At 59.2% G+C, this 111003-nt stretch carries 117 protein-coding genes, 3 tRNA genes and 3 pseudogenes; 93 read left to right on the top strand and 30 right to left on the bottom strand.

Annotated features, from left to right (window positions below):
• Positions 1–23: 23 nt before the first annotated feature.
• The 45 genes from F2S13_RS18145 to bfr all read left to right on the top strand — a co-directional run bounded on the left by F2S13_RS18145 (position 24) and on the right by bfr (position 32881).
• Positions 24–97 (top strand) — tRNA-Gly (locus F2S13_RS18145).
• Between the two features lie 26 nt (positions 98–123).
• A tRNA-Thr gene (locus F2S13_RS18140) sits at positions 124–199 on the top strand.
• A gap of 95 nt (positions 200–294) precedes the next feature.
• Positions 295–370: transfer RNA gene (locus tag F2S13_RS18135), tRNA-Trp, on the top strand.
• Between the two features lie 45 nt (positions 371–415).
• Complete coding sequence (gene secE, locus F2S13_RS18130; RefSeq protein ID WP_166363261.1) at positions 416–784, top strand: preprotein translocase subunit SecE; 369 nt, start codon at positions 416–418, stop codon at positions 782–784.
• Positions 785–793: 9 nt separating this feature from the next.
• Entirely contained in the window at positions 794–1327 is a 534-nt protein-coding gene (nusG, locus tag F2S13_RS18125; RefSeq protein WP_010443972.1) for a transcription termination/antitermination protein NusG, read from the top strand.
• 117 nt (positions 1328–1444) lie between these two features.
• The gene (rplK, locus tag F2S13_RS18120; protein WP_043192510.1) at positions 1445–1876 is read left to right on the top strand and encodes a 50S ribosomal protein L11; all 432 of its coding nucleotides are present in this window, start codon (positions 1445–1447) and stop codon (positions 1874–1876) included.
• The gene (gene rplA / locus F2S13_RS18115) at positions 1876–2571 is read left to right on the top strand and encodes a 50S ribosomal protein L1 (protein ID WP_166363259.1); all 696 of its coding nucleotides are present in this window, start codon (positions 1876–1878) and stop codon (positions 2569–2571) included. The genes rplK and rplA overlap by 1 nt, the downstream gene beginning before the upstream one ends.
• A gap of 199 nt (positions 2572–2770) precedes the next feature.
• Positions 2771–3271 carry a 50S ribosomal protein L10 gene (gene rplJ / locus F2S13_RS18110; RefSeq protein ID WP_166363257.1) on the top strand — a complete coding sequence of 167 codons (501 nt, stop codon included), beginning with the start codon at positions 2771–2773 and terminating at the stop codon, positions 3269–3271.
• A 78-nt stretch (positions 3272–3349) separates the two neighbouring features.
• On the top strand, positions 3350–3715 hold the full coding sequence (gene rplL / locus F2S13_RS18105; RefSeq protein ID WP_166363255.1) for a 50S ribosomal protein L7/L12: 366 nt from the start codon (positions 3350–3352) through the stop codon (positions 3713–3715).
• A gap of 220 nt (positions 3716–3935) precedes the next feature.
• The gene (gene rpoB / locus F2S13_RS18100; protein WP_166363253.1) at positions 3936–8009 is read left to right on the top strand and encodes a DNA-directed RNA polymerase subunit beta; all 4074 of its coding nucleotides are present in this window, start codon (positions 3936–3938) and stop codon (positions 8007–8009) included.
• A gap of 64 nt (positions 8010–8073) precedes the next feature.
• On the top strand, positions 8074–12273 hold the full coding sequence (gene rpoC / locus F2S13_RS18095) for a DNA-directed RNA polymerase subunit beta' (RefSeq protein WP_166363251.1): 4200 nt from the start codon (positions 8074–8076) through the stop codon (positions 12271–12273).
• A 202-nt stretch (positions 12274–12475) separates the two neighbouring features.
• The gene (rpsL, locus tag F2S13_RS18090; RefSeq protein ID WP_003186084.1) at positions 12476–12847 is read left to right on the top strand and encodes a 30S ribosomal protein S12; all 372 of its coding nucleotides are present in this window, start codon (positions 12476–12478) and stop codon (positions 12845–12847) included.
• Positions 12848–12963: 116 nt separating this feature from the next.
• Positions 12964–13434 (top strand): 30S ribosomal protein S7, encoded by a 471-nt coding sequence (gene rpsG, locus F2S13_RS18085; protein WP_073269011.1) that lies wholly within the window; start codon positions 12964–12966, stop codon positions 13432–13434.
• Between the two features lie 30 nt (positions 13435–13464).
• Entirely contained in the window at positions 13465–15567 is a 2103-nt protein-coding gene (fusA, locus tag F2S13_RS18080; RefSeq protein ID WP_166363249.1) for an elongation factor G, read from the top strand.
• 31 nt (positions 15568–15598) lie between these two features.
• Positions 15599–16792, top strand: coding sequence for an elongation factor Tu (gene tuf, locus F2S13_RS18075; RefSeq protein ID WP_166363247.1), 1194 nt, complete (start codon positions 15599–15601; stop codon positions 16790–16792).
• A 141-nt stretch (positions 16793–16933) separates the two neighbouring features.
• Positions 16934–17245 (top strand): 30S ribosomal protein S10, encoded by a 312-nt coding sequence (gene rpsJ / locus F2S13_RS18070; RefSeq protein WP_003186070.1) that lies wholly within the window; start codon positions 16934–16936, stop codon positions 17243–17245.
• Positions 17246–17326: 81 nt separating this feature from the next.
• Positions 17327–17962, top strand: a complete 636-nt coding sequence (rplC, locus tag F2S13_RS18065; RefSeq protein ID WP_166363245.1) for a 50S ribosomal protein L3 — start codon at positions 17327–17329, stop codon at positions 17960–17962.
• Between the two features lie 12 nt (positions 17963–17974).
• Positions 17975–18577 (top strand): 50S ribosomal protein L4, encoded by a 603-nt coding sequence (gene rplD / locus F2S13_RS18060; RefSeq protein WP_166363243.1) that lies wholly within the window; start codon positions 17975–17977, stop codon positions 18575–18577.
• Entirely contained in the window at positions 18574–18873 is a 300-nt protein-coding gene (rplW, locus tag F2S13_RS18055; RefSeq protein WP_002555488.1) for a 50S ribosomal protein L23, read from the top strand. The genes rplD and rplW overlap by 4 nt, the downstream gene beginning before the upstream one ends.
• A 14-nt stretch (positions 18874–18887) precedes the next feature.
• The gene (rplB, locus tag F2S13_RS18050) at positions 18888–19712 is read left to right on the top strand and encodes a 50S ribosomal protein L2 (protein ID WP_007924198.1); all 825 of its coding nucleotides are present in this window, start codon (positions 18888–18890) and stop codon (positions 19710–19712) included.
• Between the two features lie 16 nt (positions 19713–19728).
• On the top strand, positions 19729–20004 hold the full coding sequence (gene rpsS, locus F2S13_RS18045; RefSeq protein ID WP_002555486.1) for a 30S ribosomal protein S19: 276 nt from the start codon (positions 19729–19731) through the stop codon (positions 20002–20004).
• A gap of 11 nt (positions 20005–20015) precedes the next feature.
• Positions 20016–20348 carry a 50S ribosomal protein L22 gene (gene rplV / locus F2S13_RS18040; RefSeq protein ID WP_003103908.1) on the top strand — a complete coding sequence of 111 codons (333 nt, stop codon included), beginning with the start codon at positions 20016–20018 and terminating at the stop codon, positions 20346–20348.
• 13 nt (positions 20349–20361) lie between these two features.
• Entirely contained in the window at positions 20362–21048 is a 687-nt protein-coding gene (rpsC, locus tag F2S13_RS18035; protein ID WP_027982006.1) for a 30S ribosomal protein S3, read from the top strand.
• Positions 21049–21060: 12 nt separating this feature from the next.
• Positions 21061–21474: a 50S ribosomal protein L16 gene (gene rplP, locus F2S13_RS18030; protein ID WP_003255479.1), complete on the top strand. Its 414-nt coding sequence runs from the start codon at positions 21061–21063 to the stop codon at positions 21472–21474.
• A complete protein-coding gene (rpmC, locus tag F2S13_RS18025; RefSeq protein ID WP_002555481.1) occupies positions 21474–21665 on the top strand; it encodes a 50S ribosomal protein L29 in 192 nt (63 codons plus the stop codon). Before rplP ends, rpmC begins: the two co-directional genes overlap by 1 nt.
• 2 nt (positions 21666–21667) lie before the next feature.
• Complete coding sequence (gene rpsQ, locus F2S13_RS18020; protein WP_065259509.1) at positions 21668–21934, top strand: 30S ribosomal protein S17; 267 nt, start codon at positions 21668–21670, stop codon at positions 21932–21934.
• Positions 21935–21957: 23 nt separating this feature from the next.
• Entirely contained in the window at positions 21958–22326 is a 369-nt protein-coding gene (gene rplN / locus F2S13_RS18015) for a 50S ribosomal protein L14 (RefSeq protein WP_003243907.1), read from the top strand.
• Positions 22327–22337: 11 nt separating this feature from the next.
• On the top strand, positions 22338–22652 hold the full coding sequence (gene rplX, locus F2S13_RS18010) for a 50S ribosomal protein L24 (RefSeq protein ID WP_009397501.1): 315 nt from the start codon (positions 22338–22340) through the stop codon (positions 22650–22652).
• A gap of 20 nt (positions 22653–22672) precedes the next feature.
• Positions 22673–23212: a 50S ribosomal protein L5 gene (rplE, locus tag F2S13_RS18005; protein WP_166363241.1), complete on the top strand. Its 540-nt coding sequence runs from the start codon at positions 22673–22675 to the stop codon at positions 23210–23212.
• A 13-nt stretch (positions 23213–23225) separates the two neighbouring features.
• Positions 23226–23531, top strand: a complete 306-nt coding sequence (rpsN, locus tag F2S13_RS18000) for a 30S ribosomal protein S14 (RefSeq protein WP_166363239.1) — start codon at positions 23226–23228, stop codon at positions 23529–23531.
• A gap of 210 nt (positions 23532–23741) precedes the next feature.
• Positions 23742–24134 (top strand): 30S ribosomal protein S8, encoded by a 393-nt coding sequence (gene rpsH / locus F2S13_RS17995; protein WP_010220313.1) that lies wholly within the window; start codon positions 23742–23744, stop codon positions 24132–24134.
• Positions 24135–24146: 12 nt separating this feature from the next.
• Positions 24147–24680: a 50S ribosomal protein L6 gene (rplF, locus tag F2S13_RS17990; protein ID WP_166363237.1), complete on the top strand. Its 534-nt coding sequence runs from the start codon at positions 24147–24149 to the stop codon at positions 24678–24680.
• A gap of 10 nt (positions 24681–24690) precedes the next feature.
• Positions 24691–25041 (top strand): 50S ribosomal protein L18, encoded by a 351-nt coding sequence (gene rplR / locus F2S13_RS17985; RefSeq protein ID WP_053162831.1) that lies wholly within the window; start codon positions 24691–24693, stop codon positions 25039–25041.
• 3 nt (positions 25042–25044) lie between these two features.
• Positions 25045–25545: a 30S ribosomal protein S5 gene (rpsE, locus tag F2S13_RS17980; RefSeq protein WP_166363235.1), complete on the top strand. Its 501-nt coding sequence runs from the start codon at positions 25045–25047 to the stop codon at positions 25543–25545.
• 2 nt (positions 25546–25547) lie between these two features.
• Positions 25548–25724, top strand: coding sequence for a 50S ribosomal protein L30 (gene rpmD, locus F2S13_RS17975; RefSeq protein WP_003176408.1), 177 nt, complete (start codon positions 25548–25550; stop codon positions 25722–25724).
• 3 nt (positions 25725–25727) lie between these two features.
• Positions 25728–26162 carry a 50S ribosomal protein L15 gene (gene rplO, locus F2S13_RS17970; protein ID WP_166363233.1) on the top strand — a complete coding sequence of 145 codons (435 nt, stop codon included), beginning with the start codon at positions 25728–25730 and terminating at the stop codon, positions 26160–26162.
• Positions 26163–27494, top strand: a complete 1332-nt coding sequence (gene secY / locus F2S13_RS17965; RefSeq protein WP_166363231.1) for a preprotein translocase subunit SecY — start codon at positions 26163–26165, stop codon at positions 27492–27494.
• 28 nt (positions 27495–27522) lie between these two features.
• The gene (rpmJ, locus tag F2S13_RS17960; RefSeq protein WP_002555468.1) at positions 27523–27639 is read left to right on the top strand and encodes a 50S ribosomal protein L36; all 117 of its coding nucleotides are present in this window, start codon (positions 27523–27525) and stop codon (positions 27637–27639) included.
• 131 nt (positions 27640–27770) lie between these two features.
• Positions 27771–28127 carry a 30S ribosomal protein S13 gene (rpsM, locus tag F2S13_RS17955; RefSeq protein WP_009045849.1) on the top strand — a complete coding sequence of 119 codons (357 nt, stop codon included), beginning with the start codon at positions 27771–27773 and terminating at the stop codon, positions 28125–28127.
• A 30-nt stretch (positions 28128–28157) separates the two neighbouring features.
• On the top strand, positions 28158–28547 hold the full coding sequence (gene rpsK / locus F2S13_RS17950) for a 30S ribosomal protein S11 (RefSeq protein ID WP_007924177.1): 390 nt from the start codon (positions 28158–28160) through the stop codon (positions 28545–28547).
• 15 nt (positions 28548–28562) lie between these two features.
• On the top strand, positions 28563–29183 hold the full coding sequence (gene rpsD, locus F2S13_RS17945) for a 30S ribosomal protein S4 (protein ID WP_166363229.1): 621 nt from the start codon (positions 28563–28565) through the stop codon (positions 29181–29183).
• A gap of 22 nt (positions 29184–29205) precedes the next feature.
• Positions 29206–30207: a DNA-directed RNA polymerase subunit alpha gene (locus F2S13_RS17940; RefSeq protein WP_003186012.1), complete on the top strand. Its 1002-nt coding sequence runs from the start codon at positions 29206–29208 to the stop codon at positions 30205–30207.
• Between the two features lie 41 nt (positions 30208–30248).
• Positions 30249–30635, top strand: a complete 387-nt coding sequence (gene rplQ / locus F2S13_RS17935; RefSeq protein WP_065759195.1) for a 50S ribosomal protein L17 — start codon at positions 30249–30251, stop codon at positions 30633–30635.
• Positions 30636–30815: 180 nt separating this feature from the next.
• Complete coding sequence (locus F2S13_RS17930; RefSeq protein WP_166363227.1) at positions 30816–32261, top strand: catalase; 1446 nt, start codon at positions 30816–30818, stop codon at positions 32259–32261.
• A 155-nt stretch (positions 32262–32416) separates the two neighbouring features.
• Entirely contained in the window at positions 32417–32881 is a 465-nt protein-coding gene (bfr, locus tag F2S13_RS17925; protein WP_166363225.1) for a bacterioferritin, read from the top strand.
• A gap of 169 nt (positions 32882–33050) precedes the next feature.
• On the opposite strand, the gene uvrA is transcribed toward bfr, so the two are convergent.
• Complete coding sequence (gene uvrA, locus F2S13_RS17920; protein WP_166363223.1) at positions 33051–35885, bottom strand: excinuclease ABC subunit UvrA; 2835 nt, start codon at positions 35883–35885, stop codon at positions 33051–33053.
• A 129-nt stretch (positions 35886–36014) separates the two neighbouring features.
• Between uvrA and F2S13_RS17915 the strand changes: the two genes are divergently transcribed.
• Positions 36015–37409, top strand: coding sequence for an MFS transporter (locus F2S13_RS17915; RefSeq protein WP_166363221.1), 1395 nt, complete (start codon positions 36015–36017; stop codon positions 37407–37409).
• A 9-nt stretch (positions 37410–37418) separates the two neighbouring features.
• Positions 37419–37937 carry a single-stranded DNA-binding protein gene (locus F2S13_RS17910; protein ID WP_166363219.1) on the top strand — a complete coding sequence of 173 codons (519 nt, stop codon included), beginning with the start codon at positions 37419–37421 and terminating at the stop codon, positions 37935–37937.
• 70 nt (positions 37938–38007) lie between these two features.
• On the opposite strand, the gene F2S13_RS17905 is transcribed toward F2S13_RS17910, so the two are convergent.
• Complete coding sequence (locus F2S13_RS17905) at positions 38008–38877, bottom strand: alpha/beta hydrolase-fold protein (RefSeq protein ID WP_166363217.1); 870 nt, start codon at positions 38875–38877, stop codon at positions 38008–38010.
• Between the two features lie 68 nt (positions 38878–38945).
• Positions 38946–41603 carry an autotransporter domain-containing protein gene (locus tag F2S13_RS29260; RefSeq protein ID WP_166363276.1) on the bottom strand — a complete coding sequence of 886 codons (2658 nt, stop codon included), beginning with the start codon at positions 41601–41603 and terminating at the stop codon, positions 38946–38948.
• Positions 41604–41946: 343 nt separating this feature from the next.
• On the opposite strand from F2S13_RS29260, the gene F2S13_RS17895 reads away from it, so the two are divergent.
• Positions 41947–42627, top strand: coding sequence for a Fe2+-dependent dioxygenase (locus F2S13_RS17895; protein WP_166363215.1), 681 nt, complete (start codon positions 41947–41949; stop codon positions 42625–42627).
• A gap of 20 nt (positions 42628–42647) precedes the next feature.
• Here F2S13_RS17895 and F2S13_RS17890 read toward each other — a convergent pair whose 3' ends face one another.
• Positions 42648–43442, bottom strand: a complete 795-nt coding sequence (locus F2S13_RS17890; protein WP_166363213.1) for a TSUP family transporter — start codon at positions 43440–43442, stop codon at positions 42648–42650.
• A gap of 23 nt (positions 43443–43465) precedes the next feature.
• Complete coding sequence (locus F2S13_RS17885; protein ID WP_166363211.1) at positions 43466–44521, bottom strand: Fe(II)-2OG oxygenase family protein; 1056 nt, start codon at positions 44519–44521, stop codon at positions 43466–43468.
• 323 nt (positions 44522–44844) lie between these two features.
• Between F2S13_RS17885 and F2S13_RS17880 the strand changes: the two genes are divergently transcribed.
• Both F2S13_RS17880 and F2S13_RS17875 read left to right on the top strand, forming a co-directional pair.
• Entirely contained in the window at positions 44845–45729 is an 885-nt protein-coding gene (locus F2S13_RS17880; RefSeq protein ID WP_166363209.1) for a sugar nucleotide-binding protein, read from the top strand.
• On the top strand, positions 45722–46651 hold the full coding sequence (locus F2S13_RS17875; RefSeq protein WP_166363207.1) for an NAD-dependent epimerase/dehydratase family protein: 930 nt from the start codon (positions 45722–45724) through the stop codon (positions 46649–46651). The genes F2S13_RS17880 and F2S13_RS17875 overlap by 8 nt, the downstream gene beginning before the upstream one ends.
• A gap of 45 nt (positions 46652–46696) precedes the next feature.
• Here the strand turns inward: F2S13_RS17875 and F2S13_RS17870 are convergent, their stop codons facing one another.
• The 5 genes from F2S13_RS17870 to F2S13_RS17850 all read right to left on the bottom strand — a co-directional run bounded on the left by F2S13_RS17870 (position 46697) and on the right by F2S13_RS17850 (position 50597).
• Entirely contained in the window at positions 46697–47395 is a 699-nt protein-coding gene (locus tag F2S13_RS17870; protein ID WP_166363205.1) for an OmpW/AlkL family protein, read from the bottom strand.
• 109 nt (positions 47396–47504) lie between these two features.
• On the bottom strand, positions 47505–48023 hold the full coding sequence (locus F2S13_RS17865) for a DUF3299 domain-containing protein (RefSeq protein WP_166363203.1): 519 nt from the start codon (positions 48021–48023) through the stop codon (positions 47505–47507).
• Between the two features lie 8 nt (positions 48024–48031).
• Positions 48032–49297, bottom strand: coding sequence for an ABC transporter permease (locus F2S13_RS17860; RefSeq protein WP_166363201.1), 1266 nt, complete (start codon positions 49295–49297; stop codon positions 48032–48034).
• The gene (locus tag F2S13_RS17855) at positions 49297–50016 is read right to left on the bottom strand and encodes an ABC transporter ATP-binding protein (protein ID WP_166363199.1); all 720 of its coding nucleotides are present in this window, start codon (positions 50014–50016) and stop codon (positions 49297–49299) included. Before F2S13_RS17855 ends, F2S13_RS17860 begins: the two co-directional genes overlap by 1 nt.
• Positions 50017–50033: 17 nt before the next feature.
• Entirely contained in the window at positions 50034–50597 is a 564-nt protein-coding gene (locus F2S13_RS17850) for a DUF2796 domain-containing protein (protein ID WP_166363197.1), read from the bottom strand.
• A 128-nt stretch (positions 50598–50725) separates the two neighbouring features.
• Between F2S13_RS17850 and F2S13_RS17845 the strand changes: the two genes are divergently transcribed.
• On the top strand, positions 50726–51076 hold the full coding sequence (locus F2S13_RS17845; RefSeq protein WP_166363195.1) for a hypothetical protein: 351 nt from the start codon (positions 50726–50728) through the stop codon (positions 51074–51076).
• Between the two features lie 7 nt (positions 51077–51083).
• On the opposite strand, the gene trxA is transcribed toward F2S13_RS17845, so the two are convergent.
• From trxA to F2S13_RS17830, 3 genes are all read right to left on the bottom strand, one after another.
• Complete coding sequence (trxA, locus tag F2S13_RS17840) at positions 51084–51956, bottom strand: thioredoxin (RefSeq protein WP_166363193.1); 873 nt, start codon at positions 51954–51956, stop codon at positions 51084–51086.
• Between the two features lie 185 nt (positions 51957–52141).
• Positions 52142–52792: a class I SAM-dependent methyltransferase gene (locus F2S13_RS17835; RefSeq protein ID WP_166363191.1), complete on the bottom strand. Its 651-nt coding sequence runs from the start codon at positions 52790–52792 to the stop codon at positions 52142–52144.
• Positions 52792–53241 carry a YbaY family lipoprotein gene (locus F2S13_RS17830; protein WP_166363189.1) on the bottom strand — a complete coding sequence of 150 codons (450 nt, stop codon included), beginning with the start codon at positions 53239–53241 and terminating at the stop codon, positions 52792–52794. Before F2S13_RS17830 ends, F2S13_RS17835 begins: the two co-directional genes overlap by 1 nt.
• Before the next feature lie 105 nt (positions 53242–53346).
• Between F2S13_RS17830 and nrdR the strand changes: the two genes are divergently transcribed.
• From nrdR to F2S13_RS17770, 12 genes are all read left to right on the top strand, one after another.
• On the top strand, positions 53347–53811 hold the full coding sequence (gene nrdR / locus F2S13_RS17825; protein ID WP_166363187.1) for a transcriptional regulator NrdR: 465 nt from the start codon (positions 53347–53349) through the stop codon (positions 53809–53811).
• Between the two features lie 2 nt (positions 53812–53813).
• A complete protein-coding gene (gene ribD / locus F2S13_RS17820) occupies positions 53814–54950 on the top strand; it encodes a bifunctional diaminohydroxyphosphoribosylaminopyrimidine deaminase/5-amino-6-(5-phosphoribosylamino)uracil reductase RibD (RefSeq protein WP_166363185.1) in 1137 nt (378 codons plus the stop codon).
• A gap of 45 nt (positions 54951–54995) precedes the next feature.
• Complete coding sequence (locus F2S13_RS17815; RefSeq protein WP_166363183.1) at positions 54996–55658, top strand: riboflavin synthase; 663 nt, start codon at positions 54996–54998, stop codon at positions 55656–55658.
• An 18-nt stretch (positions 55659–55676) separates the two neighbouring features.
• Complete coding sequence (gene ribBA, locus F2S13_RS17810) at positions 55677–56768, top strand: bifunctional 3,4-dihydroxy-2-butanone-4-phosphate synthase/GTP cyclohydrolase II (protein WP_166363181.1); 1092 nt, start codon at positions 55677–55679, stop codon at positions 56766–56768.
• Positions 56769–56857: 89 nt separating this feature from the next.
• Entirely contained in the window at positions 56858–57334 is a 477-nt protein-coding gene (ribH, locus tag F2S13_RS17805; RefSeq protein WP_065759168.1) for a 6,7-dimethyl-8-ribityllumazine synthase, read from the top strand.
• Positions 57331–57831, top strand: coding sequence for a transcription antitermination factor NusB (nusB, locus tag F2S13_RS17800; RefSeq protein WP_166363179.1), 501 nt, complete (start codon positions 57331–57333; stop codon positions 57829–57831). The genes ribH and nusB overlap by 4 nt, the downstream gene beginning before the upstream one ends.
• Positions 57832–57849: 18 nt before the next feature.
• Positions 57850–58815 carry a thiamine-phosphate kinase gene (gene thiL, locus F2S13_RS17795; RefSeq protein WP_166363177.1) on the top strand — a complete coding sequence of 322 codons (966 nt, stop codon included), beginning with the start codon at positions 57850–57852 and terminating at the stop codon, positions 58813–58815.
• Entirely contained in the window at positions 58812–59315 is a 504-nt protein-coding gene (locus tag F2S13_RS17790) for a phosphatidylglycerophosphatase A (protein WP_166363175.1), read from the top strand. The genes thiL and F2S13_RS17790 overlap by 4 nt, the downstream gene beginning before the upstream one ends.
• 13 nt (positions 59316–59328) lie before the next feature.
• Positions 59329–60084, top strand: coding sequence for a substrate-binding periplasmic protein (locus F2S13_RS17785; RefSeq protein ID WP_166363173.1), 756 nt, complete (start codon positions 59329–59331; stop codon positions 60082–60084).
• Between the two features lie 112 nt (positions 60085–60196).
• Positions 60197–60814 carry a GTP cyclohydrolase II gene (gene ribA / locus F2S13_RS17780; protein ID WP_166363171.1) on the top strand — a complete coding sequence of 206 codons (618 nt, stop codon included), beginning with the start codon at positions 60197–60199 and terminating at the stop codon, positions 60812–60814.
• Positions 60811–61230 (top strand): MFS transporter, encoded by a 420-nt coding sequence (locus F2S13_RS17775; protein ID WP_166363169.1) that lies wholly within the window; start codon positions 60811–60813, stop codon positions 61228–61230. Before ribA ends, F2S13_RS17775 begins: the two co-directional genes overlap by 4 nt.
• Positions 61230–62009, top strand: coding sequence for a cobalamin-binding protein (locus tag F2S13_RS17770; RefSeq protein WP_166363167.1), 780 nt, complete (start codon positions 61230–61232; stop codon positions 62007–62009). The genes F2S13_RS17775 and F2S13_RS17770 overlap by 1 nt, the downstream gene beginning before the upstream one ends.
• A 122-nt stretch (positions 62010–62131) precedes the next feature.
• Here the strand turns inward: F2S13_RS17770 and F2S13_RS17765 are convergent, their stop codons facing one another.
• On the bottom strand, positions 62132–64015 hold the full coding sequence (locus tag F2S13_RS17765; RefSeq protein WP_166363165.1) for a TonB-dependent receptor domain-containing protein: 1884 nt from the start codon (positions 64013–64015) through the stop codon (positions 62132–62134).
• Between F2S13_RS17765 and F2S13_RS29875 the strand changes: the two genes are divergently transcribed.
• On the top strand, positions 63949–64173 hold the full coding sequence (locus tag F2S13_RS29875; protein ID WP_425500237.1) for a DUF6525 family protein: 225 nt from the start codon (positions 63949–63951) through the stop codon (positions 64171–64173). The two genes, F2S13_RS17765 and F2S13_RS29875, sit on opposite strands and share 67 nt — an antisense overlap.
• On the opposite strand, the gene dxs is transcribed toward F2S13_RS29875, so the two are convergent.
• From dxs to F2S13_RS17750, 3 genes are all read right to left on the bottom strand, one after another.
• Entirely contained in the window at positions 64068–65966 is a 1899-nt protein-coding gene (dxs, locus tag F2S13_RS17760; RefSeq protein ID WP_166363163.1) for a 1-deoxy-D-xylulose-5-phosphate synthase, read from the bottom strand. The genes F2S13_RS29875 and dxs overlap by 106 nt on opposite strands.
• Before the next feature lie 205 nt (positions 65967–66171).
• On the bottom strand, positions 66172–67059 hold the full coding sequence (gene ispA, locus F2S13_RS17755; protein ID WP_166363161.1) for a (2E,6E)-farnesyl diphosphate synthase: 888 nt from the start codon (positions 67057–67059) through the stop codon (positions 66172–66174).
• Complete coding sequence (locus tag F2S13_RS17750; protein ID WP_166363159.1) at positions 67056–67298, bottom strand: exodeoxyribonuclease VII small subunit; 243 nt, start codon at positions 67296–67298, stop codon at positions 67056–67058. The genes ispA and F2S13_RS17750 overlap by 4 nt, the downstream gene beginning before the upstream one ends.
• Positions 67299–67441: 143 nt before the next feature.
• On the opposite strand from F2S13_RS17750, the gene F2S13_RS17745 reads away from it, so the two are divergent.
• Entirely contained in the window at positions 67442–68305 is an 864-nt protein-coding gene (locus F2S13_RS17745; protein WP_166363157.1) for a LysR family transcriptional regulator, read from the top strand.
• On the opposite strand, the pseudogene F2S13_RS17740 reads toward F2S13_RS17745, so the two are convergent.
• The 6 genes and pseudogenes from F2S13_RS17740 to F2S13_RS17715 form a co-directional block, all read right to left on the bottom strand.
• Positions 68282–69441, bottom strand: a pseudogene (locus F2S13_RS17740) (HPP family protein); the annotation flags it as partial. The gene F2S13_RS17745 and the pseudogene F2S13_RS17740 overlap by 24 nt on opposite strands.
• A 113-nt stretch (positions 69442–69554) precedes the next feature.
• Complete coding sequence (locus tag F2S13_RS17735) at positions 69555–70085, bottom strand: hypothetical protein (protein WP_246237928.1); 531 nt, start codon at positions 70083–70085, stop codon at positions 69555–69557.
• Between the two features lie 46 nt (positions 70086–70131).
• Positions 70132–72294, bottom strand: a complete 2163-nt coding sequence (locus tag F2S13_RS17730; protein WP_166363153.1) for a xanthine dehydrogenase family protein molybdopterin-binding subunit — start codon at positions 72292–72294, stop codon at positions 70132–70134.
• A gap of 13 nt (positions 72295–72307) precedes the next feature.
• Positions 72308–72760, bottom strand: a complete 453-nt coding sequence (locus F2S13_RS17725; RefSeq protein WP_166363151.1) for a (2Fe-2S)-binding protein — start codon at positions 72758–72760, stop codon at positions 72308–72310.
• A gap of 147 nt (positions 72761–72907) precedes the next feature.
• A complete protein-coding gene (locus F2S13_RS17720; RefSeq protein WP_166363149.1) occupies positions 72908–73576 on the bottom strand; it encodes a DUF3313 domain-containing protein in 669 nt (222 codons plus the stop codon).
• A gap of 46 nt (positions 73577–73622) precedes the next feature.
• The gene (locus tag F2S13_RS17715) at positions 73623–73934 is read right to left on the bottom strand and encodes a hypothetical protein (protein WP_166363147.1); all 312 of its coding nucleotides are present in this window, start codon (positions 73932–73934) and stop codon (positions 73623–73625) included.
• A 148-nt stretch (positions 73935–74082) separates the two neighbouring features.
• On the opposite strand from F2S13_RS17715, the gene F2S13_RS17710 reads away from it, so the two are divergent.
• The 16 genes from F2S13_RS17710 (at position 74083) to F2S13_RS17635 (ending at position 91799) form a co-directional block, all read left to right on the top strand.
• A complete protein-coding gene (locus F2S13_RS17710) occupies positions 74083–74805 on the top strand; it encodes a response regulator (RefSeq protein ID WP_166363145.1) in 723 nt (240 codons plus the stop codon).
• The gene (locus tag F2S13_RS17705) at positions 74802–76139 is read left to right on the top strand and encodes an ATP-binding protein (protein ID WP_166363143.1); all 1338 of its coding nucleotides are present in this window, start codon (positions 74802–74804) and stop codon (positions 76137–76139) included. Before F2S13_RS17710 ends, F2S13_RS17705 begins: the two co-directional genes overlap by 4 nt.
• A gap of 154 nt (positions 76140–76293) precedes the next feature.
• Positions 76294–77508, top strand: coding sequence for an ROK family transcriptional regulator (locus F2S13_RS17700; protein ID WP_166363141.1), 1215 nt, complete (start codon positions 76294–76296; stop codon positions 77506–77508).
• Between the two features lie 77 nt (positions 77509–77585).
• Entirely contained in the window at positions 77586–78488 is a 903-nt protein-coding gene (iolE, locus tag F2S13_RS17695; protein ID WP_166363139.1) for a myo-inosose-2 dehydratase, read from the top strand.
• 40 nt (positions 78489–78528) lie between these two features.
• Entirely contained in the window at positions 78529–79644 is a 1116-nt protein-coding gene (locus F2S13_RS17690) for a Gfo/Idh/MocA family protein (protein WP_166363137.1), read from the top strand.
• A 9-nt stretch (positions 79645–79653) separates the two neighbouring features.
• A complete protein-coding gene (locus tag F2S13_RS17685) occupies positions 79654–80670 on the top strand; it encodes a Gfo/Idh/MocA family oxidoreductase (RefSeq protein WP_166363135.1) in 1017 nt (338 codons plus the stop codon).
• A gap of 55 nt (positions 80671–80725) precedes the next feature.
• A complete protein-coding gene (locus tag F2S13_RS17680) occupies positions 80726–81691 on the top strand; it encodes a rhizopine catabolism ABC transporter substrate-binding protein (RefSeq protein ID WP_166363133.1) in 966 nt (321 codons plus the stop codon).
• Between the two features lie 115 nt (positions 81692–81806).
• A complete protein-coding gene (locus F2S13_RS17675; RefSeq protein WP_166363131.1) occupies positions 81807–82835 on the top strand; it encodes a Gfo/Idh/MocA family oxidoreductase in 1029 nt (342 codons plus the stop codon).
• A gap of 18 nt (positions 82836–82853) precedes the next feature.
• Positions 82854–84089: an ABC transporter permease gene (locus F2S13_RS17670; protein WP_218583974.1), complete on the top strand. Its 1236-nt coding sequence runs from the start codon at positions 82854–82856 to the stop codon at positions 84087–84089.
• 20 nt (positions 84090–84109) lie between these two features.
• A complete protein-coding gene (locus F2S13_RS17665; protein WP_166363129.1) occupies positions 84110–84886 on the top strand; it encodes an ATP-binding cassette domain-containing protein in 777 nt (258 codons plus the stop codon).
• Positions 84887–84911: 25 nt separating this feature from the next.
• Positions 84912–86843 carry a bifunctional 5-dehydro-2-deoxygluconokinase/5-dehydro-2-deoxyphosphogluconate aldolase gene (locus F2S13_RS17660; RefSeq protein WP_166363127.1) on the top strand — a complete coding sequence of 644 codons (1932 nt, stop codon included), beginning with the start codon at positions 84912–84914 and terminating at the stop codon, positions 86841–86843.
• Complete coding sequence (gene iolD, locus F2S13_RS17655) at positions 86843–88708, top strand: 3D-(3,5/4)-trihydroxycyclohexane-1,2-dione acylhydrolase (decyclizing) (protein WP_166363125.1); 1866 nt, start codon at positions 86843–86845, stop codon at positions 88706–88708. The genes F2S13_RS17660 and iolD overlap by 1 nt, the downstream gene beginning before the upstream one ends.
• A 12-nt stretch (positions 88709–88720) precedes the next feature.
• Positions 88721–89539, top strand: a complete 819-nt coding sequence (gene iolB / locus F2S13_RS17650; protein WP_166363123.1) for a 5-deoxy-glucuronate isomerase — start codon at positions 88721–88723, stop codon at positions 89537–89539.
• A 39-nt stretch (positions 89540–89578) separates the two neighbouring features.
• Complete coding sequence (locus tag F2S13_RS17645) at positions 89579–91075, top strand: CoA-acylating methylmalonate-semialdehyde dehydrogenase (protein ID WP_166363121.1); 1497 nt, start codon at positions 89579–89581, stop codon at positions 91073–91075.
• A 132-nt stretch (positions 91076–91207) separates the two neighbouring features.
• A complete protein-coding gene (locus F2S13_RS17640) occupies positions 91208–91525 on the top strand; it encodes a transcriptional regulator (RefSeq protein ID WP_166363119.1) in 318 nt (105 codons plus the stop codon).
• Positions 91515–91799, top strand: a complete 285-nt coding sequence (locus F2S13_RS17635; protein WP_166363117.1) for a helix-turn-helix domain-containing protein — start codon at positions 91515–91517, stop codon at positions 91797–91799. The genes F2S13_RS17640 and F2S13_RS17635 overlap by 11 nt, the downstream gene beginning before the upstream one ends.
• Before the next feature lie 88 nt (positions 91800–91887).
• On the opposite strand, the gene F2S13_RS17630 is transcribed toward F2S13_RS17635, so the two are convergent.
• The gene (locus F2S13_RS17630) at positions 91888–92124 is read right to left on the bottom strand and encodes a CsbD family protein (RefSeq protein ID WP_246237927.1); all 237 of its coding nucleotides are present in this window, start codon (positions 92122–92124) and stop codon (positions 91888–91890) included.
• 126 nt (positions 92125–92250) lie between these two features.
• On the opposite strand from F2S13_RS17630, the gene F2S13_RS17625 reads away from it, so the two are divergent.
• Entirely contained in the window at positions 92251–92868 is a 618-nt protein-coding gene (locus F2S13_RS17625; protein ID WP_166363115.1) for a ParB-like protein, read from the top strand.
• Between the two features lie 14 nt (positions 92869–92882).
• Positions 92883–94553 carry a SulP family inorganic anion transporter gene (locus tag F2S13_RS17620; RefSeq protein ID WP_166363113.1) on the top strand — a complete coding sequence of 557 codons (1671 nt, stop codon included), beginning with the start codon at positions 92883–92885 and terminating at the stop codon, positions 94551–94553.
• 49 nt (positions 94554–94602) lie between these two features.
• Here the strand turns inward: F2S13_RS17620 and F2S13_RS17615 are convergent, their stop codons facing one another.
• Positions 94603–95517 (bottom strand): LysR family transcriptional regulator, encoded by a 915-nt coding sequence (locus F2S13_RS17615; protein WP_166363111.1) that lies wholly within the window; start codon positions 95515–95517, stop codon positions 94603–94605.
• Positions 95518–95648: 131 nt separating this feature from the next.
• Between F2S13_RS17615 and F2S13_RS17610 the strand changes: the two genes are divergently transcribed.
• The 4 genes from F2S13_RS17610 to F2S13_RS17595 all read left to right on the top strand — a co-directional run bounded on the left by F2S13_RS17610 (position 95649) and on the right by F2S13_RS17595 (position 99910).
• Entirely contained in the window at positions 95649–96617 is a 969-nt protein-coding gene (locus tag F2S13_RS17610; RefSeq protein ID WP_166363109.1) for an ABC transporter substrate-binding protein, read from the top strand.
• A 75-nt stretch (positions 96618–96692) separates the two neighbouring features.
• Positions 96693–97544: an ABC transporter permease gene (locus F2S13_RS17605; protein WP_166363107.1), complete on the top strand. Its 852-nt coding sequence runs from the start codon at positions 96693–96695 to the stop codon at positions 97542–97544.
• Positions 97541–98374 (top strand): quaternary amine ABC transporter ATP-binding protein, encoded by an 834-nt coding sequence (locus tag F2S13_RS17600; RefSeq protein ID WP_166363105.1) that lies wholly within the window; start codon positions 97541–97543, stop codon positions 98372–98374. Before F2S13_RS17605 ends, F2S13_RS17600 begins: the two co-directional genes overlap by 4 nt.
• A gap of 12 nt (positions 98375–98386) precedes the next feature.
• The gene (locus F2S13_RS17595) at positions 98387–99910 is read left to right on the top strand and encodes an HAL/PAL/TAL family ammonia-lyase (protein ID WP_166363103.1); all 1524 of its coding nucleotides are present in this window, start codon (positions 98387–98389) and stop codon (positions 99908–99910) included.
• Between the two features lie 34 nt (positions 99911–99944).
• On the opposite strand, the pseudogene F2S13_RS17590 reads toward F2S13_RS17595, so the two are convergent.
• From F2S13_RS17590 to F2S13_RS17580, 3 genes and pseudogenes are all read right to left on the bottom strand, one after another.
• Positions 99945–100398 (bottom strand): annotated as a pseudogene (locus F2S13_RS17590) (metallophosphoesterase family protein).
• 311 nt (positions 100399–100709) lie between these two features.
• Positions 100710–101708, bottom strand: a pseudogene (locus F2S13_RS17585) (helix-turn-helix transcriptional regulator); the annotation flags it as partial.
• Positions 101709–101749: 41 nt separating this feature from the next.
• Positions 101750–102400: a HEPN domain-containing protein gene (locus F2S13_RS17580; RefSeq protein ID WP_166363099.1), complete on the bottom strand. Its 651-nt coding sequence runs from the start codon at positions 102398–102400 to the stop codon at positions 101750–101752.
• A gap of 306 nt (positions 102401–102706) precedes the next feature.
• Between F2S13_RS17580 and F2S13_RS17575 the strand changes: the two genes are divergently transcribed.
• The 4 genes from F2S13_RS17575 to F2S13_RS17565 all read left to right on the top strand — a co-directional run bounded on the left by F2S13_RS17575 (position 102707) and on the right by F2S13_RS17565 (position 105680).
• Entirely contained in the window at positions 102707–103267 is a 561-nt protein-coding gene (locus F2S13_RS17575) for a hypothetical protein (RefSeq protein ID WP_178119024.1), read from the top strand.
• An 83-nt stretch (positions 103268–103350) separates the two neighbouring features.
• Entirely contained in the window at positions 103351–103479 is a 129-nt protein-coding gene (locus F2S13_RS29645) for a hypothetical protein (RefSeq protein ID WP_281354563.1), read from the top strand.
• 47 nt (positions 103480–103526) lie between these two features.
• On the top strand, positions 103527–104855 hold the full coding sequence (locus F2S13_RS17570) for a hypothetical protein (RefSeq protein WP_166363097.1): 1329 nt from the start codon (positions 103527–103529) through the stop codon (positions 104853–104855).
• 75 nt (positions 104856–104930) lie between these two features.
• Positions 104931–105680 carry an NAD-dependent protein deacylase gene (locus tag F2S13_RS17565; RefSeq protein ID WP_166363095.1) on the top strand — a complete coding sequence of 250 codons (750 nt, stop codon included), beginning with the start codon at positions 104931–104933 and terminating at the stop codon, positions 105678–105680.
• Between the two features lie 52 nt (positions 105681–105732).
• Here F2S13_RS17565 and F2S13_RS17560 read toward each other — a convergent pair whose 3' ends face one another.
• Both F2S13_RS17560 and F2S13_RS17555 read right to left on the bottom strand, forming a co-directional pair.
• Positions 105733–107826: an AAA family ATPase gene (locus tag F2S13_RS17560; RefSeq protein ID WP_166363093.1), complete on the bottom strand. Its 2094-nt coding sequence runs from the start codon at positions 107824–107826 to the stop codon at positions 105733–105735.
• A gap of 220 nt (positions 107827–108046) precedes the next feature.
• On the bottom strand, positions 108047–108919 hold the full coding sequence (locus F2S13_RS17555) for a BrxR family helix-turn-helix transcriptional regulator (protein ID WP_166363091.1): 873 nt from the start codon (positions 108917–108919) through the stop codon (positions 108047–108049).
• A 422-nt stretch (positions 108920–109341) separates the two neighbouring features.
• Between F2S13_RS17555 and F2S13_RS17550 the strand changes: the two genes are divergently transcribed.
• Positions 109342–109596: a hypothetical protein gene (locus F2S13_RS17550; protein ID WP_166363089.1), complete on the top strand. Its 255-nt coding sequence runs from the start codon at positions 109342–109344 to the stop codon at positions 109594–109596.
• 11 nt (positions 109597–109607) lie between these two features.
• On the top strand, positions 109608–110660 hold the full coding sequence (locus F2S13_RS17545; RefSeq protein WP_166363087.1) for an ADP-ribosylglycohydrolase family protein: 1053 nt from the start codon (positions 109608–109610) through the stop codon (positions 110658–110660).
• The last annotated feature ends 343 nt before the right edge of the window (positions 110661–111003 follow it).

Here is a 111003-nt window from a genome sequence, read left to right as displayed (position 1 = left end):
ATTTAGCGAGAGCCGCAAGCTCCGCGGGTATAGTTTAGTGGTAGAACCTCAGCCTTCCAAGCTGATGATGCGGGTTCGATTCCCGCTACCCGCTCCACGTTTGCTGTTGTTGCGCAGTGTTACGCTCTTGTAGCTCAGTTGGTAGAGCACACCCTTGGTAAGGGTGAGGTCAGCGGTTCAAATCCGCTCAAGAGCTCCATTACTCAGGCAGATATGAAAATATCTGCCTTTGTTTTATAAGTGGTTGAAATCGCTTATTCGGACCGGCATAATGGTCGGCCTGATTATGTTTTTAGGTCAGTAGCTCAATTGGCAGAGCGACGGTCTCCAAAACCGTAGGTTGGGGGTTCGATTCCCTCCTGACCTGCCAGATTCACACGGTGTGTCTGGCTTTCTTTTCACAGGATCCTCCTAGATGACTCCCAAGGCTGAAGCCCAAGACTCTCGTTTTGATCTGCTCAAGTGGCTGGTTGTTGTCGCTTTGGTAGCTGTAGGCGTTGTCGGAAATCAGTACTACTCCGCGTCGCCTCTCCTGTACCGGGTTCTCGCGCTGCTTGTCATTGCTGCTGTAGCTGCCTTCGTTGGCCTGCAGACTACCAAAGGCAAGTCGTTCTTCGCCCTGGCTAAGGAAGCTCGTACCGAAATCCGTAAAGTCGTTTGGCCGACTCGCCAAGAGACCACTCAGACCACGCTGATCGTAGTGGCGGTCGTTCTGGTCATGGCGTTGCTGTTGTGGGGTCTTGATTCCCTGCTCGGCTGGCTTGTTTCCTTGATTGTTGGCTAAGGGTGTCCCGTGGCTAAGCGTTGGTACGTTGTGCATGCTTACTCGGGTTACGAGAAGCATGTTATGCGCTCTTTGATCGAGCGTGTAAAGCTGGCTGGCATGGAAGATGGCTTTGGCGAAATTCTGGTCCCCACTGAAGAAGTGGTCGAGATGCGCAATGGCCAGAAGCGCAAAAGCGAACGCAAGTTCTTCCCTGGTTATGTGCTGGTCCAGATGGATATGAACGAGGGTACTTGGCACTTGGTCAAGGACACACCTCGGGTGATGGGCTTTATCGGTGGTACTGCCGACAAGCCAGCACCAATTACCGATAAGGAAGCCGAGGCTATCCTGCGTCGCGTCGCTGATGGTAGCGACAAGCCGAAACCGAAGACTCTGTTCGAGCCGGGCGAGGTTGTACGTGTGACCGACGGTCCGTTCGCGGACTTCAACGGCACTGTCGAAGAGGTCAACTACGAAAAGAGCCGGATCCAGGTGGCCGTGCTTATTTTCGGACGCTCTACTCCGGTAGAGCTCGAGTTCAGCCAGGTCGAAAAGGTCTAGCTGAAGGCAGATCCCATGCCCCGCAGGCGTAAGCTGCGGGGTTTTGTCGTCTCTGGGATAAAACGCAAGCAACCGGGGAGCCTCTTTTGGCGTTCGTACCCGATATTGGAGTAGCTCATGGCTAAGAAAATCACGGCTTACATCAAGCTGCAAGTAAAGGCCGGCCAGGCCAACCCTAGCCCGCCCGTCGGCCCGGCTCTGGGTCAACATGGTGTTAACATCATGGAATTCTGCAAGGCCTTCAACGCCCGTACTCAGGGTCAGGAAGCCGGCCTGCCGACTCCAGTTATCATCACTGTTTACAGTGACCGTAGCTTCACCTTCGAAACCAAAAGCACCCCAGCTTCGGTTCTGCTGAAAAAAGCTGCTGGCCTGACCAGCGGTTCCGCACGTCCGAACACCGTTAAAGTCGGTACCGTGACCCGTGCTCAGCTGGAAGATATCGCTAAAGCCAAGAACGCGGACCTGACTGCCGCTGACATGGAAGCAGCCGTGCGTACCATCGCCGGTTCTGCTCGCTCCATGGGCCTCAACGTGGAGGGTGTGTAATGGCTAAGCTGACCAAGCGCCAAAAGGCTATTGCTTCCAAAATCGAAGCAGGCAAGGTTTACAACTTCGAAGAAGCAGCAAACCTGCTGGCCGAACTGTCCACCGTGAAGTTCAGCGAATCCTTCGACGTTGCCGTTAACCTGGGCGTTGACCCACGTAAATCCGACCAGGTCGTACGTAGCGCAACTGTGCTGCCACACGGTACTGGCAAGACTGTACGTGTTGCTGTCTTCACCCAAGGTCCAGCTGCTGAAGCCGCTCTGGCTGCAGGCGCGGATCGCGTTGGCATGGACGACCTGGCTGCCGAAATGAAAGGCGGCGACCTGAACTATGACGTCGTCATTGCTTCCCCGGACGCAATGCGTGTTGTAGGTCAACTGGGTCAGATCCTGGGTCCACGTGGTCTGATGCCTAACCCGAAAGTCGGCACCGTGACTCCAGACGTAGCTACCGCGGTTAAAAACGCCAAGGCTGGTCAGGTTCGTTATCGCACCGACAAAAACGGCATCATCCACACCTCCGTTGGCAAGATCGGCTTCGATGCCGTCAAGCTGAAGGAAAACGTTGAAGCCCTGATCGCTGATCTGAAGCGTATCAAGCCAGCTTCTTCGAAAGGTATTTACGTCAAGCGCGTTACCCTGAGCACCACCATGGGTCCAGGTCTGGTCATCGACCAGAGCTCCCTGAGCGCGTAAGACCACGACTGGCGCAAGCGATTGCGCCAATCGGCAAGATTGGGGTCCCTGCCTGGCGGGGGCTGTCCAAGACCGTAGGCGACGCAAGTCTTAAACCAAAAGCCTACGCAGATGGTGCTCCCGGTTCCTTACCGAATCAGACACCAAAACGACATCCGACTTCGGTTGGATGAAACGGTAACAAGCAGGAGTTAAACCCGTGGCAATTAAACTCGAAGACAAGAAGGCCATCGTCGCTGAAGTCAACGAGGCTGCCAAAGTCGCTCTGTCCGCTGTCGTGGCTGATGCCCGTGGCGTTACAGTAGGCGCAATGACCGGACTCCGTAAAGAGGCTCGTGAAGCTGGCGTTTACGTACGTGTCGTACGTAACACCCTGCTCAAGCGCGCTGTTGCTGACACTGAATACAGTGTCCTCAACGACGTGTTCACCGGCCCGACCCTGATTGCATTCTCCAAGGAACATCCGGGCGCTGCTGCTCGTATTTTCAAAGAGTTCGCCAAGGGTCAGGACAAGTTCGAGATCAAGGCAGCTGCGTTCGAGGGCAAGTACCTCGCAGCAAACGAGATCGACGTGTTGGCTACCCTGCCAACTCGCGACGAAGCCATTGCAAAGCTGATGAGCGTGATCCAAGGCGCTACCAGCAAGCTGGCTCGTACTCTGGCGGCCATTCGCGACCAGAAAGAAGCTACCGCTGCCTAAGGCATCGTAAACTCTTTCAAAATCATATGTTTAATTTGATGGCTGCGTAGGCTGTCACCCCAATACAGGATTCAAGTCATGTCTCTGACTAACGAACAAATCATCGAAGCAATCGGCCAGAAATCCGTTATGGAAATCGTTGAGCTGATCAAAGCGATGGAAGAAACCTTCGGCGTTACCGCTGCTGTTGCCGCTGCCGGCCCAGCTGCTGCTGCCGCTGTTGTTGAAGAGCAAACCGAGTTCAACGTTGTCCTGGTTGAAGCTGGCGAGAAGAAAGTCAACGTCATCAAGGCTGTACGTGAGCTGACTGGTCTGGGCCTGAAAGAAGCCAAAGAGAAAGTTGACGGCGCTCCTCAGGTCGTTGCTGAAGGCGTTTCGAAAGAAGCTGCTGAAGACGCCAAGAAGAAGCTGGAAGAAGCAGGCGCCAAAGTCGAGCTCAAGTAAGCATCGACCTTGCGTCTCCAGCCCGAGCGTTAAGCGACAGGCTGATGGCTGGTGGCTCATGCCACCGGCCTTTTTCCGTTATTGGCGGCCGACCAGGTCGGCGCCTCTAACGTGCTGTAACCACCCGATGTGGTGGCGCAAACCAAGGGGTTTGCACGATTTTCTGGCCGCTCCCGTCGGGAGAGGCCAAACAAGCAGGTGACCAAGCTGGGGAACGCTGATGGCTTACTCATACACTGAGAAAAAACGTATCCGCAAGGACTTTAGCAAGTTGCCGGACGTCATGGATGTGCCGTACCTCCTGGCCATCCAGCTGGATTCGTATCGTGAATTCTTGCAGGCGGGAGCGACCAAAGATCAGTTCCGCGACGTGGGCCTGCATGCGGCCTTCAAATCGGTATTCCCGATCATCAGCTACTCCGGCAATGCTGCCCTGGAGTACGTTGGCTATCGTCTGGGCGAACCGGCGTTCGATGTCAAAGAATGCGTGTTGCGCGGTGTCACGTACGCCGTACCTTTGCGGGTAAAAGTCCGTCTGATCATTTTCGACAAAGAATCGTCGAACAAAGCGATCAAGGACATCAAAGAGCAAGAAGTCTACATGGGTGAAATCCCCCTGATGACTGAGAACGGTACCTTTGTTATCAATGGTACCGAGCGTGTGATCGTTTCCCAGCTGCACCGTTCGCCTGGTGTGTTCTTCGACCACGACCGTGGCAAGACGCACAGCTCCGGCAAACTGCTGTACTCGGCTCGCATCATTCCTTACCGTGGCTCGTGGCTGGACTTCGAGTTCGATCCGAAAGACTGCGTATTCGTCCGGATCGACCGTCGTCGTAAACTGCCTGCGTCGGTACTGCTGCGCGCGCTGGGTTACAGCACCGAAGAAGTCCTCGATGCCTTCTACACCACCAACGTATTCCATGTGCAGGGCGAACAGCTCAGCCTGGAGCTGGTGCCTCAGCGCCTGCGTGGTGAAATTGCTGTCCTGGATATCCTCGACAACAATGGCAAGGTCATCGTCGAGCAAGGCCGTCGTATTACCGCACGTCACATCAACCAGTTGGAAAAAGCCGGCATCAAGCAGCTGGAAGTTCCTCTGGACTACGTGTTGGGCCGTACCACTGCCAAAGCTATCGTTCACCCGGCTACCGGTGAAATCCTGGCTGAGTGCAACACCGAGCTGAGCACCGACATCCTGGCGAAAATCGCCAAGGCCCAGGTCGTTCGCATCGAGACGCTGTACACCAACGATATCGATTGCGGTCCGTTCATCTCCGATACGCTGAAAATCGACTCCACCAGCAACCAACTCGAAGCGCTGGTCGAGATCTATCGCATGATGCGTCCTGGCGAGCCGCCAACCAAGGATGCTGCTGAAACCCTGTTCAACAACCTGTTCTTCAGTCCTGAGCGCTATGACCTGTCTGCGGTCGGCCGGATGAAGTTCAACCGTCGTATCGGTCGTACCGAGATCGAAGGTTCGGGCGTGTTGAGCAAGGAAGACATCGTTGCCGTTCTGAAGACCCTGGTCGACATCCGTAACGGTAAAGGCATCGTCGATGACATCGACCACCTGGGTAACCGTCGTGTTCGCTGCGTAGGCGAGATGGCCGAGAACCAGTTCCGCGTTGGCCTGGTACGTGTTGAGCGTGCGGTCAAAGAGCGTCTGTCGATGGCTGAAAGCGAAGGCCTGATGCCGCAAGACCTGATCAACGCCAAGCCGGTTGCGGCGGCGGTGAAAGAGTTCTTCGGTTCCAGCCAGCTGTCCCAGTTCATGGACCAGAACAACCCGCTGTCCGAGATCACCCACAAGCGTCGTGTCTCCGCACTCGGCCCAGGTGGTCTGACCCGTGAGCGTGCAGGCTTTGAAGTCCGTGACGTACACCCGACCCACTACGGCCGCGTGTGCCCGATCGAGACCCCTGAAGGTCCGAACATCGGTCTGATCAACTCCTTGGCGGCCTATGCGCGTACCAACCAGTACGGCTTCCTCGAGAGCCCGTACCGTGTGGTTAAAGACGCGCTGGTAACCGACGAGATCGTCTTCCTGTCGGCAATCGAAGAGGCCGATCACGTGATCGCCCAGGCTTCGGCTGCAATGAACGACCAGAAGGTGCTGATCGACGAGCTGGTAGCCGTACGTCACCTGAACGAGTTCACCGTTAAAGCGCCTGAAGACGTCACCCTGATGGACGTTTCGCCCAAGCAGGTAGTTTCGGTCGCAGCCTCGCTGATCCCGTTCCTCGAGCACGACGACGCCAACCGTGCGTTGATGGGTTCGAACATGCAGCGTCAAGCTGTACCGACCCTGCGCGCCGACAAGCCGCTGGTAGGTACCGGCATGGAGCGCAACGTTGCCCGTGACTCCGGCGTTTGCGTCGTGGCTCGCCGTGGCGGCGTGATCGATTCGGTTGACGCCAGCCGTATCGTGGTTCGTGTTGCCGATGATGAAGTCGAGCCAGGCGAAGCCGGTGTCGACATCTACAACCTGACCAAGTACACCCGCTCGAACCAGAACACCTGCATCAACCAGCGTCCGCTGGTGAGCAAGGGTGATCGTGTTCAGCGCAGCGACATCATGGCAGACGGTCCGTCCACCGATATGGGTGAGCTGGCTCTGGGCCAGAACATGCGCATCGCGTTCATGGCCTGGAACGGTTTCAACTTCGAAGACTCCATCTGCCTGTCCGAGCGTGTTGTTCAGGAAGACCGTTTCACCACGATCCACATCCAGGAACTGACCTGTGTGGCTCGTGACACCAAGCTTGGCCCAGAGGAAATCACTGCGGACATCCCGAACGTGGGTGAAGCCGCTCTGAACAAGCTGGACGAAGCCGGTATCGTTTACGTAGGTGCTGAAGTAGGCGCAGGCGACATCCTGGTTGGTAAGGTCACTCCGAAAGGCGAGACCCAGCTGACGCCGGAAGAAAAACTGCTGCGTGCGATCTTCGGTGAAAAAGCCAGCGACGTTAAAGACACCTCCCTGCGCGTACCGACCGGTACCAAGGGTACTGTCATCGACGTTCAGGTCTTCACCCGTGACGGCGTCGAGCGTGATGCTCGTGCTCTGTCGATCGAGAAGAGCCAGCTGGACGAGATCCGCAAGGACCTCAACGAAGAGTTCCGCATCGTCGAAGGCGCAACCTTCGAGCGTCTGCGTTCCGCTCTGGTCGGTCAGATCGTCGAAGGTGGTGCGGGCCTGAAAAAAGGCACCGAGATCACCAACGAAGTCCTCGACGGTCTCGAGCACGGCCAGTGGTTCAAACTGCGTATGGCCGAAGACGCGCTGAACGAACAACTGGAAAAGGCTCAGGCCTACATCGTTGATCGTCGCCGTCTGCTGGACGACAAGTTCGAAGACAAGAAGCGCAAGCTGCAACAGGGCGATGACCTGGCACCGGGCGTTCTGAAGATCGTCAAGGTTTACCTGGCAATCCGTCGTCGCATCCAGCCGGGCGACAAGATGGCCGGTCGTCACGGTAACAAGGGTGTGGTCTCCGTGATCATGCCGGTTGAAGACATGCCGCACGATGCCAACGGCACGCCGGTGGACGTCGTTCTCAACCCGTTGGGTGTACCTTCGCGTATGAACGTCGGTCAGATCCTTGAAACCCACCTGGGCCTCGCGGCCAAAGGTCTGGGCGAGAAGATCAACCGCATGCTCGAAGAGCAGCGCAAGGTCGCTGAGCTGCGCAAGTTCCTGACCGAGATCTACAACGAGATCGGTGGTCGCCAGGAAAACCTGGAAGATTTCTCCGACCAGGAAATCCTGGATCTGGCGAAAAACCTGAAAGGCGGCGTGCCAATGGCAACTCCGGTCTTCGACGGTGCCAAGGAGCGTGAAATCAAGGCCATGCTGAAACTGGCAGACATGCCGGAAAGCGGCCAGATGCAGCTGTTCGACGGTCGTACCGGCAACAAGTTCGAGCGTCATGTGACCGTTGGTTACATGTACATGCTCAAGCTGAACCACTTGGTGGACGACAAGATGCACGCGCGTTCCACTGGTTCTTACAGCCTGGTTACCCAGCAGCCGCTGGGTGGTAAGGCGCAGTTCGGTGGTCAGCGTTTCGGGGAGATGGAAGTTTGGGCGCTGGAAGCATACGGCGCGGCTTACACCCTGCAAGAAATGCTCACAGTGAAGTCGGACGATGTGAACGGTCGGACCAAGATGTACAAAAACATCGTGGACGGCGATCACCGTATGGAGCCGGGCATGCCCGAGTCCTTCAACGTGTTGATCAAAGAGATTCGTTCGCTCGGTATCGATATCGATCTGGAAACCGAATAACACGTGACGCGAATCGGGAGCGCGGCTGAAAAGCCCGCTCCCTGCTCCGCCAGGAGGAAAGGCCTTGAAAGACCTACTGAATTTGCTGAAAAACCAGGGTCAAGTCGAAGAGTTCGACGCCATCCGTATCGGATTGGCCTCGCCTGAGATGATCCGTTCGTGGTCGTTCGGTGAAGTTAAAAAGCCGGAAACCATCAACTACCGTACGTTCAAGCCTGAGCGTGACGGCCTTTTCTGCGCCAAGATCTTTGGCCCGGTCAAGGACTACGAGTGCCTGTGCGGTAAGTACAAGCGCTTGAAGCACCGTGGCGTGATCTGTGAGAAGTGCGGCGTTGAAGTTGCGCTGGCCAAGGTCCGTCGTGAGCGTATGGCCCACATCGAACTGGCCTCGCCAGTTGCCCACATCTGGTTCCTGAAGTCCCTGCCGTCGCGTATCGGCTTGCTGATGGACATGACCCTGCGTGATATCGAGCGCGTTCTCTACTTCGAGAGCTACGTCGTTATCGACCCGGGCATGACCACCCTGGAAAAAGGCCAGCTGCTGAACGACGAGCAGTACTTCGAAGCACTCGAAGAGTTCGGTGACGACTTCGACGCCCGCATGGGTGCTGAAGCTGTCCGTGAACTGCTGCACGCGATCGACCTGGAGCACGAGATTGGCCGTCTGCGCGAAGAAATTCCGCAAACCAACTCTGAAACCAAGATCAAGAAGCTGTCCAAGCGCCTGAAGTTGATGGAAGCCTTCCAGGGCTCCGGCAACCTGCCTGAGTGGATGGTGTTGACCGTTCTGCCGGTTCTGCCGCCAGATCTGCGTCCACTGGTTCCGCTGGATGGCGGTCGCTTCGCGACTTCCGACCTCAACGATCTGTATCGTCGAGTGATCAACCGTAACAACCGTCTGAAGCGTCTGCTGGACCTGTCCGCACCTGACATCATCGTGCGCAACGAAAAGCGCATGCTGCAGGAAGCGGTCGACGCACTGCTCGACAACGGTCGTCGCGGTCGCGCGATTACCGGTTCGAACAAGCGTCCTCTGAAATCCCTGGCTGACATGATCAAGGGTAAGCAAGGTCGTTTCCGTCAGAACTTGCTCGGTAAGCGTGTTGACTACTCGGGTCGTTCGGTAATTACCGTAGGTCCGACCCTGCGTCTGCACCAGTGCGGTCTGCCGAAGAAAATGGCTCTCGAGCTGTTCAAGCCGTTCATTTTCGGCAAGCTGGAAATGCGTGGTCTGGCGACCACCATCAAAGCTGCCAAGAAGATGGTCGAGCGCGAGCTGCCAGAGGTCTGGGACGTTCTCGCCGAAGTGATTCGCGAACACCCCGTACTGCTCAACCGTGCACCGACCCTTCACCGTCTGGGTATCCAAGCGTTTGAACCGGTACTGATCGAAGGTAAGGCTATCCAGCTGCACCCTCTGGTCTGTGCTGCGTACAACGCCGACTTCGACGGCGACCAAATGGCCGTGCACGTACCGCTGACGCTGGAAGCCCAGCTCGAAGCGCGTGCGTTGATGATGTCGACCAACAACATCCTGTCGCCAGCCAACGGTGAGCCAATCATCGTTCCGTCGCAGGACGTTGTATTGGGTCTGTACTACATGACCCGTGAAGCGATCAACGCCAAGGGCGAAGGTCGTGTGTTCGCCGACCTGCAGGAAGTCGACCGCGTATTCCGCGCCGGCGAAGCTGCCCTGCACGCCAAGATCAAGGTTCGTATCAACGAAACCGTGAACGATCGTGATGGCGGCAGCGTGACCAACACCCGTATCGTCGACACCACCGTCGGCCGTGCGCTGTTGTTCCAGGTTGTGCCAAAAGGCTTGTCTTTCGACGTCGTCAACCTGCCGATGAAGAAGAAGGCGATCTCCAAGCTCATCAACCAGTGCTACCGCGTGGTTGGTCTGAAAGAGACCGTTATTTTCGCTGACCAGTTGATGTACACCGGTTTTGCCTACTCGACGATCTCGGGTGTTTCCATCGGCGTTAACGACTTCGTTATCCCGGATGAGAAAGCTCGCATCATCGGTACCGCTACCGACGAAGTCAAAGAGATCGAAAGCCAGTACGCATCCGGCCTGGTAACCCAGGGCGAGAAGTACAACAAGGTAATCGACCTCTGGTCCAAGGCGAACGACGAAGTTTCCAAGGCGATGATGGCCAACCTCTCGAAAGAGAAAGTCATCGACCGTCATGGCAACGAAGTCGAGCAGGAGTCCTTCAACTCCATGTACATGATGGCTGACTCCGGTGCCCGGGGTTCGGCAGCTCAGATTCGTCAGTTGGCCGGTATGCGTGGTCTGATGGCCAAGCCGGACGGCTCGATCATCGAGACGCCGATCACCGCGAACTTCCGTGAAGGTCTGAGCGTACTCCAGTACTTCATCTCGACTCACGGTGCTCGTAAGGGTCTTGCGGATACCGCGTTGAAAACCGCTAACTCCGGTTACCTGACTCGTCGTCTGGTAGACGTTGCGCAAGACCTGGTTGTGACTGAAGTCGATTGCGGTACCGAACACGGTCTGTTGATGACTCCGCACATCGAAGGCGGCGACGTTGTAGAGCCGCTGGGTGAGCGCGTACTGGGTCGTGTGATTGCTCGCGACGTATTCAAGCCTGGCACCGATGATGTCATCGTTCCGGCCGGCACCCTGGTTGACGAGAAGTGGGTCGAATTCATCGAGCTGAACAGCATCGACGAAGTGATCGTACGTTCGCCAATCAGCTGCGAAACCCGCTACGGCATCTGCGCCAAGTGCTACGGTCGTGACCTGGCTCGCGGTCACCAGGTGAACATCGGTGAAGCTGTCGGCGTAATCGCTGCCCAGTCGATCGGTGAACCGGGTACCCAGCTGACCATGCGTACGTTCCACATCGGTGGTGCGGCAAGCCGGACCTCGGCTGCCGACAGCGTTCAGGTGAAGAATGGCGGTACCGTCCGTCTGCACAACCTGAAGCACGTAGAGCGTCTGGACGGCAACCTGGTTGCTGTGTCGCGTTCCGGTGAGCTGGCCATCGCTGATGACTTCGGTCGTGAGCGTGAGCGTTACAAGCTGCCATACGGTGCCGTGATTTCGGTGAAGGAAGGCGACAAGGTCGACGCTGGCGCAATCGTGGCCAAGTGGGATCCGCACACTCACCCGATCGTCACCGAGATGAAAGGTACCGTGACCTTCGTGGGCATGGAAGAAGGCATCACGATCAAGCGTCAAACAGACGAACTGACCGGCCTGACCAACATCGAAGTTCTGGATCCGAAGGATCGTCCTGCTGCAGGCAAGGAAATTCGTCCTGCGGTCAAGATGGTCGGTGTCGATGGCAAGGATCTGCTGCTGCCAGGTACCGACGTACCGGCTCAGTACTTCCTGCCGGCCAACGCCCTCGTCGGTGTGGCTGACGGTGTGCAAGTGGGTGTGGGTGACGTTATCGCCCGTATCCCGCAGGAAACTTCGAAAACTCGCGACATCACCGGTGGTCTGCCGCGCGTTGCCGACTTGTTCGAAGCGCGTCGTCCGAAAGAAGCCTCGATTCTGGCTGAAGTCAGCGGCACCATCGCGTTCGGTAAAGAGACCAAGGGCAAGCGTCGTCTGGTCATCACCCCGAACGACGGTAGCGATCCGTACGAGGAGCTGATTCCGAAGTGGCGTCACCTGAACGTCTTCGAAGGCGAACAAGTGAACCGCGGCGAAGTTATCTCCGACGGCCCAAGCGATCCGCACGACATCCTGCGTCTGCTGGGTGTCAGCGCGCTGGCCAAGTACATCGTCAACGAGATTCAGGACGTTTACCGTCTGCAAGGCGTGAAGATCAACGACAAGCACATCGAGACGATCCTTCGTCAGATGCTGCGTAAAGTCGAGATCTCCGAGTCGGGCGACTCCAGCTTCATCAAGGGCGACCAGATGGAGTTGACTCAGGTCCTGGTCGAAAACGAGCGTCTGGTGGCCGAGGAGAAATTCATCTCCAAGTACACTCGCGTTCTGTTGGGTATCACCAAGGCGTCGCTGTCGACCGAATCGTTCATCTCCGCGGCTTCCTTCCAGGAGACTACCCGCGTACTGACCGAAGCGGCCGTTACCGGCAAGCGCGATTACCTGCGCGGCCTGAAAGAAAACGTGGTCGTGGGTCGTCTGATCCCGGCAGGTACCGGTCTGGCTTACCACAGCGAGCGTAAGCGTCGCCGTGAAGCAGACAAGCCGCTGCGTGTCAGCGCCAGTGAAGTGGAAGCTGCACTGACTGAAGCGCTGAACTCCAGCGGTAACTGACAGGTAGGCCCTGGCGTCCTCGTTCAGCCAATTTCGACATATTTTGTCGAGAGCGGTTGAGCGGGGAGGGCGGGGCCTTGCCTTGACTGGGGACAAGATCCTCTTTAGACTCTTGTACCCCTAAATTTGGCGGGAACTCGTTCCTGCCATTTTGCTTTTCTTGCAAGACAATAGCGTCGCAAGACAACAGTGGAGCTAGTAGATGGCAACTATCAACCAGCTGGTACGTCAGCCGCGTAAGCGTATCGTCGAGAAATCCGACGTGCCTGCGCTGCAGAACTGCCCGCAACGTCGTGGCGTGTGCACCCGTGTGTACACCACTACGCCGAAAAAACCTAACTCGGCACTGCGTAAAGTATGCCGTGTGCGTCTGACCAACGGTTTCGAGGTTTCCTCGTACATCGGCGGTGAAGGCCACAACCTGCAAGAGCACAGCGTGGTACTGATCCGCGGCGGTCGTGTAAAAGACTTGCCAGGTGTTCGTTACCACACCGTTCGCGGTTCTTTGGATACTTCCGGCGTTAAAGGTCGTAACCAGGGTCGTTCGAAGTACGGTACCAAGCGTCCGAAGTAATGGCCGCTTGCAGCAATTTGCAGATTTCTATTTTTCTGAGTCGATAAGAGTAAGGTCGGGCGATCACTTTGGTGGCATGTCCCGAGCTAACCTGAAGACCGTTTGAGGGCTTATCCATGCCAAGAAGACGCGTAGCAGCCAAGCGCGAAGTGCTTGACGATCCAAAATACGGAAGCCAAATCCTGGCCAAGTTCATGAACCACGTAATGGAAAGCGGCAAGAAAGCCGTTGCCGAGCGTATCGTTTATGGCGCGCTGGACAAGGTTAAAGAACGCAAGAACAGCGACCCACTGGAAATCTTCGAGAAAGCTCTCGACGCCATCGCTCCGCTGGTCGAAGTAAAGTCGCGCCGTGTAGGCGGTGCCACTTACCAGGTTCCGGTCGAAGTTCGCCCGTCCCGTCGTAACGCCCTGGCAATGCGCTGGTTGGTAGACTACGCCCGCAAGCGCGGCGAGAAGTCTATGGCCCTGCGTTTGGCCGGCGAGCTGTTGGACGCTGCTGAAGGCAAAGGTGCTGCAGTTAAGAAGCGTGAAGACGTGCACCGTATGGCTGAAGCCAACAAGGCTTTCTCGCACTACCGCTTCTAATTTTAGCGTCACTAATTTTGCGAGGGCTTTATGGCTCGTACAACTGATATCAAGCGCTACCGTAACATCGGTATCGTTGCTCACGTGGATGCGGGTAAAACCACAACCACCGAGCGCGTCCTTTTTTACACGGGCGTAAACCACAAAATGGGCGAGGTGCATGATGGCGCCGCGACCATGGACTGGATGGTGCAGGAGCAGGAGCGGGGTATCACCATTACCTCCGCTGCTACTACCGCTTTCTGGGAAGGTTCTGCCAAGCAGTTCCCTAAGCACCGCTTCAACATCATCGATACCCCCGGCCACGTTGACTTCACTATTGAAGTAGAGCGTTCGCTGCGTGTACTCGACGGTGCGGTCGTTGTGTTCTGCGGTACCTCGGGTGTTGAGCCTCAGTCCGAAACCGTATGGCGTCAAGCCAACAAGTACGGTGTTCCACGTCTCGTTTACGTGAACAAGATGGACCGTGCTGGCGCAAACTTCCTGCGCGTAGTCGGTCAGATCAAGCAGCGTCTGGGTCACACTCCAGTGCCTATCCAGTTGGCTATCGGTTCCGAAGACAACTTCCAGGGTCAGATCGATCTGATGACCATGGAAGCGGTTTACTGGGACGACGCTGACAAGGGCATGACTGCTCGTCGCGAAGCTATCCCTGCCGAACTGCAGGAATTGGCTCAAGAGTGGCGCAGCAACATGGTCGAGGCTGCGGCCGAAGCCAACGAAGAGCTGATGAACAAGTACCTCGAGGGTGAAGAACTCTCCATCGAGGAAATCAAGGGCGCTCTGCGTCAGCGTACTATCGCTGGTGAAATCGTTCTGGCTGTTTGCGGTTCTTCCTTCAAGAACAAGGGTGTTCCCCTGGTTCTCGACGCCGTTATCGACTACCTGCCTGCACCAGTGGATATTCCTGCCATCAAGGGTACCGACCCGGATGACGAGACTATCGACATGGAGCGTCATGCAGACGACAACGAGCCGTTCTCGGCTCTGGCGTTCAAGATCGCTACCGACCCATTCGTGGGTACCCTGACCTTTGCTCGCGTTTACTCGGGCGTGTTGAACTCCGGCGACGGCGTGATCAACTCGGTCAAGGGCAAGAAAGAGCGCGTGGGTCGTATGGTGCAAATGCACGCAAACACCCGCGAAGAGATCAAGGAAGTACGCGCTGGCGACATCGCGGCCCTGATCGGCATGAAGGACGTCACCACCGGTGACACCCTGTGCTCTGCTGACAAGCCAATCATCCTGGTTCGCATGGACTTCCCGGAGCCGGTAATCTCGGTTGCCGTTGAGCCGAAAACCAAGGATGACCAGGAAAAAATGGGTATCGCTCTGGGCAAACTCGCTCAGGAAGACCCATCTTTCCGCGTCAAGACTGATGAAGAGACTGGTCAAACGATCATCTCCGGCATGGGCGAATTGCACCTGGACATCCTGGTTGACCGGATGCGCCGTGAGTTCAACGTCGAAGCCAACATCGGTAAACCACAGGTTTCCTACCGTGAGAAGATCACGAAGGCCTGTGAGATCGAAGGCAAGTTCGTTCGCCAGTCCGGTGGTCGTGGTCAGTTCGGCCACTGCTGGATCCGTTTTGCTCCTGCTGACGAAGGTCAGGAAGGTCTGCAATTCCTGAACGAAGTGGTTGGTGGTGTGGTTCCAAAGGAATACATCCCGGCTATCCAGAAGGGTATCGAAGAGCAGATGAAGAACGGCGTTGTTGCCGGCTATCCGCTGATCGGCCTGAAGGCTACCGTTTTCGATGGTTCTTACCACGACGTCGACTCCAACGAGATGGCGTTCAAGGTGGCTGCTTCCATGGCGACCAAGCAACTGGCTACCAAAGGTGGCGGTGTTGTACTTGAGCCGATCATGAAGGTAGAAGTTGTAACACCTGAGGACTACATGGGTGACGTGATGGGTGACCTGAACCGTCGTCGTGGTCTGATCCAGGGTATGGAAGATACGGTTTCCGGCAAAGTGATTCGCGCCGAAGTTCCGTTGGGTGAAATGTTCGGTTATGCGACCGACGTTCGTTCCATGTCTCAGGGTCGCGCGAGCTACTCTATGGAATTCTCCAAATACTCGGAAGCTCCGTCGAATATCGTCGAAGCTATCGTTAAAAAACAAGGCTGATTCAGCCCCTTTAGGCTAGGAGTTCACTGTCGTGGCTAAAGAAAAATTTGATCGTACCCTACCGCACGTCAACGTTGGCACCATCGGTCACGTTGACCACGGTAAAACCACTCTGACCGCTGCTCTGACTCGCGTCTGCTCCGAAGTTTTCGGTTCGGCAGTCGTTGAATTCGACAAGATCGACAGCGCCCCAGAAGAAAAAGCTCGCGGTATCACCATCAACACCGCTCACGTCGAGTACAACTCGAACATTCGTCACTACGCTCACGTTGACTGCCCAGGTCACGCTGACTACGTGAAGAACATGATCACCGGTGCTGCCCAGATGGACGGCGCGATCCTGGTTTGCTCGGCCGCTGATGGTCCGATGCCACAAACCCGTGAGCACATCCTGCTGTCCCGTCAGGTAGGCGTTCCGTACATCGTGGTCTTCCTGAACAAGGCTGACCTGGTAGACGACGCTGAGCTGCTGGAACTGGTCGAGATGGAAGTTCGTGACCTGCTGAGCACCTACGACTTCCCAGGCGACGACACCCCGATCATCATTGGTTCCGCGCGTATGGCGCTGGAAGGCAAAGATGACAACGAGATGGGCACCAGTGCTGTCCGCAAACTGGTTGAAACTCTGGATACCTACATCCCAGAGCCAGTTCGTGCTATCGACAAGCCGTTCCTGATGCCAATCGAAGACGTGTTCTCGATCTCCGGTCGCGGTACCGTTGTTACCGGTCGTATCGAGCGTGGTATCGTTCGCGTTCAAGATCCACTGGAAATCGTTGGTCTGCGTGACACCACCAACACCACCTGCACCGGTGTTGAAATGTTCCGTAAGCTGCTCGACGAAGGTCGTGCTGGCGAGAACTGCGGCGTTCTGCTGCGTGGTACCAAGCGTGACGACGTTGAGCGTGGCCAGGTTCTGGTCAAGCCAGGTTCGGTCAAGCCGCACACCAAGTTCGAAGCCGAAGTTTACGTTCTGAGCAAAGAAGAAGGCGGTCGTCACACGCCGTTCTTCAAAGGCTACCGTCCACAGTTCTACTTCCGTACTACTGACGTGACCGGTAACTGCGAACTGCCAGAAGGCGTTGAAATGGTAATGCCAGGCGACAACATCAAAATGGTTGTCACCCTGATCAAGACCATCGCAATGGAAGACGGCCTGCGTTTCGCAATCCGTGAAGGCGGCCGTACCGTTGGTGCTGGCGTCGTTGCAAAAATCATCGAGTAATCGTTGATCGTTTAAAAAGGCCCCCGCTTAGCGGGGGCTTTTTTATTGGGTTGACACCCAGTGGGGGCGTCTATAGAATCACGCCTCCTTTTAACGGGCGTATTGCGCTCGGTGGGAATAGCAGCCGGAGTCTGAAATCCAATGCAAAATCAGCAAATCCGTATCAGGTTGAAGGCTTTCGACCATCGTCTGATCGACCAATCTACCCAGGAAATCGTGGAAACCGCGAAACGTACTGGGGCTCAGGTGCGTGGTCCTATTCCGCTCCCTACCCGTAAAGAGCGGTTCACCGTTCTGGTTTCCCCGCACGTCAACAAAGACGCGCGTGACCAGTACGAGATCCGCACTCATAAGCGTGTTCTGGACATCGTCCAGCCAACGGATAAAACCGTTGACGCGCTGATGAAGCTTGATCTTGCGGCAGGTGTGGAAGTGCAGATCAGCCTCGGCTAAGACTTGGGTCTTAGTCGTGTAACGCTCTGAAATGGGCGGCCATAGCGGGTGAAAGCCCCGTACACTCATGAGGTTTACAACATGACTATTGGTGTAGTCGGTCGTAAATGCGGTATGACCCGTATTTTCACCGAAGAAGGTGTCTCCATTCCGGTCACGGTCATTGAGATCGAGCCGAATCGCGTCACCCAGTTCAAAACTGAAGAAACCGATGGCTATCGTGCAGTGCAAGTCACTGTCGGCGAGCGTCGCGCTTCGCGTGTAACAGCTGCGCAGGCTGGCCACTTCGCTAAAGCGAACGTTGCCGCTGGTCGTACCGTAATGGAATTCCGCCTTGAAGAAGGCGAGTACCAGGCCGGCGATCTGATCAAGGCTGAAATCTTCGCCGCTGGTCAACTGGTAGACGTTACCGGTCAGTCCAAGGGTAAAGGCTTCGCCGGTACCATCAAGCGCTGGAATTTCCGCGGGCAAGATAACACCCACGGTAACTCCGTATCCCACCGCGTCCCAGGCTCTATCGGCCAGTGCCAGACTCCTGGTCGTGTATTCAAGGGCAAAAAAATGTCCGGTCATATGGGCGCCGAGCGCGTGACCGTGCAGTCCCTGGAAGTAGTGCGCGTGGACGCTGAACGCAATCTGTTGTTGGTCAAGGGCGCTGTTCCTGGCGCTACTGGCGGCAACCTGGTTGTACGTCCAGCAGCCAAGGCTCGCGGTTAAGGGGAAGCTGACATGCAATTAAATGTAAATGACGCTCAAGCGATCGAAGTTTCCGAACTGACCTTCGGCGGCGAGTTCAACGAGACGCTGGTACACCAAGCAGTCGTGGCCTACATGGCCGGCGGCCGTCAGGGTAGCAAGGCACAAAAGACCCGTTCCGACGTATCCGGTGGCGGCAAGCGCCCATGGCGTCAGAAGGGCACTGGTCGTGCTCGTGCTGGTACCATCCGTAGCCCAATCTGGCGCGGCGGCGGCACCACCTTCGCAGCGCGTCCTCAGGACCACTCGCAGAAGCTCAACAAGAAGATGTATCGCGCAGCACTGCGCTCCATCCTCGCCGAGCTGGTACGCACCGACCGTCTGGTCGTGGTTCAGGACTTCGCTGTTGAAGCACCGAAAACCAAAGATCTGCTGAACAAGCTGAATGGCATGGGTCTGACCGACGTTCTGATCGTGTCCGAAGCTGTTGATCAGAATCTGTACCTGGCTGCTCGCAACCTGCCTCACGTCGACGTACGTGATGTGCAAGGTTCCGATCCAGTTAGTCTGATCGCATACGACAAAGTGTTGATCACTGTGTCGGCCGTGAAGAAATTCGAGGAGCTGCTGGGATGAACCAGGAACGCGTATTTAAAGTTCTGCTTGGCCCGCACGTTTCCGAGAAGGCTACGGTTCTGGCAGACAAAAAAGGTCAGTTCGTTTTCAAGGTTGCTACCGATGCAACCAAGCTGGAAATCAAGAAGGCCGTCGAAAGCCTGTTCAGCGTGAAAGTAGAGCGTGTTACTACCCTGAATGTTCTGGGTAAGAGCAAGCGCACTGCTCGCGGTCTGGGCAAGCGTAATGACTGGAAGAAGGCAGTTATCTCCCTTCAGCCAGGCCAAGATCTCGATTTCAGCAGCAGTGCTGAGTAAGGAAGGGGTGCATCATGGCAATCGTTAAATGCAAACCGACTTCCCCTGGCCGCCGTTTTGTGGTCAAGGTGGTCAACCAGGAGCTGCATAAAGGCGCTCCTCACGCACCGCTGCTCGAGAAAAAGTCGAAGTCTGGTGGTCGTAACAACAATGGCCGCATCACTACACGTCACGTGGGTGGTGGTCATAAGCAGCACTATCGTTTGGTTGACTTCCGTCGCAACGACAAAGATGGCATCGCTGCCACCGTCGAGCGTATCGAATACGATCCAAACCGTACTGCTCACATCGCTCTGCTGCTGTACGCAGATGGCGAGCGTCGCTACATCATCGCCCCTAAAGGCGTGAGCGCTGGCGACCAGCTGATCGCAGGTGCTCTGGCACCGATCAAGCCGGGCAACGCTCTGCAACTGCGTAACATTCCAGTTGGTAGCACCGTACACGGCATCGAATTGAAGCCAGGTAAAGGCGCTCAGATCGCTCGTTCCGCTGGTGCTTCGGCTCAGCTGATCGCTCGTGAAGGTGTCTACGTGACCCTGCGTCTGCGTTCTGGTGAGATGCGTAAAGTGCTGGCTGAATGCCGCGCGACCCTGGGCGAAGTCTCGAACTCCGAGCACAGCCTGCGTTCGCTGGGTAAAGCTGGTGCCAAACGCTGGCGTGGCGTTCGCCCAACCGTTCGTGGTGTTGCCATGAACCCGGTTGACCACCCACATGGTGGTGGTGAAGGTCGTACCTCTGGTGGTCGTCATCCGGTATCGCCATGGGGCTTCCCGACTAAGGGCGCGAAGACTCGTGGTAATAAGCGTACCGACAAAATGATCGTCCGTCGTCGCAAGTAAATAGAGGGATACGACAGTGCCACGTTCTCTGAAAAAAGGTCCTTTTATTGATCTTCACCTACTGAAGAAGATCGAAGTGGCGGCGGAAAAGAACGATCGCAAACCAGTCAAGACCTGGTCGCGTCGTTCGATGATCCTGCCACAAATGGTCGGTCTGACCATCGCTGTACATAACGGTCGTCAACACGTCCCCGTTCTCGTGAACGAAGACATGGTCGGCCATAAACTGGGCGAGTTCGCCGGTACCCGCACTTATCGTGGGCACGTGGCTGACAAGAAAGCCAAGCGTTAAGGGGTAAGGAAATGGAAGTAGCCGCTAAGTTGTCGGGCGCTCGAATCTCCGCCCAGAAAGCCCGCTTGGTCGCCGACCAGATTCGCGGGAAGAAGGTGGGCGAAGCGCTCAACCTGTTGGCTTTCAGCAGCAAGAAAGCCGCTGAAATCATGAAGAAAGTGCTGGAGTCGGCCGTAGCCAACGCCGAGCATAACGAAGGCGCAGACGTTGATGACCTGAAGGTCTCCACCGTTTTCGTCAACGAAGGGCGTTCGCTGAAGCGAATCATGCCGCGTGCCAAAGGCCGCGCTGATCGCATCGTCAAGCGGTCTTGCCATATCACTGTCAAGGTTGCGGACAAGTAACGGAGTCGATCAGATGGGTCAGAAAGTACATCCCATTGGCATTCGCCTGGGAATCGTCAAGGAGCACACCTCCGTCTGGTACGCAGACGGTCGGACTTATGCGGACTACTTGTTCGCTGATCTGAAGGTGCGTGAGTATCTCCAAGACAAACTAAAAAGCGCGTCCGTAAGCCGTATCGATATCCATCGTCCGGCCCAAACTGCACGCATCACCATCCACACCGCTCGTCCAGGTATCGTTATCGGGAAGAAAGGTGAAGATGTTGAAAAACTGCGTCAGGACCTGACCAAGCAAATGGGTGTGCCTGTGCACATCAATATCGAAGAGATCCGCAAGCCGGAGCTCGACGGTATGCTGGTTGCGCAGAGCGTAGCTCAGCAGCTGGAGCGTCGTGTAATGTTCCGTCGCGCTATGAAGCGCGCAGTACAGAACGCCATGCGCATTGGTGCCAAAGGCATCAAAATCCAAGTGAGCGGTCGTCTCGGCGGTGCTGAAATCGCACGTACTGAATGGTATCGCGAAGGTCGTGTGCCACTGCACACCCTGCGTGCCGATATCGACTATGCCACCTACGAAGCTCACACCACTTACGGTGTGATCGGTGTGAAGGTTTGGATCTTCAAAGGCGAAGTAATTGGTGGTCGCCAAGAAGAACTGAAACCACAAGCACCTGCGCCTCGTAAAAAAGCTGCTAAGTAAGGGGTACGCCAAATGTTGCAACCAAAGCGTACGAAGTTCCGCAAGCAGATGACCGGCCACAACCGTGGTCTGGCACTGCGCGGTAGCAAAGTCAGCTTCGGCGAATTCGCCTTGAAAGCTGTTGCTCGCGGTCGTCTCACCGCCCGTCAGATTGAGTCAGCGCGTCGTGCACTGACCCGTCACGTAAAGCGTGGCGGTAAAATCTGGATCCGTGTTTTCCCGGACAAGCCGATCTCCAAGAAGCCTCTCGAAGTGCGGATGGGTAAAGGTAAGGGTTCCGTGGAATACTGGGTTGCCCAGATTCAGCCAGGCAAAGTCCTGTATGAAATCGAGGGTGTTTCTGAAGAGCTGGCGCGTGAGGCTTTCGCCTTGGCAGCTGCAAAGTTGCCTCTCGCCACCTCCTTTGTTAAGCGGACGGTGATGTGATGAAAGCGAATGAACTTCGTGAAAAATCAGCACAGCAACTGAACGAGCAACTGCTCGGCTTGCTGCGCGACCAGTTCAATCTGCGTATGCAGAAGGCAACTGGCCAGTTGGGGCAGTCTCACCTGCTCTCGCAAGTTAAGCGTGACATCGCTCGCGTGAAAACTGTGCTCAACCAGCAGGCAGGTAAGTAATCATGGCTGAAGCCGAAAAAACCGTCCGTACGCTGACTGGCCGTGTTGTCAGCGACAAGATGGACAAGACCATCACCGTTCTGATCGAGCGTCGCGTAAAGCACCCGATCTACGGTAAATACGTTAAGCGTTCGACTAAGCTGCACGCGCACGACGAAACCAACCAATGCCACATCGGCGACAAGGTCACTATTCGTGAAACTCGTCCGATGGCCAAGACTAAGTCCTGGGCGCTGGTTGAAGTTCTCGAACGCGCTGTGGAAGTCTAAGGGCTAGGGGTCGGAGAAATTTTATGATTCAGACTCAATCCATGCTTGATGTGGCCGATAACAGCGGCGCTCGTCGCGTTATGTGCATCAAGGTGCTTGGTGGCTCGCATCGTCGTTACGCTGGCATCGGTGACATCATCAAAGTTACCGTCAAGGAAGCAATTCCTCGCGGTAAGGTGAAGAAAGGTCAAGTGATGACTGCTGTTGTAGTCCGCACTCGCCACGGTGTTCGTCGCGCTGACGGCTCCATTATCCGCTTTGATGGCAACGCTGCTGTTCTGTTGAACAACAAGCAAGAGCCGATCGGCACCCGTATCTTTGGGCCAGTGACCCGTGAACTTCGTTCCGAGAAGTTCATGAAGATCGTCTCGCTCGCCCCAGAAGTGCTGTAAGGAGATCCGACATGCAAAAGATTCGTCGTGACGACGAGATCATCGTGATCGCCGGCAAAGACAAAGGCAAGCGCGGTAAGGTGCTCAAGGTTCTCGCTGACGACCGTCTGGTCGTTGGTGGGATCAACCTGGTGAAGCGTCATACCAAGCCTAACCCGATGTCGGGCGTACAAGGCGGTATCGTCGAGAAAGAAGCGCCACTGCACGCTTCCAACGTCGCCATTTTCAACGGCGAAACCAACAAGGCTGACCGCGTTGGTTTCAAAGTAGAAGACGGCAAGAAAATTCGTGTCTTCAAGTCGACCCAAAAAGCGGTTGATGCTTGAACACTGCTAGGTAGAAGACCATGGCACGACTGAAAGAGATTTATCGGAAGGAAATCGCTCCCAAGCTTAAGGAAGAACTTAAGCTGGCGAACGTGATGGAAGTTCCGCGCGTTACCAAAATCACCCTGAACATGGGTATCGGCGAAGCAATCGGTGACAAGAAAATCATCGAGCACGCTGTTGCTGACCTCGAGAAGATCACCGGTCAAAAAGCCGTTGTGACTTTCGCTCGGAAATCCATCGCGGGCTTCAAAGTCCGTGAGGGCTGGCCGATCGGCGTTAAAGTTACTCTGCGCCGTGATCGTATGTACGAGTTCCTGGACCGCCTGCTGGCGATCTCCCTGCCTCGGGTTCGCGACTTCCGCGGCCTGAATGCCAAGTCCTTCGACGGTCGTGGCAACTACAGCATGGGCGTGAAAGAGCAGATCATTTTCCCGGAAATCGACTACGACAAGATCGATGCTCTGCGCGGTCTGGACATTACCCTGACCACCACTGCTCGTACGGATGATGAAGGTCGCGCCCTGCTGCGTGCTTTCAAATTCCCGTTCCGCAACTGATTGGAGTAGGAAAATGGCCAAGAAGAGCATGAAAAACCGCGAGCTGAAGCGTCAGCTCACGGTCGCTAAGTACGCCAAGAAGCGTGCCGAGCTGAAAGCTATCATCGTTGATCTGAACGCAAGTCCAGAAGCGCGTTGGGAAGCTTCCGTAGCTCTGCAGAAGCAGCCACGTGACGCAAGCGCTTCGCGCATGCGTAACCGCTGCCGCATCACCGGTCGTCCACACGGCGTTTACCGCAAGTTCGGCCTGGGCCGTAACAAGCTGCGTGAAGCTGCCATGCGTGGCGACGTACCAGGTCTGGTCAAAGCCAGCTGGTAAGCCGTACAGCCCAAGTCTCGGCGGCGGGGGAGCAATCAACCGACCGCCGGTGACCTTGAGTATGAATCAAGCCCCTTATGGGGCTTGATTCATTTCTGGGGTGTGTCTAGAATGACCGGCTCGCCTGAGCCCGGGTTTTTGCCCGGAGCAGTCTCGGCGACCGTTGTAGCCGCAAGGCTCATTTTTTTGTGTATCAGGAGCGTCTAGCCCATGAGTATGCAGGACCCGTTAGCGGACATGCTAACTCGAATCCGTAATGCCCAGATGGCTGAAAAGTCCGTCGTAAGCATGCCATCTTCCACGTTGAAGGTAGCTGTGGCCAAAGTTCTGAAGGACGAAGGTTACATCGCGGGTTATCAGGTAAGCAGCGAAGTAAAACCGTCGCTTTCCATCGAGCTGAAGTACTTCGAAGGCCGTCCAGTCATCGAAGAAGTCAAACGCGTAAGTCGTCCAGGCCTGCGTCAGTACAAGTCCGTTGAAGAACTGCCAAAAGTACGTGGCGGTCTCGGCGTGTCTATCGTCTCCACCAACAAAGGTGTGATGACTGATCGTGCTGCGCGCGCTGCCGGTGTCGGCGGCGAAGTTCTTTGCACAGTGTTCTAAGGGGGGATAAGCATGTCTCGCGTCGCTAAGAACCCCGTAAAGCTGCCAGCTGGTGTCGAAGTAAAATTCGCCGGCCAACAGCTTTCGGTGAAGGGTGCCAAGGGCACTCTTGAACTGAATGTTCACTCGTCCGTTGAAGTCGTTGAAGAAGCTGGTGAGCTGCGTTTCGCTGCTCGCAATGGCGATCAACAGACTCGTGCAATGGCCGGTACCACTCGTGCGTTGGTAAACAACATGGTCCAGGGCGTAAGCCAAGGCTTCGAGCGCAAGCTCCAGCTGGTCGGTGTTGGTTACAAGGCACAAGCAAAAGGCACAGTGCTGAACCTGGCTCTCGGCTTCTCGCACCCAGTGGACTACGAACTGCCGGAAGGCATCACCGCTGAGACTCCTAGCCAAACCGATATCCTGATCAAGGGCATCGACAAGCAGCTGGTGGGTCAAGTGGCCGCTGAAATCCGCGATTTCCGTCCACCAGAGCCTTACAAAGGTAAGGGTGTGCGTTACGCGGACGAAGTCGTCCGTCGTAAAGAAGCCAAGAAGAAGTAGGGCATAGCAAATGACCGACAAAAAAGTTACTCGACTGCGTCGCGCTCGCAAAGCACGCCTGAAAATGCACGAACTCGAAGTCGTGCGTCTCTGCGTGTTCCGCTCTTCGCAGCACATTTATGCCCAGGTCATTTCGGCCGACGGCAGCAAAGTCCTGGCAAGCGCCTCGACTTTGGACAAAGAACTGCGTGATGGCGCCACTGGCAACATCGACGCGGCCACTAAGGTTGGCCAGCTGGTCGCTACGCGTGCTAAAGCCGCTGGCGTCTCGCAGGTGGCTTTCGACCGCTCTGGCTTCAAGTACCACGGTCGCGTGAAAGCGCTGGCTGATGCTGCTCGTGAAGCTGGGCTGGAGTTCTAAGTTATGTCAAATAACGACCAAAAGCGCGACGAAGGCTACATCGAGAAGCTGGTTCAAGTTAACCGCGTTGCAAAAACCGTTAAAGGCGGCCGTATCTTCACTTTCACCGCGTTGACCGTGGTTGGTGATGGCAAGGGTCGCGTTGGTTTCGGCCGTGGCAAGTCACGTGAAGTGCCTGCTGCGATCCAGAAAGCAATGGAAGCTGCTCGTCGCAACATGATTCAAGTGGACCTGAACGGTACCACTCTGCAGTACGCCCTGAAATCCGCCCATGGCGCTTCCAAGGTTTACATGCAGCCTGCTTCTGAAGGTACCGGTATCATCGCTGGCGGCGCTATGCGCGCAGTGTTGGAAGTTGCTGGTGTTCAGAACGTACTGGCTAAGTGCTATGGTTCGACCAACCCAGTGAACGTGGTACACGCCACCTTCAAGGGCCTGAAAACCATGCAGTCCCCGTCGTCCATTGCTGCCAAGCGCGGCAAGAGCGTTGAGGAGATCATCTGATCATGGCTACCGTTAAAGTTACGCTGATCAAAAGCATGACCGGCCGTATCCCTAACCACAAACTGTGCGTTAAGGGTCTGGGTCTGCGTCGCATCGGTCACACTGTAGAAGTCCAGGATACTCCCGAGAATCGCGGGATGATCAACAAGGCTTACTACATGCTGCGCGTCGAGGGTTAATCGATGAAACTCAATGATCTGAGTCCAGCGCCGGGTTCCCGTCGCGAAAAGCATCGTCCGGGCCGTGGTATCGGTAGTGGTTTGGGTAAGACTGGTGGCCGTGGTCACAAAGGTCAGACTTCCCGCTCCGGTGGCACCATTGCTCCAGGCTTTGAAGGCGGTCAACAGCCGCTGCACCGTCGCCTGCCGAAGTTCGGCTTCGTTTCCCTGAAAGCCATGGACCGCGCAGAAGTGCGTCTGTCCGAGCTGGCCAAAGTGGAAGGCGACCTGGTCACCGTGCAATCCCTGAAGGATGCCAACGTGATTAACCAAAACGTACAGCGCGTGAAAATCATGCTGTCCGGCGAAGTTACTCGCGCAGTCACCATCAAGGGTATCGCAGCCACCAAAGGTGCGCGTGCGGCTATCGAAGCAGCTGGCGGCAAGTTCGAGGAATAAATGGCTAAGCAAGGTGCTCTCTCTGCTCTCGGCAAAGGCGGGATGTCTGAACTCTGGGCTCGTCTGCGTTTTCTGTTCCTGGCGATTATCGTCTACCGGATAGGCGCACACATTCCAGTTCCAGGTATCAACCCTGACCGGTTGGCAGACCTGTTTCGACAGAATGAGGGGACCATTCTTAGCTTGTTCAACATGTTTTCCGGCGGCGCGCTGGAACGGATGAGCATCTTTGCTCTGGGGATCATGCCGTACATTTCGGCATCGATCATCATGCAGCTGATGACCGCCGTGAGCCCGCAGCTGGAGCAGTTGAAGAAGGAAGGTGAAGCTGGCCGTCGCAAGATCAGCCAGTACACCCGCTACGGCACCGTCGTCCTGGCGCTGGTCCAGGCCATTGGCATGTCCATTGGTCTGGCCGGTCAGGGCGTTGCTTTCTCTGGTGGCTTTGGCTTCCATTTCGTTGCGGTCTCCACCTTCGTGGCGGGCGCGATGTTCATGATGTGGCTGGGCGAGCAGATTACTGAGCGCGGTGTTGGTAACGGTATCTCGATGTTGATTTTTTCGGGTATCGTCGCCGGTCTTCCGAGAGCAATCGGGCAGTCTTTCGAGTCTGCACGTCAGGGTGATATCAACATCTTCGCCTTGGTCGCTATCGGTTTGCTGGCAGTAGCGATTATCGGTTTTGTGGTGTTCATCGAGCGTGGTCAGCGTCGTATCGCCGTTCACTACGCCAAGCGTCAGCAGGGCCGCAAGGTTTTCGCTGCGCAGACGAGCCACTTGCCGCTGAAGGTGAACATGGCAGGGGTAATCCCTGCTATTTTCGCGAGCAGCATTTTGCTGTTCCCGGCTTCGTTGGGTGCCTGGTTCGGTCAGTCTGAAGGTATGGGCTGGTTGCAGGACATCTCGCAGTCGATCGCTCCTGGTCAGCCGTTGAATATTCTGCTGTTTAGTGCAGGGATTATTTTCTTCTGCTTCTTCTATACGGCGTTGATGTTCAATCCGAAAGACGTAGCGGAAAACCTGAAGAAGTCCGGTGCCTTTATTCCGGGTATCCGTCCGGGTGAGCAGTCTGCGCGCTATATCGATGGCGTTCTGACCCGCTTGACCATGTTCGGTGCTCTTTATATGACGGCCGTGTGCCTGCTGCCCCAGTTCCTGGTGGTTGCGGCAAACGTTCCGTTCTACCTTGGCGGGACCTCGTTGCTGATCGTGGTAGTGGTTGTGATGGACTTTATGTCCCAAGTACAATCGCACCTCGTTTCGCACCAGTACGAATCCCTGATGAAGAAAGCCAACCTGAAAGGCTACGGTGGCAGCGGTCTGCTGCGCTGAGAGTCCCTTAAGGTTCGAGGAGTTGGTGATGAAAGTTCGTGCATCGGTGAAAAAGCTGTGCCGTAACTGCAAGATTATTCGCCGCGAAGGTGTTGTTCGAGTAATTTGCAGCGCGGAACCACGTCACAAGCAGCGCCAAGGCTGAGTGTGATTTGTGCTTCAAGCCCGGCAGCTAGTGCGCTGCTGGGTTGATTATTTGTTATTACAGCGATATTATCTCGCGCCCTATTTCTTGGCTTCCGGGGCGTAGGTAGCTGTCAATTGGAGTCCCACTGAATGGCCCGTATTGCAGGCGTCAACATTCCAGATAACAAGCACACTGTTATCTCGCTGACCTACATCTATGGTGTTGGTCGCACTACTGCACAGAAAATTTGTGCAGAGACTGGGGTCAACCCAGCCGCAAAGATCAAGGATCTGAGCGACGAGCAGATTGAACAGCTGCGTGGCGAAGTGGCGAAGTTCACCACTGAAGGTGACCTGCGTCGCGAAATCAACATGAAAATCAAGCGCTTGATGGATCTGGGCTGCTACCGCGGTCTCCGCCATCGTCGTGGTCTGCCAGTACGCGGTCAGCGTACCAAGACCAACGCGCGTACCCGTAAAGGTCCGCGTAAGCCGATCCGCAAGTAATCGCACCAGCGAATCGACAGGAATTTAGTCATGGCAAAACCTGCTGCTCGTCCTCGTAAAAAGATTAAAAAGACAGTGGTTGATGGCATCGCCCACATCCACGCGTCTTTCAACAACACCATCGTGACCATCACCGATCGTCAAGGTAACGCTCTGTCCTGGGCTACCTCCGGCGGTTCGGGTTTCCGCGGTTCTCGCAAGTCCACCCCGTTCGCTGCTCAAGTAGCTGCCGAGCGTGCTGGTCAAGCTGCGCTGGAATATGGTCTGAAGAACCTCGACGTTAACGTCAAGGGTCCAGGTCCAGGTCGTGAGTCCGCTGTTCGTGCTCTGAACGGCTGTGGCTACAAGATCGCCAGCATCACCGACGTGACGCCAATCCCGCACAACGGGTGCCGTCCGCCGAAGAAGCGTCGCGTGTAATCAGGAGACAGATAAATGGCACGTTACATTGGTCCAAAATGCAAACTGTCTCGTCGTGAAGGCACAGACCTGTTCCTGAAGAGCGGCGTTCGCGCTCTGGAATCGAAGTGCAACATCGAAGCAGCCCCAGGTATCCACGGCCAGCGCCGTGGCCGTCAGTCCGACTACGGTACCCAGCTGCGCGAGAAGCAAAAAGTTCGTCGTATCTATGGCGTTCTCGAGCGTCAGTTCAGCGGTTACTACAAAGAAGCAGCCGGCAAGAAAGGCGCTACTGGTGAGAACCTGCTGCAACTGCTCGAATGCCGTCTGGACAACGTCGTTTACCGTATGGGCTACGGCGCTACCCGCGCTGAATCCCGCCAGCTGGTTTCGCACAAAGCGATCAGCGTTAACGGCAAAACTGTAAACGTACCGTCCTATCAAGTTCGTGCGGGTGACGTGGTCGCGGTTCGCGAGAAATCGAAGAACCAGCTGCGCATTGTTCAAGCCCTTGAACTGTGCGCCCAGCGTGGCCGTGTTGAGTGGGTGGAAGTGGACACTGAGAAAAAGTCGGGCGTCTTCAAAAGCGTTCCTGCTCGCAGTGACCTGTCCGCCGACATCAACGAAAGCCTGATTGTCGAGCTCTACTCCAAGTAAGGGCTAGAAAATAGGTGCATCCATGCAGATTTCGGTAAATGAGTTCCTGACGCCCCGCCACATTGATGTGCAGGTCGTCAGTCCAACCCGCGCCAAGATTACGCTCGAGCCTCTCGAGCGTGGTTTCGGCCATACCCTGGGCAACGCGCTGCGCCGCATCCTGTTGTCCTCAATGCCCGGCTGTGCAGTAGTCGAGGCCGAGATTGACGGTGTACTCCATGAGTACTCGGCAATCGAAGGTGTACAGGAAGACGTCATTGAAATCCTGTTGAACCTTAAAGGTCTGGCTATCAAGCTGCACGGTCGTGACGAAGTTACGCTGACCTTGTCGAAGAAGGGTTCGGGGGTGGTTACCGCTGCCGATATTCAGCTGGATCATGATGTCGAGATCGTTAACCCCGATCACGTAATCGCTAACCTGGCGTCTAACGGCGCCTTGAACATGAAGCTCACCGTAGCTCGTGGTCGTGGTTATGAACCGGCCGATTCGCGTCAGAGCGATGAAGACGAAAGCCGCAGCATTGGTCGCTTGCAGCTCGACTCTTCGTTCAGTCCGGTACGTCGTATCGCATACGTGGTGGAAAACGCCCGTGTCGAGCAGCGTACTAACCTGGACAAGCTGGTAATTGATCTGGAAACCAACGGTACTCTGGATCCTGAAGAGGCTATCCGTCGCGCTGCAACCATCCTGCAACAGCAGTTGGCTGCGTTCGTCGACCTCAAGGGTGACAGTGAACCAGTTGTAGTCGAGCAGGAAGACGAGATCGATCCGATCCTGCTTCGCCCGGTTGACGATCTGGAACTGACTGTACGTTCGGCTAACTGCCTTAAGGCGGAAAACATTTACTACATCGGCGACCTGATTCAGCGTACCGAAGTAGAACTGTTGAAGACTCCGAACCTGGGCAAGAAATCCTTGACTGAAATCAAGGACGTTCTGGCCTCCCGCGGTCTGTCCCTCGGCATGCGCCTCGACAACTGGCCGCCTGCAAGTCTTAAGAAGGACGACAAGGCGACTGCCTGATCGTCGTAATCACCGAACGTAAGTTTGGTAAGGAATGAACCATGCGTCATCGTAAAAGTGGTCGTCACCTGAGCCGCACCAGCGCGCACCGCAAGGCCATGTTCCAAAACATGGCGGTGTCGCTGTTCGAGCACGAGCTGATCAAAACTACCCTGCCAAAAGCCAAGGAACTGCGCCGCGTTGCCGAGCCGCTGATCACCCTGGCCAAGGAAGACAGCGTAGCTAACCGCCGTCTGGCCTTCGACCGTACTCGTTCGAAAGCCATCGTTGGTAAGCTGTTCAACGATCTGGGCAAGCGCTATGCCACCCGTCAGGGCGGTTACCTGCGTATCCTCAAGTGCGGTTTCCGCGCTGGCGACAACGCGCCTATGGCGTACGTCGAGTTGGTTGATCGTCCTGTCGGTGGCGTAGTAGAAGCTGCTGAATAAGACGACAGTCTGAAACAAGAAACCGGGCCTTAGTGCCCGGTTTTTTGTTTCTAAATGATTAGAAAAAATCTATTGATCTTAGTCAGTCTATTAATTTGTGTGTGTCATATTCGTGGCCAATACTGGTGTTCCAGCCGGTTAGCCGGCAGCACAAAAGTCTGACAGAGGAAGACAGATCACATGAGCCAGAACAAAACGCTGACTACCGCCAGCGGCGCTCCCGTCGCCGATAACCAGAATTCTCGCTCGGCTGGCCCACGAGGGCCGCTTTTGTTGGAAGATTTTCACCTCATTGAAAAGCTCGCGCACTTCAATCGCGAGAACATTCCAGAGCGCCGGGTGCATGCCAAGGGCTCGGGTGCGTACGGCACCTTCACTGTCTCCAAAGACATCACGCAATACACCTGCGCCAAGCTGTTCGAGTATGTGGGTAAGCAAACCCCGACCTTCCTGCGCTTCTCCACTGTGGGTGGCGAACGCGGTTCGGCTGATACCGAGCGGGACCCGCGCGGCTTTGCCTTGAAGTTCTATACCGAAGAAGGTAACTGGGACATCGTCGGTAACAACACCCCGGTATTCTTCATCCGCGATCCGCTCAAATTTCCGGACTTTATCCACACCCAGAAACGCCTGCCGCAGAGCAATCTGAAGAGCCCGCAAATGATGTGGGACTTCTGGTCGCACTCGCCCGAGGCGCTGCACCAGATCACCATTCTGTTCTCGGACCGTGGTATTCCCGACGGCTACCGCCATATGCACGGTTTCGGCAGCCATACCTACAGCCTGATCAACGCCAAGGGCGAGCGTCACTGGGTCAAATGGCACTACAAGACCAGGCAGGGCATCAAGAACCTGGCGCCGGCCGATGCTGCACGCATAGCAGGTACCGATCCCGATTACGCCCAGCGTGATCTGTTCGACGCAATCGAACGTGGCGATTTCCCGAAATGGAGCGTTTGTATCCAGATCATGACTGAAGCGCAGGCAGCGGCCCATTACGAGAACCCGTTTGACGTGACCAAGACCTGGTCACAGAAAGAGTTCCCGTTGATCGAGGTCGGTGAACTGGAGCTCAACCACAATCCGCTTAACTACTTCGCCGAAGTCGAACAGGCAGCATTCGGCCCGAGCAACATGGTTCCGGGTGTTGGCTTGTCGCCTGATCGCATGCTGCAAGGTCGTGTCTTCGCTTACGCTGATGCTCACCGCTACCGCGTGGGTACCAATCACCAGCAGCTCCCCGTGAATGCGCCGAGATGTCCGGTGAACACCTACCAGCGCGATGGCGCAATGGCCTTGGGCAGTGCCGGTGCGGCACCGAATTACGAGCCCAACAGCTACGGCGATGCTCCCAGGCAGGCACCCCGGTATGCCGAGCCGGGACTGGCACTCAGCGGTGCGGCAGATCGTTACGATCACCGCGAAGATACCGACTACTACAGCCATGCTCGCGCGCTGTTCCGACTGATGAGCGATGAGCAAAGGGCGTTGTTGATCGACACCATCGCCGGAACAATGGTTTCGGTCTCCGGTGACGTCGTCGAACGGCAATTGCAGCATTTTCTGAAGGTCGACCCAGCCTATGGAGAAGGCATCCAGCAGGCATTGAGCGCCAAGCGCGGCTAAGTCGAAATGATAAGAAGAACCGCCCTCATTTGGGCGGTTTTTCAATGCAAATCAATACCGTTCACTGACTTTTTTCGCATTTTCCGCCTGAAGTCGAGTGACCTCTCGCCGAAGCTGGTTCAAACTATAACTTTCAGGCAGGGAGATGTAGGGCGATGCAAGGCCACCCGGACGTAATTGATTATCTCAACACGCTGCTGACCGGCGAACTGGCAGCACGTGATCAATATTTCATCCATTCGCGGATGTACGAAGACTGGGGCTTCAGCAAGCTTTACGAACGTATCAATCACGAGATGGAAGAAGAGGCACAACACGCTGACGCCCTGATGCGTCGCATTCTCATGCTCGAAGGCACGCCTCGCATGCGCCCGGACGATCTGGATGTCGGCACCACGGTGCCCGAGATGCTCGCCAGCGACCTGCGCCTCGAGTACAAGGTCCGCGCCGCGCTGTGCAAGGGCATTGAGCTCTGCGAGCTGCACAAGGACTACATCAGCCGCGACATTCTGCGCGTGCAATTGGCGGACACCGAAGAAGACCACACCTACTGGCTGGAAAAACAGCAGGGTTTGATCAAGTCGATCGGTCTGGAGAATTACCTGCAGTCGCAAATGTAAGTGTAAGCGGCTGTAAAAAAGCCCCTGTCATGCAAATGGCAGGGGCTTTTTCATGCCGCGATTTTGGCACTCTGTGGGAGCGGGCTTGCCCGCGAAACGTACACCGTGGCGTCTCAGGCATACCGCGGTGAAGCTTTTCGCGGGCAAGCCCGCTCCCACAGGAAAAGCCTCAGGCCTTGTCGCGCAGCAACAGTGGCTTTAGGTAGTGCCCGGTATAGGACTGCTTCATCTCCGCCACTTCTTCAGGCGTGCCACAAGCGATGATCTGCCCCCCTTTGGAACCCCCTTCAGGCCCCAGATCGACCAGCCAATCGGCCGTCTTGATCACATCCAGGTTGTGCTCGATCACGACCACAGTATTGCCGTGATCACGCAAGCGATGCAGTACATCGAGCAACTGCTGAATATCGGCGAAGTGCAGGCCTGTGGTCGGTTCGTCGAGGATGTACAGGGTCTTGCCGGTGTCGCGCTTGGACAGCTCGCGGGACAGCTTGACCCGCTGTGCTTCGCCACCCGACAGCGTGGTCGCCGATTGTCCCAGCTTGATGTAGGACAACCCCACATCCATCAAGGTCTGCAGCTTGCGCGCCAGCGCGGGCACGGCATCGAAGAATTCGCGCGCTTCTTCAATGGTCATCTCCAGCACTTCGTGGATGCTCTTGCCCTTGTATTTGATTTCAAGGGTTTCGCGGTTGTAGCGCTTGCTCTTGCACACATCGCAGGGCACATAGATGTCCGGTAAAAAGTGCATCTCGACCTTGATCAGGCCATCGCCCTGGCAGGCCTCGCAACGACCGCCCTTGACGTTGAACGAGAAACGGCCAGGTCCATAACCGCGCGAACGGGATTCGGGCACGCCGGAGAACAGTTCGCGGATCGGTGTGAACAAGCCGGTGTACGTCGCCGGGTTGGAGCGTGGCGTGCGGCCGATGGGGCTTTGGTCGATATCCACGACCTTGTCCAGATGCTGCAGGCCGTCGCAGCTGTCGTGCGCCGCAGCTTCCAGCGTGCTCGCGCCATTGAGAGCGGTGGCGCTGAGCGGGAACAGGGTGTTGTTGATCAGCGTCGATTTGCCTGAGCCGGAGACGCCTGTTACGCATGTCAGCAGGCCGATCGGGATTTCCAGGTCGACGTTTTGCAGATTGTTGCCGCGTGCACCCTTGAGCTTCAGCGACAGCTTCTTGTTGCGGGGCGTGCGCTTGGCCGGTACAGCGATCTTTACCCGGCCCGAGAGGTACTTGCCGGTAAGCGAGTCCGGGTGTGACATGACGTCGGCCGGAGAGCCCTGCGCGACGATGTGGCCACCATGCACGCCGGCACCGGGGCCGATGTCGACGACGTAGTCGGCCATGCGGATGGCGTCTTCGTCGTGCTCGACGACGATGACCGTGTTGCCGATATCACGCAGGTGGTTCAGGGTTCCGAGCAGGCGATCGTTGTCGCGTTGGTGCAGGCCGATGGACGGCTCGTCGAGAATGTACATCACCCCGACCAGGCCTGCGCCGATCTGGCTCGCCAGGCGGATGCGCTGGGCTTCGCCACCGGAGAGGGTGTCAGCACTGCGATCGAGGGTCAGGTAGTCGAGGCCGACATTGACCAGGAACTGCAGGCGTTCGCGTATTTCCTTGAGAATCTTGTCGGCGATTTCGCCGCGCCGGCCGGTCAGGCTCAGGCCGCCAAAGTACTCGGTCGCATCGCCGATCGGCAGCCCCGTCACGGCAGGCAGGGTTTTCTCGCCAACCCACACATGCCTTGCTTCGCGGCGCAGGCGCGTACCGCGGCAGTCAGGGCAGGGCTGGGTGCTGAGGAATTTGGCCAGTTCTTCGCGCACGGTCGCTGATTCGGTTTCGCGGTAGCGGCGTTCCAGGTTAGGCACAATCCCTTCGAAAGGGTGCGAGCGTTTGACGATGTCACCACGGTCGTTCAGGTAGCGGAAATCGACATTTTTTGTGCCGCTGCCATAGAGAATGACCTTCTGCTGTTCGGCGGGAAGCTCATTGAACGGGACTTCCAGGCTGAAATCGTAATGCGCGGCCAAAGAGCCCAACATCTGGAAGTAATAGACATTTCGCCGGTCCCAGCCACGAATCGCGCCTTCGGCCAGGGTCAGCTCGCCATTGACCAGGCGCTTGACGTCGAAGAATTGCTTGACCCCCAGCCCGTCGCAGGTCGGGCAGGCACCGGCGGGGTTGTTGAAGGAGAACAGCTTGGGCTCCAGCTCGCTGATGGCATGGCCGCAGATCGGGCAGGCGAAACGCGCCGAGAAGATCATCTCTTCGAAGGGTTCGTCATCCATGGAGCCGACCAGGGCGATACCGTCGGCCAGCTTCAGCGCGGTTTCAAATGACTCGGCCAGGCGCTGTTGCAGGTCTTCGCGGACCTTGAAGCGATCGACGACCACTTCAATGGTGTGCTTCTTCTGTTTGTCCAGCTTGGGCAGTTCGTCGAGCTCGTGCAGCTTGCCGTTGATCCGCGCACGTACAAAGCCCTGGGCACGCAGTTCATCGAAAACCGCCAGATGTTCGCCCTTGCGCTCGCGGATCACCGGCGCCAGCAGCATCAGCTTGCTGCCTTCGGGCTGCGCCAGCACCAGGTCGACCATCTGGCTGACCGTCTGTGCCTCCAGCGGGATATCGTGATCCGGGCAGCGCGGGGTGCCGACGCGGGCGTACAGCAGGCGCAGGTAATCGTAGATCTCGGTAATGGTGCCCACGGTCGAGCGCGGGTTATGCGAAGTCGATTTCTGTTCGATGGAAATCGCTGGAGACAGCCCTTCGATGGTGTCGACGTCGGGTTTTTCCATCATCGACAGGAATTGCCGGGCGTAGGCCGAAAGCGACTCTACATAGCGGCGCTGGCCTTCGGCATACAGGGTATCGAATGCCAGCGACGACTTGCCGGAACCGGACAGCCCGGTGATGACGATCAGTTTGTCCCGGGGCAGGGTCAGGTCGATATTCTTCAGGTTGTGGGTTCTTGCCCCACGAATCAGGATCTTGTCCACTGCGGCCTCGCTTGGCGGGCGTAAACGGGTGAGTATACGGCGCCAGGCCAGTACGCGGCAAAGCGTCACGTATATGCCGTTGATCGATGGGGCTGGTAGAATCGCCGCCGGTTCACACGAGGTTTATCCATGCAAGATCCCTACAGCGACCGCATGAGCGGCAGCGAAACCCGCGCAGCAGGCGGTCTGGCCATGGTGTTCGCGTTCCGCATGCTGGGCATGTTCATGGTGTTGCCGGTACTGGCCACCTACGGCATGGACCTGGCGGGCGCCACGCCTGCGCTGATCGGCCTTGCTATTGGTGCTTACGGCCTGACCCAGGCGCTTTTCCAGATACCGTTCGGGATCATTTCCGACCGTATCGGCCGGCGTCCCGTGATTTACCTGGGGCTTGTCGTTTTTGCCCTGGGCAGTCTCCTGGCGGCCAATGCCGACTCCATCTGGGGAGTGATTGCCGGGCGGGTACTACAGGGGGCTGGGGCGATTTCCGCCGCCGTGATGGCCCTGCTGTCGGACCTGACTCGTGAGCAGCACCGGACCAAGGCCATGGCCATGATCGGCATGACAATCGGCTTGTCCTTTGCCGTGGCGATGGTAGTGGGGCCGTTGCTGACCCGGGCGTATGGCTTGTCCGGGCTGTTTCTGGCCACTGCCGGCCTGGCGCTGGTGGGGATCGTGCTGGTGGCCTTTATCGTGCCTCGCGCACCGGGGCATTTGCAGCACAGGGAATCGGGGGTGGCACGCCAGGCATTGGGGCCAACCCTCCGGCATCCCGACCTGCTACGCCTGGACGTCGGGATTTTTGTCCTGCACTCCATCCTGATGGCCAGTTTCGTCGCCTTGCCGCTGGCTCTGGTGGAGCGGGCCGGGCTGCCGAAAGAGGAACACTGGTGGGTCTACCTGACCGCACTGCTGATTTCTTTTTTCGGGATGATTCCTTTCATCATTTACGGTGAAAAGAAGCGCAAGATGAAGCGCGTCCTGCTCGGAGCTGTGGGTGTCCTGATGCTCACTGAACTATTCTTCTGGGAGTTTGGCGACAGCCTGCAGGCGCTGGTGATCGGCACGGTGGTCTTCTTCACCGCTTTCAATCTGCTGGAAGCGTCGCTGCCCTCGCTGATCAGCAAGGTGGCACCGGCAGGTGGCAAGGGCACTGCCATGGGGGTGTATTCCACCAGCCAGTTCCTGGGGTCGGCGCTGGGGGGCATCCTCGGTGGCTGGATGTTCCAGCATGGAGGTTTGAGTGCGGTATTTGTGGGTTGCGCCGGGCTCTGTGCCCTATGGCTGGCCATTGCTGTTACTATGCGCGAACCACCTTACGTGACAAGCCTGCGTATGCCGCTGTCGCCCGAGGCGATACGCGAAGCGGGCTTGACCGAGCGCCTCAAGGCCGTGCCGGGTGTGACAGATGCAGTGGTGGTGGCAGATGAAGCCGCCATCTATATCAAACTGGATACAGAAATATTGGATCGTTCGTCCCTGGAAAGCCTGGTCAATCCGGCGCCACAGACGTGCGAAGCCTAGGAGAACGTTATGGCCCGTGGGGTTAACAAAGTCATATTGGTCGGCACTTGCGGCCAGGATCCTGAAGTCCGCTACCTGCCTAACGGTAACGCAGTCACCAACCTGAGCCTTGCGACCAGCGAGCAGTGGACCGACAAGCAGACCGGACAGAAGGTCGAGCGCACTGAGTGGCACCGCGTATCGATGTTCGGCAAGGTCGCCGAGATCGCCGGTGAATACCTGCGCAAGGGTTCGCAGGTCTACATCGAAGGCAAACTGCAGACGCGCGAGTGGGAAAAGGACGGCATCAAGCGTTACACCACTGAAATTATCGTCGACATGCAGGGCACCATGCAGCTGTTGGGCGGTCGCCCACAGAACCAGGACGGCTCGCAGCCTCAGCAAGGTGGCAACAACTACAACCAGAGCCAGGCACCACGCCAACAGGCTCCACGTCCGCAGCAGGCGCCACGCCAATCGGCTCCGCAGCAGCCAGCACCGCAGCCGGCTCCGGATTTCGACAGCTTTGACGACGATATTCCGTTCTGAGCCTTAGGTTACCGATGCGTAAAGAAAAGGCCCGCAACCTCCAGGTTGCGGGCCTTTTCGTTGTGGGCATTTATTTGCCTTCTGTTGCGGTTTCCTGAGTCTGGCGCCATAGCGCGGGCCAGTTTTGCGCCCAGCAGCACTGATGATCGTAGCCTGGCAGTATTCGGACTTCGCTTGGGCTGGTGGGCGGATAGGTGGCGATAAAGCGCTTTGCCAACTCAGGGGGCGTGTTCTGGTCAAGGGCGCCGACCAGATGTACCTGTTTGATTCGCATCAGCGCCGCTTGCAGGTCCACTGGATTCAGCGAATTGCGCAATGGTTGCACGCGGTGGAGTCGGGTCCAGGCCGCATGGTCCAGGTTGCCGGAGACGCTGATGACGTCTTGCACATCATGGCGACGGGCGGCGAGCAACAACGCGAGGGCTGCACCGCCGGAGTAGCCGACCAGAGTCAATTGCTGCGCTCCCGCACGGGATTTCAATTCGTCGATGGCCTGATCCAGGCTGGCGACCACTTCCTCGGCGAAGCGCGCGTCGGTCCAGTAGCGTTGGCTGCAGCTGCTCTGGGCGGCGAAGTATTGGCAAGGCCGCGCGAGATAGACGGCTCTGCCAACGGGCTGGGCCAGGGCCAGGCGCAGGGCGAGGGGGTTGATGGGTGTGGGGTCGCTCGATGGCTGGCTTGAGCTTATCCAGGCAAAGCCGTCGCCTTCCAGGTATACCGTCAGATGTCTGTCCCAGGCCACGGGCGCGGGGGTGAAGGCCTGGAGCTGGAACGTCGATGTCGTTAGCGTCTGGGCTTGCCAGTGATGTTGCTGGGCGAGCTCAATGGCCTGTTGTCGGCGGGCCTGCGGCGCAGGTATCGAGTTACAGGCACTCGACAACGAGGCGATCAAGCCGATCAGAAGAGGGGTGAGCAGGCGCCGGGGCGTTGGTGGGGGCATGGCGTGTTTATGTTCCATTGGTGGCCAGTGGGTCTGATCGCCCCATTGCGGGGCGATCAGACGCTGCCTCAGAAGGCCCAGCGCGCCTTGATCGAGGCGCCCTGGTTGAGGAAGTCGCTGCGCGACTCGACGTCGTAGCGCAGGCTGACTTCCGTGCCGTTGCTCAGGTTGTGGGTCAGGCCCAGGCCGGCGCGGGTCAGCCACGGGCTCGGGTCCAGGCCGCGGGTGGTGAATGCCGCATCCGCAGCGCCCGCATAGGTGGAGGTAATGGAAGTCTGCTCGTTGATCAGATCGTAACCGGCGCCGAGGTTGGCATCCAGTTGCGTCTGCGCGCCCAGGCGGTAGCCGAGCTTGCCATCGACACTGAGAATCATGGCCTCGGCATCGCGGCTGTCCACGTCCAGGTCCAGTGCTCCAGCGCCTTTCTCGGTGTACGACTCGTCCTCGATCCAGGTGTAGTCGGCACGTACGGAAGGGATGAAGGTCAACTGCTCGCTGAAATGCAGGCTGTGATCCAGGCCAACACCGGCATGGAAACTGTGGCTGTCGTAGTCGGCCCTGGCGGTGGCGTCGGCGAAGGGCATATGACGCTTGCCTTCGTTTCTGTGCTGGCCGGCATCGACCTGGAAGTTGAGGTCGGTGTCGGTGGCCAGGCTGTAGCTGCCGTAACCGATCAGTTGATAGGTGTCCACCTGTAGGCTCTGCGGGGCGATGTCCGAATTGCTGTCGACATCGGTGCGGGCATAGGCGAACGCCAGGCCCAGGCGCGTCTGTTCGGAAACTGCGGCATCGATACCCAGTGCCAAGCCATGGGTGTTGGCGTTGAAGCCGGAAACACCGTTGCGATCATTCTGGTCGGCCCATGAACCGAAGGGCTTGATCCAGGCATTTTCGTCGCTCAACAGCGGGTCACCGGAGGACAGGCCGCTGGTGCTGTCCTGGCGAGCCTGGACCACTTGATTGATGCCAGTGAGGGTGTTGCTGGTGGCGCCGCTGGAGCTGCCGGTCAGCAAGGGCAGCGTCTGGCTGACGGCGTCGGAGACCTGTTGCTGGTTGGTCAGGGCGACGAAGTGGGAAGCCAGTTCGCCCGTCGGGCTTTGGCTGATTACGCCGTCCAGCACGTGCGCGGCGCCCCTGGCAGGGTTGTTGCCGGTATTGATCACGCTGCCTAGCACGCCTGGGTTGGGGGCGGGCGTTGGCTCGGGCGCGGGTGTTGGAGCTGGAGTTGGCTCGGGCGCGGGTGTTGGAGCTGGAGTTGGCTCGGGTGTGGGTGCTGGCGCTGGAGTAGGCTCCGGTGTGGGAGTTGGCGTTGGAGTAGGTTCGGGTGCCGGTGTTGGCGGCGCTGGAGTCGGCTCAGGTTCAGGAGTCGGTTCCGGCGCAGGGGGAGTGACTGGCGCCGCCGCCAGCGTCAGATTGACATTATTGCCATCTTTGACCGCGCCGAAATCAAACAGCAGCGAGTTGTCGCTGACAGCGAAAGTGCCATCGCTGTGCAGGGTGGTGGCGCTGATCACATTGTTCAGGGACGCGGCGCTGAATTGGTGGTTGGGATTGCTGACATCCACCAGGACCCGTGCATTGCTGGGCAGGGTGGCGTCGCCAGCGACCACCAGCTTGCCGTAGTTGTTATCGTCGGTGACGCCGAACTGCAGGGCGCCGGTGCTGGACTGGGTGTAGTTGCCGTGAATGGTCCCGCTGATACCAGGAGCCAGCTTGACGGTGCCGTCGTTGATGAAACCATTTGTCACGCTGATGCCCGGCGTTATTGCTATCAGCGAAGGCCCGGCGCCCATGTTGAACGTTGCACCCTGTTCGACGGTGAAGCTCTTCACTCTTATGGCGTTTTCGTTGCTGAATACAGCTGCGGACTTAACGGAAAAATCGGAGTTGACTGCATACACGTCGCCGATCAGTCGCGCGGAGGTGCCGGCGATCTCGATCGAGTCGATGGTCTCGGCATCATTGGCGCCGATGGAGATCTGGCCGCCCTGAATAGTGCCGCTGTTGCGGATGCTATCAATGTCAGAGTGATTTACACCCGAGTTGTACACGCCGATACCGACGTATGACCCGAAAATGAGGCCTTCGTTGTCAATGGTGCCGATATGTGAACTGGTTTCCAGGTGAATGCCGTCGCTCGTCGTCCCTTTGATCTCGCCCTCGGACGAGTTGATCACGCTACCAACCGAGCTCTTTTGCAGGAAAATGCCTGACCCAGTCGACCCTTGTATAGTGCCCGCGTTGCTGATGCTGCCAACGGACATGGCACTGTAGCCATTACCGATGTGTATGCCGGCGGTTCCTTTTATGAGTGCCCCCGTCAGGTTGTTGACTGCGGTACCCGACGCCGAGATTTCACCCGCAGTCAGCGTAATGCCGTAATTACCGGTACTGGAAATCAGACCCGCGTTGGTGATGGTATCGAAACCATCGTACGAGACGACGCTCGCTGTCGACGTTGTAGTAATACTGCCACCTGCGTTGACCGACAGGCTGACACCCGTCCCCATTGTGCAAGTACTCGTCATCGAGTTTGCAGAGGTGATAGTCGTGGAAGGGTAGCAGGGCGGCATTACTGCATGCGCAGCGCTGGCAACCAGGCTGAGCCCCAGGGTTGCCAGCAACTTCTTGCAGAGGCTGCGTTTGCCGGCCGCAGAGGCCAATTCATCGACCACCACGAACGCGTTGCGCGCGTGGCTCCAGATAATGCGAAAAGCTTTGTTCATTGTTTCCCCTGGAGTGCCGGGCAATCGACCCTGGCGAAATGCGTAAATTCCGATTTCTTTTTGGTGTGCAGCAGGCATTCGCAATGCCGTTGGCAGTACTGGCGCAGAGTTCTTGTGGAGACGGATTAGTCCCCCCGCTCTGAGTCCAGACTATGTAGATAGTGGCACTGTGCCTTTAGTGGCGGCAATAGGTGTTATTACCGATATCGGCGGCCAAGTACTTGAATTGAGTAGCTATCACGTATTTGCAGATGAACGGTTCTGGCGCCATGGCGGGCTGCTGTCCCGATCGCTACAGGCTATGATGCGGCGGGCAATGGCCCTTGCCAGGAGACAATCAGCGATGATGGTGCATATCCCACAGGTACTCAGCCCGCAGCAGGTGGCCCAATGCCGTGAGCTTTTGCTGCAGGCCCGTTGGGTCGACGGCAAGGGTACGGCCGGACACCAGGCCATCTCGGTCAAGCACAACCTGCAGCTACCCTCTGATTCGCCCGAGGCGCAGAACATTGGTCAAGTGATACTTCAGGCGCTGGAGCGCAATGCCCTGTTCGTGTCCGCTGCGTTACCCCACAGGATCCTGCCGCCAAAGTTCAACTGCTATCAAGGCGGGCAATCCTATGGTCTGCATGTGGATAACGCAGTAGGCGCAGACCCGGCGGGCAATCGCATACGCACCGATTTGTCGGCCACGCTGTTTCTTACCAGCCCCGAGGAATACGACGGCGGGGAACTGGTCGTGCAGGACACCTATGGCGTACACAACGTAAAGCTGCCGGCTGGCGATCTGATCCTCTATCCGTCCACCAGTTTGCATCGGGTCAGCCCGGTCACTCGCGGCGCACGGATATCCTCGTTTTTCTGGATGCAAAGCATGGTGCGTGACGATGCGCAGCGTAGTCTGCTGTTCCAGTTGGACAGCAGTGTCCAGCAACTCAATCAGGAACTGGGCAATGGACATGCCAGTTGTGTACGGCTAACAGGGGTTTACCACAACTTGTTGCGCCAGTGGGCGGAGCTCTGAACGGCGCTGCTCTTGCGCTTTTAGAAAATCACACGACTCATCATTTGGATGATGGGGTTGCCGGGTGTGAGCATCAGTTTGGCGGCCATCAGGCAGCACGCTGTAATCAACAGCGGTCTGATCAGTCTGGCACCAAAACGTACCGCGCAGCGGGCGCCCAGTTGAGCGCCAACAAATGCTGCGATAGCCATCGTCAGTGCAATCGGCAGTATGATCGCGCCACTGAGCGAGAACACCAGTAATGCGCCAATGTTGCTGGATGCATTCAATAGTTTGCTGGTAGATACGGCATGCAGCAGCCCCTGGCCCAACAACGTCACCAGCGCGAGCATGAAGAACGACCCTACCCCAGGGCCGAAAATGCCGTCATAAAAGCCGATCATGGGTGCGACCGACAACGAAAACACCAGAAGCGGCACTTTTGCCTTTTTTTGAGTGTCGCCAAGTCTGGGAGAAAAGGCGAAGTAGCCAGCGATCAGGATTAAAAGTATCGGCACACCGGCTTCCAAAAACGATCTCGGCACCAGGCTAACCGAAAGGGCACCCAGCGCACTGCCCAGCAGTGCCAAGGTTGCCATCGGCAAACTCGATCGCCAGTCGATCATGCCCTTTCTGGCAAATACCACTGTCGCCGAGATGGTGGCCGAGGCGGCCTGAAATTTATTGGTGGCGATCGCGGCGAGCGGATCGATACCGGCGAGCAATAGTGCTGGCAGTGTGATCAGCCCTCCACCCCCCGCGATGGCATCGAAAAAACCGGCCAACAGTGCAACGCCAGCCAAACCAAGGATAAGCGTCAGCTCCACTTCGAACATGTGAACTCCTGATTGGGCAATGTTCAGCCTTGAACGAGAAGGGGGTCGTCGTTCAGCACGATAGGGGAGGCAAAGGACGAATAGCCGAACAGACGAATCAGCAGACGCCGGTTATCCTTGATGACATTCCGTGCATGCAGGGCGCGGCTGTTGTTGATGGCCACGGCACGGTGCGGTTGAAGGTCATAGGCTTTGCCTTGGGTTCGATGGAGTTGTTCGTGTAAGCGTTGGAACGCCTCGATGGCTGGCGCTGTCGCGTTGTCGCTGACTGAGAAACGATAGGCGTTGTAGCGAATGGCGAACCCGCCATTTTCATCGAATTGCAGTATCGAGATATTTGTACCGCTTTCCCCCAAGCCTTCCACGAAACAATCGCTGCGAGTGAAGTTAAATGAGTTGGAGGTCAGGGCCAATGCCGCGAGCGAGCCAATTGATTCGATAACCTCGCGCATGGGAATGATGTAGGTAGGCTCGCCAGCGGGGTTCCAGCGTGCGGTCATAATCAATGCAGAGGGTGCGGGCGAATGGCCATTGCTGGCGTGTACTGAGCAGTGATAGGGCGCCTCGGTATGAGCGCCAAGACAAAGGCCTGCATGCGAGCTTAACTCAGGGGTGGGCAATAGATTTTCGTTCGGTAACTTGCTTTGGCCGCCGCCTTTGAAGTTACCAACCAAGCGACTGATTTTTCCGGCATTGTCGATGTCGTATGCGAAGGCTTTGTGTTTTACAAGCTCTAGAAAAATTTGATTCCTTGAAGCTAATTGAATACATGTGAAATCTTCCTCGAGTCGGTTTAACTCTGGAAGTGCATCCGGCAAATCGAAAGTCTGGGGCGCGCACATCCCTTCAAAGGCAAGGGCCGCCAATTGCCCGTCGGCAAAACGCTGGGCAATAGCTGATTGTGCGGGGTCGAATGTCGAGGCAATCCCCTCGGCATGGTTCTTGGCTATATATCTGACCCCGATGGATTGGGGGCCCCCAGCACGAGCCATGTGCCTTGCGGCGGCATCAAGTTGGGTGGCTTGGCCTGGTGTAAATGCAAGGGTTGCGAACTCCATGTTCCATGGAGTGCTTTTCATCTGCGTAGACTCTATTGGCATTATTGTCGTCCATGTCAATGTGAAATCATGAGCGCAAGGCAAAGAGTTGAGCAGCAGCGAATACCAATAAGTCCGACTGCGCGGTTATCCCACAATGCCTTGGCGAGAGGGACGTATTGAACGCAGTTTTACTTGGGTGCTTACATAGGATGTTTCTTTAACGCATATAGGGATTTTCCTTTTGCCTGCTGCGTCCGTCATGCTCGAGCGCTACCCAGGTCGGCATGCCGTTGGACTTAACCCGCCGGAAACCGCAAAATAGGGCTTTAATCCTTTCAGACCTGACCGGACCTACTGACTCTATGCGAATGCGCCTGATGCTGTTGGGTGGTGGGAATGCCCTAGGGCAAGCGCTGATTCGCCTCGGAGCAGAGGAAGATATCGGCTTTCTCGCTCCGCGCCCGCCGGAAAAAGGCTGGGATCCTGCGAGCCTGACCCAGTTGCTGGATGACACGCGCCCTGATGCGTTGATCAACCTTGCCTATTATTTCGACTGGTTCCAGGCCGAAAGTGTCAGCGAGGAGCGTCTGGCACTTCAGGAGCGTTCGGTCGAGCGCCTGGCCGAACTCTGTCAGCACCACAACATCATCCTGCTGCAGCCCTCCAGCTACCGGGTCTTCGACGGCTCCCGGGCGACGGCGTACAGCGAAAAGGATGAGCCGATTCCCTTGGGCCTGCGTGGCCAGGCCTTGTGGCGGATGGAGCAACGCGTGCGGGCAACCTGCCCGCAGCATGTATTGCTGCGCTTTGGCTGGCTGCTCGATGACAGTCCCGACGGTGTGCTCGGGCGCTTCCTGGCGTTGGCCGAAAAGACGCAAGAATTGTTGATGGCCGACGATCGCCGCGGCAATCCGACGCCTGTCGACGATGCGGCGCGGGTCATTATTTCGGTGCTCAAGCAGCTCGATTGTGCCGCACCTCTCTGGGGTACTTATCATTACGCCGGTAACGAGGCGACGACACCCTTGGTGCTGGGGCAGGCTATCCTGACCGAAGCCGGAACCCGGCATAAACTGACGGTCGAGGCACCGACACCGCAGGCTCATGCAGCGCGGCCGGATGCGGCGGACGAGCCGCAGCACGCTGTGCTGGCCTGCAAGAAGATTTTGCACACCTTCGGTATCAAACCGCGTGCCTGGCGAGCGGGATTGCCAACGTTATTGGAAAGATTTTATCGCCATGGTTGATAAACCTGTTTTGATCACTGGTGGCGCGGGCTTTATTGGCTCGCACCTGGTTGATGCCCTGCTCGCGAAGGGTTATGGCGTGCGAGTGCTCGACGATTTGTCCACCGGCAAACGCAGCAACTTGCCGTTGGATAATCCGCAGCTCGAACTGATCGAGGGCGATGTCGCCGACTCTGCGCTGGTCGCACGGGCTGCTGCAGGCTGCAGGGCTGTGGTGCACCTGGCAGCCGTCGCGTCGGTACAGGCCTCGGTAGAGAATCCGGCCAAGACCCATCAAAGTAACTTCATCGGCACTTTGAATGTCTGCGAGGCCATGCGTGTCGCCGGGATCAAGCGCGTCCTGTTTGCTTCGAGCGCGGCGGTCTATGGCAACAATGGCGAAGGCGAGTCGATCGTCGAAGACACGCCCAAGGCACCGCTGACACCCTATGCGGTGGACAAGCTGGCTGGTGAGCAATATCTGGATTTTTACCGCCGCCAGCATGGCCTGGAGCCGGTAGTGTTTCGCTTCTTCAATATCTTCGGGCCGCGCCAGGATCCCTCGTCGCCATACTCCGGCGTCATCAGTATTTTCAGCGAACGCGCTCAGAAAGGATTGCCGATCACCGTGTTTGGTGATGGTGAGCAGACGCGGGACTTCGTCTACGTTGCCGATCTGGTGACCGTGATGGTGCAGGCGCTGGAAAAACCGCAGGTCGAAGAAGGGGCGATCAATGTCGGCCTGAACCAGGCCACGTCCTTGAAGCAACTGTTGGCAGCGCTGGAAAGCGTGCTGGGCAGCATGCCTGCCGTGAGTCATGGGCCGGCGCGCTCTGGCGACATTCGCCATTCGCGGGCCAACAATCAACGCTTGCTCGAGCGTTTTACTTTTCCTGAACCGACGCCGATTGCTGTGGGGCTGGCCCGCCTGCTGGGCCGCTGAAGCAAGGCGGGGGCAGCGAGTCTTCGCCGCTCCCGCACAAAATCCTTAGAACTTGTAACCCACACCCACCATATAGACCCACGGGTCGACGTCGACGTTGACTTTGGTCCGGCCAACGCCCAGCGCTGTCGGCCCGTCGACGCTGGCCTTGGTGTCGATATCGACATACCAGACCGACGCGTTCACCAGCATATTGTCGGTCAGCATGTAATCCATGCCCAACTGGCCTGCCAGCCCCACCGAATCCTGCAGCTTCAGGTTGCTGAAGCCCTGTTCCTTGCGTGCGCCCGAAAGTTCTTCATCGAAGAACAGGGTGTAGTTGATACCGACACCGGCGTAGGGCTGGAACCTGGAGGTCGGCTCCATCGGGTAGTACTGCAGCGACAGGGTCGGTGGCAGTTGCTTGATGTCACCCAGCTTGCCGTCCAGGCCGGCGATACCGGTAGCGGCGCTGATCCCTTGTACGCCGACGGTGTGCTGGAACGGGGTCGCGGCCAACAACTCGATGCCGACGTGATCGGTGACCATATAGGCGAATGCCAGGCCCAACTGAGTGTCGCTGTCGAGGGTGGCCTTGGTTCCGGAAATCTTCGCGCCGTCGAGTTTCAGTTCGCCACTGTCTTCGTTAGGGGCTGTCGTTGCCGCGCCGGCTCGGATAATGAAGTCGCCGGCCTGGTGGGCCTGGGCGATCGGGGCTGCGAGCGCCAGGGCAATCAGCGAGGCGCTGAGCAGGGGCTTGTGCATGGAGGGCTCCAAAGGACGTTTAAAATTGATTGCGTCCAATGGTAAAGAGCGCCAACCCGCTGACCTTGACGCAGCTCAATGAAAGCGCAAACGCTTGCGCTGTCACCTGTCAAGGCAGTTCGTAGGGGTAAATCTTCTCGGCCTCCATCTGGTATCCCGCTTCGGCCAGTTCGCTACTGGATGCCTTGACCTGCATCGGTCCCTCGATCCAGTAAGGTTGATACAAATCTTCGATTTTTACCCCGATCTCACTGATGACATGGACGATCTGATTCGATGGCGGGGGCGGCACGTGGATGCAGGCGCCGTAGTAGGGCACCAGCAGGAACTCGGTGGTGCGGCCTTCTTCGCTGACTTCCAGCGGAACGATGTAACCGGGCAGCTTTACCTGCTGGCCATCGAGCGTCTTGACCACCGGAGCAGCTGGCGATTGCTGTTTCGCGGCCGGTGCCGATTCGGCGGCAAGGGCGTTGCTCAATTGCGAAAGGTCATGGATGGGCGCCATTTGTGCGGCAATGACCGGTGCGTCGGGTGGAATCAACTGCGCCCACTCCAGTTGGCGTGGTTCGGCTGCCCACAGGGGCAGGGTGACCAGCATCAATAGCGCCAGCAGGGCATTTAACTTCATTGCAACCTTCATAGATGAATGGACAAGCCATCGGCCAGCGATTGCCGATAGGCGCGCCAGGCCGGCACGCTACCCATGATCAGCGCGGCGCCAAGAATGATCCCCAGCAAGCTCCATTCGTAGGCGCTCGGCAAGGCCATTGGCAGGTACAGCCCATAGTTGGACTGCACATAGCCCTGGGCCAGGGCGATACCCAAGTAGAGCAGTAAAAGCCCCGCGACAATTCCCGAGAGGGCCAGGGCGAAGGCTTCCAGCACCAGGAGGCTGGCGATATGCCAGGGGCGGGCGCCAACGGAGCGCAGTATGGCCATCTCCCGGCGGCGTTCATTGAGGCTGGTCAGGATCGCCGTGAGCATGCCGATCAAACCCGTCAGCACCACAAATAGAGAGACCACGAACAAGGCTTTTTCAGCAGTCCCCATCAGGCTCCAGAGTTCCTGCAGGGCAACCCCAGGCAATATCGCCAGCAAGGGTTCGCCGCGAAACTCGTTGATGTCACGCTGCAGTGCGAAGGTCGAGATCTTGTTGTTCAGGCCCAGCATGAAGGCGGTGATGGCCGTGGGTGTCAGGTCCATATTGCGTGCCTGCTCGGCGCTGATGCGCCCAGCGCCACGGGCTGGAACACCGTTGTGCCAGTCGATGTGCATCGCTTCCATGCCGCCGAGGCTGATGTGCAGCGTGCGATCCACGGGCGTACCGGTGCGCTTGAGGATGCCGATCACAGTGAACGGCTTGTCGTCATGCTTGACCAGGCTGATAGCAGCTACGCCATGGGCCAGCACCAGCTTGTCGCCCAGCTTGTAGTGCAGTGCATCGGCGACTTCGGCGCCGAGCACGACCTCGAACGGATCATTGGCAAAAGCGCGGCCCTGGGCCAGTTGCAGGTTTTGTCGATGACCGTACTGGTAGTGCTCGAAGTAACTCTCGTTGGTCCCCATCACCCGATAACCACGGTGCGAGTCGCCCAGGGAAATCGGAATCGCCCATTTGACCTGCGGGTTGTTGGCGTAGTGCTCGAAGCTGTCCCAGCGGATGTTGTTGGTCGCGTTGCCGATGCGAAATACCGAATACAGCAGCAGGTTGACCGAGCCAGAGCGGGCGCCAACGATCAGGTCGGTACCACTGATCGTGCTGGCAAAGCTGGCGCGGGCTTCGGTGCGCACCCGTTCCACGGCCAGGAGCAGGCAAACCGACAAGGCAATCGCGAACGCCGTGAGAAATGCGGTGAAGCGGCGGTTGGCCAAACTGGCCAGGGCAAGACGAAACAGGTACATCAAACCTCTCCAGCGCAAGCGCCGTGCGCTGCTCGATTGAGTTCGGACAGGGACAGGTGGCGATCGAACAGCGGTGCCAGGCTTTGGTCGTGGCTGACGAACAGCAGGCTGGCCCCGGCTTCCCGGCACTCGGCGAATAACAGGCGGATAAAGGCTTCGCGAGCATCGGCGTCGAGCGCGGACGTGGGTTCGTCGGCGATGACCAGCTCTGGCTGGCCAATCAACGCACGCGCGGCCGCGACCCGTTGTTGCTGGCCGATGGACAGGGTGTCGGCACGCCGGGCGAGCAGGGCCGGGTCTTTGAGCCCAAGGTGCGCAAGCAGGCTGGCCGCGGCCTGATCGATACTGCCGTGACGCTGTTCGGCACGGCGGGCGCGCAGGCGCGAGAAGCGACACGGCAGTTCGACGTTTTCGCGAACCGAGAGAAACGGCAGAAGGTTGAACTGCTGGAAAATGTAGCCAGTGTGATCGACCCGGAAGTGATCGCGGGCCGCGAGAGACAGCGCGGTCAACTCCTGGCCGAGCAGGCGAATGCTGCCGTGATCGGGCTTTTGCACACCGCCCAACAGGCCAAGCAAGGTGGTCTTGCCGCTGCCGCTGGGGCCTTTGAGGAACAGGGTTTCGCCAGGCTCGAGACGGAATGCCGGGATATCCAGAAGTGCTGGCTGACCCGGCCAGGAGAAGCTCAGGTCGGTCAATTCGATAAGTGCTTGGCTCATATGCAAGAGGGCCGCGGTCAGAACTTCAGAATGGCAGCACTTGGCGTCGCTTCAACACCGTGCTGGCCACTGGGCGCGACCAGTTGTACCTGAATCTTCTGGGTGGCGGGGAAGGCCTTGAACAGTCCGGAAAGATCCAGATGCTTCAGGGCATCGGCCGTGGTGCAGGTGAACTGGTAGTGGGCGTGGATTTCACTGTGTTCGTCGTGATCCTCATCGGCCGCCGGCTTGTCGCCGAACAATGGGCTCTCCAGTTCCTGCTTGACCACGCTGCAACCCGCCGCCGCTGGCAGATTGAACAGGTTCAGCGGCTGTTCCAGCCGGGCGCGTGTTGCCGCCACCCTGGCCTTGTCATCATCGCTGCCGACGGCATGCTCGAAGCCGACCAGATTCATGGCCGGGCTTTCCAGTTCCAGTTCCAGAGACGTGTCGTCCAGCGCCGCATTGAGGCGGGCAACCCCGTGTTCATGGGCGCCCAGGCTGCCATGCTCGTGATCATGGGTGTGCTCGTGCTCGTCGTGGGCATGAGCAACAGCCAAGGGCAGCAAGACAAAAGGCAGGGCTAGCAGCAGGCGGCGCATGGACGTCTCCGGGGAAACATTGGAAGGAATTGCAATGTTATAACACTTTATTGTCAGTTGCCTACCGTGCTTGGCGAAGAGGCTGGCCCATGGGAGCATGCAGGCAGTCATTACGAGGAAGCAGAGCGATGTTGCGAATCCGCGGAACCATCGGCGAGTTGCCGGTAGACCTGACACTTGAGCTCGATCAATCCGATTGGGCACAGTTGGGTGCGCATTTTGGTAACCAGGGGCAAGCTCAGCCCGCCGCTTCGACGGCGAGCGCTGTGCCGCTTCGGCAGGATGATGCGCTCTGGCAGACGGCCAGGGATTTGCTGCGCAAGGCTGGCCAGGTGAGCGGCCCTGAGCTGCTGGAGCAATTGGAGGGGTTGGCCGGCAGTACGGCAGCCGGCAAGCGGCTGCTGGTGCGTTTGCGCCATTGTGCCGAAGTGAAAGTTGAAAGCGGTGCGGATGCACCGCTTTATCACTGGATCGGCTGAGCGGCGATCAATACAGCGCGGCGAACAGCTTGCGCCGGTAGGTCGTGACCAATGGATGATCATTGCCCAGCAGATCGAACACCTGCAGCAGGGTCTTGTGTGGCAGACCGCCTTCATAACCGCGGTTACGCACAAAGAGTTTGAGCAGGGCATCCAGCGCCGCGTCGTATTGCTGGCGAGCCAATTGCTGGACCGCCAACTGGTAAGTGGCCTCATCATCATCGGCGTTTTGCGCCAGGCGCGATTTCAGGTCGGCGGCGTCCGGCAGGTTGGCGGCCTGGCGCAGGAAGGTCAATTGCGCCTTGGCACCGGCCAGCGAGGCCTTGTGTTCGTCGCTTTTGACCGCGTCGAGAACGGTCTGGGCTTCATTCAATTCGCCGCGTTCGGCCAGGCAGCGGGCGTAGAGGATCAAGGCGCCAGCATTGCTGTTGTCGGTCGTGAGCAAGGTCTGCAGGATCGCTTCGGCCTGGGCGAATTGCCCTTCGGCGAACAGGGCCTGAGCCTGTTCGAACGGATCGGCCTCTGCCGGTGGCGGTGCTTGTACATGAGGTTCGAGCATGGCGCGAATGGCCGACTCGGGCTGGGCGCCGGCAAAGCCGTCGACCGGCTGGCCATCCTTGAACAGCACGACGGTCGGCAGGCTGCGAATGCCGAAGCGGGCAACGATGTCCTGTTCGGCCTCACAGTCGACCTTGGCCAGCAACAGTTCACCCTGATAACTCTCGGCAACATGCTTGAGCAGCGGCATCAAGGCCTTGCAGGGCGCACACCACTCAGCCCAGAAATCCACCAGCACCGGCTTGTGGAACGAGTTCTGAATCACCGACTGATCGAAGTCGGCGGCGGTTGCGTCGAAGATGTAGGGCGTGTCCTGACTCATGGGGAATCTCGGTGAGCGTTGAATGGGGTAACTATAAAGGCTGGGTGGGTTGGCTGAAAGTCTGTAGCCGCTGCCGCAGGCTGCGCTGGAGGCCCGCAGGGGCTCCCTGGCGATCTTGAGATCCTGCGCCTGCTTGCGCAGGCGAGCGCAGCCTGCGGCAGCGGCTACAAGCGATGGGGTCGTCACTAACGCCGCGCGTGATACAGACTCACATTACGAAACTCCATCGGTTCCGCCAGATCCGGCAAGGTAAACGCCTCGAGCATCTCCAGCCGCTGATAGATCGGATGCCGGAAATCCCGCACTCGCGAGTCAGCCACCAGCGCTTCGCGGCCGCGGCTGAGGAACTCATCGAGCAGCGGCAGGTTGGCCCGGTCGTAGAGCACATCGGCGACCAGAATCAGGTCGAAGCGATCGGCCTCTTCGAAGAAATCCGTCGAGTACTGCAGCTCGACGCCATTGAGCGCGGCATTCGCTCGGCAGGCTTCGATCGCCAGCGGGTCAAGGTCGCAGGCCACCACTTCCAGCGCGCCGGCCTTGGCTGCGGCAATCGCCGCCACCCCGGAGCCGGCGCCGAAATCCAGCACTCGCTTGCCTTCGACCCAATGTGGCTGCTCGGCCAGATAGCGGGCCATCGCCAGGCCGCTGGCCCAGCAGAAGCTCCAGTAAGGCGGCTCATGGAGAATGCGCCGGGTTTCTTCCTGGGTGAAGGCGCGATCCATGTTTTCGGCGTCGATCAACCACAGTTTCAGCGCAGTATCGGGCAGTTCGCTGACGACCAATTGCGCGTCGCCAATCAGTTCGCTCAAGGCCTTTTGCAGATGGGCGACGGGCATCACGGGGCCTTTTCGAATTGCAGTGGTCCAAGCACCTGGGTCGTTGGCTGACTGATGCGCCGCGAAGGCAGGTGCAGGATCAACTGTCCGGACTGGCTGGCGCGACCCCGCAGCTCGACCCGTGCCCCGGCAGGAAATGATTCGGGGTTGAAGCGCAGCTGGAACGGCAGCGGCTGATTGGTGCCATTGAGCTTGCTGCTGGCGATCAGGCGTTGCGGCCGGCTGCGTTCGTCGATGACCAGCAAGGCCAGTTCGACCTCTGCACCGGCCGGTACACCCAGCAATGAGCCGCTCAACTCGCGCTGATAAGCGGGCAGTGGCCCCAGGTTGGGCTGTGCCCGTGCGGTTGCCGGTGGCTCAGTCTGGGTCGATTCAGGTTTGGGCGTGTCACTGCTGCAGGCAACGAGCAAGCTGGCGAAGCTGAGCATAACGAGCGCTCGAAATGACATTGATGTCTCCCAGGGCATTAATCCTGCGCCGATGGTAACCCCTTTGGCTTGTCTTGCCAGTGGGATGCGCTAACATGACCCTCCCTTTTTTTGTTGCCTGCCACCATGCACTGTCCCTTTTGCGGTGCCAACGACACCAAGGTCATCGACTCGCGACTCGTCGCCGAGGGCGAGCAAGTCCGCCGGCGCCGCGAGTGCCTGGCCTGCGGCGAGCGTTTCACGACCTTTGAAACGGCTGAGTTGGTATTGCCGCGTCTGATCAAACAGGACGGCAGCCGCCAGCCGTTCGACGAAGAAAAACTGCGTGCCGGCATGCAGCGAGCGCTGGAAAAGCGCCCGGTCAGTGTCGAGCGTCTGGAAGCGGCGCTGGCGCATATCAAGCACAAGCTGCGCGCCACCGGTGAGCGTGAAGTCAAGTCGCTGGTCGTCGGCGAGTTGGTGATGGCCGAGCTGCAGAAGCTCGATGAGGTCGCCTATATCCGTTTCGCCTCGGTTTACCGACGCTTTCAGGATCTCGACGAATTCCGCGAAGAAATCGACCGCCTGGCCCGCGAGCCAGCCAAAGAGTGACTATGCCAGCTGAGCAAAGGGTGCTCGACGCCCACTACATGGCGCGCGCCCTGGAACTGGCGCGCAAGGGCCTCTATTCGACGCATCCCAACCCGCGGGTCGGTTGTGTGATCGTGCGCGATGGCCAGGTTGTCGGAGAAGGCTGGCACGTACGGGCCGGCGAACCCCATGCCGAAGTACATGCCCTGCGCCAGGCCGGCGCGCAGGCATTGGGCGCGACCGCCTATGTCACTCTTGAACCCTGCAGCCATCATGGCCGTACACCGCCCTGTGCCGATGCCCTGGTCAAGGCCGGCGTCGCCCGGGTGGTGGCCGCCATGCAGGACCCGAACCCTGAAGTGGCCGGTCGCGGCTTGCAGCGCCTGGCCGAGGCGGGTATCGAGGTCTCGAGTGGCGTTCTGGAAAGTGAAGCGCGGGCGCTCAACCCCGGGTTCATCAAGCGTATGGAGCATGGCCTGCCGTATGTGCGGGTCAAAATGGCGATGAGCCTGGATGGCCGTACCGCCATGGCGAGTGGCGAAAGCCAATGGATTACCGGTCCGGCGGCACGCTCGGCCGTGCAGCGCCTGCGGGCTCGCTCCAGTGTCGTGCTGACCAGTGCCGAAAGCGTCATCGCCGATAACGCCCGCATGACCGTACGCGCCGATGAGTTGGGGCTCGAGCCGGAACTGGCCGCACTGGCCCGGGCGCGACCGCCCCTGCGGGTGTTGATCGACGGGCGCCTGCGTACGCCGCTCGATGTTCCATTCTTTCAGGCTGGCACGGCACTGGTGGTGACCTGCGATGCGGGCCAGGCGCATGAGCGCTATGAGCAGGCCGGGCTGGAATTGCTGGCGATGCCGGGCAGCGACGGCCATGTTGATCTGCGCGGGCTGTTGGTCGAACTGGCCGGACGCGGCGTCAGCGAAGTGCTGGTCGAGGCCGGCCCACGACTGGCCGGTGCTTTTGCCCGCCAGGGGCTGGTCGATGAGTACCGGCTGTTCATCGCCGGCAAGTTTCTCGGCTCCAGCGCCCGGCCCTTGTTCGAATGGCCGATGGCACGGATGAGCGAAGCGCCGACACTGAAGATCGTAGAAATGCGTGCGGTGGGCGATGATTGGCAAGTTACTGCCATACCAGAGCCTGCGCTCAGCGTATAATTTCCGGCTTGCGCCCAGCGCCAGCCCTGTTCTCGAGGAGGACTCATGTTTACCGGCATTATCGAATCCATCGGCAGCATCCGTTCATTGACCCCCAAGGGCGGTGATGTGCGGGTTTATGTAGAGACGGGCAAACTCGACCTGGGTGATGTCAAACTGGGCGACAGTATTGCGGTCAATGGCGTCTGCCTGACGGCTGTGGAGCTGCCGGGCGATGGCTTCTGGGCCGACGTCAGCCGCGAAACCCTCGATTGCACGGCGTTCATCGATCTCAAGAGCGGTAGCCGGGTCAACCTGGAGAAGGCTCTGACGCCGACCACCCGCCTGGGCGGTCACCTGGTCAGCGGCCACGTCGACGGCGTCGGCGAGGTGGTTTCGCGCAGCGATAACGCTCGCGCCATCCAGTTCCGCGTCCGCGCGCCGAAAGAACTGGCCAAGTACATCGCGCACAAAGGCTCGATCACGGTCGACGGCACCAGCCTGACCGTGAACGCAGTCGATGGCGCCGAGTTCGAGCTGACCATCGTCCCGCACACCCTGGCCGAAACCATCATGGCCGATTACCGTCCGGGGCGTCGGGTCAATCTGGAAGTCGACCTGCTGGCCCGTTACCTGGAGCGCCTGTTGCTCGGTGACAAGGCCGCCGAACCCGCGAAGGGCGGCATTACTGAAAGTTTCCTGGCCGCCAACGGCTACCTCAAATCCTGAATTGAAAGGGGGTGCCGCGTGGCGCTCAACAGCATCGAAGAACTGGTAGAAGATATTCGCCAAGGCAAGATGGTCATCCTGATGGATGACGAAGACCGCGAGAATGAAGGCGACCTGATCATGGCCGCCGAATGCTGCAAGGCCGAGCACATCAACTTCATGGCCAAGCACGCCCGTGGCCTGATCTGCATGCCCATGACCCGCGACCGCTGCGAGCTGCTCAAGCTGCCGCTCATGGCGCCGCGCAACGGTTCGGGCTTCGGCACCAAGTTCACCGTCTCGATCGAGGCGGCCACCGGTGTCACCACCGGTATTTCCGCAGCCGACCGTGCGCGTACCGTGCAAGCCGCTGCCGCCCGCGACGCCAAGGCCGAAGACATCGTCAGCCCGGGTCATATATTCCCGCTGATGGCCCAGGCCGGCGGCACGCTGGCACGCGCCGGCCACACCGAAGCTGCCTGCGACCTGGCGCGCATGGCCGGTTTCGAGCCAAGCGGCGTGATCTGCGAAGTGATGAACGATGACGGCACCATGTCCCGTCGTGCCGAGCTGGAAACCTTTGCCGCCGAACACGGCATCAAGATCGGCACCATCGCCGACCTGATCCACTACCGGATGATCCACGAACGTACCGTTCAGCGGATTGCCGAGCAGCCACTGGACAGCGAACTGGGCCAGTTCAACCTGGTCACCTACCGGGATTCGGTGGAAGGCGACGTGCACATGGCCCTGACCCTGGGCAACATCTGCGCCGAAGAGCCGACCCTGGTCCGGGTGCACAACATGGACCCGTTGCGCGACCTGTTGATGGTCAAGCAGCCCGGCCGCTGGAGCCTGCGCGCCGCCATGAGCGCGGTGGCAGAGGCGGGCAGCGGTGTCGTGCTGTTGCTCGGCCACCCACTGGACGGCGACGTTCTGCTGGCGCATATCCGCGAAAGTGCCGAGAGCGCGACGGCGAAAACCCCGACCACCTACAGCACCGTCGGTGCCGGTTCGCAGATCCTGCGCGACCTCGGCGTGCGCAAAATGCGCCTGATGAGTTCGCCAATGAAGTTCAATGCGATATCCGGATTCGATCTGGAAGTTGTAGAATACGTGCCCTCCGAATAAAGACAGCGCATTTTCTGGCTTGAATTCGTGACCCCAACTCCTGCAGGCCGCATCCGGGCGGCCTGGCTCTTTAAGATGAGAATGCCTGAATGACCCTGAAGACCATCGAAGGTACCTTCATTGCCCCCAAAGGTCGCTATGCTTTGGTGGTTGGCCGCTTCAACAGCTTCGTTGTCGAAAGCCTGGTAAGCGGTGCCGTTGATGCCCTGGTTCGCCATGGCGTCAGCGAAAGCGACATCACCATCATCCGTGCTCCTGGCGCGTTCGAGATCCCGCTGGTTGCACAGAAAGTCGCCCAGCAAAGCGAATACGCTGCGATCATCGCGCTCGGCGCGGTCATTCGTGGTGGTACCCCGCATTTCGAATACGTGGCGGGCGAGTGCACCAAGGGCCTGGCTCAGGTTTCCATGGAGTTCGGCGTACCGGTCTCCTTCGGCGTACTGACCGTCGACTCGATCGAACAGGCCATCGAACGTTCCGGCACCAAGGCCGGCAACAAAGGTGCTGAAGCTGCCCTGTCCGCTCTGGAAATGGTCAGTCTGCTGGCGCAGTTGGAGGCCAAGTGATTAGCGACGAAAGCGATCGTTTCAACCCGCGCGATCCAAAACCAGCCGCTGCTGGCAAGCCATCGAAGAGCGCCAAGCGCCGCGAAGCCCGTCAGCTCGCGACGCAGGCCCTGTATCAATGGCACATGGCCAAGCATTCGCTGAACGAGATCGAAGCGCAATTTCGGGTCGACAACGATTTCAGCGATATCGACGGCGCCTATTTCCGCGAGATCCTGCACGGCGTTCCCGCCTGCAAGGCAGAAATCGATGCGTTGTTGGCACCGTGCATGGACATCACCATCGATGAACTCGACCCGGTCGAACTGGCGGTCCTGCGCCTGTCCACCTGGGAGTTGCTCAAGCGCGTCGACGTACCGTACCGCGTTGTGATCAACGAGGGCATCGAGCTGGCCAAGGTCTACGGTTCCACCGATGGCCACAAGTTCGTCAACGGTGTGCTGGACAAGCTGGCGCCGCGTCTTCGCGAAGCCGAAGTCAAGGCATTCAAGCGCTGATCGTTGCGCTTGCGGCTAATGGGCGAGTTTGAGCTGATCCGACACTACTTCGCCGCTGCGCCCTGTGCGCAGGCGGGCGAAGGCGTTGCCCTGGGTATTGGTGACGACTGCGCCCTGCTGGCTGTCCCGGCCGGTGAACAACTGGCGATTTCGACCGACACCCTGGTCGCAGGGGTCCATTTCCCCGACGCCAGCGACCCCTTTCTCCTTGGGCAACGCGCCCTTGCTGTCGCCGCCAGTGACCTGGCTGCCATGGGGGCCACTCCTGTTGCATTCACCCTTGCGCTGACCTTGCCGACGGTTTCTGCCGATTGGTTGCAAGCCTTTGCCCGTGGTTTGAACCAGATGGCGCAACACTGCCGGTTGAGCTTGATCGGCGGCGACACCACCCGTGGGCCCTTGAGCCTGACCATGACCGTATTCGGCCGGGTGCCGGCCGGCAAGGCGCTGACTCGTGCCGGCGCGCGGCCGGGCGATCTGCTTTGCGTGGGCGGTGCGCTGGGTGACGCGGCAGGGGCCTTGCCGCTGGTATTGGGTGAGCGCGCCGCGCAGGCGAGCATTGCCGAGCCGCTGCTGGCCCGATACTGGTCTCCCTCGCCACAGTTCGCCCTCGGTCAGAGCCTTTTGGGCAAGGCCACGTCAGCAATGGATATTTCCGACGGCCTGCTGGCCGATTGCGGGCATATCGCCGCCGCTTCCAGTGTGGCGCTGCGGGTCGAACTGGACAAAATCCCCATGTCCGCGGCGTTGCGGGCCTTTCTCGACCCGGCACAGGCGCAACAGGCCGCTCTTGCCGGGGGCGACGATTATGTCCTGGCCTTTACCTTGCCCGCCGCCGAGCTGCCCGGACTGCTCGCCAGCGGCTTGCCGATAACGGTGATCGGCAAGGTGCTCGAGGGGCAGGGCGTCACCCTGCATGACGGCGAAGGCAAGGACATCACCCCGGCAACCCGGGGTTATCAACATTTTCGGGAGACACCGTGACTGATCACCCCAACCAGGTCCCTGCGGAACACGTTCCGCCTTCGGTCTGGCGTAACCCCTGGCATTTTCTCGCCTTTGGCTTCGGTTCGGGGACCTTGCCCAAAGCCCCTGGCACCTGGGGCTCGCTCGTGGCACTGCCATTCGTACCGTTGTGGCAGATGTTGCCCGACTGGGGTTATTGGCTGATGCTTGGGGTCACGATGCTGTTCGGCTTCTGGCTGTGCGGCAAGGTCGCCGATGATTTGCGGGTGCATGACCACGAGGGCATCGTCTGGGACGAGATGGTCGGCATGTGGATAACCCTTTGGCTCGTGCCTGAAGGCTGGTACTGGCTGCTGGCGGGTTTCCTGATGTTCCGCTTCTTCGATATTCTCAAGCCGTGGCCGATTCGTTGGATCGACCGGCACGTACACGGCGGAATTGGGATTATGCTGGATGATGTGCTGGCCGGCGTCTTTGCCTGGCTGGCCATGCAAGGCCTCGTATGGAGCTTCACTTAAGGGAGATAAGGGAATGCGTGGATGGGGATTGCTGATGCTGCTCTGGGTGTTGGGAGGCTCGATGGCATGGGCTGCTTCACCGGCTGTAACCCCCACCCAGATCCGCCTCGCCAGCGAGGAGTGGAGCGACTACACCAACAAGGATGGCACCGGGCTGGCGTGGGATATCCTGCGCAAGGTGTTTGAGCCAGCCGGGGTCAAGGTGCGGACCCGTAGCGAGCCCTATAGCCGCGCCGTCGGCCTGGTCCAAAGGGACGAAGCCGATGCCTGGGTCGGCTCTTATCATCAGGAGCGCAGCGAAAACCTCTACCCGCGCTGGCCCTTCGATGTCGATCACATCTATGCCCTGGGCCTTGCCGGCAAGGCGGTGCCGCAACGCGAGACCATCGGGCAATACCGGCTGGCGTGGGTTCGTGGCTATGAGTTCCAGCGTTATTTGCCGAACATCAAACGTTACGATGAGGTGCAGCGGCGTAATGGTATCGTCTCGATGCTCGTGCACGATCACACAGACTTCTACATCGACGCGCTGACCGAGGTCGAATACGTACAGAGCATGGCCAAGGACCCTGCGCTGCTCAAGAGCACGCACCTGGCCGAACTGCCGTTGTACCTGGCCTTTGCCAATACCGCGCGTGGGCGGGCGCTGCTGGAATTGTTCGATAAACGCATGGACAGCCTGGTACCCAGCGGGGAGCTGCGAGAGATTTTCGAGCGCTGGGAACAACCCTATCCATTTGCCGAGGGGCAACAACAACCCGGACAGTGATCGAACTATTTGATCAATATCTCCGATAATTCAGCCTAAGCGTCAGCACGGAGCTGCTGTTACAATGCGCTCCTTGCCAATTTTCATGTTCAATACTGATCAGGAGCACACGGTGCCCGTCGTCTTCGTTGCCGCTTCTCAGCTGCCCACCCCCTTTGCAAAATTCACCATGCATGGTTTTCTCGATGAGGCCACCGGTCGCGAGCACGTCGTGCTCAGTCTCGGGGACGTGGCGGATGGGGAACCGGTGCTGGGTCGCCTGCATTCCGAATGCCTGACCGGCGATGCCTTGTTCAGCCAGCGCTGCGACTGCGGCTCCCAGCTCGAGGCGGCCTTGCAGGCGATTGCCCGCGAAGGTCGTGGCGTCCTGCTGTACCTGCGTCAGGAAGGTCGCGGCATCGGCCTGCTCAACAAGATTCGCGCTTATGAATTGCAAGATGGCGGCGCCGATACCGTCGAAGCCAACGAGCGCCTGGGGTTTGCCGCTGATCAGCGCGACTACGCCATGTGCCTGCCAATGCTCGAGCACCTGGGCGTCAAATCCCTGCGTTTGATGACCAACAACCCGCGCAAGGTCAAGGCGCTGACCACCATGGGCATCGCCGTGGCCGAGCGCGTGCCGCTGCACACCGGGCACAACCCACACAACAAGCACTACCTGGCCACCAAGGCCGGCAAGCTCGGCCACATGATGGGCAACGAGCACCAGGGTGAGGCCGGCTCGGCGTGACCCGGCCGCAAATTCGCCGCCGCCTGGCCGTAACCTGGTGGCAGCAGTTGGCGTTGACCTTGTTGCCTTTGCTGGTCATGGGCTGGGCCTTCGGCAGCAACAAGCCGCTGTTTCCGGTTCTGGTCATGCCGTTTTTCATCGCCGGCGTCGCCTCGATGTTTATCAGCCTGCCGCGTTTCGCGGCCTACAAGCATGCCTTGATCGCGACTCAAAAGGCCTTGGACACCCCTCAGGAGCCTGCCGCCTGGAACGCCCTGGCACACACCCGGCGCACAGCCCTGTTGGTGGCCGGCTTGCCAGCCTGGATCGCAGCATTGGCGGTGCCTGTCGGACTGGAAGCGGTTCCGCTGGTCCTGCTGGCCGTCTCCAGTCTGGTGCTGCTTTATCTCTACCGTATTCCACGCCAGTTGGCTTGATGCTGCGCCTGCTCGCTTGCCTGTTGCTGGCCCTGTGCGGGGCCGCCGAGGCGGTCGAGCGAGTGGTCACCCTGGCGCCGTCCCTGACAGAAATCGTTGTGGAACTTGGCGCTGCCGATCGACTGGTCGGTGTGCTGGATGCCGGCGAGCGGCCTGCTTCGCTCAAGGGTCTGCCGTCAGTAGGGCAATATGGCCAACTGGACATGGAGCGCCTGCTCAGCCTCAAGCCTGATCTGCTATTGCTCTGGCCCGGCAGCGTCGGCCCGGCTCAGCGCGAGCAACTCGACCACTTCGGCATTCCTACCTTCGTTGCCGAACCCCATAGCCTCGACGAACTCATTGCCCAGATCGAAGCCATCGCCGATCGACTTGGCACCCCTGCGCAAGGCCGGAAGCAAGCCGCCGAATTGCGCACGCAGCTGGCGTCCCTGCGTCAGCGCTATCGACGCGCCGAACCTCTGCCAGTGTTCTACCAGATCTGGGATAGACCGCTCTACACCGTGGGGGGCGGCCAGATCATCAGCGATGCCCTGAAGACTTGTGGCGCGCGCAATGTGTTCGACGACCTGACCTTGCCGGCGCCCCAGGTCAGTCTGGAGTCGGTGCTGCAACGTGATCCACAGGCGATCCTGGCGACCAGTCAGTCGCAATTGGATGCGTGGAAAGCCTGGTCGCATGGGCGACTGTTGTTGGTGACCGATAATGGTCTGGAGCGGCCGAGTGGGCAGATGATTGGGGCGACGGCCAAGCTGTGCGCGTTGATAGCCCCCGAACGCTGACTGCCTACTCTCGTTCCCACGCTCCGCGTGGGAATGCAGTGACCGACGCTCTGCGTCGCTTTGCTGCGCGTCAGGAGAGGCATTCCCACGCGGAGCGTGGGAACGAGGGGGATCAGGGGGGGTTAAATCTCCGGTGTCCAGGTCACCCCAAACATCCAGGCACGGCCTTCTTCCCGATAACCGTATTCATTGCCGGCATGGCTGTAGAGGGCGCGGCTGTAGCCCTTGTCCAGCAGGTTGTCGACCTTCATTTCCAGTGAGATCTCGCGATTGAGCAGCCAGCTGCTGCGCAGCCCGAGCAAGCCATAACCGCCCAATCGGTTGCGGTTGTCCAGGTCGTCGTAGCTGCTGCTCACCGCCTGCCAGCTAGCGCCGAGGCCGAGGCGATCGAACTGCCGGTCCAGGTCCAGGCTCAAGGTCCTGCGTGCGCGGCGGGCCAGGGTGTGGCCGCTGTCGCGATCGCGTGGGTCGATGATTGCCAGGCCCAGGTTGCTCTGCCAGCCGAACAGCTCCTGTTTCAGCGCAGCTTCGAAGCCATCGATTCGAGCCGAGGCGACGTTCTCCGGGCGTGAATTGCTGCCGAAAATGATCGCGTCTTCAAGGTTGGTGCGGTAGAGCGAGGTTTCCAGGCGGCTGGTTTCGCTCAGCTGGCTGCGCCACTGCAGTTCATAGCTTTTCGAGGTTTCGGGCTTGAGGTTCGGGTTGCTGAAACCCGGGTAATACAAATCATTGAAGGTCGGTGCGCGGAAGCCTTCGCTGTAGCTCAGCAGCACATCGTTTTCGGGGTTGAGCGGCAGGGTGAAGGTACCGCTCCAGCTGTTCTGCCCGCCGAACTGCTGGTTCTGGTCATGGCGCAGGCCCAGTTCGGTGGAAAAGCTTTGCGCCTGGAAGCGATGCTGGACAAAGGCGGCGCGGTTCCAGCGACTGTCTTCCTCGAAGGGCGTGCTGCTGTTGACCTGGTCTTCATACCAGTCCACGCCCAGCAGCAGGCTGTTGCGCTCGTCGAGCGTCAAGTCGTTCTGCCAGTTCGCGGAGTCGCGGTAAGTGTTGAATACGCTGTGCTCATCACTCAGCTTGTCGAGGGAGGTTTCCAGGTTTTCGCTGTGGCCCAGTTCGACGCGGGATTTCCAGTGGTCATTGATGCGAGCATCGACGTAACTGCTGACACTGCTCACAGTGAAGTCGTTGTACGGTTGCTGTTCGACGGACTCGAACGTGGTCAGGTCGAAACGGCCGAACGGGTTATCGAACTCGCTTTTGCCGCGGTTATCCAGCACGTTCAGGCCAGCTTCCAGGTCATCGCTGAAGGCATGGCTCAGGCTGAAGCTGACCGACTTGTTGCGGTAGGCATCGTGATCGCGATCGCTGGGGAACGACTCATGGGTGCGGTTGATGCCGGCGGTTTCATCGAGGCTGGCGCCGAGATTGAAGCGGGTTTGTTCGTCGCCACCGGACAGCCCCAGGCTGCGCTCCCAGGTCCCATAGTTGCCAAAGCCCAGGTGCAGACGCGATTGCAGGCCCGGTTCGGCGCCGCGCCGGGTAAAGATCTGGATCACCCCGCCAATCGCATCGCTGCCGTAGATCACCGATCGCGAGCCGCGCAGCACTTCCACGCGCTCGATCTGATCGATGTTCAGGTGCTGCAGATTACTGTCCCCGGAAGTCGAGTTGCCGATGCGCTGGCCATCCACCAGCACCAGGCTTTGCGCAGAGCGGGTGCCGCGGATATAAATCCCCGGCAGGCTGCCGCGTCCGCCGGTTTGTACGACCTGCACGCCAGGCACGCGGCGCAGCAGGTCAGGCACGCTGTTCGGCTGCAGACGGTCGATGTCGTCGCGGGTAAAGACGGTGTTGGCGGCGCTGCTGTCGTTGCGCGCTTCGACTTGGCGGTTGGCGCTGATCAGTACATCGGGCAGCTTCAGCGCTTGTTCACGTTCGAATGAGTCGGCCAGCAGCTGGCCGGCCGGCAGCAGCGAGAGGGTCAGGGCAATGCGCGAGAGTTTCATCGGTAATCCGTAACGCGGTGAGGCGCGGCGCACAGGCGTGCGCCGCTTTCGATCAGCTACCCAGTAGCTGTAGGCGCTGGCTGACGGCGGCTTCGATGCCCGCTTCGTTCAAGCCGCACTCGGCGAGCATTTGTGCAGGTTTTGCGTGCTCGACATAGATGTCCGGCAGGCCAAGGTGCAGCACAGGCTTGAGGAGGTTTTCCCGTGCGAGGAATTCGCTCACAGCAGCACCGGCGCCGCCCATGATCGCGTTCTCTTCGATGGTCACCAGCAGCTCGTGGCTGTTGGCGATCTCGCGTACGAGGGCTTCGTCCAGTGGCTTGACGAAGCGCATGTCGACCACGGTCGCATCGAGCTTTTCGGCCACTTTCAAGGCGTCGGCCAGCTGCACGCCGAATACCAGCAGTGCGGCTTTCCTGCCTTGGCGACGAATCACGCCCTTGCCGATTTCCAGCGGTTCGAGCGTGGTTTCGATCGGCGCATTCGGGCCGGTGCCACGCGGATAGCGCACGGCAGCGGGGCCGGCGTACAGGTGGCCGGTGGTGAGCATCTTGCGCAGCTCGTTTTCATCGCTCGGGGTCATCACCAGCATGCCGGGGATGCAACGCAGGAACGACAGGTCGAAGCTGCCGGCGTGGGTCGGGCCGTCTTCGCCCACCAGGCCTGCGCGGTCGATGGCGAATAGTACGTCGAGGTTCTGCACGGCAACGTCATGGATCAGCTGATCGTAGGCGCGCTGCAGGAAGGTCGAATAGATCGCCACGACCGGTTTCGAGCCTTCGCAGGCCATGCCGGCGGCCAGGGTGACCGCATGCTGTTCGGCGATGGCGACATCGAAGTAGCGATCGGGGAAGCGCTCGCTGAAGGCGACCAGGTCCGAGCCTTCTTTCATGGCCGGGGTGATTCCGACCAGGCGCTCATCGGCGTCGGCCATGTCACACAGCCATTGGCCGAACACCGCCGAGTATTTTGGCCCGCTGGGCTTTTTCGGGGCGGCGGCAGGCGCGTCGAGCGGTTCGAGCTTGGTGATCGCGTGGTAGCCGATCGGGTCGACCTCGGCCGGGGCGAAGCCCTTGCCCTTTTTGGTCACGACGTGCAGGAACTGCGGCCCCTTGAGGTCGCGCATGTTGCGCAGCGTGGCGATCAGGGTCGGCAGGTCATGGCCGTCGATCGGACCAATGTAGTTCCAGCCCAGTTCTTCGAACAGCGTGCCGGGAACCAGCATGCCCTTGGCATATTCTTCGGTGCGGCGGGCGATTTCCCAGGCGCCGGGCAGGCGCGACAGGACTTTCTTGCTGCCTTCGCGCATGCTTGCATACGTACGGCTGGAGAGAATCTTGGCCAGGTAATTCGACAGCCCGCCGACATTACGCGAGATCGACATATCGTTGTCGTTGAGGATCACCAGCATGTCGGCGCCGACTTCAGGTGCATGGTTCAGGGCCTCGAAGGCCATGCCAGCGGTCAAGGCGCCGTCGCCGATCACGGCGATCGACTTGCGCGGGCTGTTCTGCAGGCGCGCAGCGATAGCCATGCCCAGGGCCGCACTGATCGAGGTGCTCGAGTGGCCGACGCCAAAGGTGTCGTACTCGCTCTCGGAGCGGCGTGGGAACGCGGCGAGGCCGTCCTTCTGGCGCAGGCTGCCCATCGCCTTGCGCCGACCCGTGAGGATCTTGTGCGGATAGGCCTGATGGCCAACGTCCCACACCAGACGGTCGTCGGGCGTGTCGAAGACGTAATGCAGAGCGATCGTCAGCTCGATTACGCCCAGGCCAGCACCGAAATGTCCGCCTGTCTGGCCAACCGTATAGAGCAACTCCTGGCGCAATTCGTCGGCCAGGGTGTCCAGCTCCGCTTCGCCCAGACGGCGCAAACCGGCAGGGGTGTCGGCGCGGTCGAGCAGGGGCGTAATCGGGCGTTCGCGGGGAATCTCTTGAAACGTCGTGGGCATCAGGCGAATCATTATAGGTTTGAAGAGGGCGGCAGTTTACCTTATTGCGTCGGAGACTGCTCGTTGGGGAGCGGGTGTGCCAGCATAGTCTGCGGTGCAGCAATCGCTGGCAAGCCAGCTCCCACAGTTTTTGCAGCGTTTGCATATTCTCTGTGGGAGCTGCGGTGCGACGACTCGACTTGCCAGCGATGAGGCCTTCAGCTACTTAGCTACGCCGCTCGACAATATACCGAGCCAGATCACGCAACGGCTCGGCCGCTGCGTCGAATGGACGCAGCGCATGCAGTGCCTGGTCGCGCAGTTCCAGGGCATAAGCCTTGGCCGCATCCAGGCCCAGCAGTGCCGGGTAGGTCGGCTTGTCGCGGGCAATATCGGCGCCCTGGCGCTTGCCCAGGGTCGCGGTGTCACTCTCGACGTCGAGGATGTCGTCCTGCACCTGGAACGCCAGGCCAATGGCTTTGGCATAGGTCTGCAGCGACTGGAGCTCGGATTCCTCGGCACGACCGCTGGCAAGGGCGCCGAGGGTGACGCTGGCCTCGATCAGGGCGCCGGTCTTGTGCCGATGCATGAGCTCGAGGGCCTTCTGGTCCAGCTTGAGGCCGACCGAACCCAGGTCGATGGCCTGGCCACCGACCATGCCGGCGGGGCCTGCGGCCTGGGCCAGGGCCTGCACCATGGTCAGGCGGGTGCGCTCATCCTGGGGGCTCAGGCGCGGGTCGAGCAGGGCGGTGAAAGCCAGGCTCTGCAGGCCGTCGCCGGCGAGGATTGCACAGGCTTCGTCGAACGCCTTGTGCGTGGTCGGCTGGCCGCGACGCAGATCGTCGTCGTCCATGGCCGGCAGGTCGTCATGCACCAGCGAATAGGCGTGGATCAGCTCGACCGCGCAGGCGGCGCCATTGGCGTGTTCTGCCGCGCCGCCCAGGGCTTCGCAGGCGGCGTAGGCCAGCAGCGGACGAACGCGTTTACCGCCGTTCATCACGCTGTAGCGCATGGCCTCATAGAGGCGGGTCAGCTCAACCGAGGGCGCAATGAACAGGCTGTCCAGTGCATCGTTGACGCGGGCCTGGCAAATGGCCTGGTAGGTGGCAATCATTCAGGTTGTTCCACATCGAAGGGTTCTTGCGCGAGTTCACCGTCACGTTCGAGCAGGATCTGCACCTTTTGCTCGGCCTGGGCCAGCGCGCCCTGGCAGTCGCGGGTCAGGCGGATGCCTTGCTCGAACGCGGTCAGGGAGTCTTCCAGCGACAGCTCGCCGTTTTCCAGGCGCTCGACCAGCGTTTGCAGCTCGGCGAGGGATTGCTCGAAATCAACGGCAGCTTTTTTTCGGGCCATGGCGGCTATCTCGGTAGGTGTTCAAACGGCGCGACACTAGCAGAGCCGGGGCTGGCGGGCAAATCCAGGGGCTGACCTGCAGCTTTGCCCACGGGGCAACCAATGCCACTACAATGGGCCCATTATCGCGCATCGGACAGCCTATGGACCTCGATCTGGCCCGTACCTTCCTGGAAATCGTACGCTCTGGCAGCCTGGTGGCGGCTGCCCAGAAACTCCATGTCACACAAACCGCCATCACCGCCCGGGTGCAGAAGCTGGAAAGCCAGCTCGACTGCAAGCTGTTCGTGCGCAATCGTGCCGGTGCCAGCCTGACCGCCGACGGCGAAGCCTTTGTCGTCTATGCCAATCAGTTGGTGCAGACCTGGGAGGCGGCGCGGCGCGACCTCCCGCTGCCGGAGGGTTATCACAATGTGCTGCATATCGGCGGTGAAGTCAGCCTGTGCAACCCGTTGATGCTCAACTGGGTTGGCGTACTGCGCGAGCGGATACCCACCCATGCCTTGCGCACGGAAATCAAGGACGGTGAAAGCTTGCTGCGGCAGCTGGAACTGGGCGTGCTGGACGCTGCTTTGGTCTATCAGCCGACCTATTGGCCCGGCCTGCAGGTCGAGCAGTTGTTCGAAGAAAAGCTCATCATGATCCGTTCGGTGGCGCGGCCCGAACCTTATGTATATGTCGATTGGGGCGAGGACTTTCGGCGCCGGCATGACGCTGCGCTCCCCGATCGCGCCAAGGCGGCGGTCACCTTCAACCTGGGACCACTGGCGCTGCAATACATTCTGGAGCACGGCGGCTCGGGCTATTTCCGTACCCGCGTCGTGCAGAGTTACATCGATAGCGGTGTGCTGGAAAGGGTGCCCAAGGCGCCAGAGTTCAGCTATCCGACCTACCTGATCTATTCACGCGAGCGTGATTCGGCGGCGCTGCAAAAATCTTTCGAGTTGTTGCGCGAAGTCGTCAAGACCGACATTGACTGGTCCCAGCGCTGGGATCCGATGACCTGAGCGTCATCGGCATGGGTGACCAGGTGACGATGCAAGGCGGCGATGAGGTCGGTCTGGGTGATCACGCCCACCAGTTCGTCGCCCTCCAGTACCGGCAGGCAATGCAGGCCCTGGCTCGATAGCAGCGGGATCATGTCGACGATATGGGTATTGCTCTGTACGCAGGTCACCGGGTGGCTCATGACCTTTTCCAGGGTTTCCTGACGATGCAGGCCCAGCAGGCCGCGCCAGCTCCACTGTCTGCGCGTGAGCGGGTGTCCGATCAAATCGACCAGACTGACGATCCCGACCAGATGGCGGTCTTCATTGAGCACCGGCAGGGTTTTCAGATGATGGCTGCTGAACATTTTCAGGGCATGCTCAAGGGTGGTCTGAGGCGTAGCGCATTGCACGTCCCGGGACATGACATGCTGCGCCGCAATATTCCCCAGGCTACGCCGCACGGCGTGCTTCTCGGTCGCCAGGATGATCTGCTCCAGGTCTTCGCGAGTGACGTCGACAAACTCGCCGATCTCCTCCAGCGCCTGGTCCAGGTCCCTTGAATTGATCCCTACTCGTTGCTCGGGTGAAGGGTCGAGGGTGTGGTGCAAATCCTGCGGTGCGGCATGACGTTTGGGATAGCGCACGCCTGTCAGATTGTTGTAGATCAAGGCCATGCCCAGCAGGCTCACGGCATTGAGCATGACCGGGTAGATCACCTGCACACCCATCTGGCCGAGGCTGGCATCGGCCAGCACCAGGCTCAGGGCCAGCCCCCCGCTCGGCGGGTGCAGGCAACGTAGCGGGCACATGATGGCCAGCGACAGGCCCACCGCCAGGCAGGCGCTGAACACTGAGCGGCCAAACACATGCGCCACCAGCAACGCCACCAGCGTGGCCACCAGGTAGCTGCCGATGATTGACCAGGGCTGCGCCAGCGCACCCGAGTAAACGGCAAACAGCAGAACAGCCGAAGCTGCCACCGGCCCGAGCAAATGCAGGGCCACGTCGCTGCCAAATGCCTCTTGGCAGAGCAGGCTGGCAATCAGCACGCCGAGCAGGGCGCCGAACGCGGCCCGCAGCCATTCTTTGGGCGGGATGTTCAACGAGGCGGGGGTGAACCGGGACAACCAGTTACTAAATTGGTGCGTGGACATGCACTAACCTGGGGCAATTGCAGTTGCTGCGCAGTCTGGAGAACGGCGTTGTATCGTGCAAATTCAAAATAGTGCTGTTTCAGTGCATTTTTATTGAAGTTAAAACCTGTTGCTCAGCCAGCCGGGCAGGGGCCTCCGGCATCAGCCCAGCGTTTGAACTGGGCGACGAACTCATCATGGGGCACCGAGACCGGCGCTCGGTTGCCACCAGGGCTCCACCCCCACAGCACGAGCTTGTCCTCGCCGACATGCTTGAGCAGCGCCGCAAAGTCGCGCCCGCCGTTACTCGACTTGTCCTTGATCAATTGGCACAGCTGATCGGCGGGCAGGCCGATCCAGGCCATCTTGTGCGCCGGTGGTGGCAGCGCCCAATGCGGGGCACCGGGAGGTGCGTGGGGGCCATAACTGTCCGGTGGGTTGGCCTCGGCATGACAGGTCGTACAGGGCAGGCCCGCCGCGCCCTTGCCATCGGCGCCGCGCACCACATTCATTGCATGGGGGATGCTGGCGTCGAACTGCAAGGGCGAGTCTCCGGGAATATGGCAGTTCTGGCAGCGCGGGTGCTGGAACACCTGCTGAACTGTGGCAAAGGCGGCCACCGCCTCCTGTTGGTCGTCGGCCAGCGCCAGGCCGGCCGGCAACATTGCGCTCAACAGCAGCGACAAGAGCAATCGGTGCATGGGACTCTCCTCACACCCCGGCCAATTGAAGAGGCAGCTCGCGCAACCGTTGCCCGGTCAGTGCAAACACCGCGTTGGCCACTGCCGGCGCCACAGGCGGTACTGCGGTTTCGCCGATGCCGCCCATCTTGTCCGTGCTGGGCACGATGTGGGTTTCCACCACTGGCATTTCGTTCAGGCGCAGCACCTGGAAATCGTGGAAATTCGACTGTTGCACCTTGCCGTCCTTGAAGGTGAGCTTGCTGTGCAGGGCAGCACTGAGGCCAAAGGCGACACCCGATTCCATCTGCGCGGCGATGCCCTGAGGGTTGACCGCGACGCCGCAATCCACCGCGCACACCACGCGATGCACACGGATGACGTCATCGGTCACCGAGACTTCCGCCACCTGGGCAACGTAGCTGCCGAAGGATGCATGCACGGCGATGCCCCGGGCGTGGCCATTGGGCAATGGCGAGCCCCAGTTGGCCTTTTCTGCCGCCAGATTCAGTGCGCCGAGCAGCCGCGGCTCGTTCTTGAGCAGCACGCGGCGGTACTCGAGTGGGTCCTTGCCGGCGGCATTGGCCAGTTCGTCGATGATCGACTCCATGACGAAACCGGTATGGCTGTGCCCCACCGAACGCCACCACAACACTGGAATACCCGTAGTCGGTGAATGCAGGCTGACATGGTGGGCAATGGTTTTGAGATAAGCCGAGTCGGCGACTCCTTCGACCGAGGTATGGTCGATGCCCTCGTGTACCAGCATGGCTTCGAACGGGGTGCCGGCGCCGATTGACTGGCCGACGATGACCTGCTCCCAGGCCAGGGGCAGGCCGTCCTTGTCCAGGCCGATACGCGCCTTGTGCAAGAACGCGGAGCGGTAATAGCCGCCATGCACATCATCCTCGCGGCTCCAGACGGTCTTGACCGGCACCCCGGCAGCCTTCGCCACCTGCACGGCTTCAGTGACGAAATCGGAGGTCGGTGTTGCCCTGCGACCGAAACCGCCGCCCAGGAACATCGTATGGACCTGCACTTGTTCGGGCTTGAGCCCGGTAAACTTCGCCGTGACCTGCTGATCGACCGTCTGGAATTGCGTGCCGGTCCAGATCTCGCAGCTGTCCGCATTCAGTTTTACCGTACAGTTGAGCGGCTCCATCGGCGCATGGGCCAGGTAGGGCACGTGGTACTCGATATCAAGCGTCTTGGCAGCCTTGTCCAGGCTCGCGCTGATATCGCCGGACTGCGCAGCTGTCTGGCCCTTGGTCGTTGCGAGTTTCTTGAATTCGGTGAGCAGCTTGACGCTGTCCAGACCGGCATGTTGGCCCAAGTCCCAGTCGACGGTCAGGGCATCACGGCCAACCTTGGCAGCCCAATAATGGTCGGCAATCACCGCCACACCGGATGGCACCTGAACCACCTGACGGACACCCGGCACGGCCTTGGCCCTGGTCGCATCGAACGATTTGGCAGATCCACCAAAAACCGGCGAGCGCGCCACTACCGCGGTCATCAGCCCTTCGAACTGAACATCCATGCCAAAGCGCGCGCTGCCATTGATCTTCTCGGGCGTGTCCAGGCGCTTGGTGGGCTTGCCGATCACTTTCCAGTCCTTGGCCTCCTTGAGCTTCACGCTGGCCGGATCGAGCGCCGGCAACTGGCTCGCCTCGGCCGCCAGGTCGCCGTAGGGAATGTGTTTTTCACCGACAATAACTTCACCGTTTTCGGTGCGAATGTCCTCCACCGGCACCCCGAGGCGATTTGCGGCCGCCTGCACCAGCAAGGTTCGTGCAACCGCGCCCGCCTGGCGATAACGGTCGAATTCCGACCAGATGCTGGTCGAACCGCCCGTGCCCTGCAACCCGCCAAACACCTTGCTGCCATACGCCGCATCCGCCGGCGCGTGCTCGACCCTGATCTTCGACCAGTCGGCATCCAGCTCCTCGGCAATGAGCATGGCCAGGCCGGTCCAGATGCCCTGGCCCATCTCCGAGTGCGCCAGCAGCACCGTGACACTGTTATCGCTGCCCACCCGCAGGAACGCATTGGGGCTGAACGTGGCGTTATCGGTACCGGCCGCCCAGGCCAGACGCCTGCCGCCGGGCAGGGTAAAGGCAACCACCAGGGCGCCACCGACGATGGCGGTACTCTTGAGAAATCCACGCCGGGAAATATCGTTGCGACTGTTCATGGCCTGCCCTCCGCTAACCCAGTTCAGCAGCCCGCTTCACGGCAGCGCGTATGCGCGGATAAGTGCCGCACCGGCAAATATTCCCTGACAGGGCCTGATCGATATCGGCATCGCTGGGCTTCGGTATCTTCGCCAGCAACGCGGCTGCCGACATGATCTGACCGGACTGGCAATAACCGCACTGCACCACATCGAGCTCGGCCCAGGCTCGCTGCACGGGGTGCGATGCATCAGGCGAAAGACCTTCGATAGTGGTGATGGACTTGCCGGCCACCGCTGACACCGGGGTGATACAGGAACGCAGCGGCGCCCCATCCACATGCACGGTGCAGGCACCACACTGCGCGATTCCGCAACCGAACTTGGTCCCGGTCAAGTGCGCGACGTCGCGCAGCACCCAGAGCAGGGGCATGTCGTCGGGCACGTCGAGTTGCTGCGCTTTGGCATTGATGGTGAGCGTAACCATGGCTGAAACCTCATCCGCGATCAGGGCTTGCCGTGCTTCGCTTCTGGCGAGCGATAGCCGCCTGACCTGGAAGACCAGGGCAGGTTGTTTTAGCTAAGCGCAATTTGCGGTGGGTTGCAGAGCGGGCGACCGTCGGTCCGAGAAGGGTTACTTGCGAATCGCCACATACGAATTACGCAGGTCAGTAGCCCAACCATCCAGCACAGCCTTGACATTCGCAGCCGTCATGACCTCTGTGTCGTTCTCCAGCGGTACTCCCGTGCCTTTACGGACCACTTCAGCGACAACGGTCCTGGTTCCGCCATCGAGAAACGCTACTTCGGTGGCGATTTCACTGTCCTGGTCGCGGATCCCGGTGGCGGTGCTGACGCCAGCCGCGACCAGCGTGATCGGCAGCCATTCGTAAGCGCGCAGGCTCTGGGTGCTGGCGGCGACCCGGGTAATTGCCGGCCTGACGATCAGCGTATTCGGGCCGGGGGCCGTGACCACGGTCATGACTTTACCCAGTTCGTGCTTGAGCGCGGCATCGTAATACCAGGTCACGTCGGAGAGCGTGGTTTGCGGAATCCGCTCGGTCGGCTGAGGCTGCGGGTAGAACTGGCTCGGTTCAATATAGACCTGTGTGTAAAGATCGACCCTGATCCCGGGTCTCACCCAGCTAAGCACCGTTTGACCGGAAGGCGACTGGCGCTCTGTCAGTGCGTTGTAGTCGCGCAGAAAACCCGAATACGCTTCGGGCGCGACTTTCTTGTTGCTGCACGCCGAGAGGGTGAGGGTTGCGGCAAGCAACAGGGACAGTGAGAGATTGCTTCTCATCAAAGCGTTTCCTGAATGGATTGTTTTCGTGGGTGAAGAGCGCTGCTCAGGCGTGGGCATGGGTATCGGGCAAGTCTTCCGAGCACTCGATGCGCAAATCGCCATGGGCCATGATCCATTGAGTGAATTCGGCGATGGGGGCTGAGTGGATGTACTCCACCCAGTGGCTGCACGTCGGACTGTAACGCTCGAAGTAGCGGCTCAATACGATGCGGCTGCGATCATTGGATAACCCCAGGCGTGACTGCTGGAACAGCATCGGATCGTTGCTCCATACCTTGCTGGCGCGCTCGTTCAGGATCAGGGTATGGGTGGTGTCGATCCCGTCGGCCGGATGCTTGCTGTTCGATACCTGCATAGTGGACTCCTGTAATGGATGCCGCGCAGGGTGCCGGAGCGGTTTTGCACGAGGATGTCCGGTTTGTGTCCGGCAGGTAGAAATGTTGCGCGATTGAAATATATGACCCTGACGCCGGAATGGTTTTAGATACCCTCTTTTTTTGCCCATGGACCCGCTGAACGTGAGCAGACTGCTGATCGTCGACGACGATGTGGAAATTCTTTCCTTGCTGAAGAAATTCTTTCTCCAACATGCCTACGAGGTGGAGCTGGCCACCCATGGCGAGGCCATGTGGGCGGCGATCGAGCAAAACCGGCCGGACATCATCATTCTCGACCTGATGCTGCCCGGCGAAGGCGGCCTGAGCCTCTGCCAGAAAGTGCGGGCACAGACGTCAATCCCGATCGTCATGCTCACCGCCATGGGCGAACTGAGCGACCGCATTGTCGGTCTGGAACTGGGCGCCGATGACTACCTGACCAAGCCGTTCGATCCTCGGGAGTTGCTCGCCCGCCTGCGCGCCGTGCAACGCCGCGCTGGCGAGAAAAGCCCGGGCCGCGAAGAGAGGCGGCCGGTTATCGCCTTCGCCGGTTGGCACCTGGACGTCACCCGCCGCGAGCTGCGTTCGCCTGAGGGCGTGATGATTCCGTTGTCCGGCGGCGAGTTCGATTTGCTGGTGGTGTTTCTCGAGCATCCGCAGCGCATCCTCACTCGCGAACAGCTGATCGACCTGACTCGCGGCCAGGGCTACGACGCCTTTGACCGCAGCATCGATGTGCAGGTCAGCCGCCTGCGACGCAAGATCGAACCGGACAGCAAGCGCCCGGATCTCATACGTACCGTACGCAACGGAGGCTATATGTTCACCGCCAAGGTCAGCCGCTCGTGATCCGTCGGATGTTCCGTCGCGACACGCTCAGGCGCCGAATTGCCTTGACGATCGTCGCCGCAATGCTCACTTCCCTGGCCCTCAACGGCCTGTTTGTGCAGGTCGCCGGCATTTGGGCGCGCCCGCCCATCGACCGCACCGGCTTGCCGGAACAGATCGCCGCGACAGCCCGAGTGATCGAGGCCGCGCCCGCCCAACTGCGCACGCAACTGGCCGCAGCCGCCAGCAATCCGATGCTGGAAGTGCTGTGGCACCTTCAGCGGGCCGACTTCGATCTACCCCCGATCGGCGCCCAGGTCGATACGAATAAATCGCCGGTGATGCGGCAACTGCTTGGCGATATTTCCCGTGACATCGAAGTCTTTCAGCCTGCCGATTGGCCGGACGGCAGCGCCCAGGCGCGCTACGTCGTGCTCGTGCAACTGCGCGATAGCAGCTGGCTGTCGTTCACGCCACCCGAACGTACCTGGGGTCTGAGTGAGGGCATGCGCATCGCTGTCATCACAGCCCTGGGCCTGGTCGCAACTCTGCTGGTCGCCTGGCTTGCCACGCGCCAACTGGCCAACCCGCTGCAGCGGTTTGCCAGTGCCGCGCGGCGTTTCGGTGCGGACCTGAGCGCACCGCCCATCGATCTCGAAGGGCCCCATGAAATCCGCCAGGCGATCATCGCCTTCAACACCATGCAGGCGCAGATCCAACACTTCATCGCCGAACGCACGCACATGCTCGCGGCCATCTCCCACGACCTGCGCGCTCCCCTGACGCGAATGCGCCTGCGCTGCGAATTCATGGAGGACCTGGAGCACCAGCGCAAATTGATTCGCGATGTGGAAGAAATGCAGTTGATGATCAACGCAGCACTGGGCTTCTTCCGCGATGAAACGCATCTGGAGCAAACCACGGCGTTCGACCTCTCGGAACTGCTGCAAACCATCATCGATGACTTTCGCGACCAGGGCATCGATGTCGACTTCGCCGGCCCCGCCCACCTGGTGTACGACGGCCGACCGCTGGGCATCAAGCGCGTGATCGTCAACCTGCTGGAAAACGCCGTGAAGTATGCACAACGGCCGCGCATCGAACTGAGCGGTGACGACCGCTCGATCCGCATCGAAGTCAGCGACGAAGGGCCGGGCATTCCCGAGCACGCCCTGGAGCGAGTGTTCGACCCGTTCTTTCGCCTCGAGGCTTCGCGTAACCGTGATACGGGTGGCGTGGGGCTTGGCCTGTCGGCTGCGCGGGCGATCGTGCGGGAGCAGGGTGGGGAGTTGACGCTGCGTAATCGCAAAGGCGCGGGACTGATTGCCCGGGTTGAATTGCCCAGTACGGTTTAGCGAAGCCGGATTGCTGAGCACGGCGATCGACAAAAAATCCTCAAGCAAAAATACCCCTTTACATTCTTTTTGCCGCGTGCATTAATTCGTTCGCAGACCGAACTAAATAGAAATTCAGTGAAGTCACTCGGTTTTCTGGAAAGGGGAATTCAAGATGAATGGGGTATTGGCTGAGTCGGCAATTGGACGTCAGGTGAATTGCCAGGCTGTGATGGAGCGCATCGTCCGCCAAGGCCCGATCTCCCGTGCGCAGGTCGCCAAATTGACAGGGTTGTCCAAGCAGACCGTATCGGAATTGGTTTCCATGCTCGAGGAGTCAGGCTGGGTACGTGAAGTGGGCAGCGTCCAGGGCAAGCTCGGTCGCACCGCAATTACCTATGAGCTGAACCCAAAAGCCGGCTATGTTGCCGTCTGTGACCTGGGGGGCACTCACCTGAAGCTGGGAATTGCCGATGTTTCAGGACACCTGATCGAAGAAACGCGTTCGCCACTGAAGGACGGTGGTGCACAGGTCGAAGCGCAGTTGCTGCAAGGTATCACCGGCTTGCTGGACAAGCATGCAATCGATCGCAGCAAGTTGCTGCAGGTTGTTGTCGGGGTGCCAGGCGTCGTTGATCGCAAAACCCGGCGCGTACATCACTCTCCGAACTTGCCGGCATTGCCAGGGGTGGACCTTGAAGCCGCACTGTGCAGCGTACTGGGCGCGCCGGTGTTGCTGGAAAACGAAGTCAATCTGGCGGCTGTCGGGGAGTTGTGGCGTGGTCGTGGCCAGGCCAGTGAAAGCTTCATCTTTGTTGCGATGGGCACCGGTATCGGCATGGGCGTCATTCTCGATGGCAAGCTGTGGCGCGGCGCCCGCGGTGGTGCGGGTGAAATTGGCTACATGCCGGTGCTGAACGAGGATATCGATCTGGAGGTCAAGCGGCACGGGCCGCTGGAAACGGTGTCGAGCGGTCAAGCCATCCTGCGTTTCTACCGAGAGTTCAGCGGCAACCCGGTCGACGAATTGCCTGAGATATTCGACCGTGCTGCCGCGGGCGATGAAGTTGCCTTGCTGGTGATCGACAAGGTGGCGCGCGGTTGTGCCAAGGCGATTGGAGCAACCGCCACCGTGCTGGATCCGCAACTCTGTCTATTAGGTGGCAGTGTTGGCGGACGCCCTGAAATGCTGGAGCGGGTCCGCTATTGGCTGGCCGACATGATGGATGATCCGCTGCCGGTGGAAGCCTGTGCCCTGGGTAAAAAAGCCGGGCTGATCGGAGCACTTGCAATTGCCTTGCAAGAAGTCAATGGTCGGCACTTTTCTCCGCAACTTCCAAATAACATGCAAGACAATGAGTTGTACCTGAGTAGAGCAACTATCCCGTAAGAAGTCTTAATAAAAATAAATGCTTTAACGGGCTCGCCTGTGAGCCGACTATTCCTCCCGCAAACATGAGAGATAACATGACAACGGTACGAATTGGTATTAACCCGATTACCTGGACGAATGACGATGTTCCGGAGTTGGGGGGCGATACACCGCTGGAAGTCTGTCTGAGCGAAACTAAATTGGCAGGCTATGCGGGGTCGGAATTGGGCGGGAAGTTTCCGCGTCAGGCGGAAGTGCTTCGCCCTATTGTCAAGGGGCACGGGCTGGAAATTGTTTCCGGGTGGTATGACGGCAGAATTGCAGAGAAGGAGGTAGATGAAGAGTTTGACGCGATATTGCCGCACCTGACGTTGCTCAAGGAAATGGGCAGCAAGGTGGTTGTTTATGCAGACACCAGTTACGGCCGCCACGGTGCAATCCATGATCCGGCGTCCATTCGCCCTGAGTTGCCGGATGGCGACTGGGCCAGTTATGGCAAGAAAGTGACTCAGTTAGCTGAAAAGATGGCCGACTTCGGCGTGCGGATGGGGTACCACCATCACATGGGCACCGTCGTCCAGACGGATGAAGAGATCGACTTGCTCATGGAGCATACCGGAGAAGCCGTGGGGCTGCTCTTTGATACAGGGCACTGCTTATATGCGGGGGGCGATCCCTATGCCCTGGTGCGCCGTCATGCCAAGCGCATCAATCATGTGCATTTGAAGGACGTTCGCAAAGCCGAGCTGGAAAAAGCCTTGCAACAGGACTTGAGCTTCATGGGCGCCGTGATGAATGGGATCTTCACGGTAACCGGCGACGGCATGATCGATTACAACGATATTCTGAAAGTGCTGGCGCAGAATAATTACAGCGGCTGGTTGGTTGTTGAAGCCGAACAGGATCCGAATAAAGCCAATCCCCTGGTTTATGCAACGATGGGTTACAAGAATACCAGGCAGTTGGCAGAAAACGCAGGCTTCACCGTTCAATCCTGAATTTCCAAAGCGATAACGCCATTAGGAAAGAGATACGTCTATGCAAAAGAAATTGCGTGTTGGTGTCTTAGGGGCTGGGTTGATTGCTCAACTCGAACATATTCCAAACCTCTTGAAGTTGAGTGGCTTGTTTGAACTTGTCGGTATTGCCGATGCGTCGACAACAGTACGCCAGTTCTTCCAGGACAAGCAGCTGCCCGTGTATGAAACCCATCAGCAATTGCTCCGCCATGCGGAGCCGGAAGCGATATTCGTCTGCTCGCCAGACTGTTATCACGCCGACATGGTGATCGATGCGCTCAATGCCGGTTGCCATGTTTTTACTGAAAAACCCATCTGCTACAGCCTGGAAGACGTTGCCCGGATAAAGCGCGTGCGTGATGCCAACCGCAGGATTCTGCAGGTGGGTTACATGAAGCGCTTCGACCCTTCTTATTTGCTGCTGCGCGACATGTTGCCCGATAACGGCGCCAAGCTGCGTATGGTCAGCGTCGAGGTGTGTGATCCGGACTCCTGGCCATTCCGCGAACATCAGGGAGAACTGGTTTTCGCCAATGACATTCCTCAAGCGCTTAAAGATGAGTTCAAGACCCGTCAGCGCGAGCAGGTCGCCGAAGCGCTGAGCGAGCTGCCAGACGAAAACAGCTTCCGTGGCTTTACCGGAGCATATTGCTCGAGCCTGGTGCATGACATCAACGTAGTGCATGGACTGCTGGAAAAGATGAAGGTTTCCACGGTCGGCGTCGAAGGTGCCGCCTTCTTTGCCAACGGCGACGGCGGCCAGGCCACGGTGCGTCTGGATGCGCAAACCAGCCTGTGGCAAATGATGCACCTGACCGTGCCCCATGTAGCCGAATACCACGAGCGTATCTCGCTGTATTTCGACGATGCGGTGTATCACCTGGAGTTCCCATCGCCTTATCTGAATCACTTCCCTACGCGCCTGACCGTGTGGAAGGCCGATGGGCAGCACTCACAGAAAACCGAACACAGGGCCAACTACAAGGAAGCCTTCGTCGAGGAAATCAAATATTTCTGGGAAAGCATCGTCAACGAGAGCACGCCACTCAACACCCTGGAAGATGCCGAGCGTGACACCCGGCTCCTGGTTCAGATGGGACGCACTGCGTTAACCAACTCCAACCGTTCGATGTGAGAGGCCAGTATGCGCAAGCTGAAAGTTGCAGTCATCGGTGCCGGCGTCATTGGGAAAATGCACATCCAGAACTTGGTGAAGGGCGTGGAAGGCGCGGAACTCGTTGCGGTTGCCTCTCCGTCGATCGGCAAGCACCAGGCATGGCTGAGTGATCTGGGCGTCGAAAATCAATTCGCCGACTACAAGGACATGCTGGCGAGCGTGGAGATCGAGGCCGTGTGCATCTGCTGCGCCACCACGGCACACCTTGAAATCGTCCAGTACGTGGCCGGGCTCGGCAAGGCGATGTTCTGTGAGAAGCCGCTGGATGTGGACTACCGCCAGAGCAAGCAGATCGCCGCCATCGTCAAGGAAGCCGGCGTACCGTTCCAGGTCGGTTTCAACCGCCGCTTCGATGCGCAGTTCCGTCAATTGCACCAGGTAATCACTGACGGTGAAATCGGAGCCCCGCAGGTGGTGAAAATCACCTCGCGCGAGGCCGAGCTTCCGCCGCGTGGCGCCCTCAAATCGGCGGGCAATGTGTTCATCGACATCCATGTGCACGACTTCGACATGGCCCAGCACTTGATGGGCGACACCATCGAGCGGGTGTATGTGGAGGGCGGGGCAATTGCCGACCCGTCGCGCGCGGATGAGGAAGGGTTTGTCGACACCACCGTCATCACGCTGAAGTTCGCCAAGGGCGGCGTGGGTGTGATTGATTGTTCGCTGAATGCCGTTTATGGTCATGACCAATTGGCGGAGGTGCTGGGCTCCAAGGGGCTCGTGAAGATTCACAACCTTACGCCGACAACCGTACAACTCTTCAAGGAAGAAGGCGTCAAGACAGATAAGCCGTACTTCTCCTGTCTTGATCGTTACCCGCTATCTTACGCCAGCGAACTCGCTGCCTTTGCCCATAGCGTGCTGAACAATAAACCTGTGCTGGTGGGCGCTGATGAATCCCTGCAAGCCGAAAGAGTTGCACTGGCAGCAGATATTTCATTGAAGGAACAACGTCCGGTATTTGTTAGGGAAGTCAACTGAAAGTTCGGAAGTCAAGAATAAGCATAAAAAGACAGTCCACTTTAGGAGATTCACCATGAAGTTGCGGATCAAGAATACGTTGTTGCATGGTGTTGTAACTGCCGTTTTGGCTTCGGCAGTAATGATTCCGTCCATTACCCAGGCTGCCGACGAACCCGTGCGCATTGCGTTTGTTACGCACGGCCAGGCGGGTGACTCTTACTGGAATGCCCTGAAGAAAGGCATGGAAGATGCGGCGAAGGAAACCGGCGCCAAAGTGTCCTACCAGGCCCCGGAAGCCTTCGACCCGATTGCCATGTCGCGCATGATCGATGCAGCCGTCGCTGCCAAAGTTAATGGACTGGTTGTGTCTGTTCCCGATGCGGCCGCGCTGCAGAAGTCCATCAAGGCGGCCGACGCTTCCGGCATTCCAGTGATTGTCGTCGACTCGGGTGAGGGCGATGTACAAAAGGTCGGCGCCAAGTTCTACGTGGGTAGCGCCGCCGAATACGAAGCCGGGAAGCTGGCTGGAGAACGTTACAAGGCGGCCGGGGTGAAGAACCCGATTTGCCTGAACCACGAAGTGGGTAACGTTGCCATCGACGACCGTTGCCGTGGATTCAAGGACGGCATGGGTGGCAATGCACCGGTCGTGGCCATGACCATGGACCCGACGGATATCACCTCGCGAGTGGGCGCCTATCTGGCCAGCCACCCGGATGTCGACGGTATCCTGGCAACAAGTTCCAGCGTGGCAAACGTATTGATTGTCGACTTGCGCAAGAAAGGCACGTTGACCAAATACAAGTTTGGCAGCTTCGATGTCTCTCCTGAGTTGCTTGATGGTGTGGCCAAAGGCGATGTGTTCTTTGCGCTGGATGCCCAGCAGTACATGATGGGTTACTTGCCCGTTGTCATGCTTAATAATCAGGCCAAGTATGGCTTGTTGCCATTGAATAATGTGTATACCGGCCCCTTGTTCGTCAGCACCAAGGCCGATGCAGAAAAAGTATTGACCCTCAGTAAGCAAGGCTACCGCTAACTCACTATCAACCCGGCCACATAAAGGGTGATGCAGTGGGATTAACGCAAAGGCAGCGACTTGAATAAGTCACCCATTCGCTCTTTGTGTGGCCGAAGGTATACGGGGCAAGAAAATGAAAACAACAATAAAAGTTGGCATCGTAGGTTTAGGTCGTATTGGCAAGAATCACGCGCGCAATCTGGCGCGGCGAGTACGCGGGGCGGAATTGATCGCCGGGTCCAGCCCGGTTGCCGCCGAGCGGGAGTGGGCCGAGAAGGAGCTGGGTGTCACCCGACTCTATGAAAATATGGAGTCGTTGCTGGCGGATAAGGATGTCGACGCCGTATGGCTTGCCACCCCGACGTCACTGCACGCCGAGCAAATCGTTTCGGCGCTCGAAGCCGGTAAACACGTCTTTTGCGAAAAGCCCCTGGCACTGACTGAAGCCGAGTGTGAGCGGGTCCTGGCGGCTGCCGACAAGTACCCCGCCCAAACCGTCATGATTGGCTTCATGCGCCGCTATGATCCGGCGTATGTGGAAGCCAAGCGCCTGTTGAACAATGGCGATCTGGGCCGGCTGTTCCGCCTGCACTGCGCTTCGCTGGACGCCATTGATACCAACGGTTTCTTTGTCGACTTTGCACCGACCTCGGGTGGGCTGTTCCTGGACTGCAGCATCCATGACATAGACGTGGCCCTATGGATGACCGACGGTGCCAAACCCGTGTCGGTTTCGGCCACCGGTATCCGCGCCATGTACCCTGGCCTGGCTGCTTGCAACGACGTCGACACGGCCACCGCTACCGTTCTGTTCGAGAACGACATCCTCGCCACCTTCCATGCCTCGCGCACCTCCCATCACGGCGACGAAACCTCGTTGCAACTGGTGGGCACCGACGGCTCTCTGGACCTTGGCGTCGGCGGTACACCGGTTTCAGAAGTCAATGTGCAGAGGGGCAACGCCAACCATTGCAACATGGTGGTGGATTTCTTCGGCCGCTTTGAACAGGCCTTTGTCCTGGAAGCTCAAGCCTTTATCGATGCCGTCAGCAGTGGCGACACCTTGCGGGGCCGCTTGTTGGAGGCGCAGGCCGCTACCCGTATTGGCGTGGCCATGCGTGAAGCGTTGGAACAGCAAAAAATCGTCAACTTCGATCACTGACAAGTACCCGGGAAGCCTTTGCTAAAAGTTCGGCAGGCTTCAGTGCAGCAAAGGCTTCCTGGTTTATTTGGCAACCGCAGTTCTCTGGAACGAATGGAGAAGAAAATGAGTGCGACAAGTGCTGAACCGGCGAAAGGCATTCACATAAAAAAGAAAGGCATCGGCAGCGACTCCAAGCGCCTGGCCAAACAATCCACCTTTGCACGCATCATGCATCGCCCTGAGTCGGGGGCGGTATCGGGTCTGTTGTTCGTTTATGTTTTCTTTCTTCTGTTTGCCAACGGCAGCGGCATGTTTGGTGCCGACGGGATGCTGAATATTTTCAAAGTGTCCGCCGAACTCGGGATCCTGGCCGTGTCGGTTTCCTTGCTGATGATCGCGGGTGAGTTTGACCTGTCGGTCGGCTCCATGATTGCGCTTTCGGGGCTGATGATTGGCGTTGGTGTTACCAAGCTGGGTTTGTCGCTTCCGGTCGCGGTGATGATGGCGTTCGTGCTCAGTCTGTTGATCGGCGCGTTCAATGGCTATCTGGTGGTTCGCACCAAATTGCCTTCTTTTATCGTGACCCTGGCGACCATGTTCATCTTGCGGGGTGTGGCGGTCGCGGTTACGCGTTTGCTCACGGGCAAGACGCAAATTTCGTATGTCGTGAATGAATTCAACCAGGACTCCTGGGTGGTCTCGATTTTCTCCGGACACCTGTTTGGCGGCTTGTTCCAGTACCTCGCCGAACACGGCGTGATCACAATGCGGCCGGACGGTCTGGCGTCTGTGCCTGGTATTCCGGTGTCGATCCTGTGGTGGGTGCTGGTGACCGCGCTGGCGACCTGGGTGCTGCTGCGTACGCGTCTGGGCAACTGGATCTTCGCCACGGGCGGCGACGCCAATGCCGCCCGCAACATGGGCGTGCCGGTGGATAAAGTAAAAATCCTCCTGTTCATGTTCTCGGCCTTGATGGCGACGCTGTTTGCCACTGTCCAGGTACTGGAGTCCGGGTCGGCCGATACCATGCGCGGTATCCAGAAAGAGTTCGAAGCCATTATTGCCGCGGTTATCGGCGGATGCTTGTTGACTGGCGGATATGGTTCTGCGGTGGGCTCCCTGTTCGGCGCCTTGATATTCGGCACCGTACAAGTCGGCATGTTCTACACCGGCATCGATACGGACTGGTTCAAGGTATTCCTGGGGTTGATGGTTCTGATGGCAGTGTTGTTCAACGATTACATCCGCAAGATGGCAACCAGTAGCCGCTAAGAATCTACGGGAGAATAAAAATGGTTCCAGTCATCGAACTTGCCAACGTCAGAAAAACCTTCGGCTCTGTTGTTGCCCTTCAGGGTGTGTCTTTTGATGTTTGCCCAGGCGAAGTGCATTGCCTGCTGGGGGATAACGGCGCGGGCAAATCCACCTTGATCAAGGTGTTGTCCGGTGTCCATCAGCCGAGCGCCGGTACGATCCGTATCGACGGCAAGGACATCCTGTTCAAGAGCCCTCGCGATGCCTATCAGGCCGGTGTGGCCACCGTGTTCCAGGACCTGGCGATGCTGCCCTTGATGAGCATCAGCCGTAACTTCTTCCTCGGGCGTGAGCCGACCAAGGGGCGCGGGCTGTTGCGGCGCTTCGATGCCAGGCACGCGGACCAGGTCACCCGCGAAGAAATGGTCCGCATCGGCATCGATATCCGCGATCCAGGCCAGGCAGTCGGCACCCTGTCCGGTGGCGAGCGACAAGGCCTGGCCATCGCTCGCGCCACTTATTTCGGCGCCAAGGTCCTGATCCTCGACGAGCCGACTTCGGCACTGGGTGTCCACCAGGCCAGCATGGTCCTGAAGTACATCGCCAAGGCTCGCAACGACGGCATCGGTGTGGTGTTCATTACCCACAACATCAATCACGCCTACCCGATTGGTGATCGCTTCACCCTCCTCAATCGAGGCACCAACCACGGTACCTACAGGAAGTCCGACATTTCCCGCGAAGAAATCCTGCGCGTGATGGCGGGTGGCGAAGACCTGGACACGCTGGTGGAAACACCGGGCGTTGTGGTTTGAGTGATCACGATGGCGAGGGCCGAATATGGAAAATGCTACGAAGTTTGCAAGTGATCGCTCGCTGGACCTGATCTGCCTGGGGCGCCTGCTGGTTGATCTGTATGCCATCAACATTGGTGCACGTCTGGAAGATGTCAGCCACTTTGCCAAGTACCTGGGAGGTTCTTCCGGTAACGTGGCGTTCGGCACCGCACGGCTGGGCCTGAAGTCGGCGATGTTGAGCCGCGTAGGCGCCGATCAGATGGGGCAGTTCCTGATCGATACATTGGCGGCCGAAGGCTGCGATGTGTCACATCTCAAGCGCGACCCCGAACATCTGACCGCCCTGGTGCTGCTTGGGATCAAAGACCGCGACAGCTTCCCGCTCCTGTTCTACCGCGACCATTGCGCCGATATGGCGCTCTCGGTCGAGGATATCGACGAATCCTTCATCGCCACCAGCAAGGCGCTGGCCATTACCGGTACACATTTCTCGCAGCCCGGCGTCCATGCCGCTGCCAGCCGTGCTCTCGACTTTGCCCGTCGCCACAACGTGCGCACGGTGCTGGATATCGACTACCGTCCGGTGCTCTGGGGGCTGACCGACAAGGGCGATGGCGAAACCCGGTTCATCGCCGACGGCAGTGTCACCCAACACCTGCAAGCCATTCTGCCGAAGTTCGACCTGATCGTCGGGACCGAGGAAGAGTTTCGCATCGCGGGCGGCTGGGATGATCTGATCACCTGTCTGCAGGTGGTGCGCCAGGTTTCGGACGCCACACTGGTGGTGAAGCTCGGTGCCCTGGGGTGCGCGGTGATCGACGGCGCTATCCCGGCTCGAATCGAAGATGCCGGCATTCAGCGCGGCGTCCAGGTCGAAGTGCTCAACGTCCTGGGGGCCGGTGATGCTTTCCTGTCGGGGTTCCTGTCAGGTTGGTTGCGTGGCGAGGACTACACGAGCTGCTGTCGCTATGCCAATGCCTGCGGGGCGCTGGTCGTGAGCCGCCATGGTTGTGCGCCGGCCATGCCGACGCCGGCGGAGCTGAGCTATTTCCTCGAAGCCCAACCGGCACGACCAGCCGAAGACAAAGCCCTCAACCATCTTCACCGCGTGACAGTCGCGCGGCCGCAGTGGGACGAACTGCTGGTACTGGCCTTCGATCATCGCGTCCAGTTGCTCGAACTGGCGCGTCACGCCGGGCTGCCCGAGTCACACATCGGCAAGCTCAAGCACTTGCTGGTCGAGACGGTGGCCGAAGTGGAGCGCCAATACGGCTTGGCCGGCAAGGTCGGGATTCTGGCCGACGACCTCTACGGCCAGGATGCCCTGAACAGTGCGACAGGCCGTGGTTGGTGGATCGGTCGTCCGGTCGAGTTGCCGCTGTCCAATCCGCTGCAGTTCGAATGGGGGCGCTCGATCGGCTCGCATCTGCTCAGCTGGCCCAAGGAGCATGTGATCAAGTGCCTGGTGCAATACCACCCCGATGACGCGGTTGAAAATCGCCAGGAACAGGAGGCGCAGTTGCTGGCGCTGTATCAGGCGGCCCAGGTGTCCGGTCACGAATTGCTGCTGGAGATCATTCCGCCCAGGCAACTGCCCCAATCGCCGGATACCGTCTACCGTGCCTTGCAGCGGCTTTACGACCTGGATATCAGGCCGCAGTGGTGGAAGCTGGAGCAACTCAGCGCCCCGATGTGGCAGCAGATCGATGCGCTGATTCAAGCGCGCGATCCTTACTGCCGTGGCGTGGTGCTGCTGGGCCTCAATGCGCCGGCCGACACCTTGCGCGAGGGCTTCCGTGCCGCCCGCGCCTCGAAGACCTGTCGCGGTTTCACCGTAGGCCGCACCATTTTCTATGAACCCAGTCGCCAATGGTTCCAGGGTGAACTCGACGATGAAGGGCTCAAGCGAGAAGTCGCGGCCAATTTCGTGGAGCTGATTCAAGCCTGGCGTGAAGAGTCCGGGAGGGCTGCCTGATGTCCACAATTCGACTGACCATGGCCCAGGCTCTGGTGCGCTATCTTGCCGCGCAGCGGGTCGAGATCGACGGTGAGCGGTTGCCACTGTTTGCCGGCTGCTTTGCCATCTTCGGCCACGGCAACGTGGCGGGCGTCGGCGAAGCGTTGTACCAGCAACGCGAAGATTTCCCCACCTACCGTGCCCATAATGAACAGGGGATGGCCCATGCCGCGATTGCCTATGCCAAGGCGCACTTTCGCAAGCGCATGATGGCGGTGACCACCAGTATTGGCCCGGGCGCCACCAACCTGGTGACCGCTGCCGCACTGGCACATGTGAATCGTCTGCCGGTGCTGCTGTTGCCGGGCGATGTGTTCGTTTCGCGGGCGCCGGACCCGGTGTTGCAGCAAATTGAAGACAGCGTCGATGGCAGTGTGTCGGCCAACGACAGCTTGCGCCCAGTGTCGCGCTACTTCGACCGCATCATTCGCCCCGAGCAATTGCTGACCGCGTTGCCGCGCGCGATCTCGATCCTCACCGATCCGGCCCAGTGCGGCCCGGTGACGCTGGCCTTGCCGCAAGACGTGCAAACCGAGGCCTACGATTATCCGGTCGAGTTTTTCAACGAGCGGCTGGTGCGCATCCGCTGCCTGACCGCCGCCGAAGATGAGCTGGCCGAGGCGCTCCAGGCGATTCGCCAGGCTCGCAAACCCGTGATCGTTTCCGGTGGGGGCGTGCTGTACGCCGGCGCCGGCGCCGCCTTGCGCTCCTTCGCCGAGACCTTCGGCGTGCCGGTCTGTGAAACCCAGGCGGGCAAGAGCGCCTTGCCGTGGGACCACCCGCTGCAACTGGGCGCGGTCGGTGTGACCGGTTCACCGGCGGCCAACGAACTGGCCAGCGAAGCCGACCTGGTATTGGCTGTCGGCACCCGCCTGCAGGACTTCACCACCGGATCCCACAGCCTGTTCAGCCAGGCCCGGTTACTGTCGATCAACGTGAACACTTTCGATGCGCTGAAGTGGCGCGGTCAGGGGCTAGTGGCGGACGCTCGCTGGGCTTTGGAGCAATTGACCGAGCGCCTGGACGGTGACTGGCAGGCCGAGGGGCAATGGACCGAGCGCGCGCGCAGACTGGCCCACGGCTGGCGCGAAACCGTGCAAGGCATCACCAGTCGACGCGAGCCGCCGGGTGCCGGCTACCTTCCCTATGATGCCGAAGTGATTGGCGCGGTACAGCTCTCGCACCCCGAATCGGCCCAGCAGGATATCGTCGTGTGTGCGGCCGGTACGCTGCCCGCCGAGTTGCACAAGTTGTGGCGTGCGGGCATCGCCGGCGGCTACCACATGGAATACGGCTATTCCTGCATGGGCTACGAAGTTGCAGGTGGGCTGGGAGTGAAAATGGCCTGCCCGGAACGGGAGGTCATCGTGATGGTGGGCGATGGCTCCTACCTGATGATGAACTCGGAATTGGCGACATCCGTGATGCTGGGGCAAAAGCTGATCGTGGTGTTGCTGGACAACCGGGGGTACGGCTGCATCAACCGATTGCAGCAGGCTTGTGGCGGCGAGCCTTTCAACAACATGCTCGATAACTGCCTGACCGGTCCCCAGGGCTTGCCTGAGATCGACTTCGCGAAACACGCCCAGTCGATGGGTGCCAAAGCCGAGCATGTGGCCGACATAGCCGGGCTGGAAGCGGCCATGCAACGCGCCAGGCAAAGCGAGCGCAGCTACCTGATCGTCATCGATACCGATGCACGGCGAACCACCCAGGAGGGCGGCTGCTGGTGGGAAGTCGCGGTGCCGGAAGTCTCGCAGCGTCCGCAAGTCCAGCAAGCGCGTGCCGCCTACGAGTCGGCCAGAAAGCGCCAGCGCATCTAAGGGGGGAACAACATGAGCCTATTAGTCAAAGCGGCCAAGAGCGGCCGCGACCGGGTCAGGGTGACCCCGGAGTCGGCGGGCTGGGGGCACGTCGGCTTCGAGGTCCGGCAATTGGCAGCCGGCGAGTCGATAAGCCTGCATGAAATGCGGCGCGAGACCTGTGTGGTCCTGCTCAGTGGCGTGGTGTCGGTAAGCGTGGGCGATCTGCAGTGCAAGGAAATCGGCGGGCGTACGGGGCCGTTCGATGAGCAGGCACCCCATGCGCTGTACTTGCCGCCCAGGCTTACGGCCCACATCACTGCCCACGACGACGTCGAGATTGCACTGTGTTCGGCACCGGCCGAAGGCAAGCTGCCGGCGCGATTGATTGAGCCGGCCAGCATCCGCCGTTCGGTCCGGGGTGTGGCCGCCAACACCCGCTACATCACCGATATCCTGCCGGCCGACCAGCCCGCAGAGTCGCTGCTGGTGGTGGAGGTACGCACACCGCAGAGTCACAGTTCAAGCTACCCACCGCACAAGCACGATACCGACGCGATACCCCATGAAAGCGTGCTCGAGGAGACCTACTACCACCGCATCAACCCTCCCCAGGGCTTCGTCTTTCAACGCGTTTACACCGACGACCGCAGCCTGGACGAGGCCATGGCAGTGGAAGACGGCGACGTGGTCTTGGTGCCGCGCGGTTACCACCCGGTGGTGGTGCCGTATGGCTATGAAAGCTATTACCTGAATGTCATGGCCGGGCCTACTCGCCAGTGGTGTTTCAAGAACGATCCGGCGCATGAGTGGTTGGTGACACAGGGCCCGGGCGCAGCCCTGGAGAGCTAGTTCGACCGACCCTTCACTTCGAACAAAAGGTCTTCATCCATGAGCAGCATCCATCATCTGATCAACGGCGAGCGCGTTGCCATCCCCGGCCGTACTGCGCCCGTGTACAACCCTTCGACCGGCGAGGTGATCCACCAGGTCGCACTCGCCGATCGCGCAACGGTCCAGCAAGCGATATCCGTTGCGACTGCGGCCTTTCCCGCCTGGCGCCAGACTCCGGCCGCCAAGCGTGCCCAGATCATGTTCCGTTTCAAGCAATTGCTCGAGCAACACGAAGCAAAAATCGCCCGGATGATCAGCCAAGAGCACGGCAAGACGCTCGAAGATGCTGCCGGCGAGCTCAAGCGCGGTATCGAGAACGTGGAGTTCGCGTGCTCCGCCCCGGAAATCCTCAAGGGCGAATACAGCCGCAATGTGGGCCCGAACATCGATGCCTGGAGTGATTTCCAGCCCATTGGTGTAGTGGCCGGCATTACCCCCTTCAACTTCCCGGCCATGGTTCCCCTGTGGATGTATCCGCTGGCCATTGTTTGCGGCAACTGCTTCATCCTCAAACCGTCGGAGCGTGACCCCAGCTCGACCTTGTACATCGCCGAGCTGTTGCTCGAAGCCGGCTTGCCCAAGGGAGTGATGAGCGTCGTGCAGGGCGATAAAGAAGCTGTCGACGCCCTGATCGAAGCCCCCGAAGTCAAAGCCCTGAGCTTCGTCGGCTCGACCCCGATCGCTGAGTACATCTACGCCGAAGGCACCAGACGCGGCAAGCGCGTGCAGGCCCTGGGTGGCGCGAAAAACCATGCCGTGCTAATGCCCGACGCGGATCTGAACAACGCCGTCAGCGCCTTGATGGGTGCGGCATACGGCTCCTGCGGCGAGCGTTGCATGGCCATCTCGGTGGCAGTCTGTGTCGGTGACCAGATCGCCGATGCGCTGGTGCAGAAACTGGTGCCGCAGATCCAGGCCCTGAAAATCGGCGCCGGTACTGCCTGCGGCCTCGACATGGGGCCACTGATTACCGGCGCCCATCGCGACAAGGTCAAAGGTTACGTCGATGAAGGCGTGCAAGCCGGAGCGGAACTGGTGGTTGACGGTCGCGGACTTCAGGTCGCAGGCCACGAAAACGGCTTCTTTCTGAGCGGCTGCCTGTTCGACCGCGTCACCCCGGCCATGCGGATCTACAAAGAAGAAATCTTCGGCCCGGTGCTGTGCATCGTGCGCGTCGACAGCCTTGAACAGGCCATGCAACTGATCAACGAGCACGAATACGGCAACGGCACCTGCATCTTCACCCGCGATGGTGAGGCGGCCCGCCTGTTCTGCGATGAAGTCGAAGTCGGCATGGTCGGCGTGAACGTTCCCCTACCGGTGCCCGTGGCGTACCACAGCTTCGGCGGCTGGAAGCGGTCGCTGTTCGGCGACCTTCATGCGTATGGTCCGGATGGTGTTCGGTTCTACACGCGGCGCAAGGCTATTACCCAGCGCTGGCCGCAGCGTGCCAGTCATGAGGCGGTGCAGTTTGCGTTTCCGAGTAACGGCTGAGACTGGTCGGTAGGGGCGGGGGCGACTTCGATCGACTCGGAGTCGCATCCAGCCAGAGCGGTGGTCAACGATAGAGCTGGGAACTCAAATCGTACCTTGCGCGCTTATACGGCTTTGCCGTATAGTTTTTTCATGTACACCATTATCGAAACGGATATTTTCAAGCGCTACGCCGAGTCCATATGGAGCGATGGTGAACGCCAGGAGTTCATCATCTGGCTGGCAGCCAATCCATTGGTCGGTGACGTCGTTCCCGGTACGGGAGGCTTGCGTAAAGTCCGGTGGTCCCGCGCCGGAATAGGTAAGCGAGGTGGCACGCGAATCATCTACTACAACACGCTCTCCGAAGGCTGTATCTGGTTGCTGATTGCTTACACCAAGGCGAAGTTTGACAATCTCCCCTCAGCATTTCTGAGCCAATTGAAAGAGGAAATCAGTAATGGACAATGAAATGGAACAATTTCAGAAGGACTTGCTGACTTCAGTTCGCCAAATGAAGGCCGGCAAGGCTGCGCGTGTAACAGAAGTAAAACTTTCCGTTGCTTCCGAAGCTCGGGCCAAGGTCGGCATTTCGCAGAGCGCTTTTGCCCAGTTGCTGGGGGTCAGCCTGCGTACGCTGCAAGACTGGGAGCAGGGCCGTCGCCAGCCTACTGGCGCTGCACAAACGCTGTTGCGTGTCGCGAGCCAGCATCCTGAGGCTTTGCGCGATCTACAGCCCGTTTGAGCCGGATGCGGCGGCCTTTTCGGACCGCCGCGATCCACTCGCAGGCGCGCCCAGTTCAATCTGTGAAATATGCGTGACAAATGTCATTTTATTTTTTCAGATCTTCCTTGAGATCGCCAATGCCCGCCTGAACTTTCCCGACGCTTTTCTCAACCCTGCCTTTGTCCTCAAGGCGCGTGTTGCCAACGGTCTTGCCCGCGACTTCCTTGACAGCGCCTTCAACTTCTTTGGCGCGGCCTTTGACTTGGTCTGTGTTCATGATGATCTCCAGTGGCTTGATGCCGAGCGCGTTGATTCCATCGCCGCTGCTCAAGACTGTGCTCATAAAGCGATCTGGGTCTGTACGGCACCCCACATAAATGCCGGGCTGCGGTCCTGTGCAATACTCAACGGCGATACGGTCTGATTTTTCCTCTGTCGCCGCGGCATTCGCAGCCGCCCAGGAGCAATGATGACGCCCGCCAAACCGCAGCTGCTCAAGGCGCGACTGGAAAATCTGCACCCCACCCAATTGACTGTCGGCAAGGTCGAGGTCGAACTCAAGCGCAAGCATTGGAGCCAACTCGGCAAGAAGGCCCGTGCGGCGGCACTGGCCGAGCACTGGTTTCCCGGGGTGCTGGGGCCGGATCAGCGGTATTACATCGTCGATCATCATCATTTTGGCCTGGCCCTGCTCGAAGAAGAGGTCAGTAGGGTCCGCCTGTTGCTGCTCAAGGACCTTTCCTGGCTGACGCCGGCGCACTTCTGGCCGGTGCTGGATCACCATCAGTGGGTACACCCCTACGACGACAAGGGCCAGCGCCGCGACTTCTCGGCCATACCCCCTCGGCTCACGCAATTGCAGGACGACCCTTACCGCAGCCTGGCCGGCGAGTTACGCCGCCAGGGCGGATACGCCAAGGATGCGACGCCATTCAGTGAGTTTCTCTGGGCCGACTATTTGCGCCCGCGTATCGCACTCAAGCGCATCGTTGCGGATTTTCCCCAGGCACTGGCCAGAGCCATGAAGCTGGCGCGCCTGCAGGATGCCCGCTACCTGCCGGGGTGGTCGGGAGTCATCAACGGATGACCGGGAACTGATTGATGACACGCCTCGGCTCGCCTGCGCAACAAGCATCGATCGCCGTACGACGCGGCGCGGATCTGGTGGCTGGGCTGTCGATCGCCGGGTTGCTGCTGCCGGAGGCGGTCGCCTACTCGAGCATCGCCGGGTTGCCGCCACAACAGGGTATCATTGCGCTGTTCGCCGGCCTGACCGGTTATTTCCTGGCGGGCAGCAGCCGTTTTGCGATCGTCTCGGCGACCTCTTCCTCGGCGGCGGTGCTGGCCGCCGCGACGGCGGACATCGCCCCGAACGATCCCACTCTGCGGCTGACCCTGGGGGCCGGTCTGGTGCTGATCACGGCGCTGTTCTTTTTGCTGGCCGCGCTGGCGCGGCTGGGCAGTGTGACCAACTTCATCGCCAAGCCCGTATTGCGCGGTTTTGCCTTTGGCCTGGCCATCTTCATTATCGTCAAACAACTGGCCAGCGTCGTCGGCGTCAATCCCGAGCACACCGACCTGCCGCGTTTCGCCTATGGCCTGTTGCGCGCCTTGCCCCAGTGGAACCTGGTCGGTATCGCGATCACCGCACTGGCGTTGGCATTGCTCTTTCTGTGCGAGCGCTGGCGGCGGGTACCCGGCGGTCTGCTGGTCATCGTGCTGAGCATCGGCGCGGTGCGAGCGCTTGACCTGCAGCAATACGGCGTGCACCTGGTGGGCGACATCGACCTGCAGATGGCGTGGCCAACATGGCCACAACTGTCGCCGGCGCAATGGCTGCGCCTGGGCGAACTGGGGTTGGCGATGGTGCTGATCCTCTATGCCGAGTCCTACGGCTCGATACGCAGCCTGGCGATCAAGCACGGTGAAAGCGTGCAGCCTGACCGCGACCTTCTGGCGCTGGGCATCAGCAACCTGGCCTCAGGGCTGCTGCACGGCATGCCGGTGGGGGCAGGCTATTCCGCCAGCGCCGCCAACGAGGCTGCTGGTGCTGTGTCGCGCTGGGCAGGCGGCATCGCCACGCTGGTGTTGTTGCTGATCGTACTGACCCTGTTGCCGAGCATCGCCCTGACGCCGGAACCGGTGCTGGCAGCAATCGTCATCCATGCGCTCAGAAACGCGCTGAACCCGGCCAGCCTGCGCCCTTATTTCCTCTGGCGGCGCGATCGTCTGGTGGTAATTGTGGCCATCTTCGGCGTGCTGTTACTGGGCGTGCTGGGCGGTCTGCTGGCGGCCATCGCAATCAGTCTGATACTGATGCTGCGCCGCTTCGCCCAGTCGGGTGTCTCAGTCCTCGGGCGGCTTGGCGAGGGGCATGACTTCGTCAGTCTGGAGCAACATCCGCAGGCGCGGCAGATTCCTGGGCTGCTGATCCTGCGGCCGGACGAGCCCCTGTTTTTCGCCAATGCCGAACGCATTCTCAACCAGTCGCAGCACTTGGTCGCTACAACCCGGACGTCGCTGCACACGGTGATTCTCAGCCTGGAGGAGTCACCGGATCTGGACAGCTCCAGTCTGGAAGCGCTTGAAAATTTCCTTACCGTCCAGGAAACGCGAGGGCTGCGCGTGCTGCTGGCGCGCCTCAAACCGGCCTCGCTGACGCTGCTCGGGCGAGTGATGCCGACGCGACTGGCCAGCGCCACGTTTACCGACCTGAGCGTCGACGATGCAGTGGCCGAGGCGCTGCATGCCCTGGAGGCGGCGCCGCGCTAGGTGGCGGCGCCGACATTTCAAATGCAACGAGGCATGGACCAGCGCATCTTCATTCAGATGCAAACGACGGTCGTTCCGCGAACCATGCCACCGCCAGCTCCTTGAACGCCTCGGCCGAAGGCGTCAGCGGATAGCGCTGATCATGCGCCAGTACGATGCTATGCGCTGGCAATGTCTCCTGAGTCGGCCGACATACCAGCGGTTGACCATCATAACTACGGTCACCGAATGGCCGGGTATAAATCAGCGCCACGCCAAACCCATTGGCGACGAGGCTACGCTGCAACTCGAAAGTGCGCACACGGTGCACAACGGCGGGTGAAAGATCGTAAAAGCTGAACAGATCCAGCACATGCTGCCAACTGTGGACCTGATCGGTGACTACCAGGGTGTATTCGGATAGCGCTTTGAGACTGACACGCGACTCCTTGGCCAACGGGTGATCGGCCGACAGCAGTACCTGAGCGGTCAGTTGACAGAGCTGAGTACATTGAGTGTTCGGCGGTAATCCCAGATCGTAGGTGATTGCCAACTCTATCGCACCCTCGCCAAGCCGCTTGCCAACATAATCGAAGCTGCCTTCACGCATATCGACAGTGACCCGTGGGCAGGACTCCTGCATCCGGCGGACGATTTGTGGCAGGCAATAAGGCGCCAGATCTTCAAAACATCCAACCACCAATTCTCCGACACACTCTCCTGCATTGGCATTGATTTCGGCAAAGATCCGAGCCTCTGCCAGAACTCGGCGGGCCTGGACCATGACGGTACGCCCGAATGGGGTCAGCGATATGCCGAGCCCACGTTGGCGTACGAAAATTGATTGACCAAGCACTTCCTCCAATTCGGTGATGGCCGCCGAGATGGAGGGTTGTGAAACATGAAGCTCCATGGCGGCAGTCGTCAGGTTGCCGTGCTTGGCCGCTGCGAGCGCATAGCGAAGTTGCCGCAGTGTGAACTTCATAGCTTTTTCCGTTGTGATACATCAGGACATATTATTTTATCCTTTTTTGAGGTTGTGAAATATTTCTTTGGTGCATTGGGCCGGATGCCCCTCGACTACCGCAATCAATGTTCTTGTTTGGGAGCGTCACAATGAAAATTACAAAGGCTCTGCTGACCACGACACTTTCTTTCGGGCTGCTGGCGGCCACTGGCGTCAGCCAGGCGGCCGGTTGGTGCGAGTCTGGCAAACCGGTGAAATTCGCCGGTTTGAACTGGGAAAGCGGGATGCTGCTCACTGACGTGATGCAGTTCGTGCTGAAGAATGGTTATGGCTGTGACACCGATAGCCTGCCGGGCAACTCCATCACCATGGAAAACGCCCTGAGCAGCAACGATATTCAGGTGTTTGCCGAAGAGTGGGTGGGGCGCAGCGAGGTCTGGAACAAGGCTGCGGCTGCCGGCAAGGTCGTTGGCGTCGGCTCGCCGGTCGTTGGCGCGGTCGAAGGCTGGTATGTGCCGCGTTATGTGGTCGAAGGCGATGCCAAGCGCAAACTCGAAGCCAAGGCACCGAACCTCAAGTCAATCGCCGATCTGGGGCAATACGCCCAGGTATTCAAGGATCCGGAAGAACCGGACAAGGGGCGCTTCTACAATTGCCCGGCCGGCTGGACCTGCGAGCTGGACAACAGCGAGATGCTCAAGAGCTACGGCCTGGAAAGCACCTATACCAACTTCCGCCCGGGCACCGGCCCGGCACTGGATGCCGCCGTATTGTCGAGCTACAAGCGTGGCGAGCCGATCCTGTTTTACTACTGGTCGCCGACGCCGCTGATGGGCCAGGTCGACCTGGTCAAGCTGGACGAGAAGCCAGGCGTGGATAAATCCGTGACCATCAAAGTGGGTCTGTCGAAGACCTTCCACGAGCAGGCGCCGGAACTGGTGGCGGTGCTGGAAAAGATCAATCTGCCGATCAATCTGCTGAACCAGAACCTGGGGCGCATGACCAAAGATCGTATCGAATCGCCTGATCTGGCCAAGATGTTCCTCAAGGAACACCCTGAAGTCTGGCACAGCTGGGTCAGCGAAGACGCAGCCAAAAAGGTAGACGCGGCACTTTGATCTTGTGGGCTCGTCCGACTCCCGCCGGATGAGCCACTCGACCGTCCGCTTCATACGCTTGCTCGAGAGAATCCTATGTTTCCCAAAAACTTTACGTTTTCCATCGCCGACTGGGTCAATGGCTGGGTCGATGCGCTGGTAACCAACTACGGTGACGTGTTCCGGCACATCTCCGACACCCTGTTGTGGGCCATCGTCAACCTCGAAGGCCTGCTGCGCGCAACGCCCTGGTGGCTGATGCTGGCCATCGTCGCCGGTATTGCCTGGCACGCCACCCGGCGCATCGTTCCAACGGTGGTCATTGTCGGCCTGTTGTTCCTGGTCGGAGCCGTGGGGCTGTGGGACAAGCTGATGCAGACCCTGGCGCTGATGCTGGTAGCAACGCTGATATCGGTCCTGGTCGGCATTCCGCTGGGTATCCTGTCGGCGCGCAGCGATCGCCTGCGGGCGGTATTGATGCCGCTGCTCGACATCATGCAGACCATGCCCAGCTTCGTGTACCTGATCCCGGTACTGATGCTGTTCGGCCTGGGCAAAGTGCCGGCGATCTTCGCCACCGTCATCTATGCCGCCCCGCCGCTGATTCGCCTGACCGACCTGGGCATCCGCCAGGTGGATGGCGAGGTCATGGAGGCGATCAATGCCTTCGGTGCCAATCGCATGCAACAACTGTTCGGCGTGCAGCTGCCACTGGCGTTGCCGAGCATCATGGCCGGCATCAACCAGACCACCATGATGGCCCTGTCGATGGTGGTTATCGCGTCGATGATCGGTGCCCGTGGCTTGGGTGAAGACGTCCTGGTCGGCATCCAGACCCTGAACGTGGGCCGCGGCCTCGAAGCGGGCCTGGCCATTGTGATTCTGGCGGTTGTGATCGACCGCATTACCCAGGCCTATGGCCGGCCACGGCATGGGGTGGGCAAATGAGCGCTGTGCAGACGATGAACAAGATCGAAGTCAAAAACGTCTTCAAGATATTCGGTGCTCGCGCCGAAGATGCCCTGAAACTGATCCGCCAGAAAAAAGCCAAGGATCAGGTCCTGGCCGAAACCGGCTGCGTGGTCGGGGTCAACGACCTCTCGTTGTCCATCGGCAGCGGTGAGATCTTCGTGATCATGGGCCTGTCGGGCTCGGGCAAGTCGACTCTGGTGCGTCACTTCAACCGCTTGATCGACCCGACCAGCGGCGAGATCCTGGTCGATGGCGAGGACATTCTGCGCTATGACAAGGACGCCCTGCGCGAATTCCGCCGGCACAAGATCAGCATGGTGTTCCAGAGCTTCGGTCTGTTGCCGCACCGCACCGTGCTGGACAACGTCGCTTACGGCCTGAAAGTCCGTGGCGAGAGCAAGGCCATGTGCGCCGAGCGTGCCCTGCACTGGATCAACACCGTGGGCCTCAAGGGGTACGAAAGATCGTACCCGCACCAGTTGTCGGGCGGTATGCGTCAGCGCGTCGGCCTGGCCCGCGCCCTGGCTGCCGACACTGACATCATCCTGATGGATGAAGCCTTCAGTGCGCTCGACCCGCTGATCCGCGCCGAAATGCAGGACCAGTTGCTCGAGCTGCAGAAAACCCTGCACAAGACCATCGTGTTCATTACCCATGACCTCGATGAAGCGGTGCGTATCGGCAACCGAATTGCCATTCTCAAGGACGGTCGCCTGATCCAGGTCGGCACGCCGAAAGAAATCCTCTACCAGCCTGCGGACGAATACGTCGATCGTTTCGTGCAGCGCCGCGTAGCATCGCTTTAAGGAACCGCGTGTATGTCGATTGTCGAAAAAATCATCATCGCCGACGCGCCAGTTCGCTGGCAGGACGTGGTGGCCGTGGCCCGGCATGGGGCGAAGCTTGAGCTGGCCCCATCGGCCTGGGCGCGGATCGAGAACGCCCAGGCGATCGTCCAGCGCATCGTCGTCAGCGGTGAGCGCGCCTATGGCGTCAACACGGGGCTTGGCGCCTTGTGCAATGTCTCGTTGCAGGACGAGCAACTCAGCCAGCTGTCGCGCAACACCTTGCTCAGCCATGCCTGTGGCGTGGGTACGGCGCTGTCGGACGAACAGACCCGGGCGATAATCTGCGCGGCGATCATCAACTTCTGCCAGGGCCGTTCAGGCCTGCAGCGCAAGGTGGTCGAGGCGCTGCTGACCTTGCTCAACCAACACGTCACCCCGCAGGTCCCGAAACAGGGGTCGGTGGGGTATCTGACCCACATGGCGCATATCGGCATCAGCTTGCTGGGCGTCGGCCAGGTCAGCTATCGCGGCCAGATCGTGCCGGCGCAGCAAGCCTTGGCCGAGGTTGGCCTGGCGCCGGTCGAACTGGGTGCCAAGGATGGTCTGTGCCTGGTCAACGGCACCCCTTGCATGACCGGCCTGAGCTGCCTGTCTTTGGACGACGCCACTCGGTTGAACCAATGGGCGGACGTTATCGGCGCCATGAGCTTCGAGGCGCTGCGCGGCCAACTCGATGCCTTCGACCCTGAAATCATCGCGATGAAACCGCACCCCGGTATGCAGCGCGTGGGCAGCAACTTGCGTCGCCTGCTCGACGGCAGCGAAGTCATTGCCAGCAGCCATGGCATTCGCACCCAGGACGCCTTGAGCATTCGCTCGATTCCGCAGGTGCATGGCGCCGCGCGCGATCAGCTGGAACACGCTGCGAGGCAGATCGAAACCGAACTGAACTCCACGACCGACAACCCGATGTTGCTGGGTACACCCGAGTCGTATCGAGTGGTTTCCCAGGCCAATCCGCACGGCCAGTCCGTGGCCATGGCGGCCGACCTGCTGGCGATCGCCGTGGCCGAGATCGGGGCGATTGCCGAGCGTCGTCTCGATCGCCTGATCAACCCATTGGTCAGCGGTTTGCCGGCCTTCCTGGTCAGTCAACCGGGCGTGAATTCGGGCATGATGATTGTCCAGTACGTGGCCGCCTCGCTGTGTGCAGAAAACCGTCAGCTGGCACAACCGGCAGTCATCGACAACTACGTCACCTCAGGTCTGCAGGAAGATCATCTGAGCATGGGCACCAATGCCGGGTTGAAGCTGAACCGCGCGCTGGAGAACTGCACACAGATCCTCGCCATCGAATACCTGTTGGCGGCACAGGCATTCGAGTTCCTCAAGGAGCAGCGCTTTGGCGCAGGTACCGACATTGCCTGGCGGTTATTACGCGAACGCGTCCCGGCCTATGCCCAGGACCGTTGGCTGGCCCCGGATATCGCCAGCAGTGCATCGATCCTGAAGGATCCCGGTTTGCTTGGGGCTACATTCCCCGGGTTGCTGTGACGGATGTAGAGCTGCTACCGGCGGGTCGGACGGATCAGGGGACAACTGGAGTGTCGGACACCAAGTCGATCAGTTGCCCGCTGATCTTGCCAGCGGTGCAGGTCACACAACCCATGCTGATCGGCAACTTGAACCGTCGGGGCCCGGCACTCCCCGGGTTGATATAGAGCACTCCATCTTCTTCATGGATGCACGGTTTATGAGAGTGCCCCGTTACGACCACTTGCACGCCTTCTGGTAGCGGCTCAGGAACATCTTTGCGTTCGTGAGTGACAAGAAGGGTAATGCCTTTCAGCTTGACGATTTCGACCTTTGGCAAGTGCTGCGCCCAATCCTGGTGGCGGTCTATGTTGCCGCTGCTGCAAGGCAGCCAAGACCTCAGGTTTTCCGATATCGCCTGCGTGGATGATGTGATCGCAGCCTTGCAGGGCAGCCAGAGCTTGAGGCCTGAGCAGTCCATGGGTGTCAGATATAAGGCCGATCTTCATGAGTGCTCCAGCGCGTTGGTGAGGCTCCTGTCCGAGGCTTACGCAGGGGGGAGTGCACGTGAACAGTTAACGTCATGACAACAAAAAAGGGCAACATGTGGGCATTAAAAAGCCGGCTTGTGGCCGGCGAGTCCCTGGAGCGGAGAGTTTGCTCGGGTTTTGCGTCTTGTAGAACCAGAACGTTTGCCGGGTGGCTCTGTGTGCCGTTTGCGGCTAGCTTACGAACAGAGTGCGACGGATTGCGTCGTGGCCAGCACGTTCTGCCGCGAAGCCACCGTGCTCGCCACATTCTTGACTTGACCAATCGGTCAATAGGCCGCCGCCGCGCGCTGCAGTGTCTCGCCGATCTGAGTCCGAAGCTCGACCGGCTGCTCCACCACCATCGCATCGCCCTGGGACAGAATCCACCAGTGCAACTGCCATGTGTTGCTCAGCGTCGAGCGCACCCGATAGCCGTCCTCCAACTGCTCCAGTGTCATGTCCGGGCTCAACGGAGTCTCCCGAATCAAGCGTGCCTGTCGCTCGCTCACCCATGCCTGAAACTGAATCTTTGCCGGCGTTCCGAACTGCAGGGCGTCGCTGGCCAGGTACGCGCTCAGGTCGAAACCCTGCAATCCCTCTACAGGTTTATCGAGCTGATTGACGATGCGAAAACGATGCACCGCAAACTGGCGCACATCGGTGTACGGATGCGCAGTTGCAATCAGATAGGTCACCAACCCACGCTGCACCATCGCCAGCGGATTAAGCGTCATCGCGCTCAACTTGTCGGTGTGCGCTGAGTAATACTGGCATTGCACCTGACGCTCATTTAGTAGCGCTTTTTGCAATGCCTCCAGCAGCTCCGGGTCGATGTCCGGTGCCTGCAAGTTCAGGTCCGGCCGCACACTGGCGACCTTCTCCAACCAACGGGCAGCCGGGTTATCGTCCTCCAATCCCTTGAGCTTCTGCCGCGCATGAACGAAGCGCGGTTCCAGCACGTTGAGCATACTGGCGGGTAACAACGGACGGATCGCGTCTGCAACCAATGTCAGGCTCAAGGCTTCGGTCAGAGTAATGCCCTGCAACTCCACATTCACACCAGGCATCCAGTACCAGGCTTGCGGTGTGAGGTCGTCGTTGCACTGCAACGGAAATACCAGCGACAGATCAATCAAATCACGCTCGACAGTGCGCCGGCTGATCTTGAAACCAGAAGACTCAAGACGCGCTAGCAACTCGGTCACTGTGATACCGGTTTCACGCTTGGGCAGATGCTTGAGCAGTTCCCACTGGCGGCTAACCGTGGAATGCGATTTGGCTGAAGGCACGGGGATGTCCTTGTGCAGGGGCTTGGAGGGCGAAAAGGGTGCTACGCCTTGACCACCGGGTAACAGGCATCGCCCCAAAGTGTTCTCGGGTTGTCCAGCATCAGCAGAATCACCAGCGGCACAAGCTTGCCGAGCAGCTTGGTACAGTCGCGTAACTGGGTGCGATTGACACTGCCTTCCCACGTGGCACCGCCATGGATCAGTTGGTTGCGCAAGGTATAGATGCGGTTGAACATCACCCCCAGCACCTTCGCTGTATCGCGGTCAGCCAGCGCTGTATGCGCGGTGCGTTTGCCGCTGCGCAGGCGCTCTTCCCACATGACTTCGGTGATCTTGCCGTTCTGGAAATCCCAGAAACTCTGAAACACGTAAGGGTTGTCCAGCAAAGCACGGATGCTGCCAGGGAACTCCGACCACACCAGTTTTTCGATCAGATGTTCGGTGTCCAGCATGCAGAGTTTTTGCAGGAAGGCCTTGAACGCCTCCTGCTCGGACAACCGATGATGCTCATCGATATCGGTGGCATAGGCGGCGTTGAACGCGATCCAGAGGAAGATGAAACGACCATCCACGTCCTCAGCCTGTTCGGCGCGATTGAGCCAGCTCAGGGCTCGATGAACCCGCAGGGAAAGATTGGGGTGGTGCGCGTCGCGTTCGTTGCGGTGACGGGTCTTGAGCGACTGGTAATCCATTCCAGGTCTTTCCTTGAGGCTGAGGGGGGCTTCGCCTTGAGTGTCGTTGTTGTATCGGCTGGTGAGGCTTGGGCTTGAGCGTTCAGGGAAACCCATGCGACACAATTTGCCGCGATATGGCGATAGGCTATCACTTATTAAAGTTTTTGATCTACACGCGGATACGTGTTGAGGGCATCCAGGGATGCAGCCATTTCAACCGAAAGCGTTCGCTAGTGACTGTAAGGACGCGCGCGCAAATCGCCGCCTGACTGATGGCTGACCTTGGACGGCGAAAACCAGGGAGTCAGGGCTTAAGGAACCAACATGAAGCGTATCGAACGAGACTTCATCACATTGTTCAACTGCCACTGGTACCAGGATTTTCCTGTCGCAGAAGGCGACTACACCAACCCGGCAGACTGGACTATTCATATCGGGCACGTTGTTAAGACATGCGCGAAACTGTTGGGCGCGCGGGCAGGGTTTGAACAAGGTGGACGTACCGATGCTGTTCTCAAATTTCCGGACGGCAAAATATTGTCGAATGTGGAGTGGGAATGGAACGAGGCGCATAAAGACGATGTCGGCGAGATCGAAAAATTGCTGCTCAGCCATGAAGCCGCTGCCTTCGCCACGTTTATCTCGTACAGTGCCGAGAAGAACCTTGCCGCCACGATCGATAAGGCGGCAAGCCTATGGCGACGCGCAAGCCGACCGCTGATTTTCTTTGTGGTGACTTTCGAAAGGTCGAGTGGCAACCGCGAGTTTCTAGAGCTGCAAACTTATGTTTTTGAGCACGGTAGCTACCGGCTATTTCGCTCGCAACCAGCACTGCCCTGTGACTTAGCGCCGAGTAAATACCTTGAATATGAGGATGGTGAATAAGCAGAGTCAGCTTCTGAGGCGACGACGCAATCTGTCGCGAAGCACGGGCATGCTCAAGCCATTCATCAATAGGAGCAAGCACCGTGCTTAAAAACATCCTGGCCACTGTCGGCGTCTTGGTCATCGCCAAGAAAGGATATGAGGTGTATCGGCATTACAAGGCGATGGAGGCAGAGAACGAATGGTTGCGTAAGCGTCAGGGACCGGCTTAGTGTCTGCCCGTCTTAACACTCTCCCCGGATTTGGCAAGGAAGTCAGCATGAAGCAGTTGGCAGCTTTAACAGTCTCATCGTTGTGGCCGATGATGGGCGAGTTGGGGCCTCTTCGAACGCCCTCGCAACGCTTTTCATTCGCTGTTGAAAGCGTGACACCTGAGCGAGTCAAGGTGCAGGCCGGACAGACAGGGCTGGTTATTCTCAAAGTCGCGTTCGAAGCGGCATTGGAGTATCTGCACGCCAACGACCATCATGCAGGCAATCCGTGTGTGATTGAGTCTGATAATGACCATGAAGAAGCCGGTCCCCTTTGCAAAGCTTCCCGACAGCTCCCCTCTGGGAGATACGGCCAGCGAAACATCACTTATGTACTTCCGATTCTGGAGCAACTGGGGGTTGTGGGCATCAGTCCAAAAAGACCCACTTCCGTCTGGCTGACGAACCGGCCAATGGCTGTCGTGACTGACTGTCAACCGAGAAAAAAACAGCTCATTGACAGCACACATCCAGGACTCCTGACCCCTAACCAGCTGGCTTTCGCCAATCATCTGGTGGAACTGTGGGGTGGGGCGCCAGGATCTTTCGAGCATCGTTATAAAACCAGCAAGCATCACTCTTGGAATCCCTGGAAAGAGCGTGCTCAAGGTGACGACTGGTGGTGTCTGACCCTGGCTCAAGCGGCTGAACATTATTCCTGGCCTGAAAAGCTCGCACCTGAAGACTTTGCCAGTATTGCGAGCCGACTTCGTCAAGCACTCGCGGCGAACGATCATATTGCTGCGCAAACAGCCTGCGAGGATGTATTCAATTGGGGCGGCGTCGCTCGCAGGGAAGACGATGCTTCTCTGATGTGGGTCAAGGCGCAAGCCGCTGCCAAGACCCTATGCCGCTCAATCCTCACTGCCGTCGAACTGCTTCGACCTGAATGCACTGCATCGCTGAAAGCCTTTGACGGCAAGAACCTGCTCATGAACTCCGCGATGACCAAGATTTACGCAGCGGCTGACCCTGACAACATCATTATCTACGATGGCCGGGTGGGCGCTGCATTAGGGTTGTTGGCGCGCCTCTGGTTATCGGAAAATGGACTGCGTGTCGTACCGGCAGACCTTGCTTTTCGCTGGGGGCCAAATACCAAAACGGCCAACAATAAGACGGAAACGCGTGATCCCTCGCGTGATAAGTTCGAATTTGTTTCGCTTTATAAAGCCAGCACCTTGGCAGCGAACCAAACCGAGTATTGGGCCGGTCTTGTCCGTATTACCAACCGTATTCTGCAAGAGGTGCGCTCGGTGCTTGCTGCTCAAGGGCGGGTAGTGACCCTGCTGAAGCTGGAGCGGGCATTGTTCATGATTGGCTATGACGTCCGTTAGCCGATGGCGACAGTCAACCAATAGTCCACCGAAATCTGCTGCGGCTCGGTCGGCGGTAGAGCATAGGAGGTCAGAGTGGAGTTCCAGGCTCAACAGTTGCGCGATGCTTCCAGCATTGTTGTTTTCTCAGGCGCCGGTATTTCCGCGGAAAGTGGCATCCCCACGTTCCGCGATGCCTTGACCGGGCTGTGGGAACGCTTTGACCCTGTCGCCCTGGCCACTGCACAAGCCTTTCGCAATAATCCTGCCCTGGTGTGGGGCTGGTACGAATGGCGGCGTGCCAAGGTGTTGGCGGCACAACCGAACGCCGCGCACCTGGCGATAGCCAAACTGGCTACGCGAGTTCCCAAGCTTACCGTTGTCACCCAAAACGTCGATGACTTGCTAGAGCGCGCCGGCTGCCCTGATGTATTGCATTTGCACGGCAGCCTTGGCTCGCCGCGCTGCTTCGCCTGCGCGCGGCCCTATGAGTTCAAAGGTGATCAACTCGATGAGCCAGAGGAGGGGCGCAGCATCGAACCGCCCCGCTGCCTGCATTGCAACGGCAAAGTGCGGCCGGGCGTCGTCTGGTTTGGCGAATCGCTACCGGATGACGTGTGGCGCACCGCGGTGGCAGCAGCAAGGGATTGTGATTTGTTGCTGTCGGTGGGCACTTCGGGGCTGGTACAGCCAGCGGCCGAGATTCCGCAGATCGCCCTGCAACATGGGTCGCGGGTGGTGCACATCAATGTGCAGCCGGAGGCGGTAGTGGGGGAGCGTGAGTTCAACCTGGTCGGCAAGGCAGCAGAGGTTCTGCCGCGGCTGGTGGAGCAAGCCTTTGGATAGCGAGCAAGGCGAGTCGCTATCGGCTTCTCGCAAGTTGTCGCATTCATCCCGCTCAGTGGATGAACCCAATAGGACGCTGCAGCCCCGCAGACTTCAGCCGACACTCCGCCAACAATGCAGCAGCCAACTCGTCAGCACTTGCGAACGGCTTGAAGCGCCCGCGCCGCGCCACTGCCGCAAAGTCACCCGGAGTCAGACGCCCCTCACCCTGTAGCCGCTGCCCAGCGGCCTGTTTCGGATCCTTGAGCCCCAGCACGTTCAGATGCGCAGCGAACAACGCCAGCGACTGGGCCTGCGTCAGATAGCCAAAATGCACCTTCAAATCGAAGCGGCGCAGTGAAGCCTCATCCAGGTCGCAAATCAAGTTGGTGGACGCAATGAATAGCCCGCTGTAGCCCTCCATCTGCGTGAGCATCTCGTTCACTGTGGTCACCTCCCAGCTCTGCCGCGCCTTGCCGCGGTCCTGCAGAAAACTGTCGACCTCATCGAGCAGCAGCACTGCGTCTTCCTGCTGGGCGCGTTCGAAGGCGCCAGCCAGGTTCTGCTCGGTCATGCCCACGTAGGGCGAGACCAGGTCGGACACTCGTTTGACCATCAGCGGCTTATCCAACTCCTGGGCCAGCCAGCGCCCGAACGCGGTTTTGCCGGTGCCAGGCGGGCCGTAGAAACAAAGTCGTGCCTGGGGATGGGCGCGCAGCCCCTCGACCAGACCGGCGAGTGGCAGGTCGGCGTTGATCCATTCCGGCGAATAGAAGCTTGGCAAGCCATTGGCGTCGTTGTGCGGCAACTTGGCGAAACCTTGGGCCTTCAGGGTGGCGTCGACGATGCAGCGGATGGTGCCGTCCAAGGCCTTGCCCGCGCGCTGCGATACATTGCGTCCCACTCGCACTGCACGCTCCAGCACCGCCGGGGTGACTTGCCCATGAGCCGACAGATGCTCGACCAACTCATCGCCCAGCTTGCCGGCACCACAGTCGCGCAACAGTCGCTCGCGCTGCGCCAACGGTGGGTTAGGCGCCTCGATCACCAGATCGAAGCGGCGGATATGTGCAGCGTCGATCGCCTCGATGCTATTACTCAGCCAGAAGCACGGCAGTGCGTTCTCCTCCAGCATGCGATTGATCCAGGCCTTTTGGGAGCGGCTGCTGATATCGAAGGTGGCGGTTTGGAAGATATCCTCGATCTCGTCCAGTACCAGCAGGGCCCGCTGCGCGTGCAACACGCTGTTGGCCGCACGCAGTGAACACAATCGCTGCTGTGGGTGAAGTGGGTCGCCATAACTATTGGTGCACGCCACCTCGTAAAGCGCACTGTTCAGACTCTTGGCGATAAAGCGGCTCAGCTGGGTCTTGCCGGTTCCCGGCGGTCCGTAGAGCAGGATGTTCACCCCGTTGCGCCCCTGCGCCAACGCCTTGGCCAGGTACCGTTCGGCGATATCGAGCGGTTGCTTCACGTGGCCGTAGTGCTCGCGACCCAGCGTGCCTGGCGGGCTCAAGCGAAATGCATAGGCAAACAACTCAAGCGGCGAACCTTGGCTGAAACGCAACAGCCCGGGCAGCTCCTGGTTACTCACAGACAGCATCGTACTGAGCATCATGGAGGACGGGCGATGGCCAGTTCCCAGATCCAACAACCCGGCGCGCACCAACTGGCTGTCGCGCCCCAGGCAGATTCTGACCTCCGTCAGCGGCAAGCCCAACAACACCGACAATGATTTGAGTGCGCGGTTGTAGCCCAACATGCCCAACTGGTCGGTGGCATCGCTGAGCACTGGATCGTTGTGCATCAGCACGCAAAAGCCCAACACCCGCAATTCAGCTTCGCTCAACTCCAGCAGGGTGCCCAACGCCTGGAGGTTCTTTGCCAAACGGTCAGGGTAAGGCGCATCGGGATAGTCGACCTTGAATGCGCGCGCACCCTGGCGCAATGCCTTGAGCGCCTGTACCGCGTCGTATTCATTGCCATCTACCCACTTCGCCAGCCCCAGTTCCCGAGCCAGTTCGTCATCGTTGAATCCGTGGCGGCCGATGAAGGTGCGGTGGCCACCAAGGTCCAACATCAGTTGGAAACTCCACTTCAGCGAGAGTACGCAGGTGTCGGCGGCACGCAGGCTGTCGTGGGCGAAAGGGGTGAGTCGGGTTGGCATATGGGGTGTCCTGACGCTTGGGAGAGGACAGGATGGGGGCAAGGGTAGTCAGAATGTGTCGTGTGATGAAGTCAGGCGCGTAGCGATTCAAAGGAAGATGAGCGCCGGGCTGAAGGAAATGTTGCCCAGACACAAAGTTCGTTAAGCCTTCACTGCGCTATTGGCAGGGAAGGAGAGGTTGATTACCTGGACCCAGGTAATCAACCGACTTGCCAACTAATCACTCATACAGCCACGGCCTCAATTCCCTGAGGTTCGTCACCACAATCTGCTGCGCCTCAGGGGTGGGGTCCAGGTTTCTGTGGTCGATCTGATAACGCTGCAATACATACTTCACCAACGCCCTGCGGCTGGGCACCACTAGCTGGCCATCAACCATGCCGAAGTCGGTTTCAATGATCGCCTTCTGCGCTGCGCTCAATCGCTCATCGGGCGCGATAATGACCGGTATCTCGGTATTCCAGTCTTCATCCAGCTCACGGGTGTTCTGCGATGCGTCGAGCAAATCCGGCCGACCGCGCAGACGGCTGAGCACAAAGTCCCGGTACTGGCCGTTCTTTTCGCAGTACGCCCGCACATGCCAGCGCATGCCGGTGTAGACCAGCGTGTGCGGCGCTATGAGGCGAATTTCCACGTTCGGCGTATTGAGCGACACGTACTCGGTTTCCAGGCGCAGGCCGTCGCGACAGGCCTTGAGCAGTGGGCGCAGAATCTCGGGGTGAATCGGCCGGTCCGGTACTTCCAGCACCTTGGTATGGGCATACGCCAGGGCCAGCCCGTCTATGTGCGGAGCACGTTCGTTGTTCTGGTAAAGCAGGTGCAGATAGGCGCTGGCGCTGTCGTCAATGAACTTGGGCTTGAAATGCTTGCTGGGGACATAGCCCTTGAGCTGCTTGTCATAGGCCAGGTTTTTCGGCGCATGGTCGGTGATGTAGGTATTGATGTCCTTGGACGCCTGCTGGCGGCTGATACCGAAACTCTGAATCAAATGCCCTGTGGTCAGCCGGCCTTCCCACCAGGCGACGGTCTCGATCAGCCTGTAGCGCAGTGCCAGATCCCAGCGTACCTGCTCGATGGTTTGCTTGCGTTTCATTCCCCCTCCCTGTGTGCGGCTGCTTTAACGGCACCACTCTACAATAAAGTCCTGTCGTTGCAGGCGACATATCGTCAAGTTTTCATAAGACCTTCGAGACGGCGCCTTCCATAGCAGCTTCCATGTGTAAAGTTTAAGGACTCATGTTGCCGGAGGCGCGGTTCAAACCCTTGCCTGGTGCAGCCGACGCGGGCATGTGTGATCCCGCTTCGATCAGGCTTTCCTGTCTGGCGTTGGCCCTCTCTCAAGCGATGGCAAAAAGCTATTTTTGCCAAGGCGTGTCGACTCCCCGCAGATTTTTCATGCGCTTTCATATGCTTGATTTCTTTACCTGTATAAGTCTACATTCTAGACCTGTCGCCAAACACGACATATCGTGTGACTGTCTTCGAGATTAATCGAACTCATGGAAGGAAGTGGACATGACAACTTTGGACGCGGTTTCGACAGGTGCATCGCTGGTGCTCGCGCTCATTCTGCTGGTGCTGTTGCTGCAGTACCTGCGCTTGCGTGACATCTGGCAATTGCTGCTGGGCGCACGGGATTTCACCCGCTGGGCGCGCATCTGGGAAACGGAAAACCGCGAACTGCGCTCGGCCTTGCGGGCAGAAAAAGCCCAGGTCGAGGAGTTGAAGGAAAAACTGACGGTGTTGCAGGCCTCGGTACCCACAGCGTGAAAGGAAAGGACATGAACAGACTGGAACGGATCAAGGGTTGCCTGCTCGGTGGTGCCGTCGGCGATGCGCTCGGTGCACCGGTGGAGTTTCTGGAATGGCCGGTGATCGAGGCCAAGTACGGCCGCCACGGCATTGTCGACTTCGCCCCGGCGTACGGCGTTACCGGCGCCATCACCGATGACACCCAGATGATGCTCTTCACTGCCGAAGGCCTGCTGCGGGCCTTTGTGCGAGGCAGCGCGGGCGGGGATTGCCATGTTCCCAGCGTCATCCACCATGCCCTGCTGCGCTGGCTGCTGACCCAGGATTACCCCGCGCCGATAGCCGTCAGCCAGGATGGCTGGCTGATCGAGCAACCGGCCCTGTGGTCACGCCGCGCCCCGGGCACCACCTGCCTCACGGCACTGAAGGCCAGCCCACGACTGGGTGCCGTCGCCGAAAACAACAGCAAGGGCTGTGGCGCCCTGGTACGCGCCGCGCCCTGCGCATTCTTCGCCAACGCTTTCGACTACGCCGTCCAATCCGGCCGCCTGACCCATGGGCACCCGACGGGCTACCTGGCCGCCGGCCTGTTCGCCGACATCCTCCAGCGCCTGGTCGACTGGCAAGACAGCCTCGAACACGCCATCAGCGAAAGCCTGGCCAAACAAGGACAAAAGCCCGGCATGGAACAAACCCGCAGCCTCATCGAGCGCGTGCTGTTCTACTTCTACGAAGGCTACCAACCCACCCCACAACGCATCGCCGAGCTCGGCGGCGGCTGGATCGCCGAAGAAGCCCTGGCCATCGGGCTGTGGTGCGCGTTGTTCGCCGACTCATTGGAAAGCGGCGTCATCACCGCCGTAAACCACGGCGGCGACAGCAGGAGCACCGGCCTGATCACCGGCCACCTGCTCGGCGCGCAATACGGCGCCGCCGCCATCCCGGCGCGCTGGTTCGCGCAGCTGGAACTGCGCGAGGTGATCGAGCAAATCGCCGAGGACATCGAGCGTGTTCCCCGTGAGTATTGCGGGGTGGGTGGGGAGTTTGATGAACAGATCGAGCGGGCGTATCCCGGTCATTGAGATGAGTAAAGGAGAACAGTAATGCCGATTCCACCGAGGCCTTTTACCGTTGTGTGTGACAAGTGTGGTTGGAAGAAGACCGTGGTGCCTATGAGTGATGCACTGCGGCCGGGGGAGTGGTTTGAGCAGTGCCCGAGGTGCGGGAACAAGGAGTTGAAGATGCGGGCGGCGGGGTGGTTGGAGAAGGCGGTGGCGGAGTTTTTGCGGCGGTGGTGATGGCGGGTGGAAAAATTGCCAGCTGCCCACTCCCACCCGCCCCGTAGGCGTGGGTGGGGCGGCATTCCGATTGCCCGTGATTCGACCGCACAGCGGTCGCCATCGTTTGAATAAAGCGCCCGTGGGT

The organism is Pseudomonas akapageensis (assembly GCF_011355085.1).
Taxonomy (GTDB): Bacteria; Pseudomonadota; Gammaproteobacteria; order Pseudomonadales; family Pseudomonadaceae; genus Aquipseudomonas; species Aquipseudomonas akapageensis.
The sequence above is the reverse complement of the archived record's forward strand: the minus strand, read 5'-3'. Positions and strand labels throughout refer to the sequence as shown.

Coding starts and splice junctions, on each gene's coding strand:
- secE (WP_166363261.1), top strand. CDS start 416: ATGACTCCCAAGGCTGAAGCCCAAGACTCTCGTTTTGATCTGCTCAAG.
- rplK (WP_043192510.1), top strand. CDS start 1,445: ATGGCTAAGAAAATCACGGCTTACATCAAGCTGCAAGTAAAGGCCGGC.
- rplA (WP_166363259.1), top strand. CDS start 1,876: ATGGCTAAGCTGACCAAGCGCCAAAAGGCTATTGCTTCCAAAATCGAA.
- rplL (WP_166363255.1), top strand. CDS start 3,350: ATGTCTCTGACTAACGAACAAATCATCGAAGCAATCGGCCAGAAATCC.
- rpoB (WP_166363253.1), top strand. CDS start 3,936: ATGGCTTACTCATACACTGAGAAAAAACGTATCCGCAAGGACTTTAGC.
- rpsL (WP_003186084.1), top strand. CDS start 12,476: ATGGCAACTATCAACCAGCTGGTACGTCAGCCGCGTAAGCGTATCGTC.
- rpsG (WP_073269011.1), top strand. CDS start 12,964: ATGCCAAGAAGACGCGTAGCAGCCAAGCGCGAAGTGCTTGACGATCCA.
- fusA (WP_166363249.1), top strand. CDS start 13,465: ATGGCTCGTACAACTGATATCAAGCGCTACCGTAACATCGGTATCGTT.
- rpsJ (WP_003186070.1), top strand. CDS start 16,934: ATGCAAAATCAGCAAATCCGTATCAGGTTGAAGGCTTTCGACCATCGT.
- rplC (WP_166363245.1), top strand. CDS start 17,327: ATGACTATTGGTGTAGTCGGTCGTAAATGCGGTATGACCCGTATTTTC.
- rplD (WP_166363243.1), top strand. CDS start 17,975: ATGCAATTAAATGTAAATGACGCTCAAGCGATCGAAGTTTCCGAACTG.
- rplW (WP_002555488.1), top strand. CDS start 18,574: ATGAACCAGGAACGCGTATTTAAAGTTCTGCTTGGCCCGCACGTTTCC.
- rplB (WP_007924198.1), top strand. CDS start 18,888: ATGGCAATCGTTAAATGCAAACCGACTTCCCCTGGCCGCCGTTTTGTG.
- rplV (WP_003103908.1), top strand. CDS start 20,016: ATGGAAGTAGCCGCTAAGTTGTCGGGCGCTCGAATCTCCGCCCAGAAA.
- rpsC (WP_027982006.1), top strand. CDS start 20,362: ATGGGTCAGAAAGTACATCCCATTGGCATTCGCCTGGGAATCGTCAAG.
- rplP (WP_003255479.1), top strand. CDS start 21,061: ATGTTGCAACCAAAGCGTACGAAGTTCCGCAAGCAGATGACCGGCCAC.
- rpmC (WP_002555481.1), top strand. CDS start 21,474: ATGAAAGCGAATGAACTTCGTGAAAAATCAGCACAGCAACTGAACGAG.
- rpsQ (WP_065259509.1), top strand. CDS start 21,668: ATGGCTGAAGCCGAAAAAACCGTCCGTACGCTGACTGGCCGTGTTGTC.
- rplN (WP_003243907.1), top strand. CDS start 21,958: ATGATTCAGACTCAATCCATGCTTGATGTGGCCGATAACAGCGGCGCT.
- rplX (WP_009397501.1), top strand. CDS start 22,338: ATGCAAAAGATTCGTCGTGACGACGAGATCATCGTGATCGCCGGCAAA.
- rplE (WP_166363241.1), top strand. CDS start 22,673: ATGGCACGACTGAAAGAGATTTATCGGAAGGAAATCGCTCCCAAGCTT.
- rpsN (WP_166363239.1), top strand. CDS start 23,226: ATGGCCAAGAAGAGCATGAAAAACCGCGAGCTGAAGCGTCAGCTCACG.
- rpsH (WP_010220313.1), top strand. CDS start 23,742: ATGAGTATGCAGGACCCGTTAGCGGACATGCTAACTCGAATCCGTAAT.
- rplF (WP_166363237.1), top strand. CDS start 24,147: ATGTCTCGCGTCGCTAAGAACCCCGTAAAGCTGCCAGCTGGTGTCGAA.
- rplR (WP_053162831.1), top strand. CDS start 24,691: ATGACCGACAAAAAAGTTACTCGACTGCGTCGCGCTCGCAAAGCACGC.
- rpsE (WP_166363235.1), top strand. CDS start 25,045: ATGTCAAATAACGACCAAAAGCGCGACGAAGGCTACATCGAGAAGCTG.
- rpmD (WP_003176408.1), top strand. CDS start 25,548: ATGGCTACCGTTAAAGTTACGCTGATCAAAAGCATGACCGGCCGTATC.
- rplO (WP_166363233.1), top strand. CDS start 25,728: ATGAAACTCAATGATCTGAGTCCAGCGCCGGGTTCCCGTCGCGAAAAG.
- secY (WP_166363231.1), top strand. CDS start 26,163: ATGGCTAAGCAAGGTGCTCTCTCTGCTCTCGGCAAAGGCGGGATGTCT.
- rpmJ (WP_002555468.1), top strand. CDS start 27,523: ATGAAAGTTCGTGCATCGGTGAAAAAGCTGTGCCGTAACTGCAAGATT.
- rpsM (WP_009045849.1), top strand. CDS start 27,771: ATGGCCCGTATTGCAGGCGTCAACATTCCAGATAACAAGCACACTGTT.
- rpsK (WP_007924177.1), top strand. CDS start 28,158: ATGGCAAAACCTGCTGCTCGTCCTCGTAAAAAGATTAAAAAGACAGTG.
- rpsD (WP_166363229.1), top strand. CDS start 28,563: ATGGCACGTTACATTGGTCCAAAATGCAAACTGTCTCGTCGTGAAGGC.
- F2S13_RS17940 (WP_003186012.1), top strand. CDS start 29,206: ATGCAGATTTCGGTAAATGAGTTCCTGACGCCCCGCCACATTGATGTG.
- rplQ (WP_065759195.1), top strand. CDS start 30,249: ATGCGTCATCGTAAAAGTGGTCGTCACCTGAGCCGCACCAGCGCGCAC.
- F2S13_RS17930 (WP_166363227.1), top strand. CDS start 30,816: ATGAGCCAGAACAAAACGCTGACTACCGCCAGCGGCGCTCCCGTCGCC.
- bfr (WP_166363225.1), top strand. CDS start 32,417: ATGCAAGGCCACCCGGACGTAATTGATTATCTCAACACGCTGCTGACC.
- F2S13_RS17915 (WP_166363221.1), top strand. CDS start 36,015: ATGCAAGATCCCTACAGCGACCGCATGAGCGGCAGCGAAACCCGCGCA.
- F2S13_RS17910 (WP_166363219.1), top strand. CDS start 37,419: ATGGCCCGTGGGGTTAACAAAGTCATATTGGTCGGCACTTGCGGCCAG.
- F2S13_RS17905 (WP_166363217.1), bottom strand. CDS start 38,877: ATGCCCCCACCAACGCCCCGGCGCCTGCTCACCCCTCTTCTGATCGGC.
- F2S13_RS29260 (WP_166363276.1), bottom strand. CDS start 41,603: ATGAACAAAGCTTTTCGCATTATCTGGAGCCACGCGCGCAACGCGTTC.
- F2S13_RS17895 (WP_166363215.1), top strand. CDS start 41,947: ATGATGGTGCATATCCCACAGGTACTCAGCCCGCAGCAGGTGGCCCAA.
- F2S13_RS17890 (WP_166363213.1), bottom strand. CDS start 43,442: ATGTTCGAAGTGGAGCTGACGCTTATCCTTGGTTTGGCTGGCGTTGCA.
- F2S13_RS17885 (WP_166363211.1), bottom strand. CDS start 44,521: ATGAAAAGCACTCCATGGAACATGGAGTTCGCAACCCTTGCATTTACA.
- F2S13_RS17880 (WP_166363209.1), top strand. CDS start 44,845: ATGCGAATGCGCCTGATGCTGTTGGGTGGTGGGAATGCCCTAGGGCAA.
- F2S13_RS17875 (WP_166363207.1), top strand. CDS start 45,722: ATGGTTGATAAACCTGTTTTGATCACTGGTGGCGCGGGCTTTATTGGC.
- F2S13_RS17870 (WP_166363205.1), bottom strand. CDS start 47,395: ATGCACAAGCCCCTGCTCAGCGCCTCGCTGATTGCCCTGGCGCTCGCA.
- F2S13_RS17865 (WP_166363203.1), bottom strand. CDS start 48,023: ATGAAGTTAAATGCCCTGCTGGCGCTATTGATGCTGGTCACCCTGCCC.
- F2S13_RS17860 (WP_166363201.1), bottom strand. CDS start 49,297: ATGTACCTGTTTCGTCTTGCCCTGGCCAGTTTGGCCAACCGCCGCTTC.
- F2S13_RS17855 (WP_166363199.1), bottom strand. CDS start 50,016: ATGAGCCAAGCACTTATCGAATTGACCGACCTGAGCTTCTCCTGGCCG.
- F2S13_RS17850 (WP_166363197.1), bottom strand. CDS start 50,597: ATGCGCCGCCTGCTGCTAGCCCTGCCTTTTGTCTTGCTGCCCTTGGCT.
- F2S13_RS17845 (WP_166363195.1), top strand. CDS start 50,726: ATGTTGCGAATCCGCGGAACCATCGGCGAGTTGCCGGTAGACCTGACA.
- trxA (WP_166363193.1), bottom strand. CDS start 51,956: ATGAGTCAGGACACGCCCTACATCTTCGACGCAACCGCCGCCGACTTC.
- F2S13_RS17835 (WP_166363191.1), bottom strand. CDS start 52,792: ATGCCCGTCGCCCATCTGCAAAAGGCCTTGAGCGAACTGATTGGCGAC.
- F2S13_RS17830 (WP_166363189.1), bottom strand. CDS start 53,241: ATGTCATTTCGAGCGCTCGTTATGCTCAGCTTCGCCAGCTTGCTCGTT.
- nrdR (WP_166363187.1), top strand. CDS start 53,347: ATGCACTGTCCCTTTTGCGGTGCCAACGACACCAAGGTCATCGACTCG.
- ribD (WP_166363185.1), top strand. CDS start 53,814: ATGCCAGCTGAGCAAAGGGTGCTCGACGCCCACTACATGGCGCGCGCC.
- F2S13_RS17815 (WP_166363183.1), top strand. CDS start 54,996: ATGTTTACCGGCATTATCGAATCCATCGGCAGCATCCGTTCATTGACC.
- ribH (WP_065759168.1), top strand. CDS start 56,858: ATGACCCTGAAGACCATCGAAGGTACCTTCATTGCCCCCAAAGGTCGC.
- thiL (WP_166363177.1), top strand. CDS start 57,850: ATGGGCGAGTTTGAGCTGATCCGACACTACTTCGCCGCTGCGCCCTGT.
- F2S13_RS17785 (WP_166363173.1), top strand. CDS start 59,329: ATGCGTGGATGGGGATTGCTGATGCTGCTCTGGGTGTTGGGAGGCTCG.
- F2S13_RS17770 (WP_166363167.1), top strand. CDS start 61,230: ATGCTGCGCCTGCTCGCTTGCCTGTTGCTGGCCCTGTGCGGGGCCGCC.
- F2S13_RS29875 (WP_425500237.1), top strand. CDS start 63,949: ATGAGTCGGCCAGCAGCTGGCCGGCCGGCAGCAGCGAGAGGGTCAGGG.
- F2S13_RS17765 (WP_166363165.1), bottom strand. CDS start 64,015: ATGAAACTCTCGCGCATTGCCCTGACCCTCTCGCTGCTGCCGGCCGGC.
- dxs (WP_166363163.1), bottom strand. CDS start 65,966: ATGCCCACGACGTTTCAAGAGATTCCCCGCGAACGCCCGATTACGCCC.
- ispA (WP_166363161.1), bottom strand. CDS start 67,059: ATGATTGCCACCTACCAGGCCATTTGCCAGGCCCGCGTCAACGATGCA.
- F2S13_RS17750 (WP_166363159.1), bottom strand. CDS start 67,298: ATGGCCCGAAAAAAAGCTGCCGTTGATTTCGAGCAATCCCTCGCCGAG.
- F2S13_RS17745 (WP_166363157.1), top strand. CDS start 67,442: ATGGACCTCGATCTGGCCCGTACCTTCCTGGAAATCGTACGCTCTGGC.
- F2S13_RS17735 (WP_246237928.1), bottom strand. CDS start 70,085: ATGTTGCCGGCCGGCCTGGCGCTGGCCGACGACCAACAGGAGGCGGTG.
- F2S13_RS17730 (WP_166363153.1), bottom strand. CDS start 72,294: ATGAACAGTCGCAACGATATTTCCCGGCGTGGATTTCTCAAGAGTACC.
- F2S13_RS17725 (WP_166363151.1), bottom strand. CDS start 72,760: ATGGTTACGCTCACCATCAATGCCAAAGCGCAGCAACTCGACGTGCCC.
- F2S13_RS17720 (WP_166363149.1), bottom strand. CDS start 73,576: ATGAGAAGCAATCTCTCACTGTCCCTGTTGCTTGCCGCAACCCTCACC.
- F2S13_RS17715 (WP_166363147.1), bottom strand. CDS start 73,934: ATGCAGGTATCGAACAGCAAGCATCCGGCCGACGGGATCGACACCACC.
- F2S13_RS17710 (WP_166363145.1), top strand. CDS start 74,083: ATGGACCCGCTGAACGTGAGCAGACTGCTGATCGTCGACGACGATGTG.
- F2S13_RS17700 (WP_166363141.1), top strand. CDS start 76,294: ATGAATGGGGTATTGGCTGAGTCGGCAATTGGACGTCAGGTGAATTGC.
- iolE (WP_166363139.1), top strand. CDS start 77,586: ATGACAACGGTACGAATTGGTATTAACCCGATTACCTGGACGAATGAC.
- F2S13_RS17690 (WP_166363137.1), top strand. CDS start 78,529: ATGCAAAAGAAATTGCGTGTTGGTGTCTTAGGGGCTGGGTTGATTGCT.
- F2S13_RS17685 (WP_166363135.1), top strand. CDS start 79,654: ATGCGCAAGCTGAAAGTTGCAGTCATCGGTGCCGGCGTCATTGGGAAA.
- F2S13_RS17680 (WP_166363133.1), top strand. CDS start 80,726: ATGAAGTTGCGGATCAAGAATACGTTGTTGCATGGTGTTGTAACTGCC.
- F2S13_RS17675 (WP_166363131.1), top strand. CDS start 81,807: ATGAAAACAACAATAAAAGTTGGCATCGTAGGTTTAGGTCGTATTGGC.
- F2S13_RS17665 (WP_166363129.1), top strand. CDS start 84,110: ATGGTTCCAGTCATCGAACTTGCCAACGTCAGAAAAACCTTCGGCTCT.
- F2S13_RS17660 (WP_166363127.1), top strand. CDS start 84,912: ATGGAAAATGCTACGAAGTTTGCAAGTGATCGCTCGCTGGACCTGATC.
- iolD (WP_166363125.1), top strand. CDS start 86,843: ATGTCCACAATTCGACTGACCATGGCCCAGGCTCTGGTGCGCTATCTT.
- iolB (WP_166363123.1), top strand. CDS start 88,721: ATGAGCCTATTAGTCAAAGCGGCCAAGAGCGGCCGCGACCGGGTCAGG.
- F2S13_RS17645 (WP_166363121.1), top strand. CDS start 89,579: ATGAGCAGCATCCATCATCTGATCAACGGCGAGCGCGTTGCCATCCCC.
- F2S13_RS17640 (WP_166363119.1), top strand. CDS start 91,208: ATGTACACCATTATCGAAACGGATATTTTCAAGCGCTACGCCGAGTCC.
- F2S13_RS17635 (WP_166363117.1), top strand. CDS start 91,515: ATGGACAATGAAATGGAACAATTTCAGAAGGACTTGCTGACTTCAGTT.
- F2S13_RS17630 (WP_246237927.1), bottom strand. CDS start 92,124: ATGAGCACAGTCTTGAGCAGCGGCGATGGAATCAACGCGCTCGGCATC.
- F2S13_RS17625 (WP_166363115.1), top strand. CDS start 92,251: ATGACGCCCGCCAAACCGCAGCTGCTCAAGGCGCGACTGGAAAATCTG.
- F2S13_RS17620 (WP_166363113.1), top strand. CDS start 92,883: ATGACACGCCTCGGCTCGCCTGCGCAACAAGCATCGATCGCCGTACGA.
- F2S13_RS17615 (WP_166363111.1), bottom strand. CDS start 95,517: ATGAAGTTCACACTGCGGCAACTTCGCTATGCGCTCGCAGCGGCCAAG.
- F2S13_RS17610 (WP_166363109.1), top strand. CDS start 95,649: ATGAAAATTACAAAGGCTCTGCTGACCACGACACTTTCTTTCGGGCTG.
- F2S13_RS17605 (WP_166363107.1), top strand. CDS start 96,693: ATGTTTCCCAAAAACTTTACGTTTTCCATCGCCGACTGGGTCAATGGC.
- F2S13_RS17600 (WP_166363105.1), top strand. CDS start 97,541: ATGAGCGCTGTGCAGACGATGAACAAGATCGAAGTCAAAAACGTCTTC.
- F2S13_RS17595 (WP_166363103.1), top strand. CDS start 98,387: ATGTCGATTGTCGAAAAAATCATCATCGCCGACGCGCCAGTTCGCTGG.
- F2S13_RS17580 (WP_166363099.1), bottom strand. CDS start 102,400: ATGGATTACCAGTCGCTCAAGACCCGTCACCGCAACGAACGCGACGCG.
- F2S13_RS17575 (WP_178119024.1), top strand. CDS start 102,707: ATGAAGCGTATCGAACGAGACTTCATCACATTGTTCAACTGCCACTGG.
- F2S13_RS17570 (WP_166363097.1), top strand. CDS start 103,527: ATGAAGCAGTTGGCAGCTTTAACAGTCTCATCGTTGTGGCCGATGATG.
- F2S13_RS17560 (WP_166363093.1), bottom strand. CDS start 107,826: ATGCCAACCCGACTCACCCCTTTCGCCCACGACAGCCTGCGTGCCGCC.
- F2S13_RS17555 (WP_166363091.1), bottom strand. CDS start 108,919: ATGAAACGCAAGCAAACCATCGAGCAGGTACGCTGGGATCTGGCACTG.
- F2S13_RS17550 (WP_166363089.1), top strand. CDS start 109,342: ATGACAACTTTGGACGCGGTTTCGACAGGTGCATCGCTGGTGCTCGCG.
- F2S13_RS17545 (WP_166363087.1), top strand. CDS start 109,608: ATGAACAGACTGGAACGGATCAAGGGTTGCCTGCTCGGTGGTGCCGTC.